This is a genomic window from Ruegeria sp. BE10, assembly GCF_056538905.1.
In genome coordinates this window covers 1-114348 of record NZ_JBQFTX010000003.1, presented here as the reverse complement: position 1 = coordinate 114348, position 114348 = coordinate 1, and the positions used below count along the sequence as shown (strand labels likewise).

Annotated in this window: 107 protein-coding genes and 1 riboswitch (1 of these 108 only partly in view); of the genes, 68 read left to right on the top strand and 39 right to left on the bottom strand. The window is 58.7% G+C overall.

The window, feature by feature from the left end; genetic code table 11:
* Positions 1-1499, bottom strand: the 5' portion of a protein-coding gene (locus tag ACR0M2_RS08655; protein WP_480704637.1) for an ABC transporter ATP-binding protein. The gene continues 274 nt to the left of window position 1, outside the view; only the first 1499 of its 1773 coding nucleotides appear in the window; the start codon lies at positions 1497-1499; the stop codon falls past the left edge of the window.
* Positions 1500-1774: 275 nt separating this feature from the next.
* On the opposite strand from ACR0M2_RS08655, the gene ACR0M2_RS08650 reads away from it, so the two are divergent.
* The 7 genes from ACR0M2_RS08650 to ACR0M2_RS08620 all read left to right on the top strand — a co-directional run bounded on the left by ACR0M2_RS08650 (position 1775) and on the right by ACR0M2_RS08620 (position 9702).
* Entirely contained in the window at positions 1775-2230 is a 456-nt protein-coding gene (locus ACR0M2_RS08650) for a class I SAM-dependent methyltransferase (RefSeq protein WP_254428615.1), read from the top strand.
* 16 nt (positions 2231-2246) lie between these two features.
* The gene (locus ACR0M2_RS08645; protein ID WP_480704635.1) at positions 2247-2876 is read left to right on the top strand and encodes a glutathione S-transferase family protein; all 630 of its coding nucleotides are present in this window, start codon (positions 2247-2249) and stop codon (positions 2874-2876) included.
* 110 nt (positions 2877-2986) lie between these two features.
* On the top strand, positions 2987-5389 hold the full coding sequence (locus tag ACR0M2_RS08640) for a GcvT family protein (protein WP_480704633.1): 2403 nt from the start codon (positions 2987-2989) through the stop codon (positions 5387-5389).
* Positions 5389-6942: a trimethylamine methyltransferase family protein gene (locus tag ACR0M2_RS08635; RefSeq protein ID WP_480704631.1), complete on the top strand. Its 1554-nt coding sequence runs from the start codon at positions 5389-5391 to the stop codon at positions 6940-6942. Before ACR0M2_RS08640 ends, ACR0M2_RS08635 begins: the two co-directional genes overlap by 1 nt.
* Complete coding sequence (locus tag ACR0M2_RS08630) at positions 6943-7617, top strand: TetR/AcrR family transcriptional regulator (protein WP_170378925.1); 675 nt, start codon at positions 6943-6945, stop codon at positions 7615-7617.
* The gene (locus ACR0M2_RS08625) at positions 7614-8918 is read left to right on the top strand and encodes an NAD(P)/FAD-dependent oxidoreductase (RefSeq protein ID WP_480704629.1); all 1305 of its coding nucleotides are present in this window, start codon (positions 7614-7616) and stop codon (positions 8916-8918) included. Before ACR0M2_RS08630 ends, ACR0M2_RS08625 begins: the two co-directional genes overlap by 4 nt.
* Positions 8919-8970: 52 nt before the next feature.
* Complete coding sequence (locus tag ACR0M2_RS08620; RefSeq protein ID WP_170362466.1) at positions 8971-9702, top strand: hypothetical protein; 732 nt, start codon at positions 8971-8973, stop codon at positions 9700-9702.
* 13 nt (positions 9703-9715) lie between these two features.
* On the opposite strand, the gene ACR0M2_RS08615 is transcribed toward ACR0M2_RS08620, so the two are convergent.
* Positions 9716-10075 carry a DUF3307 domain-containing protein gene (locus ACR0M2_RS08615; RefSeq protein ID WP_413247483.1) on the bottom strand — a complete coding sequence of 120 codons (360 nt, stop codon included), beginning with the start codon at positions 10073-10075 and terminating at the stop codon, positions 9716-9718.
* Between the two features lie 244 nt (positions 10076-10319).
* Between ACR0M2_RS08615 and ACR0M2_RS08610 the strand changes: the two genes are divergently transcribed.
* Complete coding sequence (locus tag ACR0M2_RS08610; protein WP_480704951.1) at positions 10320-13316, top strand: ABC transporter transmembrane domain-containing protein; 2997 nt, start codon at positions 10320-10322, stop codon at positions 13314-13316.
* Here ACR0M2_RS08610 and ACR0M2_RS08605 read toward each other — a convergent pair.
* From ACR0M2_RS08605 to ACR0M2_RS08565, 9 genes are all read right to left on the bottom strand, one after another.
* A complete protein-coding gene (locus ACR0M2_RS08605; protein ID WP_480704949.1) occupies positions 13313-13600 on the bottom strand; it encodes an ArsR/SmtB family transcription factor in 288 nt (95 codons plus the stop codon). The two genes, ACR0M2_RS08610 and ACR0M2_RS08605, sit on opposite strands and share 4 nt — an antisense overlap.
* A gap of 113 nt (positions 13601-13713) precedes the next feature.
* Positions 13714-14946: a mandelate racemase/muconate lactonizing enzyme family protein gene (locus tag ACR0M2_RS08600; RefSeq protein ID WP_480704628.1), complete on the bottom strand. Its 1233-nt coding sequence runs from the start codon at positions 14944-14946 to the stop codon at positions 13714-13716.
* A 24-nt stretch (positions 14947-14970) separates the two neighbouring features.
* Entirely contained in the window at positions 14971-16065 is a 1095-nt protein-coding gene (locus ACR0M2_RS08595; protein WP_170351788.1) for a Zn-dependent alcohol dehydrogenase, read from the bottom strand.
* A gap of 81 nt (positions 16066-16146) precedes the next feature.
* Positions 16147-17346 carry a TCR/Tet family MFS transporter gene (locus ACR0M2_RS08590; protein WP_480704626.1) on the bottom strand — a complete coding sequence of 400 codons (1200 nt, stop codon included), beginning with the start codon at positions 17344-17346 and terminating at the stop codon, positions 16147-16149.
* 71 nt (positions 17347-17417) lie between these two features.
* Entirely contained in the window at positions 17418-18140 is a 723-nt protein-coding gene (locus ACR0M2_RS08585) for an alpha/beta fold hydrolase (RefSeq protein WP_480704624.1), read from the bottom strand.
* A 12-nt stretch (positions 18141-18152) separates the two neighbouring features.
* The gene (gene pcaD / locus ACR0M2_RS08580; RefSeq protein ID WP_480704623.1) at positions 18153-18941 is read right to left on the bottom strand and encodes a 3-oxoadipate enol-lactonase; all 789 of its coding nucleotides are present in this window, start codon (positions 18939-18941) and stop codon (positions 18153-18155) included.
* A 59-nt stretch (positions 18942-19000) separates the two neighbouring features.
* Positions 19001-19975, bottom strand: coding sequence for a threonine ammonia-lyase (locus ACR0M2_RS08575; RefSeq protein ID WP_480704621.1), 975 nt, complete (start codon positions 19973-19975; stop codon positions 19001-19003).
* Positions 19972-20799, bottom strand: coding sequence for an alpha/beta fold hydrolase (locus tag ACR0M2_RS08570; protein ID WP_480704619.1), 828 nt, complete (start codon positions 20797-20799; stop codon positions 19972-19974). The genes ACR0M2_RS08575 and ACR0M2_RS08570 overlap by 4 nt, the downstream gene beginning before the upstream one ends.
* Entirely contained in the window at positions 20799-21485 is a 687-nt protein-coding gene (locus ACR0M2_RS08565) for a haloacid dehalogenase type II (RefSeq protein ID WP_480704617.1), read from the bottom strand. Before ACR0M2_RS08565 ends, ACR0M2_RS08570 begins: the two co-directional genes overlap by 1 nt.
* A 127-nt stretch (positions 21486-21612) precedes the next feature.
* Between ACR0M2_RS08565 and ACR0M2_RS08560 the strand changes: the two genes are divergently transcribed.
* Complete coding sequence (locus ACR0M2_RS08560; RefSeq protein ID WP_170351781.1) at positions 21613-22041, top strand: FKBP-type peptidyl-prolyl cis-trans isomerase; 429 nt, start codon at positions 21613-21615, stop codon at positions 22039-22041.
* A gap of 23 nt (positions 22042-22064) precedes the next feature.
* Here the strand turns inward: ACR0M2_RS08560 and ACR0M2_RS08555 are convergent, their stop codons facing one another.
* The 4 genes from ACR0M2_RS08555 to fabA are packed head-to-tail and all read right to left on the bottom strand — an operon-like array spanning position 22065 to position 24877.
* Positions 22065-22250 (bottom strand): hypothetical protein, encoded by a 186-nt coding sequence (locus ACR0M2_RS08555; RefSeq protein WP_170351780.1) that lies wholly within the window; start codon positions 22248-22250, stop codon positions 22065-22067.
* 59 nt (positions 22251-22309) lie between these two features.
* On the bottom strand, positions 22310-23101 hold the full coding sequence (locus ACR0M2_RS08550) for an enoyl-ACP reductase FabI (RefSeq protein ID WP_170378949.1): 792 nt from the start codon (positions 23099-23101) through the stop codon (positions 22310-22312).
* A 5-nt stretch (positions 23102-23106) separates the two neighbouring features.
* Positions 23107-24336, bottom strand: coding sequence for a beta-ketoacyl-ACP synthase I (fabB, locus tag ACR0M2_RS08545; RefSeq protein ID WP_170351778.1), 1230 nt, complete (start codon positions 24334-24336; stop codon positions 23107-23109).
* Positions 24337-24367: 31 nt separating this feature from the next.
* The gene (gene fabA, locus ACR0M2_RS08540) at positions 24368-24877 is read right to left on the bottom strand and encodes a bifunctional 3-hydroxydecanoyl-ACP dehydratase/trans-2-decenoyl-ACP isomerase (protein ID WP_058283235.1); all 510 of its coding nucleotides are present in this window, start codon (positions 24875-24877) and stop codon (positions 24368-24370) included.
* 188 nt (positions 24878-25065) lie between these two features.
* On the opposite strand from fabA, the gene irrA reads away from it, so the two are divergent.
* Positions 25066-25482, top strand: coding sequence for an iron response transcriptional regulator IrrA (gene irrA, locus ACR0M2_RS08535; protein ID WP_170351777.1), 417 nt, complete (start codon positions 25066-25068; stop codon positions 25480-25482).
* A 2-nt stretch (positions 25483-25484) separates the two neighbouring features.
* On the opposite strand, the gene ACR0M2_RS08530 is transcribed toward irrA, so the two are convergent.
* Positions 25485-26375 carry a LysR family transcriptional regulator gene (locus ACR0M2_RS08530; protein ID WP_480704615.1) on the bottom strand — a complete coding sequence of 297 codons (891 nt, stop codon included), beginning with the start codon at positions 26373-26375 and terminating at the stop codon, positions 25485-25487.
* 87 nt (positions 26376-26462) lie between these two features.
* Here ACR0M2_RS08530 and ACR0M2_RS08525 point away from each other — a divergent pair, with 87 nt between their 5' ends.
* Positions 26463-27260 (top strand): phytanoyl-CoA dioxygenase family protein, encoded by a 798-nt coding sequence (locus ACR0M2_RS08525; RefSeq protein WP_480704613.1) that lies wholly within the window; start codon positions 26463-26465, stop codon positions 27258-27260.
* 7 nt (positions 27261-27267) lie between these two features.
* Here the strand turns inward: ACR0M2_RS08525 and ACR0M2_RS08520 are convergent, their stop codons facing one another.
* Complete coding sequence (locus ACR0M2_RS08520) at positions 27268-28131, bottom strand: hypothetical protein (RefSeq protein ID WP_480704611.1); 864 nt, start codon at positions 28129-28131, stop codon at positions 27268-27270.
* Positions 28132-28251: 120 nt separating this feature from the next.
* Between ACR0M2_RS08520 and miaB the strand changes: the two genes are divergently transcribed.
* From miaB to ACR0M2_RS08470, 10 genes are all read left to right on the top strand, one after another.
* Positions 28252-29571 (top strand): tRNA (N6-isopentenyl adenosine(37)-C2)-methylthiotransferase MiaB, encoded by a 1320-nt coding sequence (miaB, locus tag ACR0M2_RS08515; protein ID WP_480704609.1) that lies wholly within the window; start codon positions 28252-28254, stop codon positions 29569-29571.
* Positions 29572-29752: 181 nt separating this feature from the next.
* A complete protein-coding gene (locus ACR0M2_RS08510) occupies positions 29753-30517 on the top strand; it encodes an outer membrane protein (RefSeq protein ID WP_170351772.1) in 765 nt (254 codons plus the stop codon).
* Between the two features lie 144 nt (positions 30518-30661).
* Positions 30662-31684: a PhoH family protein gene (locus ACR0M2_RS08505; RefSeq protein ID WP_480704607.1), complete on the top strand. Its 1023-nt coding sequence runs from the start codon at positions 30662-30664 to the stop codon at positions 31682-31684.
* A 33-nt stretch (positions 31685-31717) separates the two neighbouring features.
* The gene (ybeY, locus tag ACR0M2_RS08500) at positions 31718-32212 is read left to right on the top strand and encodes an rRNA maturation RNase YbeY (RefSeq protein WP_170399138.1); all 495 of its coding nucleotides are present in this window, start codon (positions 31718-31720) and stop codon (positions 32210-32212) included.
* Positions 32213-32247: 35 nt separating this feature from the next.
* Positions 32248-33138, top strand: coding sequence for a hemolysin family protein (locus ACR0M2_RS08495; protein ID WP_170399141.1), 891 nt, complete (start codon positions 32248-32250; stop codon positions 33136-33138).
* Complete coding sequence (gene lnt / locus ACR0M2_RS08490; RefSeq protein ID WP_170414136.1) at positions 33135-34631, top strand: apolipoprotein N-acyltransferase; 1497 nt, start codon at positions 33135-33137, stop codon at positions 34629-34631. The genes ACR0M2_RS08495 and lnt overlap by 4 nt, the downstream gene beginning before the upstream one ends.
* Before the next feature lie 42 nt (positions 34632-34673).
* A riboswitch (SAM-SAH riboswitch) is annotated at positions 34674-34722 on the top strand.
* A gap of 5 nt (positions 34723-34727) precedes the next feature.
* Positions 34728-35909 carry a methionine adenosyltransferase gene (gene metK / locus ACR0M2_RS08485; protein WP_170414138.1) on the top strand — a complete coding sequence of 394 codons (1182 nt, stop codon included), beginning with the start codon at positions 34728-34730 and terminating at the stop codon, positions 35907-35909.
* A 132-nt stretch (positions 35910-36041) separates the two neighbouring features.
* Positions 36042-36752: a tRNA (guanine(46)-N(7))-methyltransferase TrmB gene (gene trmB / locus ACR0M2_RS08480; RefSeq protein WP_170378967.1), complete on the top strand. Its 711-nt coding sequence runs from the start codon at positions 36042-36044 to the stop codon at positions 36750-36752.
* A 68-nt stretch (positions 36753-36820) separates the two neighbouring features.
* Positions 36821-38167: a 3-phosphoshikimate 1-carboxyvinyltransferase gene (aroA, locus tag ACR0M2_RS08475; protein WP_170553685.1), complete on the top strand. Its 1347-nt coding sequence runs from the start codon at positions 36821-36823 to the stop codon at positions 38165-38167.
* A complete protein-coding gene (locus ACR0M2_RS08470) occupies positions 38164-38781 on the top strand; it encodes a (d)CMP kinase (RefSeq protein ID WP_170351764.1) in 618 nt (205 codons plus the stop codon). Before aroA ends, ACR0M2_RS08470 begins: the two co-directional genes overlap by 4 nt.
* Positions 38782-38799: 18 nt before the next feature.
* On the opposite strand, the gene ACR0M2_RS08465 is transcribed toward ACR0M2_RS08470, so the two are convergent.
* The gene (locus tag ACR0M2_RS08465; RefSeq protein ID WP_170351763.1) at positions 38800-39279 is read right to left on the bottom strand and encodes a YHS domain-containing (seleno)protein; all 480 of its coding nucleotides are present in this window, start codon (positions 39277-39279) and stop codon (positions 38800-38802) included.
* 218 nt (positions 39280-39497) lie between these two features.
* Here ACR0M2_RS08465 and ACR0M2_RS08460 point away from each other — a divergent pair, with 218 nt between their 5' ends.
* Positions 39498-40022, top strand: a complete 525-nt coding sequence (locus ACR0M2_RS08460) for a hypothetical protein (protein ID WP_170378974.1) — start codon at positions 39498-39500, stop codon at positions 40020-40022.
* A gap of 220 nt (positions 40023-40242) precedes the next feature.
* Positions 40243-41928 (top strand): tryptophan halogenase family protein, encoded by a 1686-nt coding sequence (locus ACR0M2_RS08455; protein WP_170414147.1) that lies wholly within the window; start codon positions 40243-40245, stop codon positions 41926-41928.
* Between the two features lie 186 nt (positions 41929-42114).
* Here the strand turns inward: ACR0M2_RS08455 and ACR0M2_RS08450 are convergent, their stop codons facing one another.
* Positions 42115-43578, bottom strand: a complete 1464-nt coding sequence (locus ACR0M2_RS08450; protein ID WP_254437470.1) for a sulfatase family protein — start codon at positions 43576-43578, stop codon at positions 42115-42117.
* Positions 43579-43886: 308 nt separating this feature from the next.
* Between ACR0M2_RS08450 and rpsA the strand changes: the two genes are divergently transcribed.
* The 7 genes from rpsA to ACR0M2_RS08415 all read left to right on the top strand — a co-directional run bounded on the left by rpsA (position 43887) and on the right by ACR0M2_RS08415 (position 50970).
* On the top strand, positions 43887-45563 hold the full coding sequence (rpsA, locus tag ACR0M2_RS08445) for a 30S ribosomal protein S1 (protein WP_010438032.1): 1677 nt from the start codon (positions 43887-43889) through the stop codon (positions 45561-45563).
* A gap of 271 nt (positions 45564-45834) precedes the next feature.
* Positions 45835-46119 (top strand): integration host factor subunit beta, encoded by a 285-nt coding sequence (gene ihfB, locus ACR0M2_RS08440; RefSeq protein ID WP_037310872.1) that lies wholly within the window; start codon positions 45835-45837, stop codon positions 46117-46119.
* Positions 46120-46122: 3 nt separating this feature from the next.
* Positions 46123-46476, top strand: coding sequence for a lipopolysaccharide assembly protein LapA domain-containing protein (locus tag ACR0M2_RS08435; RefSeq protein WP_170362442.1), 354 nt, complete (start codon positions 46123-46125; stop codon positions 46474-46476).
* Between the two features lie 9 nt (positions 46477-46485).
* A complete protein-coding gene (locus ACR0M2_RS08430; protein ID WP_170553691.1) occupies positions 46486-47127 on the top strand; it encodes a phosphoribosylanthranilate isomerase in 642 nt (213 codons plus the stop codon).
* Positions 47128-47174: 47 nt separating this feature from the next.
* Positions 47175-47510 (top strand): hypothetical protein, encoded by a 336-nt coding sequence (locus ACR0M2_RS08425; protein WP_170414149.1) that lies wholly within the window; start codon positions 47175-47177, stop codon positions 47508-47510.
* Between the two features lie 67 nt (positions 47511-47577).
* The gene (trpB, locus tag ACR0M2_RS08420) at positions 47578-48825 is read left to right on the top strand and encodes a tryptophan synthase subunit beta (protein ID WP_480704604.1); all 1248 of its coding nucleotides are present in this window, start codon (positions 47578-47580) and stop codon (positions 48823-48825) included.
* Positions 48826-49317: 492 nt separating this feature from the next.
* A complete protein-coding gene (locus ACR0M2_RS08415; protein WP_480704602.1) occupies positions 49318-50970 on the top strand; it encodes an autotransporter domain-containing protein in 1653 nt (550 codons plus the stop codon).
* 11 nt (positions 50971-50981) lie between these two features.
* Here the strand turns inward: ACR0M2_RS08415 and ACR0M2_RS08410 are convergent, their stop codons facing one another.
* The 7 genes from ACR0M2_RS08410 to ACR0M2_RS08380 all read right to left on the bottom strand — a co-directional run bounded on the left by ACR0M2_RS08410 (position 50982) and on the right by ACR0M2_RS08380 (position 56995).
* On the bottom strand, positions 50982-51356 hold the full coding sequence (locus ACR0M2_RS08410) for a DUF2237 family protein (protein WP_170362437.1): 375 nt from the start codon (positions 51354-51356) through the stop codon (positions 50982-50984).
* Positions 51357-51365: 9 nt separating this feature from the next.
* Positions 51366-52529, bottom strand: a complete 1164-nt coding sequence (locus tag ACR0M2_RS08405) for a serine hydrolase domain-containing protein (RefSeq protein ID WP_480704600.1) — start codon at positions 52527-52529, stop codon at positions 51366-51368.
* 82 nt (positions 52530-52611) lie between these two features.
* Complete coding sequence (pth, locus tag ACR0M2_RS08400) at positions 52612-53292, bottom strand: aminoacyl-tRNA hydrolase (RefSeq protein ID WP_480704598.1); 681 nt, start codon at positions 53290-53292, stop codon at positions 52612-52614.
* 138 nt (positions 53293-53430) lie between these two features.
* Complete coding sequence (locus ACR0M2_RS08395; protein ID WP_170351752.1) at positions 53431-54087, bottom strand: 50S ribosomal protein L25/general stress protein Ctc; 657 nt, start codon at positions 54085-54087, stop codon at positions 53431-53433.
* A 231-nt stretch (positions 54088-54318) separates the two neighbouring features.
* Positions 54319-55500 carry an alpha-hydroxy acid oxidase gene (locus tag ACR0M2_RS08390; protein ID WP_480704596.1) on the bottom strand — a complete coding sequence of 394 codons (1182 nt, stop codon included), beginning with the start codon at positions 55498-55500 and terminating at the stop codon, positions 54319-54321.
* Positions 55501-55638: 138 nt separating this feature from the next.
* Positions 55639-56430, bottom strand: a complete 792-nt coding sequence (trpA, locus tag ACR0M2_RS08385; protein WP_170378995.1) for a tryptophan synthase subunit alpha — start codon at positions 56428-56430, stop codon at positions 55639-55641.
* A gap of 79 nt (positions 56431-56509) precedes the next feature.
* Positions 56510-56995, bottom strand: a complete 486-nt coding sequence (locus ACR0M2_RS08380) for an acyloxyacyl hydrolase (protein ID WP_170351749.1) — start codon at positions 56993-56995, stop codon at positions 56510-56512.
* Positions 56996-57193: 198 nt separating this feature from the next.
* On the opposite strand from ACR0M2_RS08380, the gene ychF reads away from it, so the two are divergent.
* On the top strand, positions 57194-58291 hold the full coding sequence (gene ychF, locus ACR0M2_RS08375; protein ID WP_170351748.1) for a redox-regulated ATPase YchF: 1098 nt from the start codon (positions 57194-57196) through the stop codon (positions 58289-58291).
* 54 nt (positions 58292-58345) lie between these two features.
* On the opposite strand, the gene ACR0M2_RS08370 is transcribed toward ychF, so the two are convergent.
* The gene (locus ACR0M2_RS08370; RefSeq protein WP_480704947.1) at positions 58346-58720 is read right to left on the bottom strand and encodes an ester cyclase; all 375 of its coding nucleotides are present in this window, start codon (positions 58718-58720) and stop codon (positions 58346-58348) included.
* Between the two features lie 294 nt (positions 58721-59014).
* On the opposite strand from ACR0M2_RS08370, the gene ACR0M2_RS08365 reads away from it, so the two are divergent.
* From ACR0M2_RS08365 to ACR0M2_RS08345, 5 genes are all read left to right on the top strand, one after another.
* Complete coding sequence (locus tag ACR0M2_RS08365) at positions 59015-59896, top strand: LysR family transcriptional regulator (protein ID WP_170399292.1); 882 nt, start codon at positions 59015-59017, stop codon at positions 59894-59896.
* 84 nt (positions 59897-59980) lie between these two features.
* A complete protein-coding gene (locus tag ACR0M2_RS08360) occupies positions 59981-61684 on the top strand; it encodes an NAD(P)H-dependent oxidoreductase subunit E (RefSeq protein WP_480704593.1) in 1704 nt (567 codons plus the stop codon).
* Positions 61685-61697: 13 nt separating this feature from the next.
* Complete coding sequence (gene fdhF, locus ACR0M2_RS08355; RefSeq protein WP_480704592.1) at positions 61698-64481, top strand: formate dehydrogenase subunit alpha; 2784 nt, start codon at positions 61698-61700, stop codon at positions 64479-64481.
* 112 nt (positions 64482-64593) lie between these two features.
* Positions 64594-65382 (top strand): cyclase family protein, encoded by a 789-nt coding sequence (locus tag ACR0M2_RS08350; protein ID WP_480704590.1) that lies wholly within the window; start codon positions 64594-64596, stop codon positions 65380-65382.
* Entirely contained in the window at positions 65375-65887 is a 513-nt protein-coding gene (locus tag ACR0M2_RS08345; protein WP_480704588.1) for a thioesterase family protein, read from the top strand. Before ACR0M2_RS08350 ends, ACR0M2_RS08345 begins: the two co-directional genes overlap by 8 nt.
* Here ACR0M2_RS08345 and ACR0M2_RS08340 read toward each other — a convergent pair.
* The 4 genes from ACR0M2_RS08340 to ACR0M2_RS08325 form a co-directional block, all read right to left on the bottom strand.
* Complete coding sequence (locus ACR0M2_RS08340; RefSeq protein WP_480704586.1) at positions 65884-69966, bottom strand: translocation/assembly module TamB domain-containing protein; 4083 nt, start codon at positions 69964-69966, stop codon at positions 65884-65886. The genes ACR0M2_RS08345 and ACR0M2_RS08340 overlap by 4 nt on opposite strands.
* Positions 69963-71768: an autotransporter assembly complex protein TamA gene (locus ACR0M2_RS08335; RefSeq protein ID WP_480704585.1), complete on the bottom strand. Its 1806-nt coding sequence runs from the start codon at positions 71766-71768 to the stop codon at positions 69963-69965. Before ACR0M2_RS08335 ends, ACR0M2_RS08340 begins: the two co-directional genes overlap by 4 nt.
* A 284-nt stretch (positions 71769-72052) precedes the next feature.
* Positions 72053-73039 (bottom strand): type I glyceraldehyde-3-phosphate dehydrogenase, encoded by a 987-nt coding sequence (locus ACR0M2_RS08330; protein WP_480704583.1) that lies wholly within the window; start codon positions 73037-73039, stop codon positions 72053-72055.
* A 54-nt stretch (positions 73040-73093) separates the two neighbouring features.
* Positions 73094-73417: a hypothetical protein gene (locus ACR0M2_RS08325; protein ID WP_170351739.1), complete on the bottom strand. Its 324-nt coding sequence runs from the start codon at positions 73415-73417 to the stop codon at positions 73094-73096.
* A 363-nt stretch (positions 73418-73780) separates the two neighbouring features.
* Here ACR0M2_RS08325 and ACR0M2_RS08320 point away from each other — a divergent pair, with 363 nt between their 5' ends.
* Entirely contained in the window at positions 73781-74137 is a 357-nt protein-coding gene (locus ACR0M2_RS08320) for a hypothetical protein (RefSeq protein ID WP_480637452.1), read from the top strand.
* A 7-nt stretch (positions 74138-74144) separates the two neighbouring features.
* Here ACR0M2_RS08320 and ACR0M2_RS08315 read toward each other — a convergent pair whose 3' ends face one another.
* Positions 74145-75080, bottom strand: a complete 936-nt coding sequence (locus tag ACR0M2_RS08315) for a 2-hydroxyacid dehydrogenase (RefSeq protein ID WP_480704581.1) — start codon at positions 75078-75080, stop codon at positions 74145-74147.
* A gap of 152 nt (positions 75081-75232) precedes the next feature.
* Between ACR0M2_RS08315 and ACR0M2_RS08310 the strand changes: the two genes are divergently transcribed.
* From ACR0M2_RS08310 to ACR0M2_RS08300, 3 genes are all read left to right on the top strand, one after another.
* Positions 75233-76039, top strand: coding sequence for a thioesterase family protein (locus ACR0M2_RS08310; protein ID WP_480704579.1), 807 nt, complete (start codon positions 75233-75235; stop codon positions 76037-76039).
* Between the two features lie 73 nt (positions 76040-76112).
* On the top strand, positions 76113-76760 hold the full coding sequence (locus ACR0M2_RS08305; protein ID WP_170379019.1) for a DUF1007 family protein: 648 nt from the start codon (positions 76113-76115) through the stop codon (positions 76758-76760).
* The gene (locus ACR0M2_RS08300) at positions 76745-77680 is read left to right on the top strand and encodes a nickel/cobalt transporter (protein WP_480704577.1); all 936 of its coding nucleotides are present in this window, start codon (positions 76745-76747) and stop codon (positions 77678-77680) included. Before ACR0M2_RS08305 ends, ACR0M2_RS08300 begins: the two co-directional genes overlap by 16 nt.
* On the opposite strand, the gene truA is transcribed toward ACR0M2_RS08300, so the two are convergent.
* A complete protein-coding gene (gene truA, locus ACR0M2_RS08295; protein WP_480704575.1) occupies positions 77677-78444 on the bottom strand; it encodes a tRNA pseudouridine(38-40) synthase TruA in 768 nt (255 codons plus the stop codon). The two genes, ACR0M2_RS08300 and truA, sit on opposite strands and share 4 nt — an antisense overlap.
* A gap of 107 nt (positions 78445-78551) precedes the next feature.
* Between truA and ACR0M2_RS08290 the strand changes: the two genes are divergently transcribed.
* From ACR0M2_RS08290 to ACR0M2_RS08245, 10 genes are all read left to right on the top strand, one after another.
* Positions 78552-79964 carry a YcjX family GTP-binding protein gene (locus ACR0M2_RS08290; protein ID WP_170362420.1) on the top strand — a complete coding sequence of 471 codons (1413 nt, stop codon included), beginning with the start codon at positions 78552-78554 and terminating at the stop codon, positions 79962-79964.
* The gene (locus tag ACR0M2_RS08285; RefSeq protein ID WP_170362419.1) at positions 79961-80416 is read left to right on the top strand and encodes a GNAT family N-acetyltransferase; all 456 of its coding nucleotides are present in this window, start codon (positions 79961-79963) and stop codon (positions 80414-80416) included. Before ACR0M2_RS08290 ends, ACR0M2_RS08285 begins: the two co-directional genes overlap by 4 nt.
* Entirely contained in the window at positions 80409-81398 is a 990-nt protein-coding gene (locus ACR0M2_RS08280) for a YcjF family protein (RefSeq protein WP_170362418.1), read from the top strand. Before ACR0M2_RS08285 ends, ACR0M2_RS08280 begins: the two co-directional genes overlap by 8 nt.
* 54 nt (positions 81399-81452) lie before the next feature.
* Positions 81453-82163, top strand: a complete 711-nt coding sequence (locus tag ACR0M2_RS08275; protein ID WP_170362417.1) for a VIT1/CCC1 transporter family protein — start codon at positions 81453-81455, stop codon at positions 82161-82163.
* A gap of 93 nt (positions 82164-82256) precedes the next feature.
* Positions 82257-83564 (top strand): SDR family oxidoreductase, encoded by a 1308-nt coding sequence (locus ACR0M2_RS08270; RefSeq protein ID WP_480704573.1) that lies wholly within the window; start codon positions 82257-82259, stop codon positions 83562-83564.
* Positions 83564-84043, top strand: a complete 480-nt coding sequence (locus tag ACR0M2_RS08265; protein ID WP_480704572.1) for a DUF2269 family protein — start codon at positions 83564-83566, stop codon at positions 84041-84043. Before ACR0M2_RS08270 ends, ACR0M2_RS08265 begins: the two co-directional genes overlap by 1 nt.
* 93 nt (positions 84044-84136) lie before the next feature.
* Positions 84137-86824, top strand: coding sequence for a DUF2339 domain-containing protein (locus ACR0M2_RS08260; RefSeq protein WP_480704570.1), 2688 nt, complete (start codon positions 84137-84139; stop codon positions 86822-86824).
* Between the two features lie 165 nt (positions 86825-86989).
* Complete coding sequence (ileS, locus tag ACR0M2_RS08255; protein WP_480704568.1) at positions 86990-89902, top strand: isoleucine--tRNA ligase; 2913 nt, start codon at positions 86990-86992, stop codon at positions 89900-89902.
* 75 nt (positions 89903-89977) lie between these two features.
* Positions 89978-90433, top strand: coding sequence for a methylated-DNA--[protein]-cysteine S-methyltransferase (locus tag ACR0M2_RS08250; protein WP_480704567.1), 456 nt, complete (start codon positions 89978-89980; stop codon positions 90431-90433).
* A gap of 75 nt (positions 90434-90508) precedes the next feature.
* On the top strand, positions 90509-90976 hold the full coding sequence (locus tag ACR0M2_RS08245) for a hypothetical protein (protein WP_170362413.1): 468 nt from the start codon (positions 90509-90511) through the stop codon (positions 90974-90976).
* Here the strand turns inward: ACR0M2_RS08245 and ACR0M2_RS08240 are convergent.
* The 4 genes from ACR0M2_RS08240 to fsa form a co-directional block, all read right to left on the bottom strand.
* Positions 90961-91674 (bottom strand): CDP-alcohol phosphatidyltransferase family protein, encoded by a 714-nt coding sequence (locus tag ACR0M2_RS08240; protein WP_480704566.1) that lies wholly within the window; start codon positions 91672-91674, stop codon positions 90961-90963. The genes ACR0M2_RS08245 and ACR0M2_RS08240 overlap by 16 nt on opposite strands.
* An 83-nt stretch (positions 91675-91757) precedes the next feature.
* Entirely contained in the window at positions 91758-92678 is a 921-nt protein-coding gene (locus ACR0M2_RS08235) for a tyrosine recombinase XerC (protein WP_480704564.1), read from the bottom strand.
* Positions 92675-93382, bottom strand: a complete 708-nt coding sequence (locus tag ACR0M2_RS08230) for a DUF484 family protein (protein ID WP_170351721.1) — start codon at positions 93380-93382, stop codon at positions 92675-92677. The genes ACR0M2_RS08235 and ACR0M2_RS08230 overlap by 4 nt, the downstream gene beginning before the upstream one ends.
* A gap of 198 nt (positions 93383-93580) precedes the next feature.
* On the bottom strand, positions 93581-94234 hold the full coding sequence (fsa, locus tag ACR0M2_RS08225; protein WP_170351720.1) for a fructose-6-phosphate aldolase: 654 nt from the start codon (positions 94232-94234) through the stop codon (positions 93581-93583).
* A 90-nt stretch (positions 94235-94324) separates the two neighbouring features.
* Here fsa and ACR0M2_RS08220 point away from each other — a divergent pair, with 90 nt between their 5' ends.
* From ACR0M2_RS08220 to ACR0M2_RS08205, 4 genes are all read left to right on the top strand, one after another.
* A complete protein-coding gene (locus ACR0M2_RS08220) occupies positions 94325-96520 on the top strand; it encodes a primosomal protein N' (RefSeq protein ID WP_480704562.1) in 2196 nt (731 codons plus the stop codon).
* Between the two features lie 78 nt (positions 96521-96598).
* Positions 96599-97831, top strand: coding sequence for an MFS transporter (locus ACR0M2_RS08215; RefSeq protein WP_170379052.1), 1233 nt, complete (start codon positions 96599-96601; stop codon positions 97829-97831).
* 66 nt (positions 97832-97897) lie between these two features.
* The gene (locus ACR0M2_RS08210; RefSeq protein ID WP_480704560.1) at positions 97898-98776 is read left to right on the top strand and encodes a 50S ribosomal protein L11 methyltransferase; all 879 of its coding nucleotides are present in this window, start codon (positions 97898-97900) and stop codon (positions 98774-98776) included.
* A gap of 98 nt (positions 98777-98874) precedes the next feature.
* Entirely contained in the window at positions 98875-99219 is a 345-nt protein-coding gene (locus ACR0M2_RS08205; RefSeq protein WP_170351716.1) for a hypothetical protein, read from the top strand.
* Positions 99220-99319: 100 nt separating this feature from the next.
* On the opposite strand, the gene ACR0M2_RS08200 is transcribed toward ACR0M2_RS08205, so the two are convergent.
* Positions 99320-99532, bottom strand: coding sequence for a DUF1127 domain-containing protein (locus ACR0M2_RS08200; RefSeq protein ID WP_170351715.1), 213 nt, complete (start codon positions 99530-99532; stop codon positions 99320-99322).
* Positions 99533-99861: 329 nt separating this feature from the next.
* On the opposite strand from ACR0M2_RS08200, the gene ruvC reads away from it, so the two are divergent.
* The 4 genes from ruvC (at position 99862) to ACR0M2_RS08180 (ending at position 102743) form a co-directional block, all read left to right on the top strand.
* Positions 99862-100359 carry a crossover junction endodeoxyribonuclease RuvC gene (ruvC, locus tag ACR0M2_RS08195; RefSeq protein WP_170351714.1) on the top strand — a complete coding sequence of 166 codons (498 nt, stop codon included), beginning with the start codon at positions 99862-99864 and terminating at the stop codon, positions 100357-100359.
* Positions 100356-101033 (top strand): Holliday junction branch migration protein RuvA, encoded by a 678-nt coding sequence (gene ruvA / locus ACR0M2_RS08190; protein ID WP_170351713.1) that lies wholly within the window; start codon positions 100356-100358, stop codon positions 101031-101033. The genes ruvC and ruvA overlap by 4 nt, the downstream gene beginning before the upstream one ends.
* 4 nt (positions 101034-101037) lie before the next feature.
* Positions 101038-102057 carry a Holliday junction branch migration DNA helicase RuvB gene (gene ruvB, locus ACR0M2_RS08185; protein ID WP_058283170.1) on the top strand — a complete coding sequence of 340 codons (1020 nt, stop codon included), beginning with the start codon at positions 101038-101040 and terminating at the stop codon, positions 102055-102057.
* Between the two features lie 62 nt (positions 102058-102119).
* The gene (locus ACR0M2_RS08180) at positions 102120-102743 is read left to right on the top strand and encodes a hypothetical protein (protein ID WP_480704558.1); all 624 of its coding nucleotides are present in this window, start codon (positions 102120-102122) and stop codon (positions 102741-102743) included.
* A 3-nt stretch (positions 102744-102746) separates the two neighbouring features.
* On the opposite strand, the gene ACR0M2_RS08175 is transcribed toward ACR0M2_RS08180, so the two are convergent.
* Positions 102747-104453: a SulP family inorganic anion transporter gene (locus tag ACR0M2_RS08175; protein ID WP_480704556.1), complete on the bottom strand. Its 1707-nt coding sequence runs from the start codon at positions 104451-104453 to the stop codon at positions 102747-102749.
* A gap of 180 nt (positions 104454-104633) precedes the next feature.
* Here ACR0M2_RS08175 and ybgC point away from each other — a divergent pair, with 180 nt between their 5' ends.
* The 10 genes from ybgC (at position 104634) to ACR0M2_RS08125 (ending at position 114098) form a co-directional block, all read left to right on the top strand.
* The gene (ybgC, locus tag ACR0M2_RS08170; protein ID WP_170351710.1) at positions 104634-105029 is read left to right on the top strand and encodes a tol-pal system-associated acyl-CoA thioesterase; all 396 of its coding nucleotides are present in this window, start codon (positions 104634-104636) and stop codon (positions 105027-105029) included.
* Positions 105030-105138: 109 nt separating this feature from the next.
* Positions 105139-105834 carry a protein TolQ gene (tolQ, locus tag ACR0M2_RS08165; protein ID WP_170351709.1) on the top strand — a complete coding sequence of 232 codons (696 nt, stop codon included), beginning with the start codon at positions 105139-105141 and terminating at the stop codon, positions 105832-105834.
* A gap of 2 nt (positions 105835-105836) precedes the next feature.
* Complete coding sequence (tolR, locus tag ACR0M2_RS08160) at positions 105837-106313, top strand: protein TolR (protein WP_170351708.1); 477 nt, start codon at positions 105837-105839, stop codon at positions 106311-106313.
* Positions 106314-106322: 9 nt separating this feature from the next.
* Positions 106323-107423, top strand: coding sequence for an energy transducer TonB (locus ACR0M2_RS08155; RefSeq protein ID WP_480690871.1), 1101 nt, complete (start codon positions 106323-106325; stop codon positions 107421-107423).
* On the top strand, positions 107420-108739 hold the full coding sequence (gene tolB / locus ACR0M2_RS08150; RefSeq protein WP_170351706.1) for a Tol-Pal system beta propeller repeat protein TolB: 1320 nt from the start codon (positions 107420-107422) through the stop codon (positions 108737-108739). Before ACR0M2_RS08155 ends, tolB begins: the two co-directional genes overlap by 4 nt.
* An 88-nt stretch (positions 108740-108827) precedes the next feature.
* A complete protein-coding gene (gene pal, locus ACR0M2_RS08145; protein WP_480704554.1) occupies positions 108828-109337 on the top strand; it encodes a peptidoglycan-associated lipoprotein Pal in 510 nt (169 codons plus the stop codon).
* 4 nt (positions 109338-109341) lie between these two features.
* Positions 109342-110172 (top strand): tol-pal system protein YbgF, encoded by an 831-nt coding sequence (gene ybgF, locus ACR0M2_RS08140; RefSeq protein ID WP_480690869.1) that lies wholly within the window; start codon positions 109342-109344, stop codon positions 110170-110172.
* Positions 110169-111422, top strand: a complete 1254-nt coding sequence (gene tilS / locus ACR0M2_RS08135) for a tRNA lysidine(34) synthetase TilS (RefSeq protein ID WP_480704552.1) — start codon at positions 110169-110171, stop codon at positions 111420-111422. Before ybgF ends, tilS begins: the two co-directional genes overlap by 4 nt.
* 76 nt (positions 111423-111498) lie before the next feature.
* Positions 111499-113415: an ATP-dependent zinc metalloprotease FtsH gene (gene ftsH / locus ACR0M2_RS08130; RefSeq protein WP_170362401.1), complete on the top strand. Its 1917-nt coding sequence runs from the start codon at positions 111499-111501 to the stop codon at positions 113413-113415.
* Between the two features lie 104 nt (positions 113416-113519).
* Positions 113520-114098: an MOSC domain-containing protein gene (locus ACR0M2_RS08125; protein WP_425081403.1), complete on the top strand. Its 579-nt coding sequence runs from the start codon at positions 113520-113522 to the stop codon at positions 114096-114098.
* Positions 114099-114348: the final 250 nt, after the last annotated feature.

Genomic DNA, 114348 nt, shown 5'->3' with positions numbered 1-114348 from the left:
GCCACAACGGCAAGGTCGTGAGAGATAAAGAAGTAGGACAGGTTCAGACTGTCCTGCAAATCTTCCAGCAGTGTCAGGATTTGTTCCTGAACCGAGACATCCAAAGCCGATGTAGGCTCGTCGCACACGATCAGCTGCGGGTCCAGCATCATGGCGCGGGCAATGGACAGGCGCTGTCGCTGACCACCAGAAAAGGCATGAGGATAGCGTTTCAGCATGTCGGCGTTCAGCCCAACCCGCAGCAGCATCTCGGCGGCTTTGTCACGCTGTTCAGATGCGGTGCCGATCTTGTGAATCTCCAACGGCTCGGTCATCGCATCCTGAATGCGCATGCGCGGGCTGAGCGAGCTGTAGGGGTCTTGAAACACCATCTGCGCCTTACGCTGAAACGCAGTGCGCTGGGTACGGGTCATATGGTGAACGGTAATCGGGTCTTCGGTTGGCGAGGTGCGGAACAGAACCTCGCCGCCGGGATCGGGAAGTTCGGCGCCCAACGCAATGCGCGCGGCCGTAGTCTTGCCCGAGCCGCTTTCGCCGACCACGGCCAGCGTCTTGCCGCGTGCGAGCTTCATGTCAACGCCACGGCAGGCATGGATCAGTTGTTCACCCTTCCAACCCTTGCTGGATCGCAAGGTGTAAGTTTTTGAGACGTTCTTGATCTGTAGGATCAGATCCTCGTCGGGCATCGGTATCCCAACCGAGTCTTCGTCCGGAATCTCGGGTGCGGCGTTGAACAATTGCTGCGTGTAAGGATGCGCGGGTGAGGTCAGGATCGGGGCGGCGGCCCCGGATTCCATCACACGGCCCTTGTGCATGACGACGACCTGTTCTGCCATATTGGCGACCACGCCCAGATCATGGGTGACAAGGATCAGTGCCATGCCGGTTTCGCGCTGCAATTCCTTGATCAGGCCCAGAACCTGCGCCTGTGTCGTCACGTCAAGCGCGGTTGTCGGCTCGTCCGCGATCAACAATTCCGGCTTGGACACCATCGCCATCGCAATCATGGCGCGTTGGCGCATGCCACCCGACAATTCAAACGGGTAAGAATCATATGCACGTTGGGGATCGGGAAAGCCAACGCGCTCGAACTGAGTCAAAACTTCTTTGCGGGCCTGCGCCTCGGACGCGCCACGGTGCAGCCAGAGAACCTCGCTGACCTGATTGCCGATCTTGTGCAGCGGCGACAGGGATCGCATCGGTTCCTGAAAGATCATCGAAACGCGGTTGCCGCGAATGCCGCGCATCTGCTTTTCGCTAATCTTGGTCAGATCTTCTGTGCCTTTGGAATCATTCAGAATGATTGTCCCGCTGCGAATTTGCGCGGTGCGTGGCAAAATCCGCAGCGCTGCCCTGCACGAGATAGTCTTGCCAGAACCGGATTCGCCGACCAGCGCAAGTGTCTGCCCTGCCTCGACGTCAAAATTGACGCCTTTGACTACGGGGTTGCCCGCACCAAAACCGATGCTCAAATCGCGGACAGACAACAAAGCTGTCATGCGGGTATTCCACCCGTTGGGCCGTAGGTCGGCATCGGCTTGATCAACTCCCCGTGTTTTTTGACGTAGTCTCGCGCGGTTGGGGCGGGGTAGTCAAACCCGTTCTTGGGGTGAAATGTCGCGGAAACGTGAAACTGACACCAATTTGTCTACACAAAGTCTTGAGGATTTGCGATCACGGGCCATGTCGACCCCATCTGGCAAATCGACTGATATCAAGGAGAGATTTCCCCGTGCCCGACGATCAAAGCCGACTCGATCTGTTCATTGACCGCATGGTGTCGCAACGCGCCTGTCTGGATTTTGCCATTGCCGAATCGCGTGGCATGGCGGGGCCGGTCTTTGAATTGGGTTTGGGCAATGGGCGGACCTATCATCACATGGCGCAATATGTGAAAGACCGCCCCGTGTACGTGTTTGAACGCGCGGTGGCGTCCCACCCCGATTCAACGCCCCCCGAGGATCGGGTGATTCTGGGCGATGTGCGCGAAACGCTGCCCGCCGCGCTGACGCGTTTCGGTGCCACTGCAAGCCTGATCCACGCGGACCTTGGCGGGCATAACCGAGAAAAGAACGACGCCTTTGCCAGATTTGTTTCACCGTTGATCCAACCTCTGCTCGCAGAAGGTGGTTTGATGGTCTCCAGTGATCGGATGTATTTCGACGAACTGACTGAATTGCCTTTGCCGCCCGGTGCGGTTCAGGGCCGGTGCTTCGTCTATCGCCGCTGAGACACAGGAGCATCCCATGCTGTTCTACGATTGCAAGACCGCCCCGAACCCACGCCGGGCTCGTATGTTCATCGCGGAAAAAGGGTTGGAGGTCGAAACCCGCGAGGTCTCGATCGGCAAAGGCGAACAGCTGAGCGATGCGTTCAAAGCGATCAACCCGAACGCGACCCTTCCTGTGCTGATCACGGATGAGGGCACAGCACTGACCGAGAACCTTGGCATCGCGGCCTATCTCGAGGCCCGATTTCCCGAGCCGCCTTTGATGGGGCGCACCTCGGATGAAAAAGGGCTGGTTTTGATGTGGAACAGTATCGTTGAACAGCAAGGCGGGGCGCCCATTGGCGAAACTTTACGCAACACGCATCCCGCCTTTGCCGACAGGGCGATTCCCGGTCCGGTGAATCACGCTCAGATTCCTGAACTGGCGCAACGAGGTGCCGCGCGGGTTGGATATTTTTTCGATCTGTTGGAATGGCGATTGGCGGAAAGTCCCTATATCGCCGGGTCTGAGTTTACGCTGGCTGACATCTCAACATTTGTCTTTGTTGACTTTGCCCGAGTGATCAAGACGCGAATACCGCAGGAAAATTCGGCAACGCTGACTTGGTTCGAAAAGGTCAGCACACGGCCCAGCGCGCAGCTTTAAACCAGAGAAATTCGCCCAACAATCTGGTGCGATTAGGACTGTACAGAAATGTCTAGACAGAAGTGAACAGTGGGTCTAGCGTTCTGCCCAAGCCATGTTGGGAGGGCAGGATGAAATCTCAGTACCGTGTTGTGGTTATCGGGGGCGGCGTTGTGGGCGCCTCGGTTCTGTATCACCTGGCCAAGTTCGGCTGGTCGGATGTGGTGATGCTGGAACGGCGGCGGTTGGCATCGGGATCTTCCTGGCACGCTGCCGGAGGGGTTCATGCGTTGAACGCTGACCCAAATATGGCCTCGCTACAGGCGTATACCATCGATCTGCTTAGTGAGATTGAAAAGGAATCGGGTCAGAATATCGGTATGCACATGACCGGTGGCCTGACGTTGGCTGGAACGCCCGAACGGTGGGAGTGGCTACAGGCGAACTACCGTATTTTTCAGTCTATCGGCATTGAGGATTGCGAGTTGCTGTCTCCGGAAGAGGCGCAGCGCCGTTGCCCGATCATGTCCACCGACGGCGTGCTGGGTGCTATGTGGGCGGACCGCGAGGGCTATATCGACACGACCGGCACGGTGCAGGCTTATGCAACGGCGGCCAGAAAACGTGGTGCCGAGTATTACGAGGAAACCAAGGTTGAGGAGCTGATCCAAACCGCGGATGGTTGGCAGGTGGTGACCGACAAGGGCACGATCACTTGCGAACATGTGGTCAATGCGGCTGGGCTTTGGGCCAAACAGGTGGGCCGCATGGCTGGCATCGAACTGCCGGTCTCGCCGCTGAAACACCACTATCTGATTACCGACACGGTGCCCGAAGTGGCGCAGGCGGATTTCGAGATGCCGATGACCGTCGACCTCGAAGGCTTCACCTATATGCGGCAGGATCAGAAGGGCGTCCTTGTTGGTATCTACGAGGTTGATCATGAACACTGGGCCATGGACGGCGCACCGTGGAATTACGGCGAAGAGCTGTTCCAAGAACAGCTGGATCGGATTGAAAACGAACTGACGCTGGGCTTTGAGCGATACCCCTCGATTCAGAACGTGGGGATCAAGACATGGGTAAACGGGGCGTTTACTTTCTCGCCAGATGGTAACCCGCTGGTCGGTCCAGTCCCGGGCAAGCGCGGTTATTGGTCGGCCTGCGCGGTGATGGCTGGGTTCTTGCAGGGCGGCGGCGTTGGCAAAACATTGGCCGAGTGGATGATCCATGGCGAGCCTGAGGCGGATGCATGGCCGATGGACGTGGCGCGGTATGGTGATTTCGCGCAGAACAAACGTTATATCCGCGAAACCACCGGGCAGTTCTATTCCCGCCGTTTCGTAATGACCTACCCGAATGAGCAACTGCCCGCGGGCCGTCCGCTGAAGATGGCGCCCGCCCATGACGCAATGACAGAGGCCGGCTGCAAGTGGGGTGTTAGCTGGGATCTGGAAGTGCCGCTGTATTTCGCGCCGAAAGGGTTTGAGGAAACACCGACGCTCAAACGCTCAAACGCTCACGACATCGTGGCCGAGGAATGCAAGGTGATCCGCGAAGGCGTCGGCCTGTTGGATATCTCAGGCTTTTCGCGGTTCGAGGTCAGCGGCCCCAATGCTGAGGTTTGGCTCGATAAGGTTATGGCATCGAAACTCCCCGCGCCGGGCCGTGCCAAATTGGCCCCGATGCTGGGCGAGGACGGGCGGCTCAAAGGGGATCTGACCGTTCTTAACTGGGGCGACGACACCTGGTGGATTATGGGCAGCTATTATCTGCGCGCCTGGCACATGCGCTGGTTCGACGATCACATGATCGACGGCGTCAATATCCGTGATCTGGGTGAAGAGTATTGTGGTTTCGCTGTGGTAGGGCCGAAATCGCAGGCAGTGGTCGAGAAACTGGCGGAACAGGATATCTCGGGTCTTGGGTTCATGGGCTGCGATGAATTTGATATCGGCCTCGTTCGCGCCCGCGTCGCGCGTATGTCGGTGACAGGCGAAAAAGGCTATGAGATCAACTGCCGTTATGGCGATCATATTGCGCTGCGCCGGATGCTGCTTGAGGCCGGGGCGGACGAAGGTATTCGCGAATGCGGCTTCAACGCGATGCTGTCGACGCGGCTGGAAAAAAGCTTTGGTATCTGGTCGGCGGAGTTCACCCAGGCCTACACGCCGGGGATGACAGGAATGGATCGCTGGATCGACTGGGATAAGGATTTCGTCGGCAAAGACGCCGCATTGGCCGAGCGTGACGGAAACGGCCCGGCGCAAGTGCAAGTAACGCTGGAAATAGACGCGCTGGACGCTGACGCCAGCGGGTACGAGCCGATCTGGTCGGGCGAAGACCGAGTGGGTTTCGTAACTTCGGGCGGCTATGGGCACTGTACCGGAAAATCTCTGGCTATGGCTCTGGTCGAACGTAACAAGGCCGAACCGGGTACCGAGTTGACGGTTCATGTGGTTGGTGTTGAACGCCCCGCGTGTGTGATCGCAACGTCCCCATACGATCCGAACGGTAAGGCGATGAGGGGCTGATGGTGATCTCGCAAACATCCGAGCGCGGCAGGCGGCGTCGTGGACGCGGTGCAGACGCCGTGCCTGTGCCAAGCCGCGATGTAAATTACCGCCAGCTGCGGAACCCGTTCCCGGTGATGGAGGTGTTCCCGGCGGATCAGATCGCCGATATGCACGAAACCGCCCTGCGGACGCTTCAGGAGCTGGGGATTAAGGTTCTGCTGCCTGAGGCGCGCCGAATATTCGACAAGGCAGGCGCACGGGTAGAGGAAGACAGTGAAATGGTCTTCATCGGTCGAGAGATCGTTGAGGCCGCCATAACGTCAGCCCCCAAGTCCATCAATTGCCGTGCTGGCGCGCGCCGTCGTGATTTCACGCTGGAACTGGGCAGTCTTGTGTTTCAACCAGGGGCAGGGGCTCCGAATGCCACCGATCTGGAAAAGGGTCGTCGCCCCGCGACGGGGCAGGACTATCTGGATTTTTTGAAACTTACGCACCACTTTGATGTGTTCCAGATGATTTCGCCGCAGGTCGAACCACAGGACGTGCCGACCCACCTGCGCCACTATTTCACCACGCAGGCGCAGATGGAGCTGACTGACAAGTTCCCGTTCTTCTACTCTCGCGGAACGCCGCAGGTGATGGATTGTTTTGAGATGCTGACCACAGCGCGTGGCCTGCCGGACGATGAATTCCGCGCCACCCCGCACAGCTATACGATCATCAATACCAACAGTCCGCGGACGTTGGATATCCCCATGGCGCAAGGTCTAATCGACTTTGCCCGCCACGGTCAGATGTCGATTGTCACGCCGTTCACGCTAATGGGGGCGATGGCACCCATTACTGTGGCCGGGGCGATTACGCTGTCTCATGCCGAGGCTTTGGCAGCGGTTACCCTGACCCAACTAACCAATCCCGGCGCGCCGGTGTGTTATGGGACCTTCACCAGCAACGTGGACATGAAATCGGGGGCTCCAGCGTTTGGGACGCCTTCGCATTTCCAGGCGTCTCTGGCGGCGGGGCAGTTGGCGCGGCACCTGGGCCTTCCGTGGCGGTCCGCCGCCGGGTCGGCTTCGAATGTAAACGACGTTCAGGCCGCGAATGAAAATCAGTTTGGCCTTTGGGGGTGTCTGATGGCCGGGGCCACGGTGATCATCCATTCGGCCGGGTGGCTTGAGGGTGGATTGACGGTCTCGTTCGAAAAGATGATCTGTGATGCCGAAGTGCTGAACATGGTGGCCGAGCTGTGTGCTGGCGCACAAGCGGGCACGGCCGAGATCGGTTATGACACCGCCCTGCGTGAGGTTGAACCCAGCGGGCATTTCTTTGCCTCCAGCCAGACGATGGAGCGCTACAATACCGAATTCTACGAGCCCCATGTGCATGACTATGCCAATTTCGGCACCTGGACCGAGCGCGGATCAATCGACGCCAATCACCGTGCAACGGACGTTTGGAAGACCATCCTGAACGATTTCAAAGCCCCTGCCGGGGACAGCGACAGGTTGGGTGCCTTGCAGGACTTCATCGCACGCCGTACGGCTGAGGGCGGCGCACCGCCGGAGAGTTGAATGAATACAAAACCGATCCTGCATAGGGACGATCCTAAGGCCGAACCGCTGGTCGGCAACATCAAGGTCACGCGCGACGATTGGCTGAACGTGGCGATGGATGTGCTGATCTCGGACGGGGTGGACCAGATCAAGGTTCTGAACCTGGCCGAGCGGATGGCCGTGTCGCGATCATCTTTCTATTGGTATTTCAAGTCCCGGCAGGAATTGCTGGACGCACTGCTAGCCCGCTGGCAGGCAACCAATACAGCGGCGCTGGTTGCGCAGGCCGAAGCACCCGCCGAAACCATCACCGCCGCCGTCTGCAATGTACATCGCTGCGTAGTGAACACGGGTCTTTTCGACACTGCGTTGGATTTCGCCGTACGTGACTGGGCGCGTAAGTCGGGCAAGGTGCGACGAGCCCTGGATCAATCGGACGCGCGGCGGCTTGAGGCGTTGCACGCCATGTTTGCGCGGTATGGGTATCCCGAGATCGAGGCCGAAACCCGCGCGCGCGTGTTGTACTACATGCAAATCGGGTACGATCTGGCGCAGTTGAACGAGCCGATGGAAACGCGGCTGTCGCTGGTGTCGCATTACCTTTACGTCTTCACCGGGGTCGAACCCAGGCCCGAAGAAGTCGAAGAATTCAGCGCCTATTCAAAGCGCTATTGGGAGGGAGCAACAGAATGAGTCAACCAGACGCAATTATCATTGGCACGGGTGTCATCGGCGCGGCCATCGCGTTCGAGATGGCCAAGGCCGGGTGGAAAACTCTGTCGTTGGACCGCAATGCTCAGGTCGGTCACGGCTCGACCGCCGGGTCCTGCGCGATCATTCGGATGCATTATTCGACCTTTGATGGCACGGCCTTTGCGTGGGAAGGCTATCACTATTGGCGCGACTGGGCCGAATATCTGGGCCTGCCAGCAGATGCCAATCTGGCGCAGTTTCGTGAAACCGGATGTCTGGTGATGAAGACCGAAGCCAACGGGATGCTGGAAAAGCACATGAAAAACAGTGCGGATCTGGATTGCCCGTTCGAAGATTGGTCGCCTGAAAAAATCACGGAGCGTCTGCCGGTTTATTCATTGGACAGCTTCACCCCGCCTAAACGCATGGAGAACCCGGAATTTGGCCAACCGAACGGGCGCAAGATGCAGGGCGGCGTGTTCTGGCCGCAGGCTGGATATGTTACCGATCCGGCCTTGTCGGCGCAGAACCTGATGGATGCCGCCAAACAGCATGGGTCAGAAGTGCGCACCGGGGCCGAGGTGGTCGAAATTCTGACGGAAGGTGGTCGCGTGACCGGGGTCAAACTGGCCTCGGGCGAGGAAATCCGCGCCAAGGTCGTGGTAAATGTCGCTGGACCGGGATCAGCGATTATCAACAAGATGGCTGGCGTATTGGATGACATGACCATCGAAACCCGCCCTCTGCGACAGGAAGTGGTTCACGTCCCCGCGCCCGAGGGATTCGATTTCGAAAATGACGGTACTATTGTGTCGGACAGCGATATCGCGTGTTACTGCCGCCCTGAACATGGCAATCATATCCTCGTGGGTTCAGAAGATCCCGAATGCGATCCGCATCAGTGGTGCGAGGATGACGTGCACTACAATCACGACTTCACCGACCAGTGGACCACACAGGCGATGCGCTATGCCCAGCGGGTGCCCAGCCTTGGCATCCCGTCCAAAACCCGTGGGGTGGTTGATCTGTATGATGCGTCGACCGATTGGATTCCGATCTATGACAAATCCAGCCTGCCGGGGTTTTACATGGCCTGCGGCACCAGTGGAAACCAGTACAAAAACGCGCCGATCGCAGGAAAGATGATGACGGCCCTGATCGACTATTGCGAGGGTGGGGCGGATCACGATGCGCAGCCACTGCAGTTCGAACTGCCCTATATCAAGCGGATGATCGATGTTGGGTTCTACTCGCGTAAACGTCCGATCAACGAAGAAAGCAGTTTTTCGGTTCTGGGCTAGCCTGCCTGCAAAACTGCTCTAGTCTTTCCAAGAACCGTTTGTGGGGTCCTGGATGACTGAACCATCGAACCGAGTTCTGATACTGGGCAGCGCGCCCGGCGCCTTGGCCGCGCAAGGCTGGGCGCGCGATCCCTTTACCCATATTGTCGCGATCAATAACGCCTGGCGCATCCGGCCAGATTGGGACATTCTGATCCACCCCGAAGATTTCCCGATAACAAACCATCCAACTGGACTTGCCCCGCATCAGCGGATCATCACGGCGCAGGACTATGTACCGGCGCAAAATGGGTTTGGTGGGTTTGTCTACGCTGGCGGAACGATGGCGTTTACCGCGGGCTATTGGGTCTTGGCGGCGCTAAGGCCTGCGGTGCTGGCCTTTTTCGGCTGTGACATGATCTACCCGGATACCGGGAAGACGCATTTCTACGGAACCGGTCAGGCTGATCCTTTGCGTACGGATATCACTTTGCGGTCGCTCGAGGCTAAATCGGCGCGCCTGGCGCTGTTTGGTGCAGATCAGGGATGCCAGGTCGTCAGGCTGTCAAAAGGGGAGAGCCGCCTGCTGTTTCCGTCCGTCGAAATCGGTGATCTTGTAAGAGACGACTTACCCGAAACCGACGCGATGCAGACCATTATCCAATCGGAAAATGAGCTGGGGTATCACGTGCCCTCGGGGCGGTATTGGGAAGTTGCGGACAGGTTCGACACTAGCAAGCTTGATGCGTTGGACCAGCAATGGCTGGCAGCCTATCGCGCGTCAGCCCTGATAGATTTCGCCTGAAACGGCCAACAGATCAGGTGGCGAATTTCGCCCAGGCCCAGACCATCGCGATATAAGTCAGGTTGTGCATCAACTGGTCCAGACCCGCAGCGCGCCAAAAAGCAGCCTGTGTTGGCATCAGTTTTTTCTTGTCAGAATAACTGGCTTTGGCAAAATCGATGTTGAAATGTATGAACCATTCCAGGGCGGCAATTATAAGAATAAAAGCCCAAGGCGCACCGAACAGCACAAAGACAATAACGGATCCGATAACATGTACGCCGGCATGTTGCGCGCGACCCCAGTGAAGATACTCACCACGACCCGATAGCATTTTGGGTGTCTGAAGGTAGAAATCCGCGAACATATGTTTGATCTGCAACAAGCAGAGCATCAACAACACTGCGCCCAAGCTGGCGGTCAAATTGTTTCTCCCGATATCGTCCTAAAGCGAACTCTAGGGGCTAAACTGGTGCGGCGCAAATAAACTAGATCACACATGGCGAATTTATGTGCAAACTGGAAACTATTTGCGTCAGTGGTCACGAATGCTGTAAATTCAGCGTGTTGGATGCGCCGCAATTTCTTTCAGATCGGATCGGTGATTCAAAACAGGGGCAGGATCCATAGAACGTTCGATTTTCCGGTTTATTTGGAAGTACTCAAAACGCGATCAGCTAATTCTGCTGGCCGTGACGTCTACGCTGTTCCCGCTGCTGTATCTGACACTGGAATTGCCCAAGCGCATTATCAACGATGCCATTGGTGCAGCCAGCCCGATTGTGGATGTTCTGGGGTATCAGGTACCGCAAACCACATTCCTGATTATTCTGTGCGGCGCGTTCCTACTGGCGGTGCTGGCGCATGGCCTGATGAAGATGCGTATCAACACCATGAAGGGTGTGCTGAGCGAACGGATGCTGCGCCGCTTCCGGTATCAGCTGATCAACCGCGCCCTGCGTTTCCCCCAACCGTATTTCGAGCGGGTCAGCCAGGGCGAAATGGTGTCGATGATCACCGCCGAAAGCGAACCTATGGGTGGGCTTATGGGCGATGCGATCAGCCAGCCGGTTCTGCAGGCGGGACAGATGATCACGATCCTGTCGTTCCTGTTCCTGCAAAGCGTCTGGTTCGGGCTGGCCGCTGTGGCCTTGATACCGCTGCAGGCGTGGCTGATTCCCAAGCTGCAGCGTCAGATCAACTTACTGAACAAGAAACGCATTCAAGAAGTCCGCGTTTTGGCCGCGCAAATTGGCGAGAATGCCGCCGGGGCTTCGACCCTGCGGGCCAATGGCGGCTGGCGTTATCGCCGGGCGATGATATCGGAACAGTTGGGACGGCTGTTCGGCATCCGGTTCGAGATCTACCAGAAAAAGTTCTTTATGAAGTTCATCAACAACTTCATCTCGCAGCTGACGCCGTTCATGTTCTATTTGATTGGCGGCCTTCTGGTATTGCAGGGCTCAGTCTCATTGGGGGCGCTCGTGGCGGCGTTGGCGGCGTATAAGGACCTGAGCTCGCCCTGGAAAGAGCTGCTGACCTACTACAACCAGACGCAGGACATGTCGCTGCGTTGGGACGTGGTGATCGAACGTTTTGCCCCGCCGGGAATGCCCGATGAAAAGCTGTTCGAAGGCGAGCCCGAAACGCGACCACATCTGAATGGGGATATCGCGCTGGATCGGGTCTCGGTTCGGGATATGGATGGCAATCAGGTTTTGGATGATCTGAACCTTACCTTTAAAGGCGGACAAACTGTTGGGATTGCGGCCCCCAGCGAAGAGGACCGGCGCGCCGTTGCTGAGTTGCTGACGCGGGAAATCCTGCCCAGCGCGGGTCGGGTCGAGATTGGTGGCGAAAACCTGTCGAACCTGCACCAGAGTGTGGTGGCCGCGCGCATCGGCTACGCTTCGTCACGCCCGGTCATGTTTCAGGGGACGTTGGGCGACAATGTGATGATGCCGATGCGTCAGAGGCCGCTGACAACGCAGTCCGACGACCCTGATTTTGCTGAGACACAGCGGGCAGGCAACAGCGCCGATCCGTATGATGCCGAGTGGCTTGACCCGTCTCAGGCCGGGTTGGACAGCCCCGACGCGCTGCGCGATTGGTGGTTGCACCTGATTGACGGCATGGGGTCGGGGGCGGCTTTGTTCCAGCGTGGATCAGAGCAAGTGTTTGATCCGATTGAACACCCGGAATTGGCCAGCAAATTGGTCGAGCTGCGCCCCTTGGTCCAGCAGGCGGTGCAAAAGGCTGGGCTGGAACAACAAGCTTTGGTGTTTTATCGCGACACCTACAACCCGGCCTTGCCGGTGGTGGAAAACCTGCTGTTTGCCACGCCGCGTGTGCCGGTCACGCAGGAATTGCTGGCGCGTCAAACCGTCTTTTTGGGACAACTGCGCGAGTTGGGGTTGGACGAAACACTGGTTGGTCTGACCCGCGATGTGATCGAGATGCTGCGTCAGATCTTTGGTCTGGACGGCACCGACCACCCGCTGTTCCGCAAGCTGGGACTTGAAGCGCAAACCTATGAGGCCGCGCTGGAACTGGTCGAGCGGACCAGGAATGAGGGCGTATCCGGTCTGGATGACGAACAACTGGCCAATCTGCTGGCGGTGCCATTCGTGATTTCGGCGGAACAGATTGGGCCTGCCTTTACCGATGAGTTAAAGAACCGAATCCTCGAACTACGTCACAGCCATTCCGAGAAATTGCTGGGGCGGTTGCATGACGTTTTCGTCTCGCTGGACAAAACGGCATTTGCGCCGGGTCTGACCGTTATGGAAAACGCCCTGTTCGGCAAAGTCAGTCAGATCGGGGGCGGTCGTTCGGACGAGGCGCGTAAGCTGATTGTCGATGTGCTGGACGAAAACGGCGCGCGCCCGCTGGTGGTCGAACTGATTTATGACGTCCCGGTCGCAATCGGTGGTCAGAACTTGCCCGCCGTTTTTGCCGAACCACTGGCCTTTACCCGCGCGACGATCAAAAAGCCGGACATCCTGATCCTGGAAAACGCGCTCGCCAGCTATGACATGGCGACACAAGTTGCTGTTTACAAAAACCTGCGTCAGTTGCTGCCCGACACGACAGTCATCTATCTGAACGACCAGTTCGAAAATCCGGATGTATTCGACATGTTTGTCGAAATCCGGCAAGGTCGTGTGGTCTCGGACGGAGGGTATGATGCCGTGGAAGAGGATAGCGCCGCCTCAGCCGATCTGGCGCGCAAGCTGCGCGCATTGGAACAGACGCCGCTGTTTTCCGGTCTTGACCGCAGGCAGTTGCGCCTGCTGGCCTTTGGTGCGCGCTGGTTCGATGCCAAGCCGGGCGAGGTTGTGTTTCTGAAAGATGACCAACCCACCGATGGGGCCTATGTGGTGCTTGAAGGCGAGGCCGGGCTGTACCTGCCGCAGATGGAAGGCCCGGATCAACTGATCACAAAAGTGGGGCCGGGGGCACTGGTGGGGGAACTGGGGCTGATCCGCAAGGAGCCCCGCGCCCTGAGTATGATTGCCGAGACGGAACTGTCCTGCTTGCGGATCGGGGAAGAGGAATTCCTGGCGGTGGTCGAAAACGATGCCGCTACCGCATTCAAGCTAATGCAGGTGATCGCTGGGTACGTTTCGAACTAGATCCTGGGCTTACAGAACAATTCGTAAAGCAGCCCGATGACCTGCGCGGTGTTGCCGTCCTGCAGCGAGTAATAGATGGTCTTGCCGTCTCTTCGCGTGGACACCAGCCGTTCCTGCCGCAACCGGGCCAGCATCTGGCTGACGGCGGCCTGCCGGATTTGCAGCAGGTCCTCTAACTCACCCACTGATTTTTCGCCGTCGCCCAGATGGCACAGGATCATGAGCCGGCCTTCATGGGCCAGTGTTTTCAGAAACGCCGCAGCCCGCGCGGCGCTTTCTTTCATGTCCGCGGGGTTTTCAGAATGTGCGCCTTCGGTGTCTTGGGCTTTGGGGGTCACACGCAGCCTGTTTGTTCGCAATATGGTTGGACCAATATGCCCTGAAACCGGTTTGGTTGTCACCCCTCGGTCGCTGGCGCACCCCCTTGAAAGGCGTTGCCGTTGACATAGTCGCAAGGTTCTTCCTGCATTTGCAAATGTAGCCCGTCGCCGGTGTAGGGATGCGCACGGGCCAGGTCCTCGTCCACCTCGATCCCAAGGCCGGGTGTGGTTGGGGCGGTCACGAAACCATCATCGACACGCAAAGTGCCTTTGATCAGCTGATCGTGGAAAGGCGTTTCGATGGTTTCCAGCAGCAACAGATTTGGGATCGACGCGGCCAGATGGATATTTGCGGCCCACTCGATTGGTCCGGCATATAGATGCGGTGCCATTTGGGCATTGAACACCTCGGCCATGGCGGCGACCTTCTTCATCTCCCATATGCCACCAGCGCGGCCAAGGGCGGGTTGCAGGATTTCGGCAGCCCCGGCACGAAGTACCGCGCCAAATTCGGCCTTGGTGGTCATACGTTCTCCGGTTGCGACAGGGATGCGGACGTTGCTGGCGACGCGGGCCATATCCTCGATCATGTCGGGGGGGGTGGGTTCTTCGAACCACAGCGGAGAGTAGGGCTCCAACGCTTGACCCAACCGGATTGCGCCTGCGGTGTTGAACTGACCATGGGTGCCGAACAACAGGTCGGCCCTGTCCCCCACGGCCTCGCGGATCGCTTTGCAGAACGCGACCGACATTGAGATATCGGACATCGCAGGCATATGCCCGCCGCGGATCGTGTAAGGGCCTGCCGGGTCGAATTTTACCGCGGTGAATCCCCGCCGTACCATCTCGGCCGCGCACTCACCGGCCTGATCGGGTGAAGTCCAGAAATCGGACAGATCATGTTGCGGCAGGGGGTAAAGGTAGGTGTAGGCCCGGATGCGCTGGTTCATCACCCCACCCAGTAAGGCATAGACCGGGCGGTTACGATCCTTGCCCAGAATGTCCCAACAGGCAATTTCAAGCCCCGAAAACGCGCCCATGACAGTCAGATCGGGACGCTGAGTAAAGCCGCTGGAATAGGCACGGCGGAACATCAACTCGATGTTTTCGGGATTTTCGCCCAGCATATGCCGTTCGAACACGTCCCGGATCACGTGCTGCATCGCGTCGGGACCGACGGATGAAGCATAACATTCCCCCCAGCCGGTGATCCCGGTATCTGTCGTCACTTTGACTAAAATCCAGTACCGTCCACCCCAGCCCGGCGCAGGTGGGGCGGTAACGATGATGTCGAGGTCCTGCAGTTTCATCCGGTGTCCTCCCCTTGGATGGCGTCAGCCCCTGTCGAACAGGATCACGTTGCGCTTGGCGGATCCGGTTTTGGTGTCTTCGATTGCCTCGTTGATCTGATCCAGGGACCACCGGCCCGAGATCAGCTCGTCCAGTTTCAGCCTCCCCTGTTCATACAGGTCGATCATCCACGGGATATCGCGCTGAATGACCACGTCGCCCATTTTCGAACCCACCATGCCCTGACCCAGCGCGGCCAGAACCACTGGTTCATAGCTGGACATATCGCCCGAATGCGGCATGCCGATCATGATCGCCCGGCCGCCCCGACCCAAATAACGCGGGGCCTGATCATAGGCCGGAATTGCACCGACGGTGATCAGAACCGCATCCGCGCCGCGCCCACCCAGTGCCTTGAAGGCGGCTTTCCACGGTTGATCCTGACTGGCCAGCACGCCATGCGTCGCGCCAAATTCCATGGCGATGTCCAGCTTTTCCTCGGTCATGTCGACGGCCACAATCCGACGGGCCCCAGCGATACGGGCCCCCTGAATGGCGTTTAACCCGACACCACCCGCGCCGATGACCACCACGTCCTGACCTGGGCGTAGCTTCGCGGCATTCACCGCCGCACCGACCCCGGTGATCACGCCGCAGGACAGGAGGCTGGCCACGTCTTTCGGCATCTCGGCCGGGAGTTTCACGATTTGCCGGTGGCTGACGACAACCTTTTCGGCAAAGGCACCGCAAGCCATAGCCTGATCTAAGGGACCTCCGTCCACTGTCTGCAACGGTCCTTTGACGGTGTCGTAAGGCGTTTCGCAGATGGTTGGCTGGCCGCCTGCGCAAGACGGGCAGGACCCGCAGGCGCGGATTAGGGTAACAACTACTGGGTCGCCAACCTTAAAACCCCCGGCCTCGTCGCCAATCGCGGTGATCACTCCGGCGGCTTCGTGGCCATAGACGGCAGGCAAATGCCCACCCCATGCCCCGCTAGCAAAGGTGATATCGGAATGGCAGATCGCCACGGCCTCAAGTGTCACTTCGACCTCGCCCGCGCCCGGCGGTGCCAGCAAGACGTCTTCGATGACCAGAGGTTCGTCAAACGCCCGGCAGACGGCGGCTTTGATGGTTTGCATGTGGTCCCTCACTCCCTTTTGATCACGGTGGCGCGGGAAACTGCATGTCGCAAGACGGAAACCGTCATCCAGGCGTCGTTGTTACGCCACGACAGGGCGCGATCGCAAAAATAAGACAAATCCGACGACCATCAGAACCAGGGCCAGCAGGAATGGCGCGCCGGGCAGGTAGATCGCCGCGTCAGGATGGGCAAAATGAGCGAACACGCTAGTCATCACCAGTGGCGAAATCACCATCGACAGCGCGTGCAGCGAGGTCAGCACACCCTGCAACTCACCTTGTTGCGAATCCGGGGTTGCGCGGGATGTCAGGGCCTGCAGGGCAGGGGTCACCACCGCACCGACTGCGGTAATCGGGATCAGCATCAGAGCGATGAAGCCATTGGTCAGGAAAGCCAGCAGCAGAAAGCTGACCACTTCGAAAGCCATACCGTAGATGATCGTTACCCTCTCACCCAGGTACCGGGTCGCGGGGCGGATCAGGCCACCTTGTACAGCGGCCATGCCGATCCCGTACACGCCCAGTGACAGACCGATCATTTGAGGTGACCAGCCAAAGCGCTCGGTTGTGAAATAGGCCCAGATTGCGGGGTAAACGTAGATGGACACCGAGTAGAGGAAATAGACCCACAGCATCGGGCGGATGCCGGGTAAGGATGCGATGGCACGCAAAGAATTGACCGGATTGGCGCGGCGCAGGCTGAAGGCCCGGCGGGTTTTGTCGGTCACCGTTTCCGGCATGACCAGAAGGCCCGCCAGAAAAGTCAACGCGGACAAGGCGGCTGCCGCCCAAAAAGGCGCGCGGGTTCCGTATTCGCTCAGTAACCCACCGATAACTGGGCCCAGCACAAACCCCACCCCGAAGGCGGCACCCAGCAGGCCAAAATTCGCCGCCTTTTCGTGCGGTTTCGAGACATCCGCCATGAACGCCGCCGCCGTGGCATGGGTGGCCGCGGTGATGCCACCCACGATGCGCCCGACCAACAGCAACCAGATGCTGCCGGCAATCGCCATCACCACATAGTCCAGCGACATGACGAACAAGGACACCAACAGCACAGTGCGCCGGCCATAGGCGTCGGATAGGTTGCCCAGAATTGGCCCAAATACAAATTGCATCGCGGCAAAGGCGGTGCTGAGCACACCGCCCCAGATCGCTGCGTCGGCCAAAGTGCCGCCCTGAACCTCGATGATCAGCTCTGGCATGATGGGCAACACCAGACCGATGCCCATGGCGTCGATCATCACCGTGCCGAGTACGAAGAGAAAAGGTAGACGCATAGAAACCGCTCGCGAGATTCGCCCGGACCCTATCACGCTTCGTTCACCTGTGAAGCACCTGTAACGTCAGGTCATGCCGCCGGTAATTTTTGTTCCAGATCGTCCAGAATTTCGGACAGAAGGCGGGGATGAGAGAAGAACGGAGAATGCGAGCTGTTGATTGTTGTCCGCAAATCTTCGGGCGCGACGTGGCTCATTTGTTCTTCGTATTCCCTTGGGATCGTATGGTCGTCCGTCGCGGTGATGTAAGCCTTGGGGACGCGCGCGAAATTATCTGCAACGGACAGCGGGGTTTCCTGCGGTGCGATGGGCTGAGGGCACATGCGCGCAAGGGCATAGGGTACGGTTTCAGGTGCGCAATCGTGATAAAACAAATCTTGCACCATGTCTGGCCTGAACGTGTAGGACAGGCAATCGGTGGATTTTTCGACGGCATCAACGACCAGTTGGCGCGGGGCCCTTTTGCGCATCTCAATCATCGAAAGGCCGTCTTGCGGAACATATGCGCACAGATAGATCAGGGCCCGCATTGCGTTCGGGGCCGCCTCGGCGGCGGCGCTGATGGGATAGCCGCCCCAGGAATGGCCAACGAGGATCGTTTTCTGAGTCGAAGCCGAAAGAACTGCATCTCGGCAACTGTCCAGCGTGACATCGGCAATCGGTGTCGGGTCCGAGCCGTGGCTGGGCAAGTCAATTGCGCGCGCCGTGTGACCCAGTGCCGTCAGGGCGGGAATGACATCACGCCAGCACCATGCGCCATGACACGATCCATGGATCAACAGAAAATCTGCCAAAACAGTGCTCCTTCAAATATGTCCAATATCGATCAGAAAATTACGCAGCAGGGCGGCGTATTCCGCCGGTTGTTCAACACAAGGCAGGTGACCGGCCCGGCGCATCAATTCGAATTTCGAGCCAGGGATAAGTTCAACGGTTTCGCGCACCAGATCCGGAGGGGTCGAGCCGTCCTCGCTGCCGGCAATGCCCAGCGTCGGCAGGCGCAAACCGCTGGTGGGGGTGTAGAAATCCGTGCCCGAAATCGCCGCGCAGCAACCCAGATAACCGTCAACGGGCTGTCGCACCATCATGTTGCGCCACAGCAAGTGTTTCGGCTCTGAGCAGAAATTTTTGGAAAACCACCGTTCCATCGTCGCATCGGCCAGCGCTTCGATACCGCCTTGGCGCACCGCATCCATACGGTCCTGCCAGATTGAAGGGATGCCGATCTTGGCGGCGGTGTTCGACAGGACCAGCGCGCGGATTTGATCCATACGCTTTACCGCCAATCCCTGCGCGATCAAACCGCCGATGGACAGGCCGACAAAGACGCAATCGCGAACGTCCAACAGATCCAGCAATGCCTCGGCATCGCGCACCAGCGCGCCCATGGAATACGGGGCAGGCGGTTGTGACGACAGGCCATGCCCGCGCTTGTCATAGCGAATGATCCGTAAACCGGCAGGCAGATGCGGCAGCATCGCGTCCCAAAGGCGCAGGTCGGTTCCTAGCGAGTTGGCAAAAACAATGGGCGCGCCGTTTGGATCACCATCGACGCGATAGTGCAGCTGCACTTCTCCAATATCTGCGATCTGCATGACACAATCCCCTGTCGTCATACTTTAAGGAATCAGGTTGACCCAAACATTGATCAATGTCAGGTCAGGAATTCCAGCGCTTTTCCAAAGACTTCCGGGTCCACATTGCCCCCCGAGGCCACGACGATCACCGCGTCGCCTTCGATTTTTTCCTTGCGGAAAAGGGCAGAAGCCAACGATACCGCGCCGCCCGGTTCTAGCACGATTTTCAAACGCAGAAAGGCCAGAGCCATCGCACGCATGGCTTCCTCTTCAGTGACCGATAGCCCCGGACCACACAAGCGGCTGAGAATTGGAAAGGTAATCTGTCCGGGCTGCGGCGTCAGGATCGCGTCACAGATATTGCCCGCAGTTTCAGCATTGGCCTGAATTTGACCGCTGGCCAATGAGCGTTTGACGTCGTCGAACCCTTCGGGCTCACAGGGGCGGGCGCGCAAACCGGGTGCGTGACCTTCCAACGCCAGAGCGATCCCTGAAGTCAGCCCGCCGCCACCGCAGCAGACCAAAACATCGCCTTGCTTAACGCCCATTTCGGCGGCCTGCCGAACAAGCTCCAGCCCGGTGGTGCCCTGACCGGCGATTACCTGCGGTTCATCATAAGGGCGGATCAGGGTCAGGCCGCGTTCGGTAGCCAGGGATTCGCCAATCTCCTCGCGGCTTTCGTTTGCGCGATCATACAGGACGACCTCACCCCCCAGCGCGCGGGTGTTGTCGATCTTCAACTGGGGCGCGTCCGAGGGCATGATGATCACTGACGAAATGCCGTGCCGTGTTGCCGCCAAAGCCACGCCTTGCGCGTGATTGCCCGAGGAATAGGCGATCACGCCGCGCTGTCGGTCCTGAGCGTTCAGCGCCGAGATCGCCGACCACGCGCCACGGAACTTGAAGCTGCCCGTATGTTGCAGGCATTCGGGCTTTACCAGCACCCGACGACCGGCCAGGTCATCCAGAAACGACGAGGTGAGCAGCGGTGTTTCCCGAATGTGACCACGCAGCCGATCGGCGGCGGCTTCGATCATCTCCAAAGTGCTCATACGGTATCCAATACCTTGCGCATAAGGGCTAAAGACTGCGGTTCGTCCAGAAACGGCACATGGCCGCGATCCGGTATTTCTGCCGAGATAAGATCGGGGTGACGTTTGTGCATCTCGACCAGCGTATCCTTGCCGAGAACATCCGAATTTGCGCCCCGAATGACACCTGTCGGAATATCGCGCAAGGCTTCGAAGAACATCCACAAATCCGGAATTTTGCCCGCAGCGGCTTGTTCCAGTAATGCAGTGCGCAAGGCCGGATCATAGCGCAACGTCAGGCCATCGTTGGTCAGTTCGTGTTGGATTTCCGCCTGCTGCCGCCACCGGTCCAGCGAAACCCCGGGGAATTTCTGTTCCATCACCTGCTGTAAGATTTTCGCGGCCTCGTCATAGGTTTTTGAAGTCGGCTGTTTGCCTACATAATCCATGATCTTGGCAATACCTACAGGGTCGAACACAGGGCCGACATCATTCAGAATCACCCCGGACAGCCGTTCGGGATGACTGACGGCCAGCGCCATGGCAATCAACCCACCGCGCGAAGTGCCTAAGACAACCGCACGGTCCAATCTGAGATGATCCAGCAGTTCGATCACATCAAGGGATTCGCGAACGATGTTATAGTTCATGTAGTCCGGGTCATGATCCGATTGCCCGCGCCCCCGGTAATCCATCGTGATCATCCGCACATCGGTGATATGTGGCGCCAGGAACGCGAAATCCTGGCTGTTGCGGGTCAGCCCAGCAAGGCACAGCACCGGAGTACCGGCACCGATGTCATCGAAGAAAAGGCGCCTGTCATCAGACGTGGTGAAAAAAGCCATTAAACTCCGGCCAGTTGAGGGATCGTTGTCAGGTCGGACAGAACATGTGCGGGCGTCCATGGCAAGCGATCCATTGGCCCATCTGCACGATTAACCCAGGCGGTTACGAACCCGTACCCGCTGGCCCCGGCGGCGTCCCACCCGTTCGAGCTGACAAAAAGTACCTCGTTACGGGCACAGTCGAAACGCTGCTGCACCAGATCGTAGACACTGGAATGAGGTTTGAAGACGCCAACACTTTCGACTGACAGCACGTCGTCCAGCACGCCGCCGATTCCTGCCGATTGCACCGCACCATCCAGCATGGGCGGCGACCCGTTGGACAGAATCGCGGTGTTCAGACCGCCCTCTTTCAGGGCGGTCAGCATCTGGGGCACTTCCGGATAGGCCTGCAATTCCCAATACAGGTCCAGCAGACGTTGGCGCAGGGTGGGATCGCCCTCAAGCCCGGTGGCGTCCAACGCCCAGTCCAGCCCGTCTTGCGTGACATCCCAGAAATCGGCATGGGCATCGGTGATCGCGCGCAGCCAAGTGTATTGCAACTGTTTCAGCCGCCAATGATTTGCCAATTCGGGCCATTTCTGTTGCAGCTTCTCGAACCCTGGCTCGGATGCGGCTTGCCGCGCGGCGGCGGCAACGTCGAACAGCGTGCCGTAGGCATCGAATACGCAAGTGGTGATCGGCATCAATTCCCCTCCCTCATTCGCGCGCAGGTTGGCACAAGTGATGCAGGCACAAAAGGGGGGAGGGTTTACAATAGCGCGTTACCCCCTAGGGTTGGCCGCTCAATTTCTTAACGGCCGGAGGCCACCTATGACCGAGATCAAACAAGGCGACACGGTTCGCATCCATTACAAGGGTACTTTGCTGGACGGAAACGTGTTCGACAGTTCCGAAGGGCGCGACCCGCTGGAATTTGTGGTTGGGTCCGGTCAAATCATTCCCGGTCTGGATACGGCCATGCCCGGTCTGACAGCGGGCGAAAAAAAACGAGTCGAGATTGCCTGCGTGGATGCCTATGGCCCGATCAATCCGGCGATGCGGCAGCAGATCCCCCGCGAAGGGATACCGGATGACATCCCGCTTGAGCCCGGCACTCAGCTACAGATGCAGACACCGGATGGGCAAGCGCTGCCTGTGACGGTGGTGGAGGTGGATGACGCAACCGTCACGCTGGACGCCAATCACCCGTTGGCCGGTCAGGATCTGATTTTTGATATCGAGGTTGTTTCAATCAACTGACAACTGTGGGCCAGCGTGTTGGATCAGCCTGAAATCAGGCTGGTCCAGGATGTGAGAGTGGTGCGGACTTCTGCCTGTGTGAAGAACACAAACAGCATCAGCAGCGTGGTCAGGGCCAGCAATGCGATCCGGCCGCGTTGCCCCAGAAAACCCGATTTGCGCCGGGATGCCCGTGTGGTGGTGGCGATGATTTGTTCTGCTTTGCTCATGCCGCTATCACTGCCCGGAAAAGATGGTTAAATCTTGGCGCGGACAGGGAAAGATCAGGTCACATGTGATCGGGTTGTGGCATGCCCAGAACGTGGAAGCCACCGTCCACCCGAATGATCTCGCCCGAGGTGCAAGACCCCGCGTCCGAAGTCAGGTAAACTGCAGTGCCACCGACGGCTTCGAGCGTTGCGTTCGCGCGCATCGGTGCGTTCTGATCGCAGAACTTGTAGGTCTTGCGCGCGCCGCCGATGGCCGCACCTGCCAGCGTTTTCATCGGGCCGGGCGAGATGGCGTTCACTCGGATGCCTTCGGGGCCCAGATCATTGGCCAGATAGCGTGTCGCCGATTCCAGTGCTGCCTTGGCCACGCCCATGACGTTGTAGTTTGGCACAACGCGGTTCGAACCCTGATAGGTCAGCGTCAGCAGTGAACCGCCATTGTCCTTCATCAACGGGTAAGCGCGGCGCGCAACCTCGATAAACGAATAGGCAGACACATCCATGGAGTGTTTGAAATTCGCCCGCGTGGTGTTGAGGAACCGGCCCGTCAGCTCGGATTTGTCCGAGTAGGCAATCGCGTGAACTACGAAGTCGATGCTAGGCCAGCGCGCGCCCAGCTCATCGAAAGCACGGTCCAAAGATTCGTCGTCGGTGACATCCGCATCCACCATGAAATCGCTGCCTAGGCTTTGCGCCAATGGCTCCAGCCGCTTACCGAACGCTTCGCCCTGATAGGTGAACGCCAGTTCTGCGCCGGCTTCGTGCATGGCCTTGGCAATGCCCCATGCAATCGAGCGGTCATTTGCCACGCCCATGATCAGGCCGCGTTTGCCCTTGAGAGTATCCGACATCGTATTCACCCGTTATACTTTGACAGAACCATGGACCCGTTGGTGCCACCAAAGCCGAAGCTGTTGGTCATCACGCTGTCCAAGCCTGCGTTTTCAACTACTTGAGTTGCAATTTCACCGGGCAGGATGCCTTCGGCAAGTGTGTCGACGTTGATCGACGGAGTAATGAAATCATGGTGCAGCATCAGCAGGCAGAACACCGCCTCAAGCGCGCCTGCGGCACCCTGTGCGTGGCCCGTCATCGACTTGGTTGATGAAATCGGGGGCACGTTGCCTTCGCCAAAGATACGGCGCACGGCCTCAACCTCACCCACGTCGCCGACCGGGGTCGAGGTGCCGTGGGCGTTGATGTATCCGACCTTGCGGCCTTCGGGCAGTGTCGACAGGGCGAGACGCATCGCGCGCTCGCCACCCTCACCAGACGGGGCTACCATGTCGTGGCCGTCCGAGGTCGCGGCATAGCCGGTCACTTCGGCATAAATCTTGGCGCCGCGGGCCAGCGCGTGCTCCAGATCCTCAAGCACGACGATGCCGCCGCCGCCCGAAATCACGAACCCGTCGCGATTCTGGTCGAACGCGCGCGAGGCTTTGTCGGGCGAGTCGTTGTATTTCGAGGACATCGCGCCCATCGCGTCGAACAGGCAGGATAGGGTCCAGTCTAGTTCTTCACCGCCGCCGGCGAACATAACGTCCTGTTTGCCCAGCATGATCTGTTCGGCCGCGTTGCCGATGCAATGCAGCGAGGTCGAACAGGCCGATGTGATCGAATAGTTGATGCCCTTAATCTTAAACGCGGTTGCCAAGTTCGCGGAAATCGTCGAGCACATACATTTCGGAACCGCAAAGGGGCCGATGCGCTTGGTTGCGCCGGTTTTCAGCACCGTCTGATGCGCGGTCAGCATGGCGCTGGTCGACGGGCCGCCCGATCCGGCGACAAGCCCGGTGCGTGGGTTTTGAACCTGATCCTCGGTCAGGCCTGAATCTGCAATTGCCTGGGTCATGGCTATATGGGCATAGGCCGCGCCGGGCCCCATGAAGCGCAGGGTGCGCTTGTCTACATGCTCGGATACATCAATATCCAGCGATCCGGCGATTTGGCTGCGAAAGCCATGTTCGACCATCTGCTCATTGGCCACGATGCCGGATTTACCGGCCTTGAGTGAGGCCAGAACCTCTTCGGCATTGTTCCCGATGGAAGAGACAACCCCCAGACCGGTGACAACTACTCGACGCATGTGCGTGCTCCTTATTTCAAGCCAGTCCGGCTTAGGCTTCGGACAGAACGACTTTCATATCTTTGACGTCGTAAATCATTTCGCCGTCCGCTTCGACGATACCATCTGCCACGCCCATCGTCAGGCGGCGAGTCTGGATCGCTTTCTTGAAATCAATCTTGTAGGTCAGCATTTTACGGTCCGGGCGCACCATGCCGGTCAGTTTGACCTCGCCCACGCCCACCGCCATGCCGCGCCCCTGCCAGCCACGCCAGCCCAGGTTGAAGCCGGTAAGCTGCCACAGACCGTCCAGCCCAAGACATCCGGGCATGATTGGGTTTCCAGGGAAGTGGCAGTCAAAGAACCACAGGTCCGGGGTAATATCGAATTCGGCCAGCACATGGCCTTTTCCGTGCGCACCGCCATCTTCCGAAATGTCGGTGATGCGGTCCATCATCAGCATCGGCGGAGCAGGTAGCTGCGCGTTACCGGGGCCGAATAACTCGCCACGGGCGCATTTCAGCAGATCGTCTTTGTCAAAGCTGCTCGGGAATTGGGCCATTCTGCCGCCTCTCCTGCCAGGGGTCCGTTTATCTAATCTGGCCTCACCTAGCACCCGTATGCAAGGTCCTGCAAGAGCGGTCGCCCACATCATGTTGTGTTCAGGGCATTCTTTGCGAATGAATTTCATTTGAAATTGCCTGGCCGGAACACTTATATATAGTTCAGAAAAGAACAGGTATCGGATTCATGACACCTCAGAGCCAAAACATAGCGACTTCCTGGTTGGTTGACGCAGGATTACGCCCGACGCGTCAGCGCGTTGCCTTGGCCGAATTGCTGGTGGGCGACGGTAAACATCGTCATGTCACAGCCGAAAGCCTGTTTGATGCGGCCAAGAAAAACGGCGATGCTGTTTCACTGGCGACCGTGTACAACACCCTGCGCGCGTTTTGCGACGCCGGGGTGCTGCAGGAAATCACGGTGGACGGGTCAAAAAGCTATTTCGACACCAACACCCATGATCACCCCCACTTTTTCTGGGAGGATGAAAGCCGCCTAAGCGATGCGCCCTCGGATCAACTGGTGATTCAGCGCTTACCCGAGGCACCCGAAGGGGTTGAAATCGCATCGGTCGACGTCGTGATCCGCCTGCGCAAAAAGTAATCTTACGGTTTTAGATCAGATAGGGCCTGCTCGGCGGTCGCAATCTGCGTGTCCGAGGGGCCAGTGCCATGTCGTGCCAGCACCACGGGTTCTGCCGTAAATGGGTCCGAAACGGGCAGGCTTAGCAAGGGCATCCCATCATAACTGGTATGGCCGGGGGGATTGGCATAGCTGATCGCAACCCCTTCGCCATGTGCCGCAAGGCTGCGCTGAATTTCCAACGAGGCCGCGCGATGTGCGACCGTTGGGTTTTCCCCGATCTGGCGAAACAGCCCCAATACATGCTGTGCCGACAACCCTTCCTCTGACAGGATCAGCGGGTGGGCCGCTAGGTCCTGAAGGGAAACGTCGCTGTGTGCGGCCAAGGGATGATCCGGCGCCAGCAGAGCATGCGGCATGCTTGTGAACAGCGTCTGCTGGGTAAAACCTGCATCCATGCTGAGCCCATAGGTCAGGGCAATGTCAATCCGCCCGTCAATCAGGCCCGAGATCAGCCCTTCGAAACTGTCCACCCTGTAGGTGATTGCAACGTCCGGCATCTGCACACGCAACTGGCGCAAGGCGCGTGAAAGCAGGAAGGGCGCCAGATCAACAAAACACCCCAGCCGCAACCGGGTCTTACCCACGTCTCTATCAGTGGCATTTTCCAACCGGGCGGCACTGGCCAGCAGCGCCTCGGCCTCATCAATGAAACTGCGGCCCTGTGGTGTCAGCGCCATGGCTGCTCCGCGCCTGCGGGCGAACAGGGGATAACCCAGCTGTTCCTCGACCCGCGTCAATGCGTTGGACAGCGCAGGTTGCGAGACATTCAAGTGCAGTGCGGTGGCGGACAGGCTGCCATGCCGCCCGATGGCGCAGACATATTCATATTGGCGCAGGGAAATATATAACATGAAGTTAAGTCTACCTTTGAAAGATATTACTTGAACAGAGGACTTTGTCATGTGCAGATCACACAACCCTATGGCACGGAGACTGACATGACGCACCCTCTGGTCACGCAAGAGATGATCGACACTTTCCAGCAGGACGGCGTGGTCCTGATCAAGGGGCTTTATACCGGTCACGTCGAAGCGCTGCGCGAAGGCGTTGCCGCGAATATGGCAGAACCCGGCCCGTACGCGTCAGAAAACAAGAAACAGGGCGAGACCGGTCTGTTCTTTGACGATTACTGCAACTGGTCGCGGATTGATCAGTTCCGGGATGTAATCGAAAACTCTCCGGTGGCCGAGGTTGCAGCGGATCTGATGCAGTCCCAAACCGTGCAGATGTTTCACGATCACGTTCTGGTCAAAGAGCCCGGTACCTCAATGGCGACACCGTGGCATCAGGATGGTCCATATTACTTTGTCGAGGGGCAGCAGACCATCAGCTTCTGGTCGCCGCTCGACCCGGTTAAAAAAGCGACGCTGCGCTGCGTGGCGGGGTCACACCGTTGGGAGAAAGAGGTGTTGCCGACCCGCTGGGTATCGGAAGAAGGGTTCTTCCCCGACGAAGGCCAGTACATCCCCGTTCCGGACCCGGATGCCGAGGACATGAAGGTCGTGGAATTCGAAATGGAGCCGGGTGATGCAGTGGCGTTCAACTATCGCACGCTGCACGGCGCGCGCGGTAACCAATCAGACAGCCGCCGTCGGGCGTTTTCGCTGCGTTTGGTCGGGGATGATGCACGGTATGTGGAGCGTCCAGGCCGGACTTCACCGCCGTACCCTGGCCATGGCATGACGCCCGGTCAACGCCTGCGCGAGGACTGGTTCCCGGTGCTGCTACGACGCTAGAACGGGCTCAAAACCACTGGCCCGATTCGATCAGTCCGAGATCGAGCAATTGGCCGGATTTCCACTGAAATGGCACCGAGTTGTGCCAACAGAAACTTGGAATGTCGAAGGTGGACCCCGCGTTGGTCTTCAACGCTTTGGCGGCGCGGAACGAACACACGGCTGCCGTCATATTGTGATGCCAAGGGCAGGAATAGGTGTTGTATTCCGGCTCGTTAAAGGTGTGGTCGGGCCACAATTCCAGCCCCTTGCGCGATTTGAACAGAGCAATCCGGTCGATGCGGCGGCGTTCATAAGGGATGTGATCTTCGAACCGCCAGCGCAGGCCGCCGGACATGTCGAGCTGCCTCTCGATCGGGTGGCCTTCGGCGTCATGGCGGGTGTGGGCGTAATACCCTGTGCTGTCCAGCATGGCGTGATCCGGGGCGACGCCGTTTGGAAACGTGTTCAGGTCATCAGCATAAAGGTCGACGACATGGCTGAGCATCGCGTCGCGGCGTTCCTCGGCGTGGAAGGCCAGCAATTCGCCCACCGTGCGGGTCTCGCAAAACGGAAAGAACAGGTACTCGGCGTTATAGCAATAATACATCCAGATACCCGGCGCGGCCTGAATGATCCTGTTGATTGTGTCGAATGCAACTGTGCTGGGTACGCAGGTCAGGGTGACCCTGTGGATGCGGTCAGACAATTCAGAACCCAGTGCGAAATCCTGCGGCATGAAGGCAATCACGGACTTAAAGCCCAGATGCAGATGGTGCCGGAGCGTGCTGTCGACCTCGACATTGTCTTCAACAAAGATCAGCGCGACAGGGCCCTTGGCCAGGGCGGATTTGCCTGAGGTGAGGAAATCGTCGAGAGAGTCGTATTGCATTGCCTGTCCGGTTCCACTTTGCTGGAATCTGCTGTCAAAATCGGGTATCCGCCCCGGCATTGCAAGCGGCGTTCGTAGGGTATAGATGACGCCGATCCCGTCAGCGCAAAGGCCATACCCATGTCGGAACCCAAAAAGCTGTATATCAAAACCTACGGTTGCCAGATGAACGTCTACGACAGCGAACGCATGTCCGAGACGCTGGGTGGGCAGGGCTATGTGGAAACGCAAAGCCCCGATGATGCCGACATGATCTTGCTGAACACCTGCCATATCAGGGAAAAGGCCGCCGAAAAGGTCTATTCTGAACTTGGCAGGTTCAAGGGCCTAAAGGCGGAAAAGCCTGACCTCAAGATCGGCGTGGCGGGGTGTGTGGCACAGGCCGAAGGCGAAGAGATCATGCGCCGTCAGCCGCTGGTTGATCTGGTCGTAGGGCCGCAAAGCTATCATCGCCTGCCCGAGATGGAGGCGAAGACGCGCACCGGTGCCAAGGCGCTGGACACGGATTTCCCCGAAGAGGACAAGTTCGAAAAGCTCAAAAACCGTCCCAAGGCCAAGCGTGGCCCGACGGCGTTTCTGACCGTGCAGGAAGGCTGTGACAAGTTCTGTGCCTTCTGCGTGGTGCCATATACCCGCGGTGCCGAAGTCAGCCGACCCGCAGATCGTATTATCCGCGAGGCGCAAGACCTGGTTGAACGCGGCGTGCGTGAGATCACTCTGTTGGGTCAGAACGTCAACGCCTATCACGGGGCTGGTGCAAACGGAGACATGACACTGGCAGGGCTGATTTGGGAGTTGAACAAGGTTGATGGGTTGGAGCGCATCCGCTTTACCACCTCGCACCCCAATGACATGGCCAACGACCTGATCGAGGCGCACGGAACCTGCGAGAAGCTGATGCCGTATCTGCATCTGCCGGTGCAGTCAGGCTCGGACCGAATCCTCAAACGCATGAACCGCAGCCACACCGCCGAAAGCTATCTGCGCCTGATCGAACGTATCCGCGCTGCGCGGCCCGATATCGTGATGTCTGGGGACTTCATCGTTGGCTTCCCTGAAGAGACCGAAGAGGATTTCCAGGCCACCATGGATTTGGTGGAAGAGGTCAAATACGGCTATGCCTATTCCTTCAAATACTCGACACGTCCGGGAACGCCTGCAGCCGAGCGGCCTCAGGTTGATCCTGATGCGGCGGATGACCGTCTTCAGCGCCTGCAGGCCCTGATCACGCGGCATCAGCGGGAAATTCAGGACGCAATGGTAGGGCGCAAGGTCAAGGTTCTGTTTGAAAAATCTGGACGGCTGCCAGGCCAGATGGTCGGGAAATCCGAGTATTTACATTCAGTTCACGTGTCTGACGCCGATGTCGCGGTCGGAGAATTGCGAGGTGTTCAAATCACCGCCTCAGGGGCAAATTCGCTGGCCGGTGAGCTGATCTGATGCCCCCCCAAAGTGCTGTTTGAAAGCCATAGTGGGTAATTGTTCCATAAATTAACCCTTGATTTATCGCCGGTAACTATGTTCGGACAAAAGCCGGACGTATTTGGGAAAAGGGTTTCTGTTTCCTAAAATTCAGGTCGGTGCTGACCCTGTTTTCGGGCCAGGACGATGGAGGGTACGAGTGAAATTCCTAACACGTTTCTTTGGGCCAAACGGCCGGTTTGTTTTTCCGGCGGTGCTGGTGCTGTCACTTTTTTCCAGCGCAACGGTGGCGGGTAACCTTGAACAGGGGGTGACGGATCCCCCGGTTGTCAGTCCCAAGCGTTTGGGCAGCGACGTTAGCGCGTTCTATCTGGGCCTGAGCGGGGCCTATGCATCTGGTGGCACGGACCGATTCGGACTGCGTACCCAGACGGATCTTTTCGAAATCGGAGAGCTGGACCTGAGTGGCGGCTACGGTGGTATCCGTGGCGGTTGGCGTGGTGTTCTACCGGCAATCGGCGGCCGGGATTATGTTTATGGGTTCGAACTCGGCTATGACTTCGGAAAGATCGACGATGAGGTGTCGATGGATATTGGCACTGTAGCTGTTACTGGCGGATCTGAGGTTTCGGACATTATTTCCCTACGTTTTCGCAACGGTTTGACCAACAAGAGCGGCACCGTTCTGTATTTTGTCTCGGTCGGGTACGTGCAGGGTGACATCACAACGTCAAGCAGCCTGTCCACGGGCGGCACGGTTCAATCCTTTGAAGACAGTGACTCTCGCAATGGGTTTTCAGCCAGTATCGGTGCAGAACACAGTCTGAACGACAACTGGTCGATCACGGGTGAGTTTGAATACGTGCAATTCGACTCGCGCGAGGTTGAATTTGACAACGGGTTCTCAACAAAATCCACCCCTCGCTACCGTGGTTTGCGTTTTGGATTGAATTACACCTTCTGAAGCTGTCCGCGATTGGGGTGGTGCTCGGCTGCGTCTGATTTCGGCGGTTTTACCATCTGTTTGGGAAAAATTGAAACTGTGGCTTGCGCCCACCGAGAAATGTTGTCTACGCTCAGGGTATAAACGCCAAGACAGGAGAACGGATTGGCCATCGGTGCCCTTACCCCACCGCAAGATGACATGCCCCAAAGTGAGGCGTTTGTTGAATTCCCTGACAATCGGTTGTTGATTGATTTGTGCGGCGAGTATGACCGCAACCTGACCGAAATCGAAACGAAGCTGTCTGTCCAGATCGTGCGCCGTGGCAATCAGTTGGTTGTCATGGGTGACGAAGACGCTCAGAAGCAGGCTATAGAGGTGCTGCAGGCCCTTTACACCCGTCTGGAAGGTGGGCGCGATGTTGAGGCCGCCGATTTGGATCGCGAATTGCGGATGGGCGGATCGGAACAGGAAACCGGCAGCCGCGACGGTGATCAGCTTGAGATGTTCAAGGGCGGCACGGTTGAGATCAAGACCCGCAAAAAGCTGGTCGAGCCGCGCACAGACGCGCAAAAGGCCTATGTTCAGTCGCTGTTCCAAAATGAACTTGCGTTTGGGATCGGTCCCGCAGGCACGGGTAAGACCTACCTGGCTGTTGCCGCTGGCGTGTCGATGTTTATCGGTGGGCATGTGGATCGGATTATCCTCAGCCGCCCCGCGGTCGAGGCCGGTGAAAAGCTGGGCTATCTGCCCGGTGACATGAAGGACAAGGTCGATCCGTACATGCAGCCGTTGTATGACGCGCTGAATGACTTTTTGCCCGGCAAACAACTGGCCAAGCTGATCGAGGAAAAACGAATCGAAATTGCTCCTCTGGCCTTCATGCGCGGGCGAACCCTGGCCAATGCGTTTGTGGTGTTGGATGAAGCGCAGAATGCTACGACCATGCAGATGAAAATGTTCCTGACCCGTCTGGGTGAGGGCAGCCGCATGGTGATCACCGGCGACCGATCGCAAGTCGACTTGCCGCGCGGGGTTCAGTCGGGGCTGCAAGACGCGGAGCGATTGCTGAAAACGATCCCGAATATCAGCTTTAACTACTTCACCTCGAAAGATGTGGTCCGCCACCCGCTTGTCGCCGCCATTATCGAAGCGTATGAGGCCGACTCGGGCCGTGAGACGGGGTAATCGTCCGCAGCCGCAGGCTTTGGACGTGGTGACATGAACCTTGAACTGACAATTGAAGACGCACGTTGGCAGGGGCTGGAACCCTTGGCCACGCGTGCCATTCAGGCGGTGTTGGACTATTGCAGTCTGGACTCTGACCTGTGTGAAGTCAGCCTTTTGGCCTGTGATGATGCGCGCATCGCCGAACTGAATGCGGAGTTTCGGGAAAAGCCCACACCGACCAATGTGCTCAGCTGGCCCGCCGAGGATTTGGCAGCCGAGGAATCGGGGCAGAGCCCGACGCCGCCTGAGCCGGACTTCACCGGTGAAATCCCGTTGGGGGACATTGCGATTGCCTACGACACCTGCGCGCGCGAGGCGGATGAGGCAGGGAAATCAATGAATGATCACGTCATGCACCTGATCATTCACGGGACCTTGCATCTGCTGGGCTATGATCACATTCGTGACACCGACGCCACTTTGATGGAAACGGTTGAGGTCGCTATACTTGGCAAAATGGGTATCGATGACCCATATAATGTGTAGACGGGCCATCAAGGCCGATTATTTGGAATAGGATTATGGGCGAGACAGACGGCAGTTCTATGGCGGCGCAGGGCGCGCAATCCAGGAACAGCGGTGAAGATAGTAAAGAGAAAGCCGGTTTCTTTTCTCGAATTGTGGATGCGTTTTCGCCGCAGGGCGAGGATGAGGAAAGCCAGGTGACCAACGGTCACGAGGTCGACAAGGCACAGCCGCGCGGCATGATCAACCTGCGGCGGATGCGGGTTGAGGACGTGGCCATCCCAACGGCCGAGATCATCTCGGTCCCTTCAACAATCACCAAGGATGAGCTGGCGCAGGTGTTCCGCGAAAGCGGTCTGTCGCGGATTCCGGTGTATGAGGGCACGCTGGACACGCCTTTAGGGTTCGTCCACCTAAAGGACTTTGCCCTAACCCACGGATTCAACGGTGGGTCCAGTGAATTCGATCTGGTCAAGATGCTGCGGACGTTGCTGTTCGTTCCGCCTTCGATGCCGATTGGGGTTCTGCTGACCAAGATGCAGACGGAACGTCGCCATATGGCGTTGGTGATCGACGAATATGGTGGTGTCGACGGGCTGCTGACGATTGAGGATCTGATCGAACAGGTCGTGGGTGAAATCGCGGATGAACATGACGCGGATGAAGATCAGCTTTGGGTTCAGGACAAGCCGGGTTGTTACATCGTTCAGGCCCGCGTCCCGTTGGAAGAGTTCGAGGCCGAGATCGGGCGCTCGCTGACCAGTCACGAGGACGTGGATGAGGAAGAGATCGACACTCTGGGCGGTCTGGTCTTCATGCTGTCGGGCCGGGTGCCCGCGCGGGGTGAGGTTGTCTTGCATCCTGAAGGCCCTGAATTCGAGGTGATCGACGCGGATCCACGCCGGATCAAGCGTCTGCGCGTCATGTTGCCGGATCTCGTTGTATGAACCCTGCACAGGGTTGGTCCATTTGGCTGAAATGTGCTTTGGCGGCGCTGCTGGGTGCGCTGGCGGCGTTTGGCCTTGCCCCGTTTGGTGTGTGGGCGGCAACGCTGGTTGCTCTGGTGCTGCTGGCGCCGTTGTTTCTGTCAACCGAGACTCGGGGCAGGGCCGCCTGGCTGGGCTGGGCTTTTGCCACCGGGTATTTCGCACATGGTCTCAGCTGGATTGTCGAGCCGTTCTTGGTGGACGCGGAACGTCACGCCTGGATGGCACCCTTTGCCCTGATCTTCATGGCCGGAGGGTTGGCATTGTTCTGGGCGCTGGCCTTCTGGGTCGCGCGGCGGCCTGCGGGTGGCGCAATCACACAAGCTGTTTTTCTGGTTGTGACCGTGTCGCTGGCGGAAATGGCCCGCGGCTATGTGCTGACAGGATTTCCATGGGCGGGGCTGGCGCAGGTTTGGGTCGGCTCTCCGGTGGCCCAGCTGTTGTCATTGGTCGGACCCTATGGTTTGGGCGCATTGACCCTGTTGGCGACTTTGCCCTTGGGGGCGGCACTGGCGCAACGTGGTGGATTTGCATTACCGCTTGGACTGACAGTAGGCGCGGCCTGTTTGGCGCTGGGCTATGCCTCCGCGCGCCCGGCGGTTACGGAAACCGATCATGTCGTGCGCCTGATCCAACCGAACGCGCCGCAACATCAAAAATGGGACCCCGAATACGCGCCTTTGTTCTTTGCACGCCAGATAGAGTTTACTGCGGCGCAGCCTCGGCCCGATCTGATTGTCTGGCCCGAAACCTCGGTACCTGCCTGGCTGAGCAGCGCGCAGCCCTATCTGGATGCCATTGCCGATGCGGCGCAGGGCACGCCGGTTTTTTTGGGCATTCAGCGTGGTGACGGACCGCGTATCTATAACTCGATGATCTATCTGGATGAGAAGGGCCAGCAGCAGGGTCTGTACGACAAGCACCACCTGGCCCCGTTTGGGGAATATGTACCGTTCGGCGAGGTGATGGCAAAATTTGGTATCTATGGCATGGCGGCGACCAACGGCAATGGGTTCAGCGCTGGGCCCGGGGCAGCTTTGATGGATGCGGGCAAGCTGGGCAAGGCGCTGCCGTTGATCTGTTATGAGGCTGTGTTCACGCAGGATGTTTTGTCCGCGCCGGGGCGCGCGGATTTTCTGTTGCAGATCACCAACGATGCGTGGTTCGGCACACGGTCTGGACCCTATCAGCATCTGGCCCAGGCTCAGATGCGCGCGATTGAGCAAGGCCTGCCGATGATGCGGTCAGCCAATACCGGCGTGTCGGCGATGATTGACCCTTTGGGGCGCATCACGCAGGCGCTTCCCTTGGGTCAGGCTGGATATTTCGATGCAAAACTGCCTGCTCCGTTTGTCTCAACGGTGTATTCTAGGAATGGGGATGTTCCGGTCTTTGTCCTACTGGCGGCTCTCTTCGCGCTGTTTTGGCGCAACGCCCAGCGCGCGCATGCATAATTACCGATTGACCCTGTGTTTGTGTGGGCGTATCCCCTCGCATGCTCGTCACAACGGCTTCCTGGCGTGATGGGGAAATCTTAATGGAGCACTTTCATGTCCCGACAGAACTACACTTTTACTTCGGAATCCGTATCCGAAGGGCATCCGGATAAGGTTTGTGACCGAATCTCGGATGCTGTACTTGACGCATTTCTGAACGAAGAACCCGAAGCCCGCGTGGCGTGCGAAACCTTTGCGACCACCGACCGTGTCGTCATTGGCGGCGAAGTAGGTCTGTCTGATCAGGAAAAATTGCACGACTATATGGGCCGCATCGACGAGATCGCGCGCGCCTGTATCAAGGATATCGGTTACGAGCAGGACAAATTTCACCATGAAACCGTCGAGGTGACGAACCTGCTGCATGAACAATCCGCCCATATCGCACAGGGTGTGGATGCCTCGGACAACAAGGACGAGGGCGCCGGTGACCAAGGCATCATGTTCGGCTATGCCACCACCGAGACCCCCGCGTTGATGCCCGCGCCGATCCAGTATTCCCATGCGATCCTGCGGCGCTTGGCGGAGGTGCGCAAGAACGGGTCTGAGCCCGCGCTGGGCCCGGATGCAAAATCGCAGCTGTCCGTGATCTATCGGGATGGCAAGCCGGTCGGCGTCAGCTCGATCGTGCTGTCGACTCAGCATCTGGATGAGGCGCTGAGCTCGGACGACATCCGCGCCATTGTCGAACCTTATATCACTGAAACCCTGCCCGACGGCTGGCTGAACGCTGATACCGAATGGCACGTAAACCCCACCGGCAAGTTTGTGATTGGCGGACCTGATGGTGACGCCGGTCTGACCGGGCGCAAGATCATCGTGGACACCTATGGCGGTGCCGCACCGCATGGGGGCGGCGCGTTTTCGGGCAAAGACCCGACCAAGGTGGATCGCTCGGCGGCCTACGCTGCGCGCTATCTGGCCAAGAACGTGGTTGCTGCGGGCATGGCAGAGCGCTGCACCATTCAGCTGAGCTATGCGATTGGTGTGTCCAAGCCGCTGTCGATCTACGCGGATACGCATGGAACGGGTCAGGTGGAGAATGCGGATATCGAGAAAGCCGTTGATAAGGTGATGGATCTGACACCGCGCGGTATTCGTGAGCATCTGCAACTGAACAAGCCGATCTACCAGCGTACGGCGGCCTATGGCCACTTTGGTCGTCAGCCTGATGCGGATGGCGGTTTCAGCTGGGAGCGTACGGATCTGACCGACGCTCTGAAGTCGGCAGTCTGACCGTTCCACAATGAAACAGTGCGCCCTTGCGGGCGCGCTCTATTGTAGGAAATGCAAATTGGGGCGGCGTGTCGGCAGAACTGACGCGACCGCCCCTTGCTTTGACCCCGCCTGCGCAGTATGGGCACCGCCATGAGCACCCAGACACCCCAACGCCCCCGCAGAAACTTCTATGGCCGCTTTAAGGGCAAGGCCCTGAAGCAGAGTCAAAAGACGTATCTGAACGAAGACCTCGATGCTTTGTCGCCTGGTGCAGTGGACTGGGACGCGAATCCTGAACGTCATCCGCTGGACCTAAAGGCACTGTTCGGCGGTAAAGATGTCTGGCTTGAGGTCGGCTTTGGCGGTGGTGAGCACCTGGTCCATCAGGCCGCCAGCAACCCCGATATCGGTATCATTGGGGCCGAGCCGTATATCAACGGCGTCGCCATGTTGCTGGGCAAGATCCGCAAGGCCGGGGTCGAAAACCTGGCCGTTCATCCCGGCGATGCGCGGGATTTGTTCGATGTGCTGCCCGAGGCCAGCATTTCACGGGCGTTTCTTTTGTATCCTGACCCATGGCCCAAAACGCGTCATCACCGTCGGCGTTTTGTGACGCAGGAACATCTGGAGCCACTTGCCCGCACGCTAAAGCCCGGTTCGATTTTTCGCGTTGCCACCGACATTCCCGACTACGTCCGCCAGACGTTGGAGGAGGTTCCACGTGCCGGGTTTGAATGGCTGGCCGAACGCCCCGCTGATTGGCGCGAGCCCTGGGATGACTGGATTTCCACCCGCTATGAACAAAAGGCTTTGCGTGAAGGCCGGACGCCACATTACCTGACCTTCCGGCGCAAAGACTGATTGCCGCTGGACCAACCGGCCCCAATTCGCTAATCCGCCTTAAACTGATAGCGAAAACAGGAGCCCCTATGTCCGGACACGGCACGCCCATCCCGATGACCTCGCATCCCTGCGGCCCGTTGACCGGCACGGCAGAGGTGCCTGGCGACAAGTCGATCTCGCACCGGTCGCTGATCCTCGGCGCAATGGCAGTGGGTGAGACCAGAATCTCGGGCCTGCTGGAAGGTGAGGATGTTCTGGACACCGCCAAGGCCATGCGTGCCTTCGGGGCTGAGGTCACGGATCACGGTGACGGTGAATGGAGTGTGCATGGCGTGGGCGTTGGTGGATTTGCCGAGCCTGATCAGGTGATTGACTGCGGCAACTCGGGTACCGGTGTGCGGCTGATCATGGGCGCGATGGCGACCTGCCCGATTTCCGCGACCTTCACGGGTGATGCAAGCCTGAACAAGCGACCGATGGCCCGCGTCACCGATCCACTGGCACTGTTCGGAACGCAATCGGTTGGGCGCTCGGGCGGGCGGCTGCCGATGACCATCGTGGGTGCGGCAGAGCCTGTACCGGTGCGGTATGAGGTGCCGGTGCCGTCGGCGCAGGTGAAATCCGCGGTGCTGCTGGCCGGTCTGAACGCGCCGGGCAAGACCGTTGTGATTGAGAAAGAGGCCACCCGTGACCACTCGGAACGGATGCTGGCCGGTTTCGGGGCCGAAATCAACGTCGAGGATACGGATGAAGGCCGGGTGATCACGCTGACCGGCCGCCCTGAGTTGAAACCGCAGGTCATCGCTGTGCCGCGCGACCCGTCCAGCGCGGCCTTTCCGGTATGTGCGGCACTAATCACGCCGGGCTCTGACGTGTTGGTGCCGGGCATCGGCCTGAACCCGACCCGCGCGGGGCTGTTCACCACATTGCGCGAAATGGGCGCGGATCTGACGTACGAAAATGAGCGGGAAGAGGGCGGCGAACCCGTCGCTGATCTGCGCGCGAAATACTCTCCGAATATGGAAGGGATCAATGTGCCGCCCGAACGCGCGGCCTCGATGATCGACGAATATCCTGTGTTGTCTGTGGTTGCGGCCAATGCCAACGGCACCACGATGATGGGCGGCGTGAAAGAGCTGCGCGTCAAGGAAAGCGACCGGATTGACGCCATGGCGCGCGGGTTGCGGGCCAATGGTGTGACCGTGGACGAGGGCGAAGAATGGTGGTCGGTCGAAGGGTTGGGCATCGGTAACGTCCCCGGTGGCGGCACCTGCGAAAGCTATCTTGATCACCGCATTGCCATGTCGTTCATGGTCATGGGGATGGGTGCGAAGTCTCCGGTTTCCGTGGATGACGGTGGGCCAATCGCGACCTCGTTCCCGATTTTCGAGCCGCTGATGGCCGCCCTGGGTGCCAAGGTCGAACGCACATGAGTTTCACAGTCGCCATCGACGGCCCTGCGGCGGCGGGCAAGGGGACGATCTCGAAAGGGGTGGCGGCGCTGTTCGGTTTTGCGCATCTGGATACGGGGCTGCTGTATCGCGCGGTCGGGCGCCGAACGCTGGACGGGACTGACCCCATCGAGGCGGCGCAGGCGTTGACTGCGGAAGAACTGAAACAAGGCGATTTGCGTACGGCCGAGATTGCGCAGGCGGCCTCGAAAGCGGCAGTGATCCCCGAGGTGCGCGCGGCGTTGGTGGATTTCCAGCGCGCCTTTGCCCGTCGGGCAGGGGGGGCTGTGCTGGATGGGCGCGATATCGGAACGGTGATTTGCCCCGAGGCCGAAGTGAAACTGTTTGTTACCGCCAGTGCCGAAGTGCGGGCAGAGCGCCGCTTTTTGGAACTGCGTGCAAAGGGCGCTGATGTGACCCGAGAGTTTGTGCTTGCAGATGTGCGCGAACGCGACGTGCGGGATGCCGAACGCAGTGCTGCGCCGATGAAGCCTGCCGCAGATGCAGTGCTGTTGGATACGTCTGATCTGAGTATCGAAGCTGCTTTGGCCCAGGCCGTAGCTCTTGTCGAAAGCAAACGCCCCGCAACGTCCTAACGCCGCGGGGAGAGGTAATTACAGCTCGCCTACGGCGACGGACTTGATCTGCGCCCACTGATCATCAGCGGTTTTTGCTGTGGCAGGCACGTCTTTCAGAAACGCAGCCCGGGTTTCAGCGTTCAGGAACAGATACAGCTTGCCGTCTGTGACCAGATACTGGTCCGGGTCGCCATCAAATTTCTTGCCGACAGACACGCCGAAGGAACAGAACCCGCCGTGCTGTGGCAGATAGGCGGTGGGGTTGGCCTCGAACGCCTCGAGATTGGCGGCGCTGGTGAAGTAGTACGATGCCCCGTCGTAGGTCGAGGAATGGGTGGCAAACCCTTCGACCGGGTTACCTTCGTTGACCAGGGCCACCAGATCGACGCCATGTGCTGCCAAGGGCGCGCCCGCGGCCGAGATGCCGTTCGAGACATTGATCTCATCCGCTGCAAAGGCCGGTGCGGCGATCAGGGGCAAGGTGGCGATCAGGGTTGTCAGAACCAGAGATTTCATTGTGTTTTCCTTTCCTGTTCAGGTTCGGGTCGGCGGGGGAGCCAACCGCTGAAACAAAGTTAGGGGCAGTGTTTTGAACGGGCTATCGCAGTAAGATCGGCAAACCTTGCAGATCGTTCAAACTTGTGGCGGCGCACGACATACTCTTCACTAAGCTTTGTTTGGTCAGGGTGCAGGCAGGTACCTATTGTAAAGGAGTAGCCTGCAGGAGAGTTGCCATGATCCGACTAGCCCTAGTGTTGATTTTTCTGGCCGGAGGTCTGGCGGCCCAAGATGCGCCTGAGACCGAGCCACCGATGGACTATGAACGTCTGGGCAAGATCCTCTTTGCGCTTGATCCCGAGGCACAGCCGCAGGGGCCGGGCTTTGCTTTGACGCTGTCGGATGTGCCTGTTCTGGTCGTCACGGATATCAGCACTGATCGCATGCGTGCGATGGTGGCGGTTCGCAGTGCTGATGAGCTGTCAAAAGAGGAATTGCACCGAATGATGCAGGCCAATTTCGACACGGCTTTGGATGCGCGCTATGCGATTGCCAACGGAATCGTTTGGGCAACATTCATTCATCCGCTTTCGTCTTTGAAGAAGGACCAACTGATCTCTGGCTTGGCGCAGACAGTGAATATCGCTGCAACTTACGGCACGTCCTACACCGGAGGGGCGATTCAATTTGGTGGCGGTGACAGCAACGAATTGCAGCGACAATTGATCGAAGATCTTCTGAAGAAAGGTGAGGAGATTTGACGAGCGTTCAGGATTCGAGCCTGTGATGATACCTGCCCACCCCTCAGGTCTCAATCCTGTAGGATAGGTCTGAGTTTCCCAGTGTTATAGGCCCTAGCTGGACGCAATAAAGCTGTTATAGTCTTCGATACGCCATAAGGGAAAGCTGCGATCTAAGTCCAAAACACAAAAAATGGGCACGTAGCTATAATATCCCTTGAGCCAACAGGGACAAAAAAACATGAATAATCGTTTGCGCAAGATCACCATCGTCGGTGGCGGCACAGCAGGGTGGATGACCGCGCTGATACTGGAAATGGTGCTTTCACGCACGTCAGCGGAAAAGGATCGCCCTCGCATATGTCTGATCGAGAGCCCCAATATCGCGACAGTGGGTGTGGGCGAGGCGACAGTGCCGCGCATGCCGGTCACGCTCCGTCAGGCGGGTATTTCCGAGCGGGACTTTTTTCGCGAAACCAACGCGTCGTTCAAACTGGGTGTGAAGTTTTGCAACTGGAACAAGGACCGCAAAGGCAATCGCATCGATTATGTGAACCCCTTTGCGCATGGCCAATTGTTGGAAGGGTTGGAAACAGCCGAGTATTTCTTGCGCTTTGGCAATGGGGATCGGGATTTTACGCGGTCCATCTCACCACATGATGATCTGGCTCGTCTGTGCAAAGGCGCACGGCAATTGGGACAGCCTGAATACGAACAGCGGTTTGGCTATGCGTATCATCTGGATGCTGTGAAATTTGCAGGCATGCTCACCAAAGTCTGCACCAAGCGCGGTGTGGAGCATATTCAAGATGAGGTGAAATCGGTCGAACTGGATGAACAGGGCAATGTCAGCCATCTGATGTTGGAACGCCAGGGCCGCCATGACATCGAGATGGTCATAGACTGCACAGGGTTCCGCGGCTTGATCATCAACCAAGCGCTTGGCGAACCGTTTATGGATTACTCGGACTATTTGCCAAATGATCGTGCCATGGCGTTGCAGATCGAGCATCCCAACCCAAAGAAGATTGAAAGCGTCACGCGCTCGACCGCTCTTGGCGCAGGTTGGACCTGGCGGGTGCCTCTCTATAACCGTGTGGGAACGGGTTATGTGTTCTCATCCGCGCATCGCACGGATGATCAGGCGGCGGATGAATACCTCAAATGGCTGGGTGACAGCGGCAAGGGCGCGACGCCGCGCGTGATCCCCATGCGCATTGGGCGTGTGCGCAATGCCTGGGTTAAGAACTGTTTGGCGATCGGCCTGTCCGGCGGGTTTATTGAACCGCTAGAGAGTACGGCGATACATATGGTCGATCATGCGGTGCGGTGGTTTGCGGAACACTTGCCCACGCGAGACATCGAGCCATCCTTGCGGACGCGGTATAACCGGCAGATGAACAAGCTTTATGATGAGGTTCTGGAGTTCATCTGTCTTCACTATCGATTGGGTAACCGCACTGACGATCAGTATTGGATCGATGCGCGGACAGAGATGAAAATACCTGACCGGTTAGCCGAAAACCTGGAGCTATGGCAGCATCGTCTGCCAATGGAACATGACATCGAATTTGCGACGTTGTTCAACTTTCGCGTTTACCAAACGGTTCTATTGGGTAAACAGGTTTATGATACCGGTTACGGGACCGGCATCCGTGATCGTCTGCGGCCACTAAAGCGACAGATTTGGTTCCAGGGTATGAAGACTGCGAAAGCGCATCTTGCGCAGATCCTCACAAAAATGCCGGATCACAAAATGCTGTTGCATGATATCCGAGGGGAGTTGCAGCGACCAGCATTCGGCAAGACAATGGCGACGAAGCCGACAGTTGCGATGCCGGGCGCGGCGCCATCATCCGTACCGATCCAAAACATGCCGAACTTTGCCGAAATCCAAAGCGGCGCGAAGGATTTGCAACTGTTCTAGACCTTCTTTGCGTTCGCTACTGAGGGCGCTTGAGGTGAAACTGAGGGTGGAGTGTTATATCTCTACCCTCAGAATGGCTCTTTGACGCTCTAGGCGCGCGATTGCGGCGACACGGATCAGTTCGGGCGCAGTGACCTTCAATGTGAGCTGATACGAGCTTCTCAAAAAAATGTGAGGAATTCTGAACTAGAGCGCGGATCCTTCGCGCTGCTTTTCTTGCTCGGACGGGGTTGGAGTGTGGTTGAAGACGAATGCCGTTCGACAGGCTTCTTCTCCGCCCAGCTCGGCAATCTTCTTACGCTGATCCTCAAAGGCACGCGCGTTGACCTCTTCGGGATCACATATTTCGCGCAGACGGCGTTCGCCTTCGACCAACGCCGCTTGAACTTCGGGGTCGTTAACTCTGTCCGTGGCGCGATTGGTCTGTTCATTCGGGTCCGATGCAAGATCAAATAGTTGGGGGTCATGCCCAACGTAATAGACATATTTCCACTTGTCCCAGCGCACCATAAAGCTGCCGGTTTTTGACCCCCCGTCATGATATTCACTGAACCCGGTTCGGTTGGGATCATCCGGTGCCGTGGCCAGATCGATAAGCGAAACGCCCGGTTGATCGGCATTGCCTGCATCATCAGGAACACCGCAGACGTCCCGCGCGGTTGCTGCAATGTCTGTCAGGTTTGTACAGGTTGAGACTTGCTTGCCGTTGGGAATACCGGGCCCGGCGAGGATCATCGGAACCCCTGCGCTGGCCTCATACATCACCTGTTTGGTCCAGAACCCCTGATCGCCCATCATGTCGCCATGGTCTGAAACATAGACAATGACCGTATTTTCGGCCTGACCACTTTGGGCCAGAGCTGTCAGGATGCGCCCCACGCAATCGTCCATGAAGGATGTTAGCCCGTAGTATGCGGCCTTGGCTTCGTGCATCTTTTGTTCATCAAAATAGTCATCATAGTTGAAGAACGACGCAATGTTTTGCAGCTCTGCGTGATCAGGGAGGCCTTGGCCATAGCCCACCGGCAGGTCCATATCCGCGGGATCATAAAGGTCGTACCATTCCTCGGGACAAGTCAGCGGATAATGCGGGCTGACCAGGGACACAAAGGCGGCCCATGGTGCATCGTGACGTTTCGGATCGGTCAGCCATGCCTCAGATGCGGCGGTGATATCTAGATCATAGTCGGTATAGGTGCTGGACCCGGTGCCGACATCACCCGCCAGTTCGGCGGCTGAATCATACGCGGGCGGGTTCTCGCGCAGCAGGCCCACGGCCCAACCGATTCCTCCAACGACATGCATAGGGAGTATTTCCTTCGAGAACCCGTTGTCATCCTCGGCCGAGCGAAAATGCAGCTTGCCGATCGAGACGACCTCGCGCCCTGCGTCTCGCAGTTGACGCATCCAACTGCGCGGATGCCCGGCATAGGGTGTCGCGCTGTCCCAGTGACCAGTGGTGTGTACCCAGTCTCCGGTAGACAACGCAGCGCGGGTGGGGACGCACATCGGCGACGGCGTATAGGCCGAGGTGAACATCGTACCCCGCGCCGCCAAGGCATCCAAATTGGGGGTTTTGACGATCGGGTGGCCAGCGCATCCCATCGCGTCCTTACGGTGTTCGTCTGAAATTATGACCAGAAAATTCAAATCGTCTGCTCCTTGATCGCTGGATTGAACCTAGCACCGTTTCGCCGACGGAGGACTTCAACTTGCGACAACTGGGTCGCTTTCCGGCTTTGACTTGCAGTGCTTCAGCAGACTCGCTATAGAGCACGCGTCTGAACAAGGGCGGTCAACGTCCGGATGACGTATCTGAGCAGGGCCGGGTTACCTCGGCCCTTTGTGTTTGTGTAGTCAGATGCGCCCCGGATCACGCCCGAAGGCATCATGAAACAAGACCGGCGGAAACAACCGCTCGGCCAGTAAAAACGTTATGTAAAGGAAAACAACGCCACATGGCTAACGCATCCATGGAGGAATTCGAAGCCCTCCTGAACGAAAGCTTCGAAATGGACACACCCGAAGAGGGTTCTGTTGTCAAAGGCAAGGTTCTGGCGATCGAAGCCGGCCAAGCCATCATCGACGTAGGCTACAAAATGGAAGGCCGCGTTGATCTGAAAGAATTCGCAAATCCCGGCGAAGCCCCTGAAATCGCTGTAGGCGACGAGGTCGAAGTTTACCTGCGCGCCGCAGAAAACGCCCGTGGCGAAGCTGTCATCTCGCGCGAGATGGCCCGCCGTGAAGAGGCATGGGACCGTCTGGAAAAAGCATATGCCGACGACCAGCGCGTCGAAGGTGCAATCTTTGGTCGCGTCAAAGGTGGCTTCACCGTCGATCTGGGTGGTGCAGTTGCGTTCCTGCCCGGCTCGCAGGTTGACGTTCGCCCCGTGCGCGACGCTGGCCCGCTGATGGGTCTGAAACAGCCGTTCCAGATTCTGAAAATGGACCGCCGCCGTGGCAACATCGTTGTTTCGCGCCGCGCAATCCTGGAAGAATCGCGTGCCGAGCAGCGTGCCGAAGTCATCGGCAACCTGTCCGAAGGTCAGACCGTCGAGGGTGTCGTCAAGAACATCACCGAATACGGTGCATTTGTTGACCTGGGCGGCGTTGACGGCCTGCTGCACGTCACCGACATGGCATGGCGCCGTGTGAACCACCCGTCCGAGATCCTGACGATCGGCGAAACCATCAAGGTTCAGGTCATCAAGATCAACAAAGAGACCCACCGCATCAGCCTGGGCATGAAGCAGCTGCAGGAAGATCCGTGGGATCTGGTTGCTGCGAAATACCCGCTGGGCTCGGTCCATCAGGGTCGCGTCACCAACATCACCGACTACGGCGCGTTCGTCGAGCTGGAAGCTGGTGTCGAAGGTCTGGTGCACGTGTCCGAGATGTCCTGGACCAAGAAAAACGTCCACCCCGGCAAGATCGTTTCGACCAGCCAGGAAGTCGACGTCATGGTTCTGGAAATCGACGGCGCCAAGCGTCGCGTGTCTCTGGGCCTGAAGCAGACTCAGCGCAACCCATGGGAAGTGTTTGCAGAAACACACCCCGAGGGCACCGAGGTCGAAGGCGAAGTCAAGAACATCACCGAATTCGGTCTGTTCATTGGCCTCGAAGGCGACATCGACGGCATGGTTCACCTGTCGGACCTGTCTTGGGACGAGCGTGGCGAGGATGCGATCCAAAACTACCGCAAAGGCGACATGGTTTCGGCCGTTGTCTCGGAAGTTGACGTGGAAAAAGAGCGTATCTCGCTGTCGATCAAAGCCCTGGGCGGTGACAAGTTTGCCGAAGCCGTGGGCGGCGTGAAGCGTGGCTCGATCGTGACCGTCGAAGTGACCGCAATCGAAGATGGCGGCATCGAGGTGGAATACGAAGGCATGAAGTCCTTCATCCGCCGTTCGGACCTGAGCCGTGACCGTGCCGAACAGCGCCCCGAGCGTTTCTCGGTTGGTGACAAGGTCGACGTCCGCGTCACCAACGTCGACAGCAAGACCCGCCGTCTGGGCCTGTCGATCAAAGCACGCGAGATCGCCGAAGAGAAAGAGGCCGTGGAACAGTACGGTTCCTCCGACTCGGGCGCATCGCTGGGCGATATCCTGGGTGCAGCGCTGAAATCGGGCGACTAAGCCCGGGCCTCAGACTTAGCCGAATTTACGGCCCCGCGTATCCGCGCGGGGCCGTTTTTGTTGCGAATCAATATGTTCCAAAATTTGGGCTTATTCCAGCTGTCGTTCACGCTTTTGCGGTGAATTTCACGCTCGCAAGCAAAAAAACGCGTGACTTGGCGCGAAAATGAAGGCTTTGCACACAGAGTTTACGTTCCCCCGATCACGGTTTTTTCCTATACTGTCCAAATAAATAGAGATGGCTAACCGGTCGCCTGGGAGGGTAACGCTTATGATCCGTTCAGAACTGATTCAGAAAATCGCCGACGAAAACCCGCATCTGTATCAACGCGACGTCGAGCGGATCGTGAATACCGTGTTCGAGGAAGTGACGGATGCCATGGCACGCGGTGACCGCGTAGAGCTACGTGGCTTTGGTGCCTTTTCGGTAAAACAGCGCGACGCGCGCGTTGGCCGCAATCCGCGCACCGGGGAAACTGTTCAGGTCGAAGAAAAATGTGTTCCATTTTTCAAAACTGGCAAGTTGCTTAGGGACCGATTGAACGGTAAAGCCTAGGGCATGATACGCTACCTTCGATATGCTTTTCTGGCGATCCTCGGGATCGTTCTCATCTCCGTCTCGCTGGCCAATCGCGAAACGGTTGAACTGACCCTGATGCCCGAAGCTTTTGCCGAGCTTTTGGGCTTTAACCTCAGCACGTCCCTGCCGCTGTTTGTCGTGGTGCTGGGCGGTGTGGTTGCGGGCCTGATCATCGGCTTCCTGTGGGAATGGCTGCGCGAGCATAAGCATCGCCGCGATGCGTCCACAAAGAAAAGCGAAGTGCGCAAGCTTGAGCGTGAAGTCAAGAAGCTCAAGAAAAAGCAGAACGAAGGGCAAGACGAAGTTCTGGCGCTTTTGGACGAGGCCAGCTGAGGCCCTTTTATGTCTGATGTATCCGTCAAAATCTGCGGTCTGACCGCCCCTGATCACGTGCGCGCAGCGGTGGATGCTGGCGCACGCTATATCGGGTTTGTCTTCTTTCCCAAATCGCCCCGCCATCTTGAGGTCCTGGCCGCCGCAGAACTGGCCCATTTGGCGCCCGCCGGGGTTGCCAAGGTCGCGCTGACGGTGAATGCGACGGATGAGGAATTAGACCGGATCGTCGCCAATGTACCGCTGGACATGTTGCAACTGCACGGCAAGGAAAGCCCGGATCGGGTGGCCGAGGTTCGCGACCGATTTGGTTTGCCGGTGATGAAGGCTATCGGCGTGGCCGAAGCAGAAGACCTTGCTGCGATTGATCTCTATTCCGAAGTCGCCGACCAGCTGCTGATCGACGCAAAGCCGCCACGTAACGCGGAACTGCCGGGTGGCAATGGTCTGGCGTTTGACTGGCGTTTGTTGGCGGGACGCAAATACTGGCAACGTCCGTGGATGCTGGCCGGGGGGCTGACGCCCGAGAACGTCGCCGAGGCGATCCGCATGACCGGCGCGCGACAGGTGGATGTCTCGTCAGGAGTCGAAGGCGCACCCGGCGTCAAGGATTCGGCATTGGTCCGGGCTTTTATCGACGCGACCCGGTGATCTGATCGGCAAACACCTGCGTATCCCCGATAGGGGAGGACGTAATCATGCTGGCGGCGATCGGCGGAGTTTCATTGAAACGATGGTACTATGGGCCAGAGTTCTTCTGGCGCGCCCGTCAGGCATTGCTACAAGCGCGCGGTGACCCCTTGTGCCTGCATGCTGGCGTGTTTCCACACCAGGGGCTGTATTTCTCGCTAAGCGTCTGGCACGACCTCGAAGCCATGTTAACCTTTGCCCAGTCGGGTCCCCACCGCCAGGTCGTTCTAGCGGCCAATCGACTGGCAGATGTGAATCAGTTCTATCACTTTCCCTGTATTGCCGTGCCCAGCAACCAGCAGGCGTTACAGGTTTGGGCACAGCATGTTCAAGCGGCGGAATGATGCGTTTTGCCATGGCAAATCCTGTCGTCACCTCCTATGAACAACGGGTACGACGAGGGAGACACCCATGGCCAACGATCTTTTCAATTCCTTCATGTCCGGTCCCGACGAAAAGGGCCGTTTCGGTATATTCGGCGGGCGGTTCGTCAGCGAAACGCTGATGCCTCTGATCCTGTCGCTGGAAGAGGAATATGAAAAGGCCAAGGACGATCCCACCTTCTGGGCTGAGATGGACGACCTGTGGGCGAATTATGTGGGCCGCCCGTCACCGCTGTATTTCGCGGAACGCCTGACCGAGCATCTGGGCGGTGCGAAAATCTACCTGAAACGCGATGAGCTGAACCACACCGGCGCGCATAAGATCAACAACGTTCTGGGCCAGATCATTCTGGCGCGGCGCATGGGCAAGACCCGGATAATCGCGGAAACCGGGGCAGGGCAGCACGGCGTAGCCACCGCGACTGTCTGCGCCAAATTCGGCCTGAAATGTGTGGTCTACATGGGCGCGCATGACGTGCAGCGTCAGGCTCCGAATGTGTTCCGCATGCGCCTGCTTGGGGCTGAGGTGATTCCGGTGACCTCCGGCCGTGGCACACTGAAAGACGCGATGAACGACGCGCTGCGCGACTGGGTAACCAATGTCCGCGACACGTTCTATTGCATCGGCACCGTCGCTGGTCCGCACCCGTACCCGGCGATGGTCCGGGATTTCCAGTCGATCATTGGCAAGGAAGCCAAGGAACAAATGATGAAGGCCGAAGGTCGTCTGCCCGACACGATCATTGCCGCCATTGGTGGTGGATCGAACGCAATGGGCCTGTTTTACCCGTTCCTCGACGACAAAGACGTCAACATCATTGGCGTTGAGGCCGGCGGCAAAGGCGTGAACGAGAAGATGGAGCACTGCGCCTCGCTGACCGGCGGGCGTCCGGGCGTTTTGCACGGCAATCGCACCTATTTGCTGCAGGATGATGACGGGCAGATTCTGGAAGGCTATTCAATCTCGGCCGGTTTAGATTACCCCGGTATCGGACCCGAGCATTCGTGGCTGCACGACATTGGCCGGGCGAACTATGTCTCGATCACTGACACAGAGGCACTGGAAGCGTTCCAGCTGTGCTGCGCGACCGAGGGTATCATCCCGGCGTTGGAACCCTGCCACGCGTTGGCGCATGTCATGAAAATTGCACCCGACCTGCCAAGGGATCATCTAATCTGCATGAACATGTGCGGGCGGGGCGACAAGGACGTGCAGACAGTGGCCAGATATCTGAACTTTGACATGTCCGATACTGAGGGTCGTGAAATCGACTGATCCGGCGGCACCGGTTCCCGGTGCTATGTAAGCTGCAGGCGGCAACCCGAGGAATCGGTTGCCGCCTTGTTCTTGCGCCGGGGTTGATTTTCCCTTCAGCGTTCAGTTGCGGACTTTTCTGCGGACTGTTGCGATAATGTACGCAATCACGGTCGAAACATGGTGTTTCGAATTACATAGACAGCCCTCCCGCAAGGGCAGGTTCGCGCCGGTTCAGACGGTTTGACCTATAAAAACTTGGCGGTATCGCGCAGGCCCGCGCTTGCACGATCATGGCCGGTACTGCGGCGTTTTATCTGCACCCACTGGTTGAATCACGCACCCTTCTATACAGCGCTTTTGAATTTAATTAACGTTCCGTTAACCGGCTGTTCTCACCAGCCGGATCAGGGGAGTTTCCATTTTGATGGAGCGCAAACTGTTGCTGTTCGGGGACCGCGTAACCCGAGCGCCCCGGTGTGTGGCATCTGATCGGTGCAGTAGGAGGTATGAATGTTCTGGTCCGTTATGCGCAGGTTTCTGTACCTGTTCTGTGTGATTGCTGCTGGCGTAATGGGCAGCGGCAAGCAGGCTTCGGCCCTTGATGGCTTTATCCCGTTCACCCCTATTCTAACGCCAGGCGGCGGCCCTGCGGCGGTCAGCAACAACTCGGGCATCTCGACCGCGTTCATCTCACTGGGTGCCCCCGGCGCGTTTCCGGGCGGGTCGTTCTATTTCAACAATGCAAGCACGCCGGGCGCTGCGGTAACTCCGGGGGTTTTGACGAGTCTTGGCTACCTGGACCCCACGATTATCAGCCAGAACGGCGCGGATTCGACCTATGCAGCGGACGATTACATCGGGATCGTTTTCACTGCACGCGAGACGATCGGAGGCCCGCTGTTCCAATATGAATTCGCGCTGTCCGGGGTCACGAGCACACAGTTCATCAACACCCGGGTCGTCGTGGACACGACGCAGCCAACGGCGACGATCGGACCACTAACCCCGACCGGAAGCGGGACGTTTGAGGCCACGATTACCCTAAACGAACCCAGCACGGATTTCACCGCAAGCGATCTTTCCGTCACAAATGCGACCGCCATCCTGACCGGATCGGGCTCGAATTATGTGGCGACGCTGCCGCCCCAGAACAACGGAACCATCGAACTTTTTGTCCCGGCGGGCGTTTTCACCGATGCTGCTGGCAACACGAACCTGGCGTCCAACACGGTCAGCACGGTGCAGGCGGTGGTGAACACGCAGCAACTGATCCAGGCGTTTAAGAACGCTCGGGCCAACAGCCTTGTGAACAACCAGCCCGAACTGACCCGGTTCTTGCAGAGCCCGGGCTCCGGTGCGTTTGAATCCACAGTGACGCGAGGGGCCGGTTATCTGAACTTTGCCAGTGATCCGTCATTTCCTGTTTGGTTCAACCTGACAGGCAACTGGAGTTCGCAGGACGATTTCGATACCTCTTATGCGCTTGCGGTATTGGGCACGCATCGGCGTATCAATCAGAACCTGCTGATCGGTGCGATGTTACAGATTGACTATGCCGAGACAGATAACGACGCCTCCAGCGTGGATGGAACCGGCTGGCTGGTCGGGCCTTACGTGGTCGCAAAACTTCCCAGCCAGCCCGTGTTTTTCGAAGGCAGAGTGCTCTATGGACAAGCCGACAATGACATTTCGCCTTTTGGCACGTATCAGGACAGCTTCGACAGCGACCGCTGGCTTGTGCAGTCCCGCGTGACCGGCGAGTTGCAGCGGGGCGATCTGACGCTGATGCCGTTGCTCGATGTCAGCTATGCCAGCGACGATCAGGAGGCGTACACAGACAGCCTCGGGAACCGGATCCCGCAGCAGGATTTCAGCCTGACCACCGCACGGCTTGGTATGGATTTCAGCCATCCGATTGCCGTGAAGCGCGGGCAGATGATGCTTACCGGCGGCCTGTCGGGGATCTGGAGCAGCACGTCAGGCACGGGAACCGCGCCGGGCGTCACCCCAATCGGCGACACAGCACGCGGGCGCGTCGATCTGGGCTTTGACTATCGGTTGGAAAACACCAGCTCGCTGGCGGCTGATCTGTTCTACGACGGTATCGGCGAAAGCGGCTTTGAAAGTTATTCGGTCAGCCTGACCTGGCAGATGGCCTTCTGATCGGGAGGCTCTCAGCCTTCCGCCGCTTGCTGGCGCAACAGCTTTAGCGGAACGATCTCCAGCGCGCGTTGATGTGTGGCTTCCAGATGCACCTTGGGCGCGCAACCTTCGTCATGGGCCTGCAGGAAGCGCGCGGCGCACAGGCACCAACTGTCACCGGGGTTCAGACCCGGAAAGTTGAACTCCGGGCGCGGGGTGCTCAGGTCGTTTCCAACGTATTTCGAAAAGGCCAGAAACTCGGCCGTCATCACCGCGCAAACCGTGTGGCTGCCCTGATCTTCGGGGCAGGTATTGCAGGCCCCGTCCCGAAAGAAACCAGTCAGCGGATCACGGGAACAGGGGCTGAGAACGCCGCCCAATACATTGATACTGTCTTGTTTTTGCATAGGACCACCTTACAGGCTTTGGGCGATCTTGCGGAACATTTCTATGTTTGCTTCGTTGATGCCGGGATCGCGGAACTGGCGATCTGCGCCGGTTGTGACGATCAGCACGCCGCGCGGCTGGTCGAAATAGATGTACTGGCCGTACACACCACGGGCCAGAAATTCACCTTCATGCGCGCCAAGGGGAATCCACCACTGATAACCATAGCCGATCTCGCCGGGCGCAGTCGGTGCGCTGGGCAGGACGGATTCGGTGATCCAGTCGACCGGGACCAGTTGCTGGCCGTCATGGACGCCATTTTGCAGGATCATCTGACCAAAGCGTGCGAAATCGCGCGTGGTGAAGTTCAATCCACCTAACACAAAAGCAACTCCGGCACCGTCAGTCACGTAATAGCCGTCGTGTTCCAGGCCCAAGGGCTGAATGATCTTTTCGACCAGCAAATCTGTCACACTGCGCCCCGTGGCCCCGCGGATGACCATTCCAATCACATGGGTGTCAATCGACACGTATTGCCAGGTCTCGCCGGGCGTGGCGAACGTATCCTGCAGTGAGGCCGCGAAATCGTCCAACTCTCCGCCCAAGGCGATGACACGACCCATTCGGTTGATGTCCGAATTGGGGTCGAAATAATCCTCATCGAAAGTAACTCCGCTGGCCATGTTCAACACATTGCGGATCGACGCGCCGTCATAAGCGGTGCCCTCCAACTGCGGCGCATATTTCACCACGGGATCGTCCAGCGAGTCGATTGCACCCTCGGCCAACAGGATGCCGAAAAGCGCGGACAGATAGCTTTTAGCCACCGACCACGAAATCCGGCGATCCTCGGGCGTGGTGCCCAGATAGTATTCTTCGAACCGGATTTGCCCGTCCTGCATCACCAGAAGAGAGGTGACAGCGCGATCTTCGATCCACGCATCGGTATCCTCGGGCAGATCAAAGCCGGGTCCGTAAGGCAATTCCCAGGTCGGCCCGACGCCACGGGGCAAGTCGACCGTCAGGAAAGCGTCGTTCATATGAGAGAAGTTGTGAACGATCTTTTCCTCGGAAAACAACGAGTTCACGGCCATAAGGCGTTGCAGTTCTTCGCGTTTCCAGAACCCGACAACGACCGCTGCCAGCACCAGCATCAACACGATGCGCAGCACCCATTTCAACATAGATCTCATATGTGGCCTCCCCGATCCATGCTGCATTGGAACGCGCCAAAAGCCGTTGTGCAATTGGGACGTTGCGGCAAGGTCTCCCGTCTTACTTGAACTTGTCCAGTAGCTTCTGCATGGCCGAGCGCGTATCGACCTCTGGTTCTGCAGCACGTTTGGCGGTTGCTTTGGGCGCCTCGGCCGGTGACTTTGACGACCGGGGCGGGGCTGTGCGTAGGGCGACGGCGTTCATGAACTTGCCGCCATCCCCGTCGGCCAGATAGCCTGCACCGTCCGACACGCCGCGCAACACGTCGTCAAGCCAGTCCGCGTCGGCCTTGGCAAAGTCGCCCAGGACGTAAGGAGAGACCAATTCCTTCCGGCCCGGATGCCCGATCCCCAGCCGTACTCGATCATAGGCGGGGCTGATATGTTCGTGGATTGAACGTAGCCCGTTGTGCCCGGCATGCCCGCCGCCCGCCTTGACGCGCACCTTGCCGGGGGCGAGGTCCAGCTCATCATGAAAGATCGTCACATCGGTTGAGTCGAGCTTGTAAAACCGCATTGCCTCACCCACGGACTGACCAGAACGGTTCATGAAGGTCTGCGGTTTGATCAGCAGTACCTTTTCGCGGCCTAACCGACCTTCGGAGATCTCGGCCTGAAACTTGGATTTCCACGGCCCAAAGCCGTGATCCTCGGCAATGCGGTCAACAGCCAAAAAGCCGATATTGTGCCGGTTGCGGGCGTATTTCGACCCCGGGTTCCCCAATCCGACAAACAATTTCATAGTCTCGTCCTTGTGCATTGCGACATGAGCAGGTGGTTGATGGCACGGAATGCCACCGGTTTTCCAGCCCATGTACGCCAAAAGAAAACGGGGCCCGATCAAGGCCCCGTTTCCAAATCCGAATTGTTGGGTCCGGACTTATTCTTCTGCTTCTTCCTGGCCGACGACTTCAACTTCGTCAACGGCCACTTCTTCGCCTTCTTCCTCATCGTCGTCGGTCGCCAGACCGGTCGGTGCCGAAACGTTCGCAATCACGAAGTCACGATCGATGGTCGGCTTAGTGCCTGCGGGCAGGTCCACGGCCGAGATGGTGACAACGTCGTTGATCTCCATGCCGGTTACATCGACGATGATCTTCTCAGGAATGTCACCTGCGGTACACATCAGTTCGACTTCCGGACGGACAACGGTCAGAACGCCGCCCTTTTTGATGCCGGGTGCTTCTTCTTCGTTGATGAACTCAACTGGGATGAACAGCGCGATCTTAGTGGTCCGACGCAGGCGCATCAGGTCCAGGTGGGTCGGCAGGTCTTTGACAACGTCACGCTGAACGTCGCGGCAGATGACACGAACGTCTTCGTGGCCTTCAACCTTCAGGTTCCACAGGGTCGACTTGAACCGGCCTGCTTTCAGGCGCTTGAACAGGACGTTGAACGGGATCTGAATCGGCAGCGGCTCTTTATCGCCACCAAAAACAATGCCCGGAACCATGCCGTCGCGGCGTGCTTGACGAGCGGCGCCCTTGCCTGTCCCCGTCCGTTCCAGAGCTACGAGATCAGGAATCTCTCCAGCCATGATAAATTCTCCAATGTTAGGGCGGGCATCCTCCAAGGCTGTATGCCCGCGTGAAGCCGCGTCCTTATCTCGATTCATTGGGTTTGGAAAGGGGTTCACCCGAATAATTTTTTAGCGAGGCTCTGCCTCGCGCTCCGAGGTATTTTGGGCCAGATGAACAAAGGGTTCCAGGTTCATCTGGCCTGAATGACACAGTGGAGGCGGCTGTAAAGTCCGCAGCCCAGCCGCGGGTCAGCTCGCAGGCGGTGTATTTTGCCAGAGGCCGCCGAAATCCTCGGGGATCAGCAGATTGTGACGTCCCAAATCGCCAACATTGCGTTCGCCACATAGCGCCATGGTTGTGTCCAGTTCCTTTTGAATGACGTCCAGCGCAGTGGTGACACCTTTCTGACCCATCGCACCCAGCCCATAGACAAAGGCGCGACCGACATAGGTGCCCTTGGCCCCCAGAGCCAGCGCCTTCAGCACGTCCTGACCCGAGCGGATTCCACTGTCCAAATGAACCTCGATGTCACCGCCGACGGCATCCATGATCTGCGGCAGCATGCGAATAGAGCTGAGCGCACCGTCCAACTGACGCCCGCCGTGATTTGAGACGATAATGGCATCGGCCCCAAGTTTCGCGGCCATTTTGGCGTCTTCGGCATCCAGAATACCCTTGAGGATGACCTTGCCGCCCCATTGCTTCATCAGCTTTTCGACCTTGGCCCAGTCGAGGCTGGGGTCGAACTGTTCAGCCGTCCACGCACCTAGGGACGACGCATCCGAGATACCCTCGACATGGCCGACGATGTTGCCAAACTCGCGCCGTTTCGCCCCCAGCATTTCGATGCCCCAGGACCACTTGGTCATCAGGTTCGCAATCGTTTTCGCGGTCAGTTTTGGCGGTGCAGACAGGCCGTTTTTCAAATCCTTGTGCCGTTGGCCCAGAATCTGCAAATCCAGCGTGATGACCAGGGCCGAGCATTTCGCATCTTTGGCCCGTTGGATCAGGCGGCTGACATATTCCTGATCCTTCATAGTATAAAGCTGAAACCAGAACGGTTTTGACGTGTGCTCGGCCACATCCTCGATTGAATTAATCGACATGGTAGACAGGGTAAAAGGCACACCGAATTCCTCGGCGGCTTTGGCGGCCTTCATTTCGCCGTCCGCGTGCTGCATGCCCGTCAATCCAACCGGCGCCAGCGCGACCGGCATCGCCACATCTTCACCGATCATCTGCGAAGCGGTGGATCGTCCCGCCATATCCACGGCCACCCGTTGACGCAGGCGGATATCCGAGAAATCCGAACTGTTGTCGCGAAACGTTTGTTCGGTCCAACTACCGCTTTCGGCATAGTCGTAGAACATCCGAGGCACCCGTCGTTCATAGATACGTCGAAGGTCTTCGATGGTGGTGATTACGGGCATGGGGCTGCGCCTTTGATTGGTCGGTCAGGTAGTTCTACTGGCGCAACATCAAGGGCGCAATTGGCTGAGGCGCGAAAAAAACCGCAGCAGGCCGGTGGCTTGCTGCGGTTTTGTTTATTGGATCTTGTGATTGGTCGATCAGGCCGAATGGGCGCCGTCGGATAGTGTTTTCACAAAGTCCAGAACCTCGGCCACTGGCTTTCCCGCTCCGATCTGGCTGACAATGGCCGAGCCGACAACCGCGCCGTCGGCAACGCTGGCGATGGCCTTGGATTTCTCGGGTGTGTTGATGCCAAAGCCCACGATCACGGGCAGGTCGGTCGCGGATTTGATCCGGGCCACTTCCGGGCCGACATTCGTGGCTTGCGCTTCGGCTGCGCCGGTGATGCCGGTGATCGAGACGTAATAGACAAAGCCCGAAGTGTTCTGCAGAACGCGGGGCAGGCGTTTGTCATCGGTGGTCGGTGTCGCCAGGCGGATAAAATTCAGACCGGCGGCCTGGGCCGGCAGGCACAGTTCCTCATCTTCTTCCGGCGGCAGGTCGACGACAATCAGACCGTCGATACCGGCAGCTTGCGCATCGGCCAGAAAGGTGTCCACGCCGCGGCTGTAGATCGGATTGAAATAGCCCATCAGAACAATCGGGGTGGTGTCGTCGGTTTCACGGAAGGCGCGGGCCAGGTCCAGTGTCCGCTGCAAAGTCATGCCACCGTCTAATGCCCGTTGCCCTGCGGCCTGAATGGTCGGGCCATCCGCCATGGGATCGGTGAACGGCAAGCCCAGCTCAATCACATCCACGCCAGCGCCAGGCAGGCCCTTGACCACCTCAAGCGAAGTTTCATAGTCGGGGTCCCCCGCCATTATATAGGCGACAAAAGCCTTTTTCCCTTCGGCCTTCAGGGCGGCGAACTTGGCGTCGATACGGGTCATCGGATGTCCTTGCAGTCAGGTTTGGACCTGATGTGCAGAAACTTTGCGCGAAAATCAATCCCGGTCCCGCGGGATACCGTCAGAATGCGAAATGATATCGCACCAGCGCCGAATTAACACCCGGGTTGTCATCCTGTGTGCTGGCATTGGATTTGTGGGTGATTGCCAAGGACACTTTGTTACCACTTTCTAAGGTGTATCCGAGACCCAACAGGGTGCGAATCTGGAACTCTCCCCCAAGATCGTTGCGGCCTTCGCCCTCTGAGAAATACCCCGGCATGACACTGCCTTCGACGAACCAACGCTCGGCAAACCCGTAGGTTCCGATCAGGCCGATACCGATATGAATATCACCTGCGGTATCCACAGTCAGGGCACTACCCCATGAAGCGGCAAAACGGGAGGCCTCATGAAAGGGGCGATGCTGATACTCGAGCGCGAACACAGCCTCGTCCTCGGATTGGCTATCTGAGAAATCTGAAAATCCTGCGCCAAAGACAAGGGATTGAGCTTGCGCTGCTGGTGCGGCCAAAAGCAGCGCGAAAATTGCAGAGGTAAACTTCATATTACACATTCACTATATGTTTGTTTGCAACACCTTACGTGGTGATCTTAGTGTGCCAATTTCAATCCGGGCAAGTTCACGAATGACGAACGATTTCGTGATGTTGTAAATTGGTCTTTTCCTCGTTTCCGCAGTCTGGCTTGCGCATTGATCCGGACCTGCATAGAAGCACCCCTCGAATGGCATCAGGAGGCCGCTATGGGTTTTAAAATGGGAATCGTGGGTCTGCCGAATGTGGGCAAGTCGACCCTCTTTAACGCGCTGACCAAAACCGCAGCCGCTCAGGCGGCAAATTTCCCGTTCTGCACCATTGAGCCCAATGTGGGGGACGTGGCCGTGCCTGATGACCGGTTGGACAAGCTGGCGGCGATTGCCAGCTCTAAGCAGATCATCCCAACACGGATGACCTTTGTGGACATCGCTGGTCTGGTTAAAGGCGCGTCCAAGGGTGAAGGGCTGGGCAACCAGTTTCTGGCCAATATCCGAGAGACCGACGCCATCGCCCATGTGCTACGCTGTTTCGAAGATGGTGACGTGACCCATGTGGACGGCCGCGTCGACCCCGTGGCCGATGCCGACACGATCGAGACGGAACTGATGCTGGCCGATCTGGAAAGCATCGAAAAGCGCCGCGCCAATCTGGTGCGCAAGCTGAAAGGCAACGACAAGGAAGCACAGCAGCAGGAACGCTTGCTGGCCGAGGCGCAGGCGATGCTGGAAAATGGCAAACCGGCGCGTCTGGTTGAGGTCTCGGACGAAGACGCCAAAGCGTGGAAGATGTTGCAACTGCTGACCACCAAACCAGTGCTATACGTTTGCAACGTGTCCGAAGAAGAAGCAGCTGACGGCAATGAATACTCTGCGAAAGTCGCCGAGATGGCCGCGGCGCAGGGCAATGCCCATGTCATCATCAGCGCCAAGATCGAAGAAGAGATCAGCCTGTTGGAAGAAGACGAAGCGCAGATGTTCCTGGAAGAGATGGGTTTGGAGGAACCTGGCCTCGACCGTCTGATCAAAGCTGGTTACGACCTGTTGAAGCTTGAGACTTATTTCACCGTCGGCCCGAAAGAGGCCCGCGCCTGGACCATCCGCACGGGCACCGCCGCACCACAGGCTGCTGGCGTGATCCATGGCGACTTCGAAAAAGGCTTTATCCGCGCCGAGACCATCGCTTATGACGACTTTATCTCGGCAAAAGGCGAACAGGGCGCGAAAGAGGCCGGCAAGATGCGGGCTGAGGGCAAGGGCTACATCGTCAAGGACGGCGATGTAATGCACTTCTTGTTCAACACCTAAGAGGTCTCTGTGTGTCCGGTCCATCAGGGACTGGGCGCATTTTAGACGCCGGGGTTAGTTTCCGGATTCCAGTTCCTGCCGTTGGGTGAAATAGTCCCAGACAACCCAGCTTTCCGCGATCTTTCCATCGGCGATCCGGTCGATCTGAACGCCGGTCCAGTTTACTGGCCGGTTAGTCGCGGGCACACCAAGGTATGCGCCTTTCTGGGTCCCGAAAAAGCGCCAATGGGTGGATACCCGGTCGCCTTCGGCGATCTGCCCAAAAATCTCGACCTTTAAATCAGGAAAGGCTTTGTGGTTTGCTTCGACAATTTCGGTCCAGGTGGCCAAATCGACGCTTCCGATTCCACCGGTTGCTAATGGCGCCTGATGGTTTTGATACTCGTCAGCGAAAATTGAACGGTCAATAGTGGAATCCGCAGCCCACATTTCAACAGCCTGTCGTGACAGATTTTTTGCTGCGGAGTTATCATTCTGTTGAGCCATCACGTTTCCTCTTGCCGCAATTGTCAGTAGTATTGTTAACGTCAAAATACGCCCTGCCAAGCCGGTGAGCTGTCTGGTCATTGGCTTCCTCCGTCAGTCATGTCGACACCAGTTTACGATAGCGCGCGCCGGGCCATCGCGGAAAGTGCCGTCTGCGGGTCGCTGGATCGCAACTTGTGCTTTCACCGGGCCGCAAACACGCTACTCTGCGCTTCTGATCTTAAGAAGAAGAACGGCATGATCGAAATCCGTGACCTGCAACTGCTTAGCGCTTTGGCGCGGCACCGTCATTTTGCCAAAGCGGCCGAGGAATGCGGGATATCGCAACCCGCCTTTTCAATGCGTATCCGCAACCTCGAAGATCGCTTGGGCGTGTCGATCGTCCGCCGCGCCAACCGGTTTCAGGGCCTGACCGAAGAGGGCGAGATGATCGTCCAGCGTGCACGGCGTATCCTCGATGATACCAAGGCGCTGGAACAGCAGGTGCTGGCCGCCAAGGGTGAGATCACCGGCACCCTGATACTGGGTGTGATCCCGACTGCGATTGCCTTTACCGGGCGGCTGACCAAACGATTGAGGGATGCGCATCCCCGCATCATTACGCGCATCGAGACAATGTCTGCCACAGCGATCCAGCACCGTCTGGACGAGGGCAGTCTGGACGCGGGCATCACCTATGGGGATAGCATCGGAACCGATCTGCGGCAGGTGCAACCCTTGTACGAAGAGACCTATGTCTTGCTGGTGCCGTCGCATATGACGGATGAAACCGGCCCCATACCATGGGCACGTGTGGCCGAATTCCCACTCAGCCTGCTAGAGCCACAGATGCAGAACCGGCGCATCCTCGACCGGATTTTCGCTGAACAGGGCCTGCACCCGGATGTCGTCGCCGAAACCAGCGGATTTACCGCTTCGATGGTCATGGCGCGCGAGGGGTTGGCGGCCACCGTGGTCCCTCGGGTGCTGGTGCGAGCGCTGGGTGATCTTAAGGGAACAAAGGTGCTGCCGCTTGTCGATCCCGTTGTCAGCAAGCCGATTTGTCTTGCGACCCTTACACGGGATCCCGAATTGCCAACAGTCGAAGCGCTGCGTGCCGTGGTGACGTCTTTGCGGTGATAAACTTTCGTTATCGTGCGATTGAAATATGCGATTTGACGATATGCTATTCTGATGAGACACGGAGCTCAATCGGAGGGCATCATGGCACCATTAGACACCAAGCCATCAGGCGCAACCAAGGGCGTCTGGAAGTCAGGTAAAGGCAAGGGGCGGCACACGCCCAAAGGCCGTCAATTCACGGATGAGGCACAGGCGGAAATTACACGTCTGCTGGGCGACCGCCCACGCCGTCGCGATCTGCTGATTGAATTCCTGCATTTGATTCAGGACGCACACGGCCATATCAGCGCCGACCACATTGCCGCTTTGGCGGTCGAAATGCGGGTGGGGCAGGCAGAGATCTATGAAACGGCAACCTTCTATGCCCACTTCGATGTAGTGAAAGAAGAAGAGACCCCTCCGCCCGCGCTGACCATTCGTGTCTGTGATTCTTTGTCCTGCGAAATGGCCGGGGCTCAGCAATTGCAGAAGGCGCTTGAGGATGGTCTGGACGCGTCCGAGGTTCGCGTAGTCCGTGCCCCCTGCATGGGTCGCTGCGATACGGCCCCGGTGCTTGAGATCGGCCACAACCATATCGACCATGCGACGCCGGAAAAGGTGCAGGCAGCGATTGCCGCCGGTGACACTCACGCCCATCTGCCCGACTACGAGACCTTTGCTGCCTATGAGGCAAACGGCGGTTACGCCAAGCTAAAAGAGCTGCGCGACAATGGTGATTGGGAGAAGGTGCAGGAAGACGTCCTGTCCTCGGGCCTGCGTGGTCTCGGTGGCGCTGGTTTCCCGTCTGGCAAAAAATGGGGCTTCGTTCGCATGAACGAAGGTCCGCGCTATCTGGCTGTGAACGGCGATGAGGGTGAGCCCGGCACGTTCAAGGACCGTTACTATCTGGAACGCACGCCGCATGTTTTCCTTGAGGGCATGCTGATCGCCGCATGGGCGGTCGAGGCCCAGACCTGCTTTGTCTACATGCGCGACGAATATCCGGCAGTGCTGGAAATCCTGCGCCGTGAGATTGTAGCGCTGGAAGAGGCCGGGATCGTTGAGCCCGGCTATATCGACCTGCGCCGGGGGGCTGGCGCCTACATCTGCGGTGAAGAATCCGCGATGATCGAGTCGATCGAAGGCAAAAAGGGCTTGCCGCGTCATCGTCCTCCGTTCGTGGCACAGGTTGGGGTCTTTAACCGCCCGACCTTGGTGCACAATGTTGAGACGCTGTATTGGGTCACCAAAGTGTGCCGTGAAGGGCCGGAATGCCTCAACAGCACCGAGAAGAATGGTCGCACGGGCCTGCGCAGCTATTCGGTCTCGGGCCGGGTGGCGAAGCCTGGCGTTTACCTTCTGCCCGCAGGCTCGACCATTCTGGATGTGATCGAGGCTGCCGGCGGCATGGCTGAGGGCCAGACCTTCAAGGCGTATCAGCCGGGTGGACCGTCTTCGGGCCTGTTGCCAGCGTCGATGGACGATATCCCGCTGGATTTTGACACGTTGCAGCCTCACGGCACCTTCATCGGCTCGGCGGCCGTGGTGGTTCTGTCCGACCAGGACACCGCCCGCGACGCGGCGCTGAACATGCTGCGCTTCTTCGAGGATGAAAGCTGTGGCCAATGTACGCCTTGCCGGGCGGGCTGTGAAAAGGCGGTCAAGCTGATGCAGGCCGACAAGTGGGATCAGGACCTGCTGGAGGATCTGTGTCAAGTCATGGGCGACGCGTCCATCTGCGGTCTGGGGCAGGCGGCCCCGAACCCGATCCGCCTGGTCATGAAACACTTCGCTGACGAAATCTGAGGGAGACAGAGCCATGCTTGATGCAAGCCCAACCAAGACCGTCACCTTCAACCTTAACGGCGACGACGTCACCGTACCCGAAGGCACCACGATCTGGGACGCGGCCAACGGCCGTGGACTGGTAATCCCGCATCTGTGCCACAAACCGGCACCGGGCTACAAACCCGACGGTAACTGCCGCGCCTGTATGGTCGAGGTGGAAGGCGAGCGCACTCTGGTCGCCTCGTGCATCCGCCCTGCCTCGGAAGGTATGGTTGTCAAGACAGACACCGACCGCGCCGAAAAATCGCGTGCGATGGTCATGGAACTGCTGGTCGCTGACCAGCCCGAACAGCCGCATGATGTGTCCAGCCATTTCTGGGACATGGCCAAGCTGAACGATGTCAGCGACAGCCGCTTCCCGACCAAAGAGGCCGAAAAGATCCCGCTGCTGGATGACAGCCACGTTGCGATGCGCGTCAATCTGGACGCCTGCATCAACTGTAACCTCTGTGTCCGCGCCTGCCGTGACGTGCAGGTCAACGACGTGATCGGAATGGCCGGTCGCGGCCATACCTCGCAAGTGGTGTTCGATCAGAACGACCCGATGGGGACTTCGACCTGCGTAGCTTGTGGCGAATGTGTTCAGGCCTGCCCGACGGGTGCCTTGATGCCGGCCACCGTGCTGGACGATCAGCAACAGGGGGACAGCAAGGATTACGACTCTGAAACCGAAAGCGTCTGCCCGTTCTGTGGTGTTGGCTGCAAAGTCTCGCTGAAGGTCAAGGATGGCAAGGTCAAGTATGTCGAAGGCATCAACGGCCCCGCAAACGAAGGCCGTCTGTGCGTCAAAGGCCGCTTTGGCTTCGACTATATCCACCACCCGCACCGCCTGACCAAACCGCTGATCCGGCGCGAGGATGCGCCTGCCAAGGGCCTGAACGTCGATCCCGGAAAACTATCGACCCATTTCCGCGAAGCGACCTGGGAAGAGGCGATGGATCTGGCGGCCACCAAGCTGAAGGCGATGCGCGACGAGGACCCGCGCAGCGTTGCGGGCTTTGGCTCGGCCAAATGCACCAACGAAGAGGCCTATCTGTTCCAGAAGTTCATCCGTCAGGGCTTCCGCCACAACAACGTCGACCACTGCACCCGTCTGTGCCACGCGTCGTCGGTTGCGGCGCTGATCGAAAACGTGGGTTCGGGCGCAGTGACCGCGACCTTCAACGAGATCGAAAACGCGGATGTGGCGATCATCATCGGGGCTAACCCGATCGAAAACCACCCCGTTGCAGCGACCTATTTCAAGCAGTTCACCAAGCGCGGTGGCAAGCTGATCGTGATGGATCCGCGCGGCGTTGGAATGCGCAAGTTCGCGGATGAGATGCTGCAATTCCGCCCGGGTGCCGATGTCTCGATGCTGAATGCGATCATGAATGTGATCGTCGAGGAAGAGCTGTATGACAGCCAATACATCCACCGCTGGACCGAGAACTGGGAGGCCGAGAAAGAACATCTGCGCCAGTTCACACCCGAAGCGATGTCGCCGATCTGCGGTATTGAACCGGACCAGCTGCGCCGCGTCGCCCGCACCTTTGCGCAGGCCAAAGCCGGTCTGATCTTCTGGGGCATGGGGGTCAGCCAACACATCCACGGCACGGATAACTCGCGCTGCCTGATCTCGCTGGCACTGATGACCGGAAATGTTGGTAAGCCGGGCGCGGGTTTGCACCCGCTGCGCGGTCAGAACAACGTGCAAGGCGCCTCTGATGCGGGTCTGATCCCGATGTTCTTGCCGGATTATCAGTCGGTTACTGACGACAACATCCGCGCCAAGTTCAACAACGTATGGAACTCTGAGGATTTCTCGAACGAGAAGGGCCTGACGGTTACCGAGATCATTGATCAGGCTTACGCGGGCAACATCAAGGGGATGTACATTCAGGGTGAAAACCCGGCCATGTCCGACCCGGATGTGGGTCACGCGCGCGAGGCATTGGCCAAGCTGGATCTGATGATCGTACAGGATATCTTCCTGACCGAAACGGCGAACTATGCTGACATCATCCTGCCCGCCTCGGCGCTGTATGAGAAAAACGGCACCGTGTCGAACACCAACCGTCAGGTGCAGCGGGTGCGCCCCGCTGTGACGCCTCCGGGTGAGGCACGCGAGGATTGGAAGATCACGGTAGAACTGGCGCAGCGCATCGGTCTGAACTGGGATTACACGGATGTGTCTCAGGTCTTTGCCGAGATGAAGCTGACCATGGCGTCGCTGGACAACATTACGTGGGAGCGTCTGGAAACAGAAACGATCACCTACCCGTCGCTCAGCGAAACCGATCCGGGTCAGGCGATTGTGTTTGGCGATGGTTTCCCGCGTGCCGATGGCCGTGCGCGGTTTACCCCTGCCAGCGTCATCCCACCGGACGAAGCGCCGGATGACGAATATCCGATGATTGCCACGACCGGCCGTCAGTTGGAACATTGGCACACCGGGTCCATGACCCGCCGCGCCAAGGTTCTGGATGCCGTAGAACCGGAAGCGAACTGTTCATTGAACCCCCGAACGCTCAAGCTGATGGGGATCGAACCGGGCGAAATGATCCGTCTGACCACACGACGTGGTTCGATCGAGATCATGGCACGCGCAGACCGCGCCATTGCCGAGGATATGGTGTTCATCCCCTTCGCCTATGTTGAGGCGGCTGCGAACATCCTGACCAACTCGGCCATCGATCCGTTTGGCAAAATCCCCGAGTTCAAGTTCTCGGCTATCCGGGTTGAAAAAATCGAAGACGCGGTCGCGGCAGAATAACCTTGTTGCGTACGCAGCATGAAAGGCGGCCGATTGGGCCGCCTTTTTTCTTTCCTTGACAGTAAGTTACTTGCAGCCAACCCTGTCGCCGTCACTGGTGCAGGAGTTTTACATGACCCGCCGTTTCGTCGATCTGTCCGTTCCGTTGGAAACCGGGATCGTTTCGGACCCGCCAATCATGCTGCCCGAAATCGAATACATGACCCATGATCAGACCGCAGAACAGGTCATGTCCTTCTTTCCCGGCTTGCAAAAACAGGACCTACCGGGCGGCGAAGGCTGGGCCATTGAGCGGCTGCAAATTGCCACGCATAACGGCACCCATCTGGACGCGCCGTATCACCACCACTCGACCATGAATAATGGCGAGAGGGCGATCACCATCGATGAGGTGCCACTGGAATGGTGCATGAACCCCGGCGTAAAACTGGATTTTCGCCATTTCGACGACGGCTATGTGGTGTCTGCCGCCGATGTTGAGGCCGAGTTGAAGCGGATCGGGCATACCTTGCAGCCGTTGGATATCGTGGTCGTGAACACCTCAGCCGGTACGCAATACGGACAGGCCGATTACCTGATGAAAGGCTGCGGTATGGGGCGCGAGGCGACGTTGTACCTGACCCAACGCGGGGTGCGGGTCACTGGCACAGACGCCTGGAGCTGGGACGCACCCTTTGCGCTGACGGCCCAGGAATATGCCGAAACGCGTGACCCGTCGATTATCTGGGAGGGCCATCGGGCGTCGATGGATATCGGTTATTGCCACATTGAGAAATTGACCAACCTGGAAGACCTACCACCAACGGGTTTCGAAATTTCGTGTTTTCCGTTCAAGATCAAGGGCGCCTCGGCGGGTTTTGTGCGCGCCGTCGCAATATTCGAGGAAGATACAGATGACTAACCCCCTCAGCGGTCACGATGGACCCTATGACGCTCCGATTGAAATACGAGGGTTTAGAGTTTTGCCTGAGTGGATCGACTATAACGGCCACATGAATGTGGGGTTCTATGGCGTGGCCTTCGACCGCGCGTTGGATCACTTGATGGATGATCATCTGGGTCTGGGCGAAGCGCAGGTCAACGCATTGGGGCAGGGGCCTTACATCCTGCAGACGCATATGAATTTTTTGCGCGAGATTAGGCAGGACGAACCGTTCTGGTTTCGCTTTCGGATGTTGGATTCCGATCAGAAACGGGGGCATTACTTTGCACAGATGCTATCTGGTGAGAACACGCTCTGCGCTACGCAAGAGGCGCTGTTCATGAATGTCAGCCACACGACTGGGCGTTCGGCACCCTACCCAGATTGGGCGGTCACGCGGTTGGCCCGGATGGTTCAAGATCATGCACCATTGGACCCCGCGCCGCAGGTTGGGCACACCATTGGCATCCGCCGCAGCGATTAATAATCCCGTTCGAAAAACACGCCAACCCCGGTTTCTCCGCGCCCGTCGACTGAACCGCGGACAGTAAAACTGTCCGACACGTCAAGGTTCAGGTTCACCTCGGTGTCACCTTCGGTATTGACGGTGAAATCGGTGTAGAGATTGTCGCTCAGATACGCGCCGGCCCCCAGTCGGCCCGCACCGCCTTCAGACGCGCCAATATCCACCGTGTCAACGCCGGTCGAATCGCGAAGCCCTTTGGTTGCATCTCCCCCGGCACCGCTGAGCTGCGCCAGAGACGCCGCCATCTGGGCGATGACAAAGGGTGAAATTTCGGAAAACCGGTTGCCGAACAAGAGCATGGCCAGCGCCTCTTCGGCTGGGCGTTCAGGGTCGGAATAAACGTCAACCTCCGGCGCATCCAACGGGCCCGCGATTTCGATTGTGGCGGTGCCATCGGACGTGCTGGTGGATGAGGCGAACTCGATATACGGCGTCAGGTCGCCTTGCAGTGTCACGATGCCTTTTGTCAGGGCCAGCCTGCGGCCCAGAATGTCGAAATTTCCCCGGATCAGTTCGATTTGGCCGGATGGGATAACTGCGGTGGTCGTGCCGCCGATATTCAGCCGCCCCCCCAGTTCGGCGTTCACACCCCGGCCGCGCACGAAAACCGCCTTGGGCGCCAGCAGGCTGACATCCAGCGCGATACGTGAATCGCTTTTTTCCGCGCCTTCCTCGACAACAAGGCCCGCGCGTTCCCGTGTCAGGTAACCAGCTGCGCTTTCATTGACATGCCTGATCTCGGGGATCGGTGCAGCGCCCACGGCACCAGCCGCGGCAGCGAGGTTGATATTGGTTTCCTCGAACGTGATCTGACCGGAAATGGCGCTGTTGCCCGCCAGCGCTCCGGTCATGGCGATCTCACCGTTCAAAGTGGTCTCATACAGAAGCTTGTCTGTTAGCACCAACTGATTGAGCCGCGTAACAATGTTCGCGTTCAGCGGCGGTGTCAGGTCCAATGGCCCCGAGATGGTAAAAGTGCCGCCCGCGCGCATGCCACCATTCAACGAGATATTGGCGCGACTCTGCGCCAATTCGACCGAGCCGCTGATGCCGGTTATTGTCTGTCCGATCTCAGGGATCGCAATTGACGTGCCTGAAGTGGTGATAGAACCGCTGAGCGAACTTAGCTCGGGCTTTCCCTTGAGGCGCAGATTGTGCCGGGCAGATCCTTCGATCTTGTTGGGTGAGATAAAGATGTTGGCGACGCCCAGATTGATGCCACCCTGCGCCCGCAGATCGGCCTCGCCGCTGTTTTCATCGAAGGTTCCAGCGATAGTGCTGTTGATCTCGGCCGGACCATTGGCTGACCCGTCAATGGTCCAGACGCCGTTGTCGCGCTTGGCCGTGCCGGTTGCCGCAACGGTGCCAGGGAACTCGGGCGCGAACCGTTCGATCCTGTTCAACTTGGCGTCGAAATCCAAATCGGCCGAACCATCGGTGTCTACTGTTCCGGTCAGGGCTGCATAGGAACTGTCCGGACCGCTCAGGCGCATGTCCCCTTCCAGTCCCGATCCCGTTGGGGCAACATTCCCGTCCAACGTCAGCGGGCCGGACATCGACGTCATGACACGGGACAGGTCGTCAAGCTGGGCCGAGAAGGTCAGGCCACCCGCCTCTCGGTCCAGTTTGCCCGAGGCATTGGCCGATAGGGCAGTGCCCCTCAGGCTAAATGTACGGACTTCCATGCCGTCGTCGTCTTTGTCGGCATCAATGTTCAGGGTCGTGCGGCCCTGGATCAATTTATCGACCAAATCAATCCCGGTCTGAAGGTCGTCAGCGTCCACATTGCCCTGAATGTCAAAGACACGATTGGCGAGATTTCCGTTGCCCTGCACATTCGCGGCGACCGAGCCGCCCAGATCCCGCTTGGCCAACTCCGAGAACAGCGACAGATCCGGGGCGTTCACACGAGCGTTGCCGTCAACCGAAAGCTCTCCGGTAGGGTCATCCACCGTTGCGGCGACTTTTGCAGTTAAGGCGGTACCGTTGACCGTCGCTTCGCGGATTTCAATCCGATCGGTCGTGCGTGCCCCGTCCCAGGTGATCGTGGTCTTGCCGGTCAGCAGCGGATCGATGTCGGACATGCCGGTTTGTATATCCTGTCCGATCACGCTGGCCGTGCCGTCGAATTCCAAAGTCTGCACGGTGCCTTTGCCGTCCATTTCCGCCCGCAGGGCGCCACCCAGTTCACGCTTGGCCAGACCGGAAAAGACCGACAGGTCAGACGCATTCACGCGGGCCTTGCCGTCAATGGTCAGGTTGCCGTCAGGTGTCGTGACCTCGCCGCTGGCCTTTGCCTGCGCAGCTTCGCTATTCAGGTCAAACTCGCGAATGGTGATGCCATCGCTGCCTCGGCTGGCATCCAATGTGATGGTGGTTTCGCCTTTGATGACGGGATCGATATCGTCGCGCCCGGTGACCAGATTGCTGCCCTCAAGCACCAGTTTGCCGTCAAAGCTACGCTCTAATGGTGAGCCTGTGCCGTCAACGCGGGCCGAGGCACTACCGCCCAGATCAAGCTGCGCCAGGTCCGAAAAACGCGACAGGTCCGATGCCTCAAGCGTGGCCGAACCGTCAACCGTCAGGCCACTATTCAATCCGTCGATCAACGCATCCAGCCCAAGGGTATAGTCGGTTCCCACCAGTTCGAACCCCGACAGGTTCAGAGACTGATCGCTGCCGTAATCGAACTGCCCATCCAACGTGATGCTCTCTCCCAAGGCCGTGTTCAGGGCCTGATCATTCAGATCGATCCCGTCGACGATGGCCTGAAGGTCTCCCATTACACTGAATGAAGTGCCCTGTTCTAACGTGCCCTGCGCGGTGATGCGGGCCGTGTCCAGTTTCGCTTGCGGAGATTGAAACGCATTCGCCGTCAGGCTCAGATCCCACAAATTGCCGTTTTTCTGATCGAACAATGCCGAAATCTGCGCCGCTTCAATCGAGGTTTCGCCGCCTTTGACCGGCAAAACCACCGTTGTTCCGTCCGGCGGGGTGATCCGGCCTTGCAAGGCCGCCAATTGCAACGTGCCGCCTTCAGCCAATTGCAACTCACCCTTTAGGTCCAGGGCTTGGGTGGTCAATTCCAGATCGGGGATGTCCAGCGCGCCTTGCGGTTTGGTTTGGCCGTCCACGAACAAGCGTGTTTTCGGGCCAAAGAACGGGTCCAGATCCTCGGCCATAAAGGGGGTCAGGTCGCCACCCAGATCGGCGGTAAAGGCGATCCCGTCTGCCGCACCGGTTTCAGCGGCGCGCAGCTGTATCTGCCCTGTGACCTGTTGCTGATTGTCGCTGCTCAGGGCGATATCAGCAGTGAAATCGGTCACTGGGCCCGAGCCTGTGACCGACAGGCCGATAGGTGGGCTGTCGGGAATATTCAGCGCAGTTGATATCACGCCGCCTGCGGCCTCTTTCACCTGCAGGTCCAGATTGATCTCGCGCGAGGTGTTCTGGAACCCGGCGGTCAGTGTCACCTCATCCCCTCCGCGGTCCAGGCGGGTGACATCCAGGTTGGTGTCCAATGTACCATCGGCCAGTGACAGGTTCCCCGTCACCGCCAGATCGGCGGCAACCCCGATCAGAGGTTTACCCAGTGACAGCTCATCAATCCTGATTTCACCGATCTCGATGGAAACGGGCAGTTCCGGTAGTTCGAAAGGTTTGGTCTCGGCTGTCGGCGCAGGCGTGTCCTTGGTGGTTGTGCCCGGCGCGCGGGCGATATCGATTTCCTGCGCGGTCAGGGCATTGACGGAAAACCGACCCCGTATCAGAGCCAGCCGGTTCCAGTCCAGCTCGGCGTCCTTGATGGTCAACCAGACGCCTTCGTCGTCCGACACGGTAATCTCTTCAATCGTGGCGCGGGCGCTCAGCGCACCTTGCAGACCCTTGACGGTGACGTTCTGGTCTTCCCCTGACAAGGTATCCTGCAGGAAACGCTCCAACATGCTGCCACCGCCGTCATCCTCTTGCGCGAGTACGGGCGGCGCTGTCAGGATCAGCACAGTTGTCACAACCGGATATGAAAACTGCCGTATCAAAACGCTTGTCCGATCCCGATATAGAATTGCAGACCATCGCCAGTGTCGCCCTGAACCGGCAGGGCTAAGTCAACGCGTAGAGGGCCGAACCCCCCAAGATCATACCGCACCCCAAGCCCGGCACCGGAATGGTATTCTGCACCGCTGCCGATGAAAGAAGAAGTGTCCACAGTACCGAAATCATAGAACCCGACAAGCGATATCGTGTCGGTGATCTTGCCACGGACTTCTCCCGACAGACCGAGGAAGGACTTGCCGCCTGCTTCACCACCGTTGACAGGAATGCCGAGGCTTTCGAACGGCTGCCCACGCACTGTGCCGGCACCACCCGAGAAGAACAGGAAATCCGGCGTCACATTGCTTGGGGAAGGACCGATTATCGATCCTATCTGAGCCCGACCAGCCAAAACGAGCCGCCCGCCCGTGCCCAGGCTGGTATAGGCGCGTGTGTCGGCGAACAGCCTGATGCCCGTGTCTGTGCCGGAAAAACCTACAAAGGGCATGATTTGCGCATCCAGATAGAATCCGCGAGTCGCGCTGACCTTGCTGTCACGCTCGTCCCATTCAGACCGGGTTGGGATAATGAAATAGCGGAACTTGCGGCCGCTGCCATAGGCGTCATCTGCATCCGACCACTGAAATCCAGCCGAGGCTTCGGCATAAAGCCGGTCGGAAAAGGTGCGACGCGCACCATAGGCCAGCGAGGCCACGGATACGTTGTAATTCTCGGTATTCCGCCGCTCCAGCAGGGCGCTCCAAAAGGTGTTGTCGTCCGGGCCCAGCCGGTCGGGTTGATCAAGGCGCAAACCAATGCGGCCGTCCAAATCCTCGGTTCCGCCGATATTGCGCAGAGCGGCTTCGAACCGCAGCCGTTCCGCGCGGCGGAAGACGTTGCGATGGGTCCAGGTCGCGGTGACGTCCAGCCCGGCATTCGAGGCCAGCTCGACCCCGAAGGTCAGGCGGCGTTTGGGCATGTCCTCAAAAGTTGCATCGAAATCCAACGTGCCATCGGGATTGGGCGTTTCATGTTCTTCGATCGAAACGATGCTGAACGTACCTGTCCGACGCAAGCGAGTGCCGACCTTCTGGATTTCCGCTGGCGAATAAACCTCGCCCGAGGGAAAGCCGGCGATCTTGTTGATCGAGTGGTGGCGTACATCTGTATCGCCTTTGATGAACATCTTGCCGAAGGTCAGGCGCGGACCGGGTTCAAGGTCGATTTCAGCATCCAGCTTTCTCTGCGCATGGCGAGCGATAACGGTTTGGTCTTCAAGTTGGGCTTTGGCGTGACCGGCGTCCCGCCAGCCCTGTACCCCGGCCGAGGCTGCCTGTTGGATGGCACCGGTCGTGGCCAGTTTTCCGGGAGCGAACTCCTCTGGCAGGATTGTCTCCGGCGTAACGGGGGCGACGATAGCCGTTCCAAAAGTGAAGGTCGGTCCGGTATTTACCGTGATAACCGCTCGGTTGATCGTGTTGGGTACGGTTAGCGAGCTGATGTCAGCCGCTTCCCGGCCATCCAGTTTAATGCTGACGACGGGGCTGAAATAGCCCTCGTCATACAGAATCTGAACGAGTGTGCGGTAATCTGACAGGGCGGCAGACAGAACCTCGAGCGGGGTATCCAAACCACGTTCATCTGCCGTCAGGACAGATGAGGTTTCTTCGATACGTTCAACCACGCCCGGGGGCGCACCGGGCGCGGACAGGGATGTTTCCAGCGCGGCCAGAGATGAGGGCAGAGCGGCGGCAATAACGCCAAGCAGACAATATTTCACAAAGGCCTGTGGCCTGCTTCCCCGCATCGAATGGCTCCAACTGCCCCAAGTCGAAATCAATTTCACCGTCTTATAAAAAACAACGGCTGATACCGTTCATGTTAGAGCATCAGTTTCCACACAGGGAAAGAACTTATCGAATGAGGTGCCAAATTACCGGTTTGTGTGCCCCGTCAGCCCCGTTTGCGGGGCGGTAATGTGGCGCCAACCCATGAACGCATTGACGGGCTCCTCCCGCCCGATCCCATCGCATCAAAGATTCTTGTGATCCGTTAGGCCGGGCAGCGCCCGCGCGCTGCGGTTCCGCGAATTCAAGGCTGTGCCATCAGGCGGGCGACGTCGAGCATACGTGCTGAAAAGCCCCATTCATTGTCATACCAGCCGAAAATGCGAACCTGCCGGCCGCCGACCATCCGCGTCTCGGGGCCTGCAATGACCAAAGATTCCGGTCGTGTACGCAAATCTGACGACACCAGCGGGTGATCGGTCCATCCCAGAATGGGAGACTGCGCGACCGTCTTGCGCAGCTCGGCTTCAAAGTCAGTGGCGGACATACCGCGTTCAAGCGTCGCCACCAGATCCACCGCAGACACGCTGGCTGTGGGGACACGCACCGCCGCGCCCGAGATGCGACCCGCGAGATGCGGCATGACCTCATCAATCAAGTGCGTGGCGCTTGTGGTGGTGGGCACCATGGACAACGCGCCGGCGCGTGACCGGGCCAGATCGCCGCGCGGGGCGTCAATCATGGGTTGGCTGTTGGTATAACAATGGATGGTTGTCATATGGGCCGAGGCGATGCCGCCGATTCCATCCAGCACCTTGATCAGTGGGGCCAGCCCATTGGTGGTGCAGGACGCGTTCGAAACGATCCGGGCGTTGCCCAACTGCGCTTCATTGGCACCCAGAACGATCGTGACTTCGGTTGCGGGCGAGGGGCCCGAGATCAGCACTTTGCCCGCCCCGGCGGTCAGCCCCTGGCTGGCAACATCCGAGGTACGGGCGACGCCGGTGCAATCCATCAGGACATCCACGCCGCTCAGGTCGACTCGGGACAGGTCGGGGCTGTGGGTCACCGGGATTGTGTGACCGTCGATGACAACGGTTCCGTCGCCGGTATCGACAGGCCCAGAGTAGGGGCCGAACGTGCTGTCGTATTTGAACAGGTAGGCACAGGTTTCCAGCGGTGCGATATCGTTGATCAGCACCAGCTCAATATCCTTGCCCCACGGCAAAGCCAGCAGCTGCCGCAGGATCGTGCGGCCAATACGACCGAATCCATTGATTGCGAGTTTCATGCGCAAGCTATGGCAGTGGGCCGCGCTGACCTCAATGCCCGTTTCGCGGCAAGATCAATTGCAGCTGACCTGCGAAAAGAACTGGCCTGAGATGTTTTGATACATGCTGGCCCGGATAGGCTTGCATCCGGTGGCTGCCTGAATGGCGGCCATAGCTTGAATGGTGCGCAGGCGCGGTGGCGGACCGAACGGGTTCAGATTGTTGTTGTCACGCGTGGCGCGGTACACGACCGGAGCATCCGAAACCTGCGTAACGGCCCATGTGCGGCTCATGACGAAGACCGATTTGGTTTCCTCTTTGGCGACTACAGGGGTCGCCTCTAAGGCCGTCAGGCCAATTACAGCTGCCAGTGCCAGCAGGGATCCGCGCAGTACCATTGAACAATCTCCAGTGCTAAAAACGGTGCTATTTCACCAGATTCAAGCGCTTCTGTGAACCCCTGCGCGGGAAAAACTGAATCGGCGTAAGTGGTTAGCCAGTTGCGGGGTGGTTGCTGGTTCGCGTCTTTGCACAGTTGATCGTGGTTGTTTCGGTCCGCCCACGCACCATAAGGGGCACTCGTGCGGGGTAACTCAGTTGTGCCGGGCGAACGCCACGAATGGAATGCCATGCGAGTAGCGGCCTTAGACTGTCAAAAGAATTGTTCTGGATAGTTTTAGCGTTTGCCCAACAGGGCTTGGCCCCCGTTCGCTGCCGGTATAGTCTTGAATGCAAATCTATTTCAGCAAGGTGAGGCGATCATGAAAGCCTGGATTTCTTCTACATTTGTAGCTGTTGTTGTTCTGGCGGCAATCCCGACCGTGCAGGCCAAGCCGCTTTCCCGAATCATCGCAGAAATGGGGCTGACACCTGCAGATTTCGAGGTTGTGAACACAGCCGCTGACGCGATGCTGTCAGGCGCGACACCCCGGGTGGGTGAGGAAAGTTCCTGGGTGAACGAAGCCACCGGTTCGAAAGGCACGATTCGCGTCCGCGACGTACGTGACAACTGCGTACACCTGCAGCATTTCATTCGACCCGAAGGATCGGATCAGACTCGCGAGGTCAGAACCCGCCGGTGTCGCGACGCAGGCGGAAACTGGATCCTGACACCCTGATCTGGGTCTAGTAACCGCGGGTCCTGTCGACTTCGTGCAGCAAAAGGCCTCCGGCGCTCAGGCGGCGGAAATTCTCGCCCACATCAGCCAGCGCTTCTCCCAGATGCCAGCCCGACACGTGCGGCGTGATGGTGACACTGGGATGTGTCCAGAGCGGGCTGTCGGACGGAAGTGGTTCGGTCGAAGTCACGTCCAGCACCGCATGACCGGGTGTACCATGATCCAGCGCGACGATCAGGGCGGTTTCTTCAATCAGATCCCCGCGACCCGCGTTCAGTAACTGGCTACCTGGCTTCATTGCAGCCAGCATCCCTGCATCGAACAAACCGATTGTCTGCGGGGTCGAAGGCAGGATCGCGCAGACATGGTCGCACTGACCCAGCAGTTCTGGCAGAGCCGCGTCGCCATGCAGGCAGGTAACCCCATCGATCTGCTTGGCTGAGCGGCTCCAACCCATCACCTGAAACCCGACGGCGCGTAGCATTTTGGCGCTGCGGGCACCGATATGGCCCAGACCCAGCACACCTACCACGGTGTCTGGCGAATAGAGTGGTGCTCTGGGGGTCCATTCCGCGCGGTTTTGCGCCTTTTCATGAAAGGTCATGTGTCGTTGATGGCGCAGAACATAAGCGACGAACCATTCGGCAATACCCTGCGCGGGGGCGTCCGGTTTCAGCCGTGTTATACGCACATGCGTGGGCAGGTGCGGATTGCTGACGATGGTTTCGACCCCGGCGCCCAGTTTTTGCACCAGTTTCAGGTTGGGCAGCCGCTTGGGGTGATCGTTGCAAAGCACGACGACGGCGACCATCGTGATGTCGGTCGGATCACCAAGGGTTTCAGGCGTGCGTACATCCATGTCCGGGTGCAGCCGCCGAATGTCTTGGGCGATGTCGTTGTCGCTTATCCAGTCGGACAACCCGGTTTCGATCAGCAACGCCATGTCGCGCCCCCCTCTGCTTCAATTTGCCAGTGATAACGTGCCGTCACTGAACTGGACATCGTTGCCGCAGCTAAGTCATTCTTTGGCCCAAGGTAAAGCCCGGTCATCGGATCGGATGACCGGACACGCACAGAAAACTTTTGAGGCAGCGTATGAACGGGACACAAGACCTGAACCAACAGGCCTATTTTCATCTGCGCCCTGATGGCGCTTTTGTGGGCAATGACCCCGCCCGGGGGCCGTGGTCGGCCGATCACTGCCACGCCGGGCCTGTCAGCGGTCTGATCGTGCGTGCCGCGGAAACCGAGGTGGGACCGGAAAAGATGCTGACCCGCCTGACGGTCGATCTGCTGCGCCCACAACCCTTGGCAGGGCTGCGCGTGGCTGCCGAGACTACGCGCCACACCAAGACGCTGGCGACCACGCGGGTAACGGTTCACGATCTGGACGACACGCTCTGCGCCACCGCGACCACGATGCACTTGGCCCGCCGTAACCTGGGACCGGTCCCGAATGTCACGGTTGCTCCACCCCGGCTGGAAGATGCGGTGACGGGGCCATTTCCGATCGGTGAGATACGCCACGGTCTGCCGGGCTTCGCCAACCACTCAGAAGTGCTGTACCCGAAAGACGGCAATCAGGGCGCCGGTCCCAAGACGGTCTGGATGCGCACCCCGGCTTTGCTTGAGGGCGAGGACCCTTCGCCGATTCAGGCACTGTGCCCGCTGGCCGATTGTGGCAACGGCATCTCGTGGAACGCACCGACGACCGAGATGGGGTTCATGAACACCGATCTGACCGTGCAAATCCATCGCGAGCCGGGGTCGGATTGGCTGGCCTCAGAATCGCTGTGCCATTGGCAACCGTCGGGGATCGGAATGTCCCAGTCTGTATTGTATGACACGCAAGGCCCTGTCGGTACGGCCTTGCAAACACTAGTTCTGTTCCCACCAAAATGACCCTTTGGCCGGTTTTTGCGGATGCCGGTTGAATCGCATTGCTGCGCGTGATCACAGGCCCTATCTTTCATGCATGCGTTGGATTGTAACCCTATTGACTTGCTGCCTGCCGATCCCGGCCATGGCGCACCCGCATGTCTTTATCGACACCGGGCTGGAATTCATTGTGGATGACGCCGGCCAACTGACCCATGTGCGGGTGACCTGGGCTTATGATGAACTTTACTCGTTGTATCAACTTGAAGACATGAAATTGGATCAGGATTTCGACGGAGTTCTCACTGAAAATGAAGAGAAATTCCTGGCCGGTTTCGACGCACAGTGGATCGAAGGGTACAATGGCGATCTGGTTGTCTTTGCAGATGGCGTGCCCGTGTCGCTGTCCGGCCCATTGGAGCCGACAGCAACCACCGAAGATGGTCGTATCGTGACAACCCATTTGCGCGCGGTTGACGGCGACGCGGTGTCTGCATCTTCGCTGACGGCGAAGGCTTTTGATGAGACGTTCTACATTGCCTATGAACTGACCCGCCCGGTGACGGTGAGTGGCCCTGCGTCCTGTCAGATGGATCGGATCGACCCCGATATCGATGGTCAGCTGGCGCAGATGCAGGCCTTTTTGTTGACACTGGACGCCGATTACGACCTTGAGGAAAACGATATCCCGCTGGTCGGGGAAAACTTTGCGACCGAGATTTTCGTTTCATGTCCAAATACCTGATTGTTCCGGTTGCCATCGCCATTGCGTTGCTTCTGTGGTTTTGGGGCAGCGGTGGGTTTGACAGTCTGGCCGCGTGGGCGGCGGGTGAGCAGCGCGAGTTTCAGAACCAGATCGCCCGATCCTTACGCGCCGCACGGGCGGAACAGCCCGAGGCCGTCGCCACCCTGCTAACGGTTTGTTTTGCCTATGGGTTCTTTCATGCCATCGGTCCGGGCCATGGCAAGGTGCTGATCGGCGGTTACGGGCTAGGTCGTCGGGTCGCCTTTTGGCGGTTATCCGCGATCAGCGTTCTGTCCAGTTTGGGGCAGGCGGTGACAGCGGTTGTGCTGGTTTACGCAGGCGTTCTGGTGTTTCAGATGTCACGCGAAAGCCTTGTGGGAACGACCGAACAGGTCATGGCCCCGATCAGCTATGCTGCCATCGCCGCGATAGGTCTGTGGCTGGTGTTTCGCGCCATTCGCAGCTTTGCCCGCAGACACCGCAGTAACACAGCGCAAGCGCATCACGACCACGGTCATCACCATGGTCACGACCATCATCACGACCACGATGTCTGTTCAGATTGCGGCCATCGTCACGGCCCCTCAGCGGAAGAAGTAGCGCAGGTCGATAGTCTGCGCGAGGCGTTGCTGCTGATTGCCGGTATCGCGGCCCGACCCTGTACCGGGGCGCTGTTTGTGTTGATCCTGACTTGGCAGATGGGAATCGCGATGGTTGGCATCGCCGGGGCGTTTGCCATGGCGCTGGGCACGGCACTAGTCACGACTCTGGTCGGGTGGACGTCGTTCGGGTTGCGCGGGGGATTGCTGGCCTCTGCCTCAGCCACAAGGTTTGCATCTGTGCTGGCCCCGACCATTGAATTGGTGGCGGGGCTGACGATAGCGGTGATTGCCAGCGGTCTGCTTCTGCGCACGATTTAACCGAAGACCGGTTCCGGATACCCGACCCGCGCTAGGTACAAGCCCTGCGGCGGGCATACCGGCCCACAGGCGGCGCGATCAGCGGCCTGCAGCGCGTGGCACACATCTTCGGGCGTCCACGCGCCCGCGCCGACACGCTCCAGCGTCCCGACGAAGCTGCGCACCTGATTGTGCAGGAACGACCGGGCGCGCACGTGGAAATGTATCTCGGGTCCGGAAAAGCCCTCAACCTGTTCAACCCGCAGCTCATCGAGTGTTTTGACCGGGCTGGCGGCCTGACAGATGGATGAGCGGAAGGTGGTGAAATCATGCCTCCCAATCAACATATCCGCCCCGGCTTGCATGGCATCGACATCCAGCTGGTGATTGATCTGCCAGACCTGCCCGGCGTCATGGGTCGCGGGCGCGCGACGCATCAGGATGCGGAACAGGTATTGCCTCTCTAACGCGGAAAACCGGGCGTGCCAGTCATCGTCAACCTGTGCGGCTTTGACGATGGCCACCGGTTGCGGCTTGAGGTGATAGTTCAGCGCCTCAGACAGGCGGAACGGGTCCCAATCCTTGACCAGATCGCAATGGGCGACTTGACCCAGCGCATGAACGCCCGCATCGGTGCGGCCCGCTGCAGCAATGGTGTGATCACCGGGTTGAATTCGCGACAAGGCCTGTTCGATTGCTCCCTGCACAGACGGCAATTCCTTTTGCCGCTGCCACCCGGCAAACGGTTCCCCTTGGTATTCGACTTTCAGCGCGTATCTAGGCATGGGCTGCTCGTAGCGCGCCGCGCGGGAACGGGCAAGAGTGGGAAAGCGCTGGTATGTACGGCGCCCTCTACCTATCTTGAGCGAAACGATAAAAGCGGGGCGACAGTTTGGTCATCTCATCCCTGGCAGACAGTCTTGTGCGCGGTGTCGAATCCGTGGGCGACCGTGTGTCTGAAACTCTGTTTGAACCGGTCATCCGTCTGGGCGTTACCGGGTTGGCGCGGTCGGGAAAGACGGTGTTCATCACTTCCCTAGTTGCGAATCTGCTGGACCGGGGGCGTATGCCAGGATTGGTCGCGCAGCAGGAGGGCCGCATCAATTCGGTCTACTTACAACCCCAGCCGGACGATACGGTGCCGCGCTTTGATTATGAAAACCACCTGGCGGCGCTGACCGGGCCGCAGCCTCATTGGCCAGATAGCACGCGCGCCGTGTCCGAGCTGCGCCTTTCCTTCAAGGCCCGTCCGGCTGGGTTGCTTGCGGGTCTGCAGGGGCCGCGCACGGTTCATCTGGATATTGTGGACTATCCGGGTGAGTGGCTGCTGGATCTGGCCCTGCTGGATAAATCATACGAGGCCTGGTCAGCCGAAACCTTAAACCGTATCGAAACGCGGACCGAAGCGGCCGCGTATTTGACGCAGGCCCGGGTGGCAAACCCTGCGGATGTTCATGACGAACCCACGGCTCAGGCGTTGGCCAAAGCCTTTGCTGCGTATTTGAACGCCGCACGGGATGCAGGCTTTTACGACTGTACGCCGGGGCGGTTTCTACTGCCCGGCGATCTGGCGGGTTCTCCGGTGCTGACCTTTGCGCCATTGCCAGTGGAGGGCCACGCACCGCGCCGCAGCCTGCACCGCGAAATGGCGCGGCGGTATGAGGCGTATAAATCGCAAGTGGTGAAACCCTTCTTTCGCGATCATTTCTCGCGGATCGACCGTCAGGTGGTTCTGGTCGATGCGCTGGGTGCAATCCACAAGGGGCCGCAAGCGGTTGAGGATATGCGACGCGCGATGGCCGATATCCTTTCGGCCTTTCGACCGGGGCGCAATGCGTGGCTCAGCCAGTTGCTGTTGGGCAAGCGGGTTGAACGTATCCTGTTCGCAGCCACCAAGGCCGATCACCTGCACCACACGCAGCATCCTCGCCTAACCCATATCATGGAGGCTCTGACCCGCGATGCCCGCGACCGGGCCAGCTTTGCCGGGGCCGAGACGGCGGCGCTGTCGCTGGCCGCCCTGCGTGCCACGACCGAGGAAATCCGGACGCATAACGGGGCGGATCTGCCTTGTGTGCGTGGAACGTTGCTGAACGGCAAACAGGCGGCCTTTTATCCCGGTGATCTGCCTGATGACCCGGCGCATTTACTGGGTCCGGCCCGTAACGGGGCTGAAAGCTGGTTGGATAAGGATTTTGGGTTTATGGCCTTTGCGCCTGCGCATCTGACCTTGCGTCCGGGCGATGGCCCGCCCCATATCCGGTTGGACCGTGCCACGCAGTTCCTGATCGGAGACCGCCTGTGACCGTGACTCTCCGCCCCGCTCGTACCACGGATGCCGGAAAGATCGGAGAGATCCTGCACGGCTTTTCGCGCGAAAACGATTGGATGCCCGAGCTACATACCTGCGCTGAAACCATCGCCTTTTGCGGTTGGATGATCGATCTAGGGTGGGTCACGGTGGCCGAAACCGATACTGGCGTTGTGGGATTTCTTGCGCTCAATGAAACAGAAGTTCATTCCCTGTATTTGACACCGCCAGAATGTGGACAAGGCATTGGACAGCGCTTGTTGGACCACGCCAAGTCCGATCAGATCGAACTGTCCCTTTTTGCGTTTCAGGCCAACCACGGGGCGTGCCGGTTCTATGAGCGCAACGGTTTTGCCGAAGTTGCCCGCAGCGACGGGGCCGATAACGATGAAAATCTGCCAGACATCAAATATGTCTGGCGGCGGAAAGGGGTGGCGGATGGCTAAAGGTCCGGTACTGATTGATCTCGATACGGAAGAACCTGCTGCCGACGTCGCACAGGCTCCGCCGGTCCCCGATATTGAGCCACCTCAAGGTCAGGCGATGCAAGTGGCCGCCCGCTTGGCTGCGCGGAAACCCTCGGTTCTATCACGATGGTTTTGGGGTCTGGCGCTGGCCGTGATTGGCGCGGTGGTTTCTGTTGCCGCATGGGATTTCGCCACCTCGCTGTTGTTGCGGTCACCGATATTGGGCTGGGTTGTAACTGGTCTGATCGGTGCGTTGGTTCTGGTCGCCCTGATCATCACCCTACGGGAGCTGGCAGCCATCGGGCGCTTGTCCCGCGTGGATGGGATGCGCCGCGCCGCAGATGCCGCGTTGGCTGAGGCGGATTTGGCACAGGCCCGTGCGGTCACCAACCGCCTGATCGCGTTTTACAAAGGGCGCGAAGAAACCCGGTGGGGCCGTGACCGTCTGGCTGAACGGATGGAAGAGCAATTCGACGCCTCAACCCTGCTGACCTTGGCCGAGGACGAATTGCTGGCCCCTCTGGACGCTGCCGCCAGCCGTGAGGTTGAGGCCGCCGCCCGTCAGGTTGCCACGGTGACCGCACTGGTGCCCTTAGCGTTGGCCGATGTTGTGACGGCGCTTGCGGCCTCATTACGGATGATCCGTCGGGTTGCTGAGATTTATGGCGGACGCGCTGGATTTCTGGGCAGCTGGCGCCTGACCCGTGCAGTGTTCGTGCATCTGGTGGCGACCGGGGCCGTGGCCGTGGGTGATGATCTGCTGGAACCTATTCTGGGCGGATCGGTCCTTAGCAAACTGTCGCGCCGGTTTGGCGAGGGGCTGGTGAACGGCGCGCTCAGCGCGCGGGTTGGTGTGGCTGCGATGGAGGTCTGCCGACCACTGCCGTTTTCCGACCGGCACAAGCCATCTACGCGTGGGATGATCAAACGCGCGCTCAGCGGGTTGTTTTCCAAAACTTGACCTGACGCAAAGTCCTGTGGCCCGCTGGTGTGCATAACAAAGCCGGAGCCAGCCATGACCGATCACGGACACAGCCAGCAGGAAATCGCCGCGCGGATCAATGCGCCTCCGGGGCGAGGGGTGCTGCGGGACGTGGTGTATGGCGGTATCGACGGATCGGTCACCACCTTTGCCATCGTGGCCGGGGTTGCCGGAGCGGGGCTTTCGCCGTTCATCATCGTGGCGCTGGGGCTTGCCAATGTTCTGGCCGACGGGTTTTCCATGGCTGCCGGGAATTACTCGGGCACCAAGGCCGAGTTGGACAACATCCGCCGCATCCGCGCCATCGAGGAACGCCACATCAGCCTTTACCCAGAGGGCGAGCGCCGCGAGGTGCGCGAGATACTAGCCCAAAAGGGCCTGTCGGGCGACGTTCTGGATGACGCCACCGATGCAATCACCGCCAACCACGACAATTGGATCAACCTGATGGTCGAAGGCGAATACGGGTTGGGCAGCGTCGACCCCCATCCGTTTAAAGCTGCCATGGCGACCTTCATCGCCTTTCTTGTCGCGGGCATGGTGCCATTGCTGCCATTCCTTTTATCGGTCGATCATGCCTTTGCCATCTCGGCCTGCATGACGATGGGGGTTTTCTTTGCCATTGGGGCCTTCAAAGCCCATTGGTCGCTGTCCCCGTGGTGGCGGTCCGGGCTCGAAACCTTTTTGATCGGCGGTGCAGCGGCCTTGATCGCTTATCTTGTCGGCTCGCTGTTTCACCCCTGACGGCCAAGATTGTCGCAGTGAGTCCCATAGGGCTGGTCAATTGTTGGCCAACGGTTACGCTGCCGCAGACAGGTTCATCGGGTTGAGCAACCATTGCGGATTGAGAATAAAAATGTCCTGGTTTTAGGGGCTTATGGCTTTATCGGTGCTGCGGTGACGCGGTCTCTGCAAGCCGAGGGCGCGCATGTAGCGGCCTTTGTGCGTAACTTGAAAACCGGGGCGCAGGTTCTACCGGATGTCACGCAGGTGCAAGGCGATTTGCGGGCTTGTCGGCAGCCCAAGGACTGGGTCGCGCATCTGGAGCACGTTGACTGTGTTGTGAACTGTGCAGGAGCATTGCAGGATGGTCCCGCCGATGATCTCGAGGCTGTGCATCACACCGCCATTGCGGCCTTGGGGCAAGCCTGCGCGCAAAGGGGCATTGCGGTGGTTCAAATCTCGGCTATTGGTGCCGACCTCGATGCAGAAACGGATTTCATGCGCACCAAGGCGGCTGGGGACGCTGCGCTGCGGGCCTGTGATGTGCCGCTTTGGATTATCAAACCCGGTCTGGTGATCGGGCAATCCGATTATGGCGGAACAGCGCTGCTGCGCATGCTGGCAGCGGTTCCTATGGTACAACCCATCGCGTATCCGCATGTTTTGGTTCAATGCGTCGGCATGTCGGACCTGTGCCGTGCCGTGACCGCAGCCGTGGCCGATGAGGTCCCACAGGGCACTTACGATCTGGTCGAAGACACGCCCGCCCCACTGTCTGAGGTCCTGGCCGAGACACGGCGCTGGATGGGTTTTCCCGCAGCGCGATTCACTGTGAGAATGCCGGCGGTTGTTACAGCCATAATCGCACGCGGCGCTGATGCGTTGGGCCATTTGGGTTGGCGCTCGCCTCTGCGCAGCAATGCGATGACCGTGATGGGCGAGGGTGTGGTTGGTGATCCGGAACCATATCGCGCCGCAACAGGCCGGTCACTGGCACCCTTGCCCCAGGTTTATGCGGGCCTGACTTGCGCCCGTGAACATCGGCTGGTTGCGCGAATGTCCTTGCTGATGCCACTGGTCGTCGCCGCGCTCAGCCTGTTCTGGCTGCTGTCCGGCCTTTTCGGGCTGATTGGTCTGCCTAAGGCTACATCGGTTCTGACCGTGGCCGGGTGGAGCACCGGAATGGCCGTTGCCAGCGTTTTGTTCTGGTCATTGGTCGACAATTTTCTGGGGCTTGCGATCCTGTGGCGACCGTGGGCTGCGCGCGCCTGTCTGGCGCAGGTCGCGGTGGCCTTGTTCTATTTGCTGGCGGCCAGTTTCACCGTACCCGGCCTGTGGCTGGACCCGCTTGGCCCGTTGATCAAAATCCTGCCGGCGATGACCTTGTCGCTTATCGCCTGGCCCCTGTTGCAGAGCCGCTGATGGACCCTGAACTGATCCTGCGTTGGTTACACGTTATCGGCGCCTGCGTCCTGTTGGGCACGGGGGCAGGCATCGCGTTTTTCATGCTGATCGCGCATCGTTCTGGTGACGCCAGGTTCATCGCGCAGACCGCAGGAACCGTGGTGCTGGCCGATCTGCTGTTCACGGCAACGGCGGTTTTACTGCAACCGGTGACAGGCGGATTGCTGGCGTGGCGGTTGGGCTGGCCTTTGACCGAAGGTTGGGTTTTGGCCTCGCTGGTGCTCTATGCGGTTGCGGGGGCGTTTTGGTTGCCGGTGGTGTGGATACAGGTTCGAATGCGCAGGTTGGCGCAGGCCTCTGCAGATGCGGACGCGTCGCTGCCTTGGGCTTATCACCGTCTGTTCCGCATCTGGTTCGCCTGCGGATTTCCTGCCTTTGCGTCGGTTTTGATTATCATCTGGCTGATGATCGCCCGCCCGTCGATTGGTTGGGTGTAGCCCTAAAGACCGACAAGCAATTTATCGGGAATTCTGGCTGTTGCTGACTGTGCGCCTCGGGTAGCCTGACATCGAAACCGCCCGGAGAACCCATTGGAATCCCTTCTTGTCCTTGTCGGATTGATCGTGCTGGCCATTCCGGTCACCATCGTTGTGCTGTTAGTCAACCATACACGCCTACGTCGACGGGTTGAGCATCTGGAGCGCCAAATACTGTCCCTTGGCTGCGATGCGCCGGAACCGCAGCAGGTTGAGCCGCACAAACCGACCGAAAAGCCGGACAGGGCATCAAAACCCGCCCCATGGTCTGCAGCCAAGGCGCAATCGGTCAAACCTGTGGCCGAGCAAACGCCACCCGCAGCCGTTGTCTTCCGCGAGGATCGTCTGGCCGCGCTGACAATCTGGCTGCGCGAGAACTGGTTCTATGCGGTCTCGGCCCTGTCGCTGGCGCTGGCGGGGATATTTCTGGTTCAGTACGGCGTTGAAAGCGGGCTGTTGCCGCCATTCGCTCGTGTGATCGCGGCGTTGCTTTTCGGTGCAGTGCTGATTGTTGCTGGCGAGGTCATCCGGCGCAGATATGGTGATGACGAAAGCACAGCGACTGCCTATCTGCCGTCGGTCTTTTCCGGTGCTGGGCTGGTCACGCTGTTCGGAGGCGTTCTGGCCGCGCGGCAGCTTTATGACCTGATCGGCCCCGAGGTCGCTTTGACCGCAATGGTCGCGGTTGCGCTGGTGGGATTGGTTTTGGGCTGGTTTCACGGCCCTTTGCTGGCCGCTGTCGGATTAATTGGTGCGTTTTCTGCCCCCTTCGTGGTTGGTGGCACGTCAGAGAACCCAAGCTGGCTGTATGCCTATTTCGTTGTCATCGCTGTTCTGGGTCTGGGCATCGACACGGTGCGGCGTTGGGCATGGATTTCGGTCCTGACCTTGTTTGGGGCCTACACAACTTGCCTGCTGCTGGTGTTGTCTTCGCCCCTGACCGAGGCCGCATACTTGATTTGCGTGACGGCATTGGCTGTGATCGCCATCGCAATTCCGGTCCGGCGCGTTTGGCCCAATCATGGCGGGTCGATGATCTGCGAAATCGTTAGCCGGAAAAAGGGCGATGCGTGGCCGGAATTCCCGACCCGACTGGGCTTTGGCGCGGTCGCTGTCAGCTCGGCGATTGTGTCGCTGCACTGGGCGGACAGTGTTGATGAGTTCTGGTTGGGCGTTGTTCTGCTATCCGGGATGACCCTTGGATTGATGTTCTGGGCACAGCGGGCCGAAGCGTTGCAGGATGCTACGGCACTGCCTGCGCTTGGTCTCGTCTGGTTTGTCCTGATGCATGGCTTGGACAACGGGATCGTTTTGCGCCAGTTTGCCGAGACCTTTGCAGAAACGCCCGAGGCTGACTTTCCTTGGGTGGCAACCATTCTCATCGCCCTTGGCGTGGTGATTTCGATCACTGCGGCATGGCGGTCGATGAATGCGCAAAGATACGCGGCAATCTGGGCCGGAGCAGCGGCGGTGTTTGCCCCCGCGTTGGCCATCGCGATTGAGGTCGGCTGGCATCCGGCCCACGTCGTCGGGGCATACCCTTGGGCCTTGCACGCAATTGCGCTGGGCGTGCTGATGGTCGTTCTGGCGGAACGCTTTGCACGCGCGGATGGCGAGGACCGGATGCGTCCGGCGCTGGCTACGATATCAGCCCTGTCCTGCCTGAGTTTTGCCTGCATCATTGTTCTTAGCTCGGCCGCGTTAACCATTGCGCTGGTTGTGATGGTCGTGATGGCAGCGGCGCTGGACCGCCAATTCAATCTGCCACCGATGACTTGGTTCATCTGGGCAGGCGTATTCACAGTTACCGTTCGGTTGGTTCTGACACCGGGCCTTGCCTGGGCCAGCTATGCACCGGTGCCCGAGATGGCGCTGGTGTATGGCGGGGCCACTTTGGGATTTGTGATCGGGTGGTTGCTACTGCGGCCGATGCATCGCCCGGTGGCGAGCCTGTTGTTGGAAAGCGCGGCTTGGGCAACCGGGGGCATTCTGCTGTCCTTGCTTTTGGAGCGCTGGCTGCAAAGCTTTGGCGAAGGCAACGCCACCAACAGCCACTGGGGGTTGGGCTTGCTGGCGATCATCTGGCTGCTTCTGGCCTTCGCGCAAGTCCAGCGGTTGGAGCTGGGGGGTAAGCTGAACTACGTCCGCTATCTGCTGGCCGCGTTCTTTGCCAGCCACGGCTTGTTGCGTCTGGCGCAGGCGGTGGTCGAGGCGAACCCACTGCTCGGCACAGCCGTGCCACCGGTTCTGGGACCGCCGGTTCTGAATACGCTGGCGGTGGCCTATCTGCTGCCTGCGCTGATTATCGGTTTCTCGGTCTGGCGCATTTACGCAACCCCGCTTTGGCTAAAGCGTGCCAGTTGGGGATTGACCAGTGTACTTGCCGCCCTTTGGCTGGGGTTGATGATCCGCCATGTTTGGCAGGGCGCCGCTGGGATGTATGAAGGCAACGGCGTGACACAGCCCGAACTTTACACCTACACCATGGCTCTGCTGGCGATTGGTGCGGTGCTGTTCTACCAATCGCTGGCGCGCCGATCCGACCTGATGCGCAAGGCGGGTCTGGTGGTGATCGGACTGGCCGTGGCCAAGGTGTTCCTGATCGATATCGCTGGCCTGGGTGGGCTGATCCGGGTGTTCTCGCTGCTGGCGCTGGGCCTGGCATTGGCAGGGCTGGCATGGCTGAACCGATGGGCCAAGCTGCGCCATTCGCCGCAGGACCCGGAACCTCTGGACCATTGAGGGCGGGCGTCCTATAAGCGCGGCCATGTATGACCGGATGGCCATCATTATTCGAATTATATCCCCGGCGCTCTGACCCATTGAGACGCCGGGCAAAGGTGTTTGAGACTTCGCACCGACCGCTTCGAGCCATAAGACGACCAGATCATCCAAAGGACGCCCCCAATGTGCGCCGACACGATCCAGACACCTGATTACAAAGACACGCTGAACCTGCCCAAAACCGACTTCCCCATGCGCGCCGGCCTGCCCAAACGCGAGCCCGCATGGCTGGAGCGGTGGGAGACCATCGGCGTCTATGACCGCTTGCGTGAAAAAGAAAACCGCACGCCCTTTACCCTGCATGACGGCCCCCCCTACGCCAACGGCCACCTGCATATCGGCCACGCGCTGAACAAGACGATCAAGGATATGATCGTCCGGTCCCATCAGATGATGGGTCATGATGCGCGCTATGTGCCCGGCTGGGATTGCCACGGCCTGCCAATCGAATGGAAGATCGAGGAACAATACCGCAAGAAGGGCAAGAACAAGGATGAGGTGAACATCGTCGATTTCCGCCAGGAGTGCCGGAAGTTCGCCGAAGGCTGGATCGACATCCAGCGCGAAGAGTTCAAGCGTCTGGGCATCACCGGCAACTGGCCCGATCCCTACATCACCATGGATTACCATGCCGAAGCCGTGATCGCGGACGAGTTCATGAAGTTCCTGATGAACGGCACGCTCTATCAGGGCTCGAAACCCGTGATGTGGTCGCCCATCGAAAAGACCGCGCTGGCCGAAGCTGAGGTCGAGTATCACGACAAGGAAAGCTTCACCATCTGGGTGAAGTTCAAAGTCGTGAATGCAGGCGACTTGGATGATGCTTTTGTCGTGATCTGGACGACGACTCCATGGACCATGCCGTCGAACAAGGCGGTCGTGTACGGTAAGGACATCTCCTACGGCCTGTACGAAGTCACCGACGCACCTGAGGAATGCTGGGCCAGTGTCGGCGACAAGTTCTTGCTGGCAGACAACCTTGCCGCTGACGTGTTGGGCCGCGCCCGTCTAAACGACGATCAGTGGACCCGCGTCCGCGACGTGACGACGGATGAGTTGGCCAATGTTCAACTGACCCACCCGCTGGCCGGTGCCGAAGGTGGCGACGGCGAATGGGATGACATCCGCGACTTCCGTGCCGCTGAATTCGTGACCGATACCGAAGGCACTGGCTTCGTCCACTGCGCGCCGTCGCACGGGATGGAGGAATTCGAACTTTACCGCGATCTGGGCATGCTTGAGCAGGTCATCACTTACAACGTGATGGATGACGGCTCGTTCCGCGCCGATCTACCGTTCTTTGGTGGAAAATACATCCTGTCCCGCAAGGGTGGCGAAGGTGACGCCAATAAGGCCGTGATCGACAAGCTGGTCGAAGTCGGTGGTCTGCTGGCACGCGGCAAGATCAAGCACAGCTATCCGCATTCGTGGCGCTCGAAAGCTCCGATCATCTATCGCAACACGCCGCAGTGGTTTGCCTCGGTCGACCGCAAGCTGGATGACGGCATGGGCGAGATGGGCGACACCATCCGCGAACGTGCCTTGCGGTCCATCGACGAACTGGTGAAATGGACGCCGCAGACCGGTCGCAACCGCCTGTATTCCATGATCGAAGCGCGCCCGGATTGGGTTCTGTCTCGCCAGCGTGCTTGGGGCGTACCGCTGACATGTTTCACCAAGAAGGGCGCGCTGCCGACTGACGCGGACTATCTGCTGCGTAACGATGACCTGAACGCCCGCATTAAGGGAGCGTTCGAGAAAGACGGCGCGGATATCTGGTACACCGACGGGTTCAAAGAGAAAATCCTCGACGGCATCGCCAACCCCGACGACTACGATCAGGTGTTCGATGTGCTGGACGTGTGGTTTGACTCCGGCTCAACCCACGCTTTCGTTCTGCGAGACCGTGAAGATGGGACCGAGGACGGTATCGCCGATGTCTATATGGAAGGCACTGACCAACACCGTGGGTGGTTCCATTCGTCAATGCTGCAGGCCTGCGGCACCAAGGGCCGTGCGCCCTATCGCAATGTGGTAACCCATGGCTTCACGCTGGACGCCAAGGGCAACAAAATGTCCAAGTCGCTGGGCAACACCATCGTGCCGGAAGAGGTCGTCAAACAATACGGCGCCGATATCCTGCGCTTGTGGGTGGCTCAGACCGACTATACCGCTGACCAGCGGATCGGGCCGGAAATCCTGAAAGGTACCGCCGACAGCTATCGCCGCCTGCGCAACACCATGCGGTTCATGCTGGGCTCGCTGGCTGACTTCACCGAAGCGGATCGGGTTGATCCGGCGGATATGCCACGTTTGGAACGCTGGGTTCTCAGCCGCCTGGCCGATCTGGATGAGCAGGTTCGCAAGGGCTATGCGTCCTTCGATTTCCAGGGCGTGTTCAGCGCGGTCTTCACTTTTGCCACCGTTGACCTGTCATCGTTCTATTTCGACGTCCGTAAGGATGCGCTGTACTGCGACGGCGACACCCTGCGCCGCCGCGCTGCGCGCACCGTGTTGGATATCCTGTTCCACCGCCTGACCACATGGCTGGCCCCGGTTCTGGTCTTCACCATGGAAGAGGTTTGGCTGGAGCGGTTCCCCGGCGACGACAGTTCGATTCATCTGGTGGATTTCCCGGATACTCCCACCGAGTGGCGCGATACGGAGCTGGAAACCAACATGGCCAAGGTTCGCCGTGTGCGCCGAGCTGTAACCGCCGCGCTGGAAATCCAACGTCAGGACAAGGTGATCGGATCCAGTCTCGAAGCCGCCCCGATCGTACATGTCGAGGATGGCGACACCCGTGACCTGCTGGCGACCTTCGACGTGGATGACATGTGCATCACGTCCGGATTGACCGTCACTGGCGACCCGGCCCCGGCCGAGGCGTTCCGCGTGCCGGAAATCGAAGGCGTCGCGGTGCTGTTCGAAAAGGCCGAGGGCGACAAATGTCAGCGTTGCTGGAAAATCCTGCCCGATGTGGGCCGCCACGCCCATGAAGGCGTCTGCGGACGCTGCGACGAGGCGCTGAGCTAATCTTTGAACCCCCGGCCCACACGCCGGGGGTTTTCTCTTCTTGCGCCCAGCCTGGCGATCTGAAACGCTGCGGTCATGCCTATGATTGCTGTAGATACCCAGTTTGGTCGCCTTGGAATTGAAGAGACAGATGGTGCGATCACACGCGTTGTTTGGGACGGTGAAGACGACCAACCAGACTCCGCTTTGTTGCAAGAAGCAGCCGCACAGATGGAAGCCTATGATGCTGGGCAGTTAGAGCAGTTTGATCTTCCATATTTCGTCGCCGGATCAGCCTTTCAAAAGCAGATTTGCGACGTGATGTATGCCATCCCGTTCGGCGAAACTCGAACGTATGGTGACATTGCCAAAGAAGTTGGACAGCCCCCACAACCTGTTGGGCAGGCCTGTGGCGGTAACCCCATCCCTGTGATCATCCCCTGCCACAGGGTTCTGTCGGCCAGCGGTCTGGGTGGGTTCTCGGCCAAGGGTGGGGTAGAGACCAAGGTTGCCCTGCTGCGCCATGAACGGGCAGCGGGCCTGCTGATCTGATCACGGAAATCTGTTGCAATCCGGCTGGTTGAGGCTCAACTTGTATCAGATAGAGAATTCAAGGGATCGCATTGCATGACTGCCTCAACAGACCCGGCCGTCCGAAAAAAGGCCATCATTGATAAACTGATGTCATTGGAAGCACAGGAATTGGCGACGGCACAGGCCCATTACGACGCTTTCCTGAAGGATTCTCAGCTGGATGACCGGGAAGGGCATGACAAGGACGACATCGCGGCCTCGCGCGAGAACGCGGATCTGGCGGCGGCTTTTGATGCCCCAGTGCATGCCCATCACGCCAAGATTGATGTGATTGAAAACACCGATTTCAGTATCACCGATAGGGTGCAGCCCGGGGCCGTCGTCAAGTTCAACAATCGCCGCTTCGTGGTCTGCGTTTCGACCACGCGGTTCGATGTGGACGGCAAAACCTATATGGGCATCTCAACACAAAGCCCGATTTATCTGGCCATGGTTGGCCTGCAAGAGGGTGACGTGTTCACCCACAATGGGACCGAGTTTGAGGTTCAGGAAGTCTTGTAGTTTGCGCTCTTGCGCTGTGGAATGATCTGCTGCGCAATTCCTGCGAACACCAGGTACAGGCTAGTAATCACCAAACCCCAATGCGCCCAGCTTTCGGGGTGAAAATCGACCCAGGCCGCCCAACCTGCAAAGAATGTCCAGGCAAACGCCATCGGCAGCGACACTGTGCGCCAGCGCTCGGTCCGGACTGGGTGGATGAATTTCAGCGGCAGGAACATCGCCAGCGACAGCAGCGACACAAGCAGCAGGATGACCCAGAAATTGGGCTCTAGCGCGAAGATGACAATCACGAACATGTTCCAGCAACCCGGGAAGCCGGAAAAGGAGTTGTCCTTTGTTTTCATCCGTGTGTCGGCAAAATACATCGCGCTGGCAAAGGTGATAACGATAATGGCGAACCAACCCGTCCAGCCGTCCATCAAACCGGATTTGAACAGCGCGAAGGCCGGGATGAACACATAGGTCAGATAGTCGATGATCAGATCCAACAGCACCCCGTCAAATTCGGGTGCGTTCTTTTTGACGTGGTAGTGCCGTGCCAGTGGGCCGTCGATGCCGTCCACGATGAACGAGACCACCAGCCATAGATACATCAGGCTCCATTTTTCTTCGACGGCCGCCAACATGGCCAGCATTGCGAAAACAGCACCTGTGGCAGTGAACAGATGGACGGAAAGGGCTTTGAATCTAAGAGTCATGGAGGGTTCATGTACGATGCATTCGGCAGATGCAAACCAAAAGCAAGTTTAGAGTGAGTACCCAACGTTACGATGTAGAGACATCACGCTTTGGGATGGGCGCGGTTGTAGACCTCCATCAACCGCGCTGTATCCACAGCAGTGTATGTCTGTGTGGTTGACAGCGATGCGTGTCCAAGCAATTCCTGAATGGCGCGCAGGTCTCCTCCGGCGGACAGCAAGTGTGTGGCAAAGCTGTGCCGCAGGGCATGCGGCGTGGCGGTTGCCGGCAGGCCGAGTTGCATTCGCGCCTTGGCCATTACCCCCTGTATCGCGCGTGGATTCAGTGGGCCGCCGCGCACGCCACGAAACAGTGCTTTGTCCTTGGCCTGCAGGTGCGGACAAAGTCGCAGGTAGTGGTCCACCGCTGCGCGGGCCGCGGGCAGAACCGGGACGATTCTCTCTTTGTCGCCTTTACCGATGATGCGCAGGGTCTCCGGCAGGGGGGCATCTGCGCTGGTCAGTGAGAGCGCCTCGGAAATGCGCAGGCCGCAGCCATAGAGCAGCGTGACCACCGCCACGTCACGGGCCGAGACCCAATCGCTTGTCGATTGCAGCTCGACCGTTTCGATCATGGCGCGGGCGGCGTCTTCAGCCAGTGGCCGGGGCAGTTTCTTGGTAAACTTTGGCGCGCGGGTCGACAGCACGGCCGTGGGTTCAAACCCCTCACGTTCGGACAGCCAGCGATAAAAGCTTTTGACGGCCGAAAGTTTGCGGGCCAGCGAGCGTGCGCCCACGCCAGACGCGCGTTGATCGGCCATCCAGGCGCGCATGTCGGATACCGTGATCCGCGCCAACGCCGCCAGACCCTGCCGCTCGCTGTGGTGCAGGGTCATGAAGGACAGGAAATCTGTAATATCGCCGCGATAAGCGGTCTGCGTATTCTCAGACCGTCCGGCCAACGCCCCCAGACTGTCCAGCCAATGCTGTAACGCATCGCGACAAGCCGGAGAGATCAGGCTCATGACAACCAGTGGCGCATTGATCGTTCGAACACACTGGCAAAAAACGACAGCAGATCGGTGCCCAGTTGCGGGGTGAAATGGTTGGCGTCTTTGGATCCCATGACAATCATGCCGGGCAAGCGCCCATCGCCTAAATTCAATTTCAGACAGGCCTCGGACCTGAACTGATTGGCCGTAGCCCCAAAAATCCGGGGATTTGGGTTTGGAACCTGACGCAGAACAACCTCGCGTGCGGGGCCGCCGCGGTCTTGGCTGAGATAGGCGTTGATCGCGCCTGGTTCGACCACGGTCAGCACGCCGCCCAGTTTTTCGATTGCCTGATCTTCCTGCATCACTGTTGTTTCCAGAACCAACGTAATGTGATCGACGCGCAGAATCTCGGCCACGTCGCTGCCTAACGCGCGCAGAAAATCTTCGAACTCGACCGGTTCCAGCAGGCGCAGGATGGCGCGGTGTACCTGATTGGTGCCAGCGAGATTCTCATAGGCCGCTGCGATGACCGAACGGTGCGTGTCCTCAAGCCGGTCCAGCCGCGCCTCAAGCCGTTGCATGGCGATGCCGCGCAGGTCGATGACATTGTCACCGCGCGCCTGTTCGTTGGCGGCGACCAGCGCCTGCATCAGATCTTTGTCGTCCAGCACAGCGTCCGGTTCAGCCAGAATCGCGGCGCGGAGATTATCCTTGAGTTTGGTGTTGCTGCTCATGTCCCGTCCGGTCTTTTTTTGTTGAGCGGCTTATAACACGGGTTGGTGCATTTGCCTTGGAAAAAATACAGGCAAAAGTAGAATTAAACTTGGGCTGTGTCGGAAAAGCGCCCGCCTGCAATGCCCTGATCAAAAGATCAGATTCTGCAGTTGGGCCGGGCGCGACGCCTGACGGCGCCGCGCGGGTGCGTTACAGGATCAGAGGATTTTCTGACCGGTCTTGGCCCAATCAGCCAGAAAGGTTTCAAGACCCTTGTCCGTCAGCGGGTGATCCGCCAGCTTTTTGATCACGGCGGGTGGTGCGGTGATCACGTCTGCACCGATGCGGGCGCTATCTGTCACGTGGTTCACGGTACGGATCGAAGCCGCCAGAATCTCGGTCTCGTACCCATAATTGTCATAGACCTGACGGATATCGGCAATCAGGTCCATGCCGTCGAGGTTGATGTCATCCAGACGGCCAATAAAGGGCGAGATGAATGTTGCACCCGCCTTGGCAGCCAGAATCGCCTGATTGGTTGAGAAGCACAGGGTCACGTTAACCATCTGGCCTTCGTCGGTCAGCGTTTTACAGGCCTTCAGGCCGGCCCATGTCAGCGGTACTTTGACAGCGATATTCGGCGCGATCTTGGCCAGCTTGCGCCCTTCGGCGATCATATCGTCGGCTTCGGTCGCAACCACTTCGGCGGACACGGGGCCGTCGACCAGATCGCAGATCTCTTTGGTCACTTCCAGAATGTCGCGGCCCGATTTCAGGATCAGCGAGGGGTTGGTGGTTACGCCGTCCACCATGCCCAGATCGTTCAGTTCGGCGATGGCGTCGATCTCGGCGGTGTCTACGAAGAATTTCATGAGGGCAGTCCTTTGATGGGTTGGCCTTGGTCGCGGATGCCTTTACCTCAAAGAGACCCATGCTGAAACCCCCTGGCCCAAGGATATGCATTGAGCACTCAGGAGTATTTCGACCAAGGTGAGCTGGTGGCGGTGCTGACGGCACAGCCGCTGGACCGGACGCTGGATTACAAGGCGCCCGAGGGCGGGTGTTTTCTGGGCGCGTTTGTCGAGGTGCCGCTGGGCCCGCGCAAGGTTCTAGGCGTGGTGTGGGGGCCAGGGCAGGGCGGCTTTGATCTAAGCAAGGCCCGATCGGTGATCCGCGTGCTTGAGGTTGCGCCGATGCGCGAAGAGATGCGCGTGTTTCTGGGGCGCGTGGCTGACTACACGCTGACGCCGATGCCATCAATGCTGCGGTTGGCGACGCGCGCGCCGGGACTGGGTGATCCACCGTCAATGCGCAAGATTTACCGCCTTGGACAAGGTGAGCCAGATCGAATTACCGACGCACGGACCCGCGTTCTGGAGGTTCTGCGGGACTATGGCGGGTTGGCATTTACGCTGAAGGAATTGGCGGAACAGGCTGGTGTGACATCGTCAGTTGTCAAAGGCTTGGTGAAACAGGGTGCCGTGCGCGAGGAGGACAGCCCGCGCGATTTGCCCTATCCAAATTTGGATCCGAATCTGCCGGGCAAGACCCTGACCGAGGATCAGGCGGCAGCGGTTGCTAAGTTGCAGACCGGTCAGCGAACCGGCGACTATGGCACAACACTGCTGAAGGGGGTGACCGGCTCAGGCAAGACCGAGGTCTATCTGGAAGCTGTGGCCGAGGCGTTGCGGATGGGTCGGCAGGCGCTGGTGTTGCTGCCTGAGATTGCCCTTACCGCCGAATTCCTGACGCGGGTTGAGGCGCGGTTTGGCGCGCGCCCGGCCGAGTGGCACTCGGGTGCGACAATGACCGAACGCCGCCGGGTTTGGCGGATGGTCGGGCAGGGTGACGCGCAACTGGTCGTGGGCGCGCGTTCGGCGTTGTTCCTGCCGTTTCGGGATTTGGGTTTGGTTGTGGTCGATGAAGAACACGACACCTCGTACAAACAGGAAGACGGCGTGCATTACAGCGCCCGTGACATGGCGGTTCTGCGGTCGGCCATTTGCGGTGCGCGGGTAATTCTGGCCAGCGCCACGCCGTCGCTGGAAAGCTGGGCCAATGCGGAGGCGGGCAAGTATGAGCGGCTCGACCTGACATCGCGGTTTGGGGCGGCAGTACTGCCCGAGATGAAGCCGATCGACATGCGGGCCGAGCAGATGCAGCCGGGCACGTGGATTTCTTTAAGCTTGCGGCAGGCCGTGCGGCAGCGGATCGAAAGGGGCGAGCAGTCGCTTTTGTTCATCAACCGCCGCGGTTATGCGCCGGTGACGTTGTGTCGGGCATGCGGCGAACAGATTGCCTGCGATCACTGTGATGCGCGGATGGTTGAACACCGGTTTCTCAAGCGTCTGATGTGCCATCAATGTGGTGAGACCAAACCGATGCCTGACGCCTGCCCCTCGTGCGGTGTCGAAGGCAAGCTGGCCCCTGTCGGGCCTGGGATCGAACGGTTGGCAGAAGAGGCCGAGGCGACATTCCCCGAAGCTAAGATCGCGATGCTCAGCTCTGATCTGTTCGGATCGGCGCGGGCGTTGAAGGCCAAGATCGAGGAGATCGCCGAGGGGGATGCCGACCTCATTATCGGCACGCAGCTGGTGGCCAAGGGACATAACTTTCCCAAACTGACCTTGGTGGGAGTTATTGATGCCGATCTCAGCCTGCATGGCGCCGACCTGCGCGCCGCCGAACGCACGTTCCAGTTGATGCGACAAGTCGCAGGTCGGGCTGGGCGCGCGGACAAGCCGGGGCAGGCGTTGTTACAGACGTTTCAGCCAGAACATCCGGTGATCCGCGCCATTCTTTCGGGTGACGAGGAAGGTTTCTGGAAGGCCGAGGCCGCAGGGCGGCAGGCGGCTGGCGTGCCGCCTTACGGGCGCATGGCCGGGATCGTTTTGTCCGGGCCCGAGGTCGGCCCTGTCTTTGACATCGGCAATACCATGGCCCGAAACGATGCACCGCTGCGCGAGATCGGGGCGCAGGTGTTCGGCCCGGCCCCCGCGCCCATCGCGCGTATCCGGGGCAGACACCGTGTACGCCTGCTGGTCAAAGCCCCGAAAGGTGCGCCTATTCAAGACGCTATCGCCCGTTGGATCGCCCCATTGCGCCTGAAAGGCGACATCCGACTGACTGTTGATATCGACCCGCAAAGTTTCTACTGACTCTGCGTTGGCGCAGGGCTGCTGTGCATAGGTAACTTCCCCCTCGTCAAATCCCAAAAATGGGCGTAGAGGGGTCTCATGCTGAAACCCATGCCCCTTGCTGAGGCACAGAGCCTTCCGTTCTGGCGCCGCCCGGTGACGCTCTTGTTCGTAATGGCGTTGACCATGCCCATTGCCTTCAACGCGTGGAGCGCGCTGTTGAACAACTTCGTGATCGAGGTTGCCAATTTCGACGGTGCAGATATCGGCCTGTTGCACACGGTTCGTGAGATTCCTGGCTTTCTTGCCATCGGCGTGATCGCGGTGATCATCTTTATCCGCGAACAAGTGCTGGCGATGATCTCGCTGATGATGCTGGGTGTGGCAACGGCGGTGACGGCTTGGTTCCCAAGTTTGGGCGGGCTGCTGTTCGTTACCCTGTTCAGCTCGATAGGCTTTCACTACTACGAAACCGTCAACCAATCGCTGCAACTGCAATGGTTGCCTAAGGACCGCGCACCGCAGGTACTGGGTTGGCTGGTTGCAATGGGCTCGGCAGCTACGGCGGTTGTGTATGGTTTGATCGTGCTGACCTGGGAACGGTTCGATCTGTCCTATAACTTCGTGTTTATGGCGGCAGGTGGAGCAACGGCCCTGCTGGCGCTGTTTTGCTTGTTCGCTTTCCCACAGTTTGATGCGCCTACGCCGCAGACCAAGAAACTGGTCCTGCGTCGCCGGTACTGGCTGTATTATGCCTTGCAGTTCATGGCTGGCGCTCGGCGGCAGATTTTCGTCGTCTTCGCAGGCTTTATGATGGTCGAGAAGTTCGGATTTGAAGTGCATGAACTGACCAGCCTCTATCTGATCAATCTGATGATCAACATGATGGCCGCCCCGTTGCTGGGCAAGGCGGTGGCACGGTTCGGTGAACGGCGTACGCTGATCTTTGAATATGCCGGTCTGGCCATCGTGTTCGCTGCATATGGCGGCATCTACTGGTTTGGCTGGGGCGTCATACTGGCCGCAACCCTCTATGTGATCGACCACGTTTTGTTTGCGTTGGCTTTGGCGCTGAAGACCTATTTCCAGAAGATCGCCGATCCGGCCGATATCGCGCCCACGGCGGCTGTGGCCTTTACCATCAACCACATCGCGGCAGTGTTCCTGCCTGCGTTGCTGGGCCTACTTTGGGTGGCCTCGCCTGGAGCGGTCTTTGCACTGGCCGCCGCGATGGCGATGGTGTCGCTGGGCTTATCGCTGCTGATCCCGCGCCATCCTGAGGCTGGCAACGAAACCATCCTGTCGAAATACGTCCCGGCCCCAGCAGAATAAGTGCAACTGCTTGACCTTGGCGGGCCCACGCCCTAGGCGCTGTTTCAACTGAGACAGGAGGCCCCCATGCCCACATTCACTGCGCTTACCACTCTGACCGGCAGGAAAGCCGCCGAAGGTTTGGGCGAAGCGATGGAGCGGCTAGACCCGGAACCCACGGGCGTTGGCGTGTTCGAGGTCGAGGACGGCTCGGGCCTGTGGGAAGTTGGCGGTTATTTCACCGAAGCCCCCGATGACACCGCATTGGCCGTTCTGGCCGCGGCCTTCGAGGCCAAGCCGTTTGTGGTTTCGGAACTGCCCGAAACCGATTGGGTTGCCCATGTGCGCCGCGAACTCGCCCCGGTCGAGGCAGGGCGGTTCTTCGTCTATGGCAGCCACGATGCCGATAAGCTGCCCGAAGGGCGCATCCCGCTATTGATTGAGGCCGCGATGGCCTTTGGCACCGGTCACCATGGCACGACCTTGGGTTGCCTCAAGGCGCTGGATTTCCTGCTGGACGATGAATTCACGGCATCCAAAGTTGCCGATATCGGCTGCGGGACTGCCGTTTTGGCCATGGCCGCCGCGCGGGTTTGGGACGGTGATATCATCGCCAGCGACATAGATCAGGTTGCGGTAGATGTGGCCGAAGCCAATCTGAAAGCCAACGATATGGCCGGTAGGGTTCAATGCATTGAAGCCGCTGGATTCGATCACCCGGATCTGCAGTCGCACGCCCCTTACGACCTGATTTTTGCCAATATTCTCAAAGGTCCATTGGTTGCCTTGTCCCCCGAAATCGGAGCGAATCTGCGGGCCGGAGGATATGCAGTTCTTTCGGGAATCCTCAATGAGCAGGCCGATGATGTGATCTCGGTTTATCTACAAAACGGGTTCAATTTGACTAAAAGAGATGAGATTGGTGAATGGACAACGCTAATCTTAAGCAAACAGGGCGTAATTTAGACCATTTTCAGGAGTTTCATGGATTCTTGCCTCTTTTTTGTCGCAATCTGTAACTACCGTCAGGACGTGGTTACGGGGGCGGTTTATTGGAGGCTGCCATGACGGGAAAACAACTGGAATTTGGTCAGCGCGTTCATCGCCTGAACAAGAAACACGCCAAGCTCAGCCGGGGCTATCGCGCCACGATGCGCAAAGATGGCCTGGTGGTGATGAAACCGCAGCGAGTCAAATCTGCGGTTCCGGCTAAGCTGCTTTTGATCTGTCTTGCTGGGCTGTTTGCATTCAAGACCTTTTTGCTAACCAGCCTTGGCGCTTCGGCCTATCAATATCGCGTTGATAGTCTGGCGCAGGGTACGTCGGTTGAACAGGCCGGCGCCTGGGTCATGCAGATTGACCCCGTGTCAGAGTTTTTGGCGACGAATATCAATAGCCTCATTCGCTGAATTCGGTCAGCTTTGAAAAGAAACGCCGCGCATCGTGAAATGCGCGGCGTTCTTTTGTGCCCCTAAGGGAGGAAAGGGGCGAATGAGTGATGGTTGCGTCTTACCGACGACCTTCCACCACGACGTCAATATCGCCGCGGCACAGGCCGATATCTTCCAGCTCGCGATCAGTCAGACCGCTCAGCGTGTTGCGGGTTACACGGGCGTCATTCCATTCTGCGACGGCGTTTACGACCGATGCGAAAGTTGCGCCGATACGGCCGACGAGGCCGAATGAGCCAGTGGTGGCGCGGGTGGTGTCCAATGCGGCCATATCCTGTTTCCTTCTGGTTGGTGTTACAGTTTTGATACTAAGCGGGCATCTAGTGACGTGGATTTGGCCGCGCAAGAGCAGAAATTGCATGTGTCCTATGCAATTTTTGCAAGGGTGGTTCTTTCTAAAAAAGCCTTAATTTATTAGCCATTTAACGGTCATGAAACGTGTCGAATTCAGGCATTTCGCTGTCGCAAACAGGCCGCGCTGTCGCGGGTGGGTTAGGTGTGTCGTTTTCAGACTTCGTGTCAATTCGCTTGGAAAATGTTCATGCTTCGTGCTAATCGGAAACAAAGATCACAAAAAACCCGAGCAGGCCGAGGCACGACATGCGAATTCTGGGCATTGATCCGGGGCTAAGGACCCTGGGATGGGGCGTCATCGAATCACATGGCAGCCGTCTGACCCATGTTGCCAACGGTTTGTGCAAGTCGGACGGGGATGATCTGGGTGAGCGGTTGTTGTCACTGCACAATCAGATCGTCGAGGTCATCGCCGAGCATCAACCTGATCAGGCAGCTATCGAACAGACCTTCGTCAACAAAGACGGGGCCGGAACGCTAAAGCTGGGTCAGGCGCGCGGAGTGGCCTTGCTGACACTGGCGCAGGCCGGATTGCCGGTGGGGGAATATGCACCCAACCGGGTCAAGAAAACGGTTGTGGGTGTCGGTCATGCCGAAAAAGAGCAGGTACTTCACATGGTCAAACTACAGCTGCCTGGGTGTCAGCCCAAAGGGGCGGATGCGGCGGATGCGCTGGCGATTGCCATCTGTCATTCGTATTACGGCACAGCGCCACAGGCGCGCATGAAAGAGGTGCGGGCATGATTGGGAAACTGACGGGGCGGCTAGATTATCGCGCGGCGGATCACGTGCTGATCGACGTGCGCGGCGTGGGTTACCTCGTCTATTGCTCGGATCGGACGATGGCGGCGCTGCCGGGGGTGGGTGAGGCTGTCTCGATCTACACCGACATGGTGGTGCGCGAAGACCTGATGCAGCTTTATGGTTTTCTGTCATTGGTCGAAAAGGAATGGCACCGGCTGCTGTGCTCGGTGCAGGGGGTTGGGGCCAAGGTTTCTTTGGCTATCCTTTCGGCATTGGGCCCCGATGGGGTCAGCCGTGCAATTGCTCTGGGCGACTGGGGCGCGGTTAAGGCGGCCAAGGGTGTCGGACCAAAGACCGCGCAGCGCATTGTGCTGGACCTCAAGGACAAGGCGCCGGGTGTGATGGCCATGGGCGGAACCGTGACCGAGGCAATGGACGGCCCAGAGCTAGAGGTTGTCGAACTGGCGGAACCGGCACCCGCGCCAAAGCGAGCGGTTAAGCAGGCTTCGGGGGCTGCGGCGGCCTCGGCAGGGGCGTTGTCGGCGCTGTCAAATCTGGGGTATGGGCCGTCTGACGCGGCATCCGCCGTGGCCGAAGCGGCAGCCAACCTGCCTGACGCGGGTGAGGCTGATCTGATCCGAGCAGCGCTGAAACTGCTTGCTCCGAAGGGGTGATTGAATGGTAGATGCAGACCCCACCCTGCGGCCCGAGCCGATGCCCGAGGATAATGACCGCGCCCTGCGTCCGCAGGGTCTGGACGAATTCATCGGTCAGGCCGAGGCACGCGCCAATCTGCGTATCTTCATCCAATCCGCCCGTCAGCGGGGCGAGGCAATGGATCACACGTTGTTTCACGGCCCTCCGGGGCTGGGGAAAACCACTCTGGCGCAGATTATGGCGCGTGAGTTGGGGGTGAATTTCCGCATGACCTCGGGGCCGGTTCTGGCCAAGGCGGGGGATCTGGCGGCGATCCTGACCAATCTTGAATCGCGGGACGTGCTGTTTATCGACGAAATTCACCGTCTGAACCCTGCGGTCGAAGAAGTGCTGTATCCGGCGATGGAGGATTTCGAACTGGATCTGGTGATCGGCGAAGGCCCTGCCGCCCGGACCGTTCGGATTGAATTGCAGCCCTTTACGCTGGTCGGAGCGACCACGCGGATGGGTCTGCTGACCACGCCGCTGCGCGACCGCTTCGGGATACCGACCCGGCTGCAGTTTTATACGGTCGACGAGTTACATGAGATTGTCACCCGCAACGCCCGAAAACTGGGGGCACCTGCGGATGATGACGGCGCGCGCGAGATTGCGCGACGTTCGCGCGGAACACCGCGGATTGCTGGGCGGCTGCTGCGGCGAGTTGTCGATTTCGCCATTGTCGAAGGCGACGGCCGGATCACGCGCGAACTGGCAGACGGGGCCTTGACGCGGCTGGGCGTGGATCATCTGGGGCTGGATGGCGCAGACCGGCGCTATCTGAAGCTGATTGCCGAGAATTACGCAGGTGGTCCAGTGGGGATTGAGACCCTGTCGGCGGCGCTGTCGGAAAGCCGCGACTCGCTGGAAGAGGTGATCGAGCCCTTCTTGTTGCAACAGGGTCTAATCCAACGCACCCCGCGCGGCCGGATGTTGGCGCAAAAGGCATGGACGCATCTGGGCATGGCCGCACCGAAGGGACAGAGCGATCTGTTTGGTTGAAGTACGCACCATTAGATTTTATGCCACCGGCGGCCGTATTTGATTCAGAAAAGGGGCAAGGCGTGACACCCGATCAGATCGAGGCGCTGTTTACGCGCGAAAGTGGTGAGTTTCTGTTTGCCCGTTGGGGGCGCCCCATCGTGCCGATTGTCTTTGGTGTTGAGGATGAAACACTGGCAACCGTCAAAGGCGCGGTCGAGGCCGTGGTGGCATTGGCTGGGCACAAGATGGCCGATACGGATCCGGAACTTGGCGCCAATTGCATGGTGTTCTTTTTCCGAGACTGGCAAGAGCTGCTGGAGGTTCCCGATCTGGATCGGCTGATCCCCGATCTGGCACCCCTGGTGGATCGTCTGATGGCTGCGGATGCCAACCAGTACCGGATTTTCCGCTTTGAAGAGGACGGAGCGATCCGCGCGGCTTTTGTATTTCTGAGAATGGACAAGGAACTGTCCAAGGTTCCGGCGGAAACACTGGCGCTTAGCCAGGTGGTGCAGACCATCTTGCTGTGGTCGGACACCGCATTTCGGACCCAATCCCCATTGGCTGTTGCCGGGGAAACAACCGTTCTGCGACCCGAAATCGCCGAGGTGATCCGCGCGGCCTATGACCCGATCCTGCCCGGGGCTGCGCAGGATGCGTCACACGCGCTGAGGCTGTTTGCGCGGCTACAAGCGCCGCAATAAAGCCTAGGCAGGTGATTTGCTCTGGTGCTGAAACGCCTGAATTAGATCGCTGCCGGTGTCAAAGTATGCGTCAGGCCCGACCAGATCGGTGACACCGTAGCGGTCCAGTTCTTTGCGGACATCCGGTTCGACCAGCAGAAAAACCAGTCGAATGTTCTTGGACTGCAGCAAGCCGTGGATATTTCGCAATGAGTAACCTGCGGTGAAATCCACATCATCAATGGCAGAAGCTTCGATGCAGAACCACCGCAACTTGGGGTCGGCCCTATTGACGATTGAAGCGACCTCGTCCGACAGCCGTTGCGTGTTGGCGTAATAAATGCTGTGGGAAAAGCGATAGATCACCAGGCCGGGTTTGAACTGATTTGACGTGGTGACGGGACTTACATGCCAGCCGCCATCAGGGCTTTGGGCGATGATCGCGTTCTTAGGGTGGTATCCCCGGCGCGTGTGGTCGATCAGCGACAGAACCATGGCAAAGATGATCCCTTGCTCGACCCCGATCAGAACCACAACACCTGCTGTGGCCACCGCGATCCAGAATTCTGACCGTGCCTGCCGATAAATGGCAGCAAGGCCCTTCAAATCGATTAGCTTTACACCGATCAGGAAGACTACCGCGGACAGCGCGGCATTTGGCAGGAACGCAAGCGGCCCGGTCAGAAACAGGATTACCACCAGAACAATCGCCACCGTCGTCAGTTGTGCGATTTGATTGCGGCCTCCGGCGCTGGCCACCATCTCGGTTTTGGTGGGGCTGCCGTTGACGACGAAAGTGCCAGTAAAGGCCGCGCCGAGATTGGCAAAACCCAACCCGACAAGATCGGTGTTTTCGCTGAACTTGTCCTCGTACCGGGCCGCATAAGCGCGCGAGGTTGCGGCGCTCTGGGCAAGGATCACCACAAAGATCGACAGGGCGGTAGGGGTCAGTTGCTTGAAAAGAGGCCAGTTCCAATCCACATCCGGGATTGAAAGGGCGGGCAGGCCGCCTGGAACCGCGCCCAGCACGGTGACGCCCGCCGCGCTGAACTGGAAAGTCCAACTGCAAAGGATGATGCCCAAAATTGCGATCAGCGGGCCCGGTATTTTGGGCGATAAACTTTTGCACCCAATGACGACGACCAGAACGGACAAGGATACCGCGATCGTTGGCCAGCTTGTCTGGTCATAGTGCTGTATTAAGCCCTGAAGTTTGGCCAGCGTTCCGTGGCCCGACGCCTCGATCCCCAGCATTCCGGGCACCTCTCCCGTGGCCACCTGAATGCCTACGCCAGTCAGAAAGCCAACCAGTACTGTCCGAGATAAGAAATCGGCTAGAAAGCCAAGTCCGATCAGGCGCGCGGCAATCAACAGCACTGCTGCCATCAGCGCCAGCAGAGAGGCCAGCGCCAGATATTCCGAAGATCCTGACACCGCCATACCCGCCAGCGCAGACGCAGTTATGGCCGCCGTGGCGGAATCCGCCCCCACGACAAGATGCCGCGATGATCCGAACAGGGCGAACAGCGCCATCGGTATCAGGATCGTGTACAGTCCCGTCACCACAGGGGTGCCTGCGATTTTGGTGTAGCCCATCACCTCGGGGATCGCGAGACAGGCAAAGGTCAGTCCGGCAAGAACCTCAGTCGGCAGGGACGACCGTTTGATCGGCACGATACCCTGCAGGATGGGCAGTGGGAATTTGCCCTCTTCTCGGTGGGGGGTGGCCATGGGATCCCCTTTAAATTCAAACCTCTATTTGGTCAGCCTAGCCAGCTAGGGGATAAATTTCGATACCAAGTGTTGGGTGACCTGATTTTTTGTAACCTTATAGGGATTGCGCGTTGGCCTGCATCTGTGTGAGGCATGTCCTGCCCCGTTCCAATGATTTCAACAGGATGGAATGCCAGTATGACCGACCCGCAAAAGCACATCTATTCGGTTCGGGTTTATTATGAAGACACCGACATGGGCGGCGTGGTCTATCACGCGAATTACCTGAAATACATCGAGCGCGCCCGGTCGGACTATGTGCGCCGGTTGGGCAATGACCAAAATGCGATGCGCGATGATGGGATCGTTTGGGTCATCCGGCGGATTGAGGCGGATTACCTGGCCCCGGCCAAGTTCGACGATGAGTTGACCATCGAAACTCATTTCATTTCACGCTCGGGCGTTCGGCTTACGATGGGGCAGTTGGTAAAAAGGGGCGAAACCGAGATTTTTCGTGCCACTGTCACCGCCGTTTGCATGAATGCACAGGGCAAACCGGTGCGGCTTCCGGCAGAGATTCGCGCATTGCTGTAACAAATTGCGGCGTTGGTGTGGTTCTGTTGGCTTTTCAGCACCATCTGGGTTAGCGTTTGGCAAAACAAGGCCAAACGAACGGCCAACAGGCAAAACAAAGAGCAGGTTCATGGAAGCTGAAACGCTGGCGCTGGCGCAGGAGATCGATTTCTCCATGTGGGGGCTGTATGCCCGCGCGACCTTTATCGTCAAACTGGTGATGCTGATGCTGATCGGCGCATCTATCTGGTCTTGGGGCATCATCATTCAAAAGCTGATCAACTACCGCGCGGCACGACGTGAGGCCCAGGTGTTTGATGAAAGCTTCTGGTCAGGGAACCCCCTTGATGAGCTGTTCGAACAGATTGGAACGCAGCCTGATGGCAGTTCGGAAAAGATTTTTGCCGCCGGTATGATCGAATGGCGGCGGTCTCATCGCACTGATGGCGGGCTGATCGCCGGGGCCACGGCGCGGATCGACCGATCCATGGACGTTGCCATCGCGAAAGAGGCTGAGACGCTGCAAAAGGGCCTTCCTATTCTGGCGACCGTCGGCTCGACCGCGCCGTTTATTGGTCTGTTTGGAACCGTTTGGGGCATCATGAACGCCTTTATCGAGATTGCCGAGCAACAGAACACAAACCTCGCCGTTGTGGCGCCGGGTATTGCCGAGGCGTTGCTGGCCACGGGTCTCGGCCTGCTGGCGGCGATCCCGGCGGTCATTTTCTACAACAAGCTCAGTGCGGATAGTGACCGGATCGTTGGCGGGTATGAAGCCTTTGCTGACGAGTTCGCCACCATCCTGTCGCGACAATTGGACAGCTAACGATGGGCGCGGCAGTTCAGCAAAACGGTGGTGGGAACGGGCGCAGACGCGGGCGGCGTCGCGGCCGGGCGCAGCCAATGGCCGAAATCAACGTGACGCCGTTTGTGGACGTTATGCTGGTGTTGCTGATCATCTTCATGGTCGCGGCCCCATTGTTGACCGTGGGGGTGCCTGTAGACCTGCCGAAAACGGCGGCCAGTGCCTTGCCCGGCGATAACGAAGAACCACTGACCGTAACACTGACCGCGGATGGACGAGTGCAGATCCAGACGACGGACGTGGTGCGCGAAGAGTTGATTGGCAAACTGCGCGCCATTGCGGCAGAACGCAGCAGTGACCGTGTGTTCCTGCGGGCCGACGGGGCGATTCCTTACGCGCAGGTGATGCAGGTAATGGGTGCGTTGAATGCGGGTGGGTTTTCCAATGTGGGTCTTGTGACCGATAGCGGCGGGCCGGCCCTGGACGAAGGTGGAGAGTGAGGCCGCGCGGTGGATACCGGCACCAAGATCTCGGCTGTTGCCCATGTCGTCTTGATTGGATGGGCTTTTTTCGGCGGTACGTTCCGGTCCGAACCCCTGCCTATGGCTGTGCAGGAGGTGTCGGTGGTCTCGGTTGATCAGTTCGATGCTTTGACCGCACAGCGCACCGCGCCTGAGGTGTCGACACCCGTTGCCCTGCAACCGCCCGAAGTGCCCACCGAAGATGTGACACCGCCCGCACCGGTTGAAGAAGAACAAACCCCACCCGAGGTTGTGACCCCAGCTGAACCCGAGCCCGATCCCGTACCCGAACCGGTCGAGGCCCCGCCAGAACCCGAAGTGGTCGACGAAGCGCCGACACTGGATCAGCCCGAGCCAGTGACCGAAGTGCTGCCCGTGGCTCCGGGCCCCGAGGCGCAGCCGCGCCCCGCTGACAAGGTTGCACCGGAACCCATTGCGCCACCACCGCCCGAGGCGGAACCGGACGAAGTGGAAACGCCCGCTGTGTCGCTGGATGAGGGTGCGGATACCCAGCAGGAACAGCAGGATCAAACCGCTCCGGAAGAGGCCACGGATCAGATCGTGACCGAAGCCGAGGAAACCAAAGAGAACGCTCCGCGTACGTCCCCGCGACCGCAGGTGCGGCCAAACCGACCCGCGCCACCGGCAGATCCGGTAGTGGCAGAACCTGAGGAGCAGGAGTCGACGCCACCAACACAAGTTGACGAAAGCGCCGTTGAAGATGCTTTGGCCGAGGCTTTGCAGGAGAGTAGTGAGCCTTCTGGTCCTCCACTGACAAGCGGTGAGAAAGATGCAATGCGTCTGGCTGTGTCACAGTGTTGGAACGTTGGGTCATTGTCCACGGATGCCTTGCAAACGGTTGTAGTCGTTGGATTTTCATTGACCCGTGAAGGGAAGGTGGAAGGCGGTAGCCTGCGTATGATCGATAGCTCGGGCGGAACAACGGCGTCTGCCAAACAAGCTTACGAAGCCGCCAGACGGGCAATATTGCGCTGTGGTGCCAAAGGTTACGACCTGCCTGCTGACAAATATGCTCAGTGGCAAGATATTGAGATTACATTCAATCCCGAGAGGATGCGGATCAAATGATGAGATTTCTGACCAGCCTATTGCTTGGCCTGACGATTATGACAGCGCCGGTATACGCACAGAGCGGACCGCTGCGTCTGGAACTGGATCAGGGGATCATTGAACCCTTGCCTTTTGCGGTTCCGAATTTTGTGCCTGACGGGCCAGCCGCGGCGCAATATGCCAACGACATCTCTCGAGTCGTTGCCGCCGACCTGACCGGTACGGGGCTGTTCCGCGAAATCTCATCGGACGCATTCATCAGCCGGGTCAGTAGTTTTGATGCGCCGGTCCAGTTTGCCGACTGGAAAGCCATCAATGCCGATGCGCTGGTGACGGGTGCTGTGAACGTCTCGGGCAACCGGCTGACTGTGCGATTCCGGGTGTGGGATGTGTTTTCGGGTCAGGAACTGGGCAACGGTCTGCAATTTGCAGGCACTACCGAAGGGTGGCGGCGCATGGCGCATAAAGTGGCCGATCAGGTTTACAGCCGCATCACGGGAGAAGGCGGATATTTCGACAGCCGCGTGGCCTTTGTTTCGGAAAGCGGGCCCAAGGATCAGCGCCTGAAACGTTTGGCGATCATGGATTATGACGGAGCCAACGTGCAGTACCTGACTGACAGTGCCGCCATCGTCCTGGCCCCGCGCTTTTCGCCGTCGGGCGATCGGTTGCTCTATACCAGTTATGAAACCGGTCAGCCACGCATCTATGTTCTGGACGTCGACCGAGTGAAAAGAACCGAATTGCAGACGCAAGAAGGCACGATGAGCTTTTCCCCACGCTTTTCGCCCGATGGCCGCTCGATTGTTTATTCGCTGATTCAGGGCGGCAATACCGACCTGTGGAAGATGGACCTGGCCTCGGGCCAAAGCGTTCGACTGACGAATACGACGGCTATTGAAACCGCGCCCAGCTATTCCCCGGACGGTTCGCAGATCGTGTTTGAAAGCGACCGCTCGGGCACACCGCAGCTGTATATCATGCCCGCCAATGGGGGTGAGGCAACACGGATCAGCTTTGGTCAAGGCCGCTACGGCACCCCGGTCTGGTCGCCGCGTGGCGATTTGATTGCGTTTACCAAGCAGAACAAGGGCCGTTTTCACATCGGTGTCATGCGTACGGATGGCAGTGAAGAACGACTGCTGACCTCATCCTTCCTTGATGAGGGGCCGACCTGGTCCCCCAATGGCCGCGTCATCATGTTTACCCGCGAAACGCAGGGGGCCAGTGGGCGGGCAACGCTGTATTCGGTGGATATTTCTGGGAGGAACTTGCATCCGGTGCGCACTCCGGATGGCGGCAGCGATCCGTCTTGGGGGCCATTGCAGAATTGATCGGGGCAGGCGGTTGGAAAAGTTCACAAAAATCCTGCACTGTGATACAGAGACGGCAATAAACCGATAAAACAACGAGGCACTTGAAATGAACGTATTGGGCAAAGTTCTGGCTATAGGCGCGCTGAGTGTAATCGCCGCCTGTACCAACAACGATCCATCGGCACTGGGTGGCGGTTTTGGAAATGGCGCAAATGGTGCCATTGCGCCGGGCTCGCCCAGCGATCCGCGCTCGCCCGCCTATTTCCAGCAAACTGTTGGCGACCGGGTATTGTTTGCAGTGGATCAGTCCACACTGACGCCACAGGCGCAAACGGTCTTGCAGGGGCAGGCAGACTGGCTTTTGGCCAACCCGGATTTCGTGGCTACTATCGAGGGTCATGCAGATGAACAAGGCACACGCGAGTATAACCTTGGTCTGGGCGCGAAACGGGCGAATGCGGCCCGCGACTATTTGATCTCGCGCGGGGTGGCAGGGAGCCGCCTGACAACAGTCAGCTACGGCAAGGAACGCCCGATTGAGATTTGCAGCACCGAGGAATGCTATTCCAAGAACCGCCGCGCGGTTACGGTGCTGACCGGTTCAACCTTGGGGTAAAACGATGAGACTTGCAGGATGGGTTCTGGCCGCAGTTATTGCGACAGCCGGTGTGGCACAAGCACAGGATCAGCAGACGCTGGCGGATATCCGTCAGGAATTGACAGTGCTGCACGTGGAGATTCAACGCCTAAAGCGTGAGTTTTCGACGACCGGATCTCCGGCGCCGAACCTGTCTGGCAGTTCCATTCTGGAACGGGTCGACGCGATCGAGGCCGAGTTGCAACGCCTCACGAGCCAGACCGAGCAGCTAAATCAGCGGGTTCAGAACGTCGTGACCGATGGCACCAACCGGATCGGCGACCTGGAGTTCCGTCTGGTCGAACTGGAAGGCGGAGATCTAAGTACGCTTGGCGAAACCTCGACCTTGGGTGGTGATTCAGGAGCTACGGCCGGTTCTGCGGTACCCATTTCACCAACGCCCTCTTCGGTAAGTGAGCAGGGGGAACTGGCGATCGGCGAACAATCAGACTTCGAAGCTGCTGCGCTGGCCCTGTCCGAAGGGGATTTTCAGGCCGCAGCCGACCAGTTCGCGCAGTTCGATTCGTCGTATCCAGGCAGCCCGCTTGCGCCCGAAGCACATTTGAAGCGCGGGCAGGCGCTGGACGGATTGGGCGACACGCGAGAGGCCGCACGGGCGTTCCTGGCCAGCTTTACCGGCGATTCCGAGGGTGCGTTTGCCCCCGAGGCCCTGTTTGAACTGGGTGCCGCGTTGGGGCGTCTGGGACAAACCGAACAGGCTTGTATCACCCTGACAGAGGTTGGCGTGCGGTTCCCGGCCTCGGCCACAGTGTCCGCCGCCACTCAGGAAATGGCTTCGCTGGGCTGTTCTTGACGGGCGAGGCCGAAACACTTCGATCTGAACTCCGCACGCGGCTGCCTGACCGACTGCCGCCACGTTTGGGTATCGCCGTGTCTGGTGGCGGGGATTCGGTGGCGCTGATGCATCTGTTGCATGAAATCGCTCAGGCCGAGCAGGTCGATTTGTTCGCTGCCACCGTGGATCATGGATTGCGCCCCGAATCGGCATCTGAGGCTATTTGCGTGGCCGAACAGGCCGCTGGATTGAATATCCCGCACGAAACGCTGCGGTGGCAGGGGTGGGATGGTACAGGCAATCTGCAGGATCAGGCCCGTCAGGCGCGGTATCGATTGTTGACCGACTGGGCGAACCGGAATGACATATCGGCGATTGCTTTGGGACATACAGCCGATGATCAGGCCGAGACTGTTCTGATGCGGTTGGGCCGGGCGGCCGGTGTGACAGGATTGTCAGGGATGCCTTGGGTGCGGGACCAAAACGGCGTGTCGCTACTGCGCCCGATGTTGGGAATCACTCGGCAAACCCTGCGCGGCTACCTGTCGCGGATCGGCGCAAGTTGGATCGAGGACCCGTCGAATCAGGACTTTAAATTCGACCGGATCAAAGCGCGTGAAGCCCTGACAGGGCTGGAACCGCTGGGGATTTCTGCACAATCGCTGTCGCGCGTGGCCGAAAATCTTGCACAAGCGCGTGAAGCACTGGCGCATTATACGCAGGAATCCGCACGACGAGTTACTGATGTGGATAGCGGGGACATTTGCGTGGACCGCAACGGCTTTGAACTGCTTCCGGCAGAGATTCAACGGCGGCTGGTCATTGGAATCACCGTGTGGATCGCAGGACCGGGCTATCCGCCGCGCGGGGCTGCGGTGGATCAGGCCGTGGCAGCCGTTCGGGATGCAAAGACCCTGACTCTGGCGGGCTGTTTGTTGATCCCACACGGCGATAAAATGTGGTTTTGCAGAGAGCTAAACGCCGTGGCGACAGAAATCACCGCCCCGGAAAAGCTTTGGGATGACCGCTGGGTTCTGTCCGGCCCTCGGGCCGTGGGCGCCGAGGTGCGTGCGCTGGGTGAGACTGGTTTGCCGCAGGTGCCGGAATGGCGCGCATTGGGCAAACCACGTATGGCGCTTTTGGCCTCGCCTGCCGTGTGGAGCGGTGAAAACCTGCTTGCTGCACCCCTAGTTGATTATTCCAACGGTTGGACAGCCGAAATCGCCCCACAAAGGCCCGAGTTTTACTCTTCGCTTTTATCGCATTGAACATGCTTGAATCATCTCTATTTTATAGGTCAAACCGGCAGACCCCCACCTGCCGAAATCTTTTGGGAGATATTCCTTGGGCAACGCTCGTAACATCGCCTTCTGGGTCGTTCTGTTTCTGCTGATCCTTGCACTGTTCAATTTCTTCAGTGGTCAGGGCGGAACGCTTCAGAGCAATGAAAGAACCTATTCCGATTTTGTCAGCGCAGTTGAAAGCGGCGAAGTCAAAAATGTGACGCTGGACGGTGAACAGATTCGCTATTCCACGCAAAGCGGCGCGACCTATGTCACCATCAAACCCGCCGATGCCGAAGTCACCAAGCTGCTGATCGATGAGAACATTCCCGTTCAGGCCGTGAAACAGCAGCAATCCGGGTTTCAGTCCTTCCTGATCACGCTGCTGCCTTTCCTGCTGCTGATCGGTGTCTGGATTTACTTCATGAACCGGATGCAGGGCGGTGGCAAAGGCGGCGCGATGGGCTTTGGCAAGTCCAAGGCCAAGATGCTGACCGAAAAGCATGGTCGCGTGACCTTTGACGATGTTGCGGGCATTGATGAGGCCAAGGAGGAGTTGGAGGAGATCGTGGAATTCCTGCGCAACCCGCAGAAATTCAGCCGTCTGGGCGGTAAGATTCCGAAGGGCGCGCTGCTGGTTGGCCCTCCGGGTACCGGTAAAACGCTGCTGGCCCGTGCCATTGCGGGTGAGGCAGGTGTGCCGTTCTTCACCATCTCGGGGTCCGACTTTGTCGAGATGTTCGTTGGTGTCGGTGCATCCCGTGTCCGCGACATGTTCGAACAGGCCAAGAAGAACGCGCCCTGTATTGTCTTCATCGACGAGATCGACGCCGTGGGTCGCCATCGTGGTGCCGGTTATGGCGGTGGTAATGACGAACGCGAACAGACCCTCAACCAGTTGCTGGTCGAGATGGACGGGTTTGAGGCCAACGAAGGCGTGATCATTCTGGCAGCCACCAACCGTAAGGACGTTCTGGACCCTGCGCTGCTGCGTCCGGGCCGGTTCGACCGTAACGTGACTGTCGGCAACCCCGACATCAAAGGCCGCGAAAAGATTCTGGGCGTTCACGCACGCAAGACGCCTCTGGGCCCCGATGTCGATCTGCGCATCATCGCGCGTGGTACGCCGGGCTTCTCGGGTGCGGATTTGGCGAACCTCGTGAACGAGGCCGCGCTGATGGCCGCGCGCGTGGGCCGTCGCTTTGTCACCATGGAAGATTTTGAGAATGCCAAGGACAAGGTGATGATGGGGGCTGAGCGTCGCTCTATGGTGCTGACCCAGGATCAGAAAGAAAAGACCGCCTATCACGAGGCCGGTCACGCCGTTGTCGGCCTGACTCTGCCGCTGTGTGATCCGGTCTATAAGGCGACGATCATTCCGCGCGGTGGTGCGCTGGGCATGGTTGTTTCGCTGCCGGAAATGGATCGCCTGAACTATCACCGTGACGAATGTGAGCAGAAGCTGGCCATGACCATGGCGGGTAAGGCCGCCGAGGTGATCAAGTACGGCGAAGACCACGTTTCGAACGGTCCTGCCGGTGACATCATGCAGGCCAGCCAACTGGCGCGCGCCATGGTGATGCGCTGGGGAATGTCGGATAAGGTCGGCAATATCGACTATGCCGAGGCGCATGATGGATACTCTGGCAATACCGCCGGGTTCTCGGTTTCGGCCCATACCAAAGAGCTGATCGAGGAAGAGGTGAAGCGTCTGATCCAGCAGGGTTACGAGCGCGCCCACCAGATTCTGACCGAACAGAACGAGGAATGGGAGCGTCTGGCACAGGGTCTTCTGGAATATGAGACGCTGACCGGGGACGAGATCAAGCGCGTCATGAACGGTGAATCGCCCAGCGAGGGTGATGATGATGGTGACAATCCCGACGAGGGCAGCGCGCCCAGCGTGACGGCGATTCCCAAGACAAAGGTCAAGAAGTCTCCGCCCGATGGTGGGATGGAGCCGGAACCTTCAGCTTAAGTACATCAGACCCGGGCATTGTCCCGGGTTTTTTTGCTTCACTTCACAGTCGGGATACGTACGGTGCGAAGAGCCGTTGTCAGGAATTTGGAGCGAGGCCCCACATGCCGGTGATGCGAAAAACCGAGTATTCGGCGCAGGTTGTCTGGTTGGGGCATGTCCCGTCAGGTGGCTCGCTGCGCGCCCGTCCGGTCGATCGGTTGGATCTTGATTTTACCGGGGAAACAGGCGCACGTCACGCAGGGGTCAATCGCGCCTCATGTATGCGTATGAAGAACCTGTACCCCGAAGATACTGAAATTCGAAATGTGCGTCAGTTGACGATTCTGTCGTCCGAAGAACTGGACGATATCGCAAGTGAAATGGGGCTGGAAACGCTCGACCCCACCTATTTGGGGGCGTCGATCGTGCTAAAGGGAATACCGGATTTTACCCATATTCCGCCCTCATCGCGGCTGCAGGCCCCCGATGGGCTTACGATGACCGTTGATATGGAGAACCGCCCTTGCATTTATCCAGGGAAAGAAATCGAATCTGACATTCCAGGCTATGGCAAGACGTTCAAAACCGCTGCCAGGGGCCGTCGTGGCGTCACGGCCTGGATCGAACGTCCGGGAACGTTGAAGCGGAACGACTCCGTCTCGCTTTTTGTGCCGGATCAGCGCGCGTGGGAACCCTTATAAGCCTCGGAATGTTGCGCTTACAGCGCCAGAACTGGGTCAACGCCGTTTCACGCCATGATTATGTCGGAATTCATATCCATTGCGATTGTACACGACGGTATGGATTGATCAGCACCGACCTATTGCGTCGGCACGCACGGCATTCAATCAGGGACCCTGCCCAATGAGCTACAAATCCGACATCGAAATCGCCCGTGAGGCGAACAAGAAGCCGATTCAGGAAATCGGTGCGAAAATTGGCATCTCCAGT

Coding starts and splice junctions, on each gene's coding strand:
- ACR0M2_RS08615 (WP_413247483.1), bottom strand. CDS start 10,075: ATGCTCTGCTTGTTGCAGATCAAACATATGTTCGCGGATTTCTACCTT.
- ACR0M2_RS08530 (WP_480704615.1), bottom strand. CDS start 26,375: ATGTTATATATTTCCCTGCGCCAATATGAATATGTCTGCGCCATCGGG.
- metK (WP_170414138.1), top strand. CDS start 34,728: ATGTCCCGACAGAACTACACTTTTACTTCGGAATCCGTATCCGAAGGG.
- ACR0M2_RS08625 (WP_480704629.1), top strand. CDS start 7,614: ATGAGTCAACCAGACGCAATTATCATTGGCACGGGTGTCATCGGCGCG.
- ACR0M2_RS08620 (WP_170362466.1), top strand. CDS start 8,971: ATGACTGAACCATCGAACCGAGTTCTGATACTGGGCAGCGCGCCCGGC.
- ACR0M2_RS08300 (WP_480704577.1), top strand. CDS start 76,745: ATGTCCAAATACCTGATTGTTCCGGTTGCCATCGCCATTGCGTTGCTT.
- ACR0M2_RS08395 (WP_170351752.1), bottom strand. CDS start 54,087: ATGGCTGGAGAGATTCCTGATCTCGTAGCTCTGGAACGGACGGGGACA.
- tolR (WP_170351708.1), top strand. CDS start 105,837: ATGGGCGCGGCAGTTCAGCAAAACGGTGGTGGGAACGGGCGCAGACGC.
- ACR0M2_RS08565 (WP_480704617.1), bottom strand. CDS start 21,485: ATGCCGATCACCACTTGCGTATTCGATGCCTACGGCACGCTGTTCGAC.
- ACR0M2_RS08335 (WP_480704585.1), bottom strand. CDS start 71,768: ATGCGGGGAAGCAGGCCACAGGCCTTTGTGAAATATTGTCTGCTTGGC.
- ybgC (WP_170351710.1), top strand. CDS start 104,634: ATGACCGACCCGCAAAAGCACATCTATTCGGTTCGGGTTTATTATGAA.
- ACR0M2_RS08175 (WP_480704556.1), bottom strand. CDS start 104,453: ATGGCCACCCCCCACCGAGAAGAGGGCAAATTCCCACTGCCCATCCTG.
- trpA (WP_170378995.1), bottom strand. CDS start 56,430: ATGACCCGTATCGACGCCAAGTTCGCCGCCCTGAAGGCCGAAGGGAAA.
- ACR0M2_RS08595 (WP_170351788.1), bottom strand. CDS start 16,065: ATGCAAACCATCAAAGCCGCCGTCTGCCGGGCGTTTGACGAACCTCTG.
- lnt (WP_170414136.1), top strand. CDS start 33,135: ATGAACCCTGCACAGGGTTGGTCCATTTGGCTGAAATGTGCTTTGGCG.
- ACR0M2_RS08410 (WP_170362437.1), bottom strand. CDS start 51,356: ATGCAAAAACAAGACAGTATCAATGTATTGGGCGGCGTTCTCAGCCCC.
- ruvA (WP_170351713.1), top strand. CDS start 100,356: ATGATTGGGAAACTGACGGGGCGGCTAGATTATCGCGCGGCGGATCAC.
- ACR0M2_RS08405 (WP_480704600.1), bottom strand. CDS start 52,529: ATGAGATCTATGTTGAAATGGGTGCTGCGCATCGTGTTGATGCTGGTG.
- ruvB (WP_058283170.1), top strand. CDS start 101,038: ATGGTAGATGCAGACCCCACCCTGCGGCCCGAGCCGATGCCCGAGGAT.
- trpB (WP_480704604.1), top strand. CDS start 47,578: ATGGCCAACGATCTTTTCAATTCCTTCATGTCCGGTCCCGACGAAAAG.
- ACR0M2_RS08650 (WP_254428615.1), top strand. CDS start 1,775: ATGGTGTCGCAACGCGCCTGTCTGGATTTTGCCATTGCCGAATCGCGT.
- trmB (WP_170378967.1), top strand. CDS start 36,042: ATGAGCACCCAGACACCCCAACGCCCCCGCAGAAACTTCTATGGCCGC.
- ruvC (WP_170351714.1), top strand. CDS start 99,862: ATGCGAATTCTGGGCATTGATCCGGGGCTAAGGACCCTGGGATGGGGC.
- ACR0M2_RS08210 (WP_480704560.1), top strand. CDS start 97,898: ATGCCCACATTCACTGCGCTTACCACTCTGACCGGCAGGAAAGCCGCC.
- ACR0M2_RS08635 (WP_480704631.1), top strand. CDS start 5,389: ATGGTGATCTCGCAAACATCCGAGCGCGGCAGGCGGCGTCGTGGACGC.
- ybgF (WP_480690869.1), top strand. CDS start 109,342: ATGAGACTTGCAGGATGGGTTCTGGCCGCAGTTATTGCGACAGCCGGT.
- aroA (WP_170553685.1), top strand. CDS start 36,821: ATGTCCGGACACGGCACGCCCATCCCGATGACCTCGCATCCCTGCGGC.
- pal (WP_480704554.1), top strand. CDS start 108,828: ATGAACGTATTGGGCAAAGTTCTGGCTATAGGCGCGCTGAGTGTAATC.
- truA (WP_480704575.1), bottom strand. CDS start 78,444: ATGCCTAGATACGCGCTGAAAGTCGAATACCAAGGGGAACCGTTTGCC.
- ACR0M2_RS08125 (WP_425081403.1), top strand. CDS start 113,520: ATGCCGGTGATGCGAAAAACCGAGTATTCGGCGCAGGTTGTCTGGTTG.
- pcaD (WP_480704623.1), bottom strand. CDS start 18,941: ATGCAGATCGCAGATATTGGAGAAGTGCAGCTGCACTATCGCGTCGAT.
- ACR0M2_RS08425 (WP_170414149.1), top strand. CDS start 47,175: ATGCTGGCGGCGATCGGCGGAGTTTCATTGAAACGATGGTACTATGGG.
- ACR0M2_RS08370 (WP_480704947.1), bottom strand. CDS start 58,720: ATGTGGGCTGCGGATTCCACTATTGACCGTTCAATTTTCGCTGACGAG.
- ACR0M2_RS08415 (WP_480704602.1), top strand. CDS start 49,318: ATGTTCTGGTCCGTTATGCGCAGGTTTCTGTACCTGTTCTGTGTGATT.
- ACR0M2_RS08305 (WP_170379019.1), top strand. CDS start 76,113: ATGCGTTGGATTGTAACCCTATTGACTTGCTGCCTGCCGATCCCGGCC.
- fsa (WP_170351720.1), bottom strand. CDS start 94,234: ATGAAATTCTTCGTAGACACCGCCGAGATCGACGCCATCGCCGAACTG.
- ACR0M2_RS08240 (WP_480704566.1), bottom strand. CDS start 91,674: ATGACTCTTAGATTCAAAGCCCTTTCCGTCCATCTGTTCACTGCCACA.
- ACR0M2_RS08575 (WP_480704621.1), bottom strand. CDS start 19,975: ATGAGCACTTTGGAGATGATCGAAGCCGCCGCCGATCGGCTGCGTGGT.
- ACR0M2_RS08360 (WP_480704593.1), top strand. CDS start 59,981: ATGGCACCATTAGACACCAAGCCATCAGGCGCAACCAAGGGCGTCTGG.
- tolQ (WP_170351709.1), top strand. CDS start 105,139: ATGGAAGCTGAAACGCTGGCGCTGGCGCAGGAGATCGATTTCTCCATG.
- ACR0M2_RS08470 (WP_170351764.1), top strand. CDS start 38,164: ATGAGTTTCACAGTCGCCATCGACGGCCCTGCGGCGGCGGGCAAGGGG.
- ACR0M2_RS08345 (WP_480704588.1), top strand. CDS start 65,375: ATGACTAACCCCCTCAGCGGTCACGATGGACCCTATGACGCTCCGATT.
- ACR0M2_RS08525 (WP_480704613.1), top strand. CDS start 26,463: ATGACGCACCCTCTGGTCACGCAAGAGATGATCGACACTTTCCAGCAG.
- fdhF (WP_480704592.1), top strand. CDS start 61,698: ATGCTTGATGCAAGCCCAACCAAGACCGTCACCTTCAACCTTAACGGC.
- ACR0M2_RS08200 (WP_170351715.1), bottom strand. CDS start 99,532: ATGGCCGCATTGGACACCACCCGCGCCACCACTGGCTCATTCGGCCTC.
- ihfB (WP_037310872.1), top strand. CDS start 45,835: ATGATCCGTTCAGAACTGATTCAGAAAATCGCCGACGAAAACCCGCAT.
- ACR0M2_RS08265 (WP_480704572.1), top strand. CDS start 83,564: ATGGACCCTGAACTGATCCTGCGTTGGTTACACGTTATCGGCGCCTGC.
- ACR0M2_RS08320 (WP_480637452.1), top strand. CDS start 73,781: ATGAAAGCCTGGATTTCTTCTACATTTGTAGCTGTTGTTGTTCTGGCG.
- ACR0M2_RS08235 (WP_480704564.1), bottom strand. CDS start 92,678: ATGAGCCTGATCTCTCCGGCTTGTCGCGATGCGTTACAGCATTGGCTG.
- ACR0M2_RS08465 (WP_170351763.1), bottom strand. CDS start 39,279: ATGAAATCTCTGGTTCTGACAACCCTGATCGCCACCTTGCCCCTGATC.
- ACR0M2_RS08430 (WP_170553691.1), top strand. CDS start 46,486: ATGTCTGATGTATCCGTCAAAATCTGCGGTCTGACCGCCCCTGATCAC.
- ACR0M2_RS08215 (WP_170379052.1), top strand. CDS start 96,599: ATGCTGAAACCCATGCCCCTTGCTGAGGCACAGAGCCTTCCGTTCTGG.
- fabA (WP_058283235.1), bottom strand. CDS start 24,877: ATGGCCCAATTCCCGAGCAGCTTTGACAAAGACGATCTGCTGAAATGC.
- ACR0M2_RS08310 (WP_480704579.1), top strand. CDS start 75,233: ATGAACGGGACACAAGACCTGAACCAACAGGCCTATTTTCATCTGCGC.
- ACR0M2_RS08365 (WP_170399292.1), top strand. CDS start 59,015: ATGATCGAAATCCGTGACCTGCAACTGCTTAGCGCTTTGGCGCGGCAC.
- ACR0M2_RS08555 (WP_170351780.1), bottom strand. CDS start 22,250: ATGAGCAAAGCAGAACAAATCATCGCCACCACCACACGGGCATCCCGG.
- ACR0M2_RS08205 (WP_170351716.1), top strand. CDS start 98,875: ATGACGGGAAAACAACTGGAATTTGGTCAGCGCGTTCATCGCCTGAAC.
- ACR0M2_RS08550 (WP_170378949.1), bottom strand. CDS start 23,101: ATGTCGGATACTCTCAAGGGCAAACGCGGCCTGATCATGGGCGTGGCA.
- ACR0M2_RS08390 (WP_480704596.1), bottom strand. CDS start 55,500: ATGCCCGTAATCACCACCATCGAAGACCTTCGACGTATCTATGAACGA.
- ACR0M2_RS08600 (WP_480704628.1), bottom strand. CDS start 14,946: ATGAAACTGCAGGACCTCGACATCATCGTTACCGCCCCACCTGCGCCG.
- ACR0M2_RS08495 (WP_170399141.1), top strand. CDS start 32,248: ATGGGCGAGACAGACGGCAGTTCTATGGCGGCGCAGGGCGCGCAATCC.
- ybeY (WP_170399138.1), top strand. CDS start 31,718: ATGAACCTTGAACTGACAATTGAAGACGCACGTTGGCAGGGGCTGGAA.
- ACR0M2_RS08460 (WP_170378974.1), top strand. CDS start 39,498: ATGATCCGACTAGCCCTAGTGTTGATTTTTCTGGCCGGAGGTCTGGCG.
- fabB (WP_170351778.1), bottom strand. CDS start 24,336: ATGCGTCGAGTAGTTGTCACCGGTCTGGGGGTTGTCTCTTCCATCGGG.
- ACR0M2_RS08435 (WP_170362442.1), top strand. CDS start 46,123: ATGATACGCTACCTTCGATATGCTTTTCTGGCGATCCTCGGGATCGTT.
- ACR0M2_RS08455 (WP_170414147.1), top strand. CDS start 40,243: ATGAATAATCGTTTGCGCAAGATCACCATCGTCGGTGGCGGCACAGCA.
- irrA (WP_170351777.1), top strand. CDS start 25,066: ATGACACCTCAGAGCCAAAACATAGCGACTTCCTGGTTGGTTGACGCA.
- ACR0M2_RS08280 (WP_170362418.1), top strand. CDS start 80,409: ATGGCTAAAGGTCCGGTACTGATTGATCTCGATACGGAAGAACCTGCT.
- ACR0M2_RS08520 (WP_480704611.1), bottom strand. CDS start 28,131: ATGCAATACGACTCTCTCGACGATTTCCTCACCTCAGGCAAATCCGCC.
- ACR0M2_RS08380 (WP_170351749.1), bottom strand. CDS start 56,995: ATGAAGTTTACCTCTGCAATTTTCGCGCTGCTTTTGGCCGCACCAGCA.
- ACR0M2_RS08325 (WP_170351739.1), bottom strand. CDS start 73,417: ATGGTACTGCGCGGATCCCTGCTGGCACTGGCAGCTGTAATTGGCCTG.
- ACR0M2_RS08590 (WP_480704626.1), bottom strand. CDS start 17,346: ATGCGTCTACCTTTTCTCTTCGTACTCGGCACGGTGATGATCGACGCC.
- miaB (WP_480704609.1), top strand. CDS start 28,252: ATGTCGGAACCCAAAAAGCTGTATATCAAAACCTACGGTTGCCAGATG.
- ACR0M2_RS08645 (WP_480704635.1), top strand. CDS start 2,247: ATGCTGTTCTACGATTGCAAGACCGCCCCGAACCCACGCCGGGCTCGT.
- rpsA (WP_010438032.1), top strand. CDS start 43,887: ATGGCTAACGCATCCATGGAGGAATTCGAAGCCCTCCTGAACGAAAGC.
- ACR0M2_RS08570 (WP_480704619.1), bottom strand. CDS start 20,799: ATGGCTTTTTTCACCACGTCTGATGACAGGCGCCTTTTCTTCGATGAC.
- ACR0M2_RS08605 (WP_480704949.1), bottom strand. CDS start 13,600: ATGAAAGAAAGCGCCGCGCGGGCTGCGGCGTTTCTGAAAACACTGGCC.
- ychF (WP_170351748.1), top strand. CDS start 57,194: ATGGGTTTTAAAATGGGAATCGTGGGTCTGCCGAATGTGGGCAAGTCG.
- ACR0M2_RS08315 (WP_480704581.1), bottom strand. CDS start 75,080: ATGGCGTTGCTGATCGAAACCGGGTTGTCCGACTGGATAAGCGACAAC.
- ACR0M2_RS08640 (WP_480704633.1), top strand. CDS start 2,987: ATGAAATCTCAGTACCGTGTTGTGGTTATCGGGGGCGGCGTTGTGGGC.
- ACR0M2_RS08560 (WP_170351781.1), top strand. CDS start 21,613: ATGACCGAGATCAAACAAGGCGACACGGTTCGCATCCATTACAAGGGT.
- ACR0M2_RS08245 (WP_170362413.1), top strand. CDS start 90,509: ATGACTGCCTCAACAGACCCGGCCGTCCGAAAAAAGGCCATCATTGAT.
- ACR0M2_RS08330 (WP_480704583.1), bottom strand. CDS start 73,039: ATGAAACTCGCAATCAATGGATTCGGTCGTATTGGCCGCACGATCCTG.
- ACR0M2_RS08350 (WP_480704590.1), top strand. CDS start 64,594: ATGACCCGCCGTTTCGTCGATCTGTCCGTTCCGTTGGAAACCGGGATC.
- ACR0M2_RS08630 (WP_170378925.1), top strand. CDS start 6,943: ATGAATACAAAACCGATCCTGCATAGGGACGATCCTAAGGCCGAACCG.
- ACR0M2_RS08230 (WP_170351721.1), bottom strand. CDS start 93,382: ATGAGCAGCAACACCAAACTCAAGGATAATCTCCGCGCCGCGATTCTG.
- pth (WP_480704598.1), bottom strand. CDS start 53,292: ATGAAATTGTTTGTCGGATTGGGGAACCCGGGGTCGAAATACGCCCGC.
- ACR0M2_RS08250 (WP_480704567.1), top strand. CDS start 89,978: ATGCCTATGATTGCTGTAGATACCCAGTTTGGTCGCCTTGGAATTGAA.
- tolB (WP_170351706.1), top strand. CDS start 107,420: ATGATGAGATTTCTGACCAGCCTATTGCTTGGCCTGACGATTATGACA.
- ileS (WP_480704568.1), top strand. CDS start 86,990: ATGTGCGCCGACACGATCCAGACACCTGATTACAAAGACACGCTGAAC.
- ACR0M2_RS08275 (WP_170362417.1), top strand. CDS start 81,453: ATGACCGATCACGGACACAGCCAGCAGGAAATCGCCGCGCGGATCAAT.